We start from the raw sequence: 111,998 nt of genomic DNA, 5'->3' as shown, positions 1-111,998 counted from the left end.
GCTCGGATGTGCGAATTGCATTGTCCACACCGGCGACGGCACCCGCGGCTTGGCCGATGAGGCGCCATTCGACGCGATCCTGGTCGCTGCCGGCGGCCCCTCGGTGCCTGACACGCTTAAGCGTCAATTGGCCGTTGGCGGTCGCCTCGTCATTCCCGTCGGCAATTTCGCGGACGAACAATCGCTGCTCCGGATTACGCGCCGGAACCAGACTGATTACGATGAAGAGACCTTCGGGGCCGTCCGCTTCGTGCCGTTGATCGGCGAGCAAGGATGGGCCGAGGATGGCACGCGCTCGGCCAGCAACCATGTCCCCGGTCACACGCGGTTGCGATCGCTGCCAGACATGATCCGTGCGACCATCGAGTCGTTGCCTGCCTTCGACGATCCTGCATTCGGTGTGCTGTTCGATCGTTTCGGACAGTCGCGCATCGTCTTGCTGGGCGAAGCCAGTCACGGTACGTCGGAGTTCTACCAGGCCCGCGCAGCGATCACGCGTCGGCTGGTTGAAAAACACGGATTTACGATCGTCGCCGTGGAAGCGGATTGGCCCGACGCCGCAGCGATCGATCGGTACGTTCGCGGTCGAACGCACCGCGGGGCGTTAAGCCAAACCCCGTTCGAACGGTTTCCGACCTGGATGTGGCGAAATACGGACGTCGCCTCCTTCGTTGACTGGATGCACAGTCGTAATGAACGAATGCCGGCAACCGATCGAGCCGGGTTCTTCGGGCTCGACATCTACAACATGCGCGACTCGATCGCGGCCGTTCTCACTTACCTCGATGAGATCGATCCTCAATCAGCAGCGGTGGCGCGCGAACGCTACGGCTGCCTGACGCCGTGGCAGCGCGAGCCTTCGACCTATGGTCGCGCCGTCCTGACCGAGCGCTACCGGAAATGCGAGGCGGAGGTGGTTCGGCAGTGCCAGGATATTCTGAAGAAGCAGCTCGACTACGCGGCGGACGATCCAGACAGTTTCCTGGATGCCGCGCAGAACGCCCGGTTGATCGCGTCAGCGGAGCGCTACTATCGGATCATGTATTACGGCGGCGCGGAGGCCTGGAATCTACGGGATACGCATATGTTCGAGACGCTAAGCCATATCCTTGACGCACATGGTCCCCAATCCAAGGCCGTGGTCTGGGCGCACAATTCCCATATCGGAGATGCACGTTTTACCAGCATGGGCACGGTTCGCAATGAACTCAACATTGGCCAGCTCTGTCGGGAGAAATTCGGCGAAGCGGCGTCGCTAATCGGATTAAGCACACATACCGGCACGGTGGCAGCCGCCTCAGATTGGGACGCCGAGATGGAAGTGATGCAGGTTCGGCCCTCTCGCCCAGACAGTTGTGAGCGGCTGTTTCACGATGCCGGTGCGACGCGCGGCTTGATTGAATTCCGCCGCGAGGAGGCTGTTCGCCGTCGCTTGCTCGAACCGCGCCTGGAACGCTTCATCGGCGTGATCTATCGACCGGACACCGAACTGCAAAGCCATTATTCCGATGCCTCGCTGCCCCAACAGTTTGACGCGTTGCTGTGGTTTGACGAGACGCATGCGGTGACACATCTGAGTCCCGAGCATCGTCGCGGCGCCGTCCCAGACACCTATCCGTTCGGACTCTGATCGAGCGGATATCGGCGAGTTCTCATTCGGAAGAATGAAGCTTGTGGGTTTCGCTTCCGCCTTCGCTCTTCGAGCTACGGCGGACAAGTCGCTCTACTCGTCCTAAGGCTCTGGATTACGGGATTGCACCGGGTTGTGCTCGAAAATGCAATTCGAAGATGTAACGAAAGTCGGATCGCGCTTTGAAAGTGAAAATTAGTTTTGGATCATAATCGTAATGACTCCGACGCAAAAAAAGAAAATAGGGTGCAATCAACAAGAATAAATCAACAAGAATAATGGGAGGAGTAAATGGATACTGCGGGTCGCCTGCGCGCGATGGCGGTGCTGTGCCGTCAGACAGCCGCGCGTCATCCTGATCGGAGCTGGAAGCTGCTCGCCGAAGCCGAGTATTGGGAGCATTTGGCCAATGATGCGCCGCTCGACCATGTCGAGCGTTGCGCGGTTCGCTCGCCGCCTGATCGGGAGCCTGATATCACGAAACCGACCGCGGCCCTCGCGGGGTGAGTGCGAAATAAAACGGTTTGTTAGCTTCCGTGTGCCTAACTTGAAGAGTGCCGCCCGCCGCCGATTGCGGCACATCGGAATGGGAATGCCGGCCCCGGCTGTTACCCCCATCCTGCGGCTGGGGCCGTTTTGAACTTTCACAGCATCGTTCAAGCCCGGTCCACAACCATGTTTAGAGGCATCGCTATCGCGCTATTCGGAATGGGCATCTTGTCCCAGCTCGATCGAGCGCTCTTCTATGGTCGCAATACTGAGGCTGCGTTCAGTCTTGTGCGGGACATCGGCCGAGGCTTCGGGCTGTAGGGCCCGTCCGCGCGCGTCGTCCATCAGGCAGCGCCCTACCCGGTGGCTACTTCTTCAACAGTATTCCCTTCGTTTGCGCCATTCGCCGGACTGATCCGGCGTGGCGGCCCAGTTCGGCGGCTATCTTCGATGCTCCAACGCCCCGCCGGGCCAGCGCGACCAGCCGTCGAACCTCCTGCTCGGCCCATTGCTTTGGCTTCGGTGTCTTCATGGTGCCGCCCCACGACCTGCACCACTTAACGGCTGCGGCTGGGGGTTAGCACTTGGGAAATTTACGGGTGGCGCGCCCGGGGTCGATATCCGACCGGCCCCCCAAAGCAGACATGGACCGAACTCTCGGCTTCGGATGGCGAGCGGCTAACCTCCGCCGACATAGATCACCTGCCTGCGCGTTCATGTTCGCATTACAACGGCCGGAGATCAGGAAGCACCCGCGATCGATTGCGGCGAGCGACATCGCCAGGGCGCTCATCAGGCCCAGGCCCACGAAAATGAGCAGCGTCTGCGATGCCAGCCCGGAACGTCGGCAGCGTACTTCGCATAGGCTTCGCCGAACTCCGCCCTGGCGTCCCGCTCCTCGTCTCGCGCGAGCTTCACGTACATGACGGTCAAGACGGGAAACATCGCCAATGTGAGGATGGTCGGCCATTGCAGCAGGAAGCCGAACATCACCAGGATGAAGCCGGCATATTGCGGATGCCGGACGTAGCTATAGGGCCCGGTGGTCGCGAGGCTGCGGGTCTGCTGCGCGTCGTACAGCACCCTCCAGGCGGCGGCGATCAGAAGGAACCCTGCACCGATGAACATGAAGCTCAGGACGTGGAACGGTCCGGCATGCGGATTTGTCTTCCAGCCGAACACCATCTCGAGCAGGTGGCCGGCATCATGCGAGAACCAGTCGACGTTCGGATAGCGCGACTGCAACCAGCCCGACAGGAAGTAGATGGTGAGCGGGAAGCCGTACATCTCGACGAACAGCGCCACCAAGAACGCACTGAACGCGCCGAAGGAACGCCAGTCGCGCGAGGTTTGCGGCTGGAAGAAGCTGTAGGCGAACAGGATGAAGACCGCCGAATTGACGATGACGAGGCTCCAGAGACCATAGGCCGGCGCAGCGTCGTGCATCACACGCTCCTTTGATCGTTCGGCCGGCCGCTGTCGTGATGGTGGCCGTGCCCGCCATGCATGAAAATGTGCATGAGCGGACAGGCGAGGAGGGGCAGCCAGACCAGGAGCCCGAGCACGTGGGCTCGATGTTCGGTGAACAGCAGCGCGCCGGCGATGGCCAGGAATCCGATCAGGACCAGGCCTGCCTTGGCCTTGGTGGACATGCCCGCTTGCGGGCGCTCCTAGCGGCGCGGCCATCATCATGGTTGATTCACATCAAGGTCCCGGCAGGGTCCTCACTTGCCTTGCATCGGCATGGCGCCCATCCGCCCCTGCATCATCGGCATCATTCCCATATTGGGCGCGAGCAATTCGTCGGCGCTCTTCTTCTGCTCGTCGGAGAGGGTGCCGACGAGGGTTGTGAGCGCAGACCTCATCGCGCGGGTGGTCTCCAACCGCGCCGACAGCCATTTTTCCTGCCAGATCAGCCGATCCACCAAGGTCTCGGATCCGGCCATCAACCTGCGGAGCTCTCCGAGGGCCTTGGCATTCGCGCGTAGCGCGTCGGCGAACCCATTCCAGGCGGATGCCTGAGCGTCGGCGATTCTGAGCTCGACCCGCAGAAACGCGATCCGCCCTTCGATATGATCGATCGTTTCCATTCCGCCCACGCAGTCACCGCCGGACTGACGCATCATGCCCATCATCCGCATCATGTCGGGCATCTGCATGTTGCCGCCCATCATGTTCATCATGCCGCCGCCCATCTTGCCCTGAGACGGGGCCGTGCTGCGCGGCGCCTCCGGCGGCGTGGCCGGACTGGCCGCAGGAGCGTCCTTCTGATCGGGATGATGGCCCTGGTGCTCGGCAGGCGATTGCGCCAGGGCGGGGGTGCCGAGGAACGTGAGCAGCAGGGCCGTCGCAAGCATCGGATGTCGCATGGTGTCTCTCCCGAGGTTTCGCGTTCGCGGCGATTGTGGGGACCGCCCGCCGAATTCGACTTGACCCATGTCAACTGAGCCGCCGCGGCGGCCATGACGGGCTCATTCCTTGCGATTCCTCAAAGCTGACGTGCCGGCGAGCCCTATTGTGAATCCTTCTCAACCTGGAGGACGGAGCATGAGCACCAAGAAGCTCCTCGCCACGATTGGCATCATCTCCCTGCTTGCCGTCCCCGCGATGGCTCAAACCACCGACAAGGAAAGGAACGGTCATCACTATAGTGGCGGACCGAAGACCGAGGTCCCTCACCACATGGGCAAGAAGGAAACGACGGGCAGTTCGTCGAAGGCTGGTTCGGGCGGTCACCACTACACGGGCGGACCAAGCACCTCGACGCCTCACCACATGGGTGACAAGACCAAGTAAGCCTCCGGCGCGACCTCTCCGCATGCGGGAGAGGTTACCCGAGAGAGTGGCGCGTGCCTTACGTCAGTATCAGCTCACGCCACCAGCGCGGCGTCCTCGCCGTTGCCGTCGATACCGCGTTGCGCCGCCAGCAGGCCGATGATCTCCGCGTTCGGACGGGCCTTGCTGAACAGAAAGCCCTGGCCCTCATGGCAGCCTTCGGCGCGAAGGCAGCTCAGCTCGGCTTCGGTTTCGACGCCTTCTGCGGTGATGGTGACGCCAAGGCCTTTGCCGAGGCTGACGATGGAGCGGATGATCGCCTGCGCCTCGCGGTTGGCCGCTAAATCGCGCACGAAGGACTGGTCGATCTTGATCTTGTCGAAGGGAAAGCTGCGCAGATAGCTGAGGCTGGAATAGCCGGTGCCGAAATCGTCCATCGAGATGCGCACCCCGAGCGCGCGCAGCGCGTGCAGCGTCGCCAGCACCTGCGCGCTCTTCTCCAAGAGCAGCGTCTCGGTGATCTCGAGCTCGAGCCGCCGCGGCGGCAGGCCGGAATATTTCAGCGCGTCCGTCACCATCGAGAGCAGGTTGCCGCTGCGGAACTGGAGCGGCGACAGGTTGACGGCGACGCGGACGCCGTCGGGCCAGGCCGCCGCATCGAGGCAGGCCCGGCGCAGCATCAGCCCGCCGAGCGGATTGATCAGGCCGGTGTCCTCGGCGACCGGAATGAACTCGGCCGGCGAGACCATGCCGCGCTCGGCATGCGGCCAGCGCACCAACGCCTCGAAGCCGGTGATGCGGCCGCTCTGGAGGTCGATCAGCGGCTGGTAATAGGGACGCAGCACGTCGTTCTGGATCGCGTCGCGCAGCTCGACCTCGATCTTCCGGCGGCTCTGCGCTTTCGCATCGAGCGCGGCCTCGAAGAAGGCGAAGGTGCCGCGCGCGTCCAGCTTGGCACGCGACAGCGCCATGTCGGCGCTCTTGAGCAGCTTCTCGGACTCATCGCCATCGCCCGGCACCATCGCGATGCCGATCGAGGCGCCGATCACGACGGAATGGCCGTCGAGCAGATAGGGATCGGCAATGGCCTCCAGGAGGCGCTTGGCCAGCATCACCGCGTCCTCGGGGCGCGTCAGCCCGCTCTGCAGAACCGCGAACTCGTCGGAATTGAGCCGTGCCAGCGCGTCCTCTTCGCGCAAGGTGGAGCGCAGCCGCTTGGCGACGCCGCGCAGCAGCTTGTCGCCGACCGCATGCCCCAGCGTGTCGTTGACCGCCTTGAAATTGTCGAGCCCGAGGATCAGCAGCGCGACCTTCTCGGCGCTGCGCCGCGTGTGCAGCAGCATCTCGTCCATCTGCTGCCGCAGCAGGCCGCGATTGGGCAGGCCGGTCAGCCCGTCATGCTGGGCCATGAAGGCGAGCCGCGCCTCGGCGCGCTTGCGCTCGGTGATGTCCATCAGCGCGAGCAGCACCGCGGGCCGCTCGGCATAGGTCAATTCGCGGGAATAGATCGCAAGGTCGATCAGCGCGCCGTCGGCCTTGACGTGCTTCCAGGTGCGGCCGGCCTGCTCCTCGCTGGAGCGATCGGCGGTCCAGGGCGGCTCGCTGTCGAAGGCTTGCAAGGAGCGGATCTTCAGTCGCTCGAACTCGGCCCGGCTGTAGCCGTAATGCGCGACCGCGGCATCGTTGACGGCGATGATGCGCTCGTCGTCCAGCGCGCAGACGATCATGGGCACGGGATTGCCGTCGAACAGCAGGCGGAACGAAGCCTCGCGCTGCTTCAATTCGGTGATGTCGACGCGCAGGCCGACGACGCCGCCGTCATCGGTCAAGCGCTCGTCGATCAGGATGACGCGGCCGTCCGACAGCTTCTGCTCGTGGCGAGCGCCGGGCTGATAGAGCTTTTGCAGCCGCTCGGCGATCCACTCGTCCTCGTTGCCAATGGCCTCGGGATAGTCGCCGCGGGCAACGCCGATGCGCAGCGTGTCTTCAAGGCGTGCGCCTTCCTCGAACAGATCGGCGGTCTTGCTGTAGATCTCGGCGTATTTCCTGTTCCAGAGCACGTAGCGGCCTTCGGCATCGAGAAACACGATGCCCTGCGGCAGGATATCGATGGCCTGGCGCAGGCGCTCATGGGATTTGTGCGCTTCCGCGATCGCGGCTTCCGCCTCGGCACGGCTGCGCAGGATTTCGTCGCGTTCGGAAAGAGCACGCGGCGCGCGCGCGCAGCGCGGCTTGCGCGCCTTTTGGCCGGCGCGGGCAAGCATGCTTTGCTTTCGCTTTTTTGTTTTTCGAGACCCCAAACTCAACTTCACTCGTCCCAGTCGCGCCCAGCGGCCGCAAGTTTTGAGGCAAGTGTCTGAAAAAAAAGTAATCTTGCCCGGTTGCGGTCCGCGCGCGGCGGACCTTGCTGCCTGTTTGCGCGGCGCGGCTATCGGCGGCACGCGCCGTCAGACTGAGTCCAGCGCCGCAATCAATGATCGATCTGGCGCAAAATTGCGCGCGCGCTTGAATCAGTTCCGAAATCGCGCGCGATTGCATGCGAGCTGCAGATTTTCCTCACGCCGCGCACGAATTTTAGTCAATGCAGGATACGGTTATCGCACCGTTAAGAAACGGCAGCTTGGGGCGCGATTTGGGCGAGATCGTACCGGTAGCCGGCTCAAAGTCTCATCCTTAACCCTGATGAAGCATTGGGCTATAAGGACGTCAGCATGAGTCGCCGCGGCATCACCCTCCTCCTGCTCTCGTTCGCGTGCCTGAGCGCCAGCGGCGCGCTGGCCCAGGACAAGGGCAGCATCAACCCGAAGCCGTTGGCGGCGCTCGCCAATCCGAACGATCCCGATCTCGCCGCCAAGGAGCTGTTCGCGCGAAAGCTGCTGCCGTCGAAGGGATCGGCCCATGTCATCGGCTCCTACACCAAGGGCTGCATCGGCGGCGCGGAGCAGATTCCGATCAACGGTGACCATTGGCAGGTGATGCGGCTGTCGCGCAACCGCAGCTACGGTCACCCCGACATGATCGCGCTGATCAAGCGGCTGGCCGCGAAGGCGCACAAGGACGCGGGTTGGCCCGGCATCCTGGTCGGCGACATCGCCCAGCCGCGCGGCGGGCCGGCGCTGTCAGGCCATGCCAGCCACCAGATCGGCCTCGACGCCGACATCTGGCTGACGCCGATGCCGGTCCGCCGGCTCTCGCGCGAGGAGCGCGAGGACATGTCGGCGGTGATGATGGTGCGCCCGGACCGGCTCGACGTCGACCCCAGGGTGTTCACGCCGGGCCATGTGCTGGTGCTGCGCGATGCGGCACGTGAGCCCGCCGTGCAGCGCATCTTCGTCAACGCCGCGATCAAGAAAGCGTTGTGCCGCGAGGCCAAGGGCGATCGCGCGTGGCTGTCGAAGATCCGGCCGTGGTGGGGCCACGACTACCACTTCCACATCCGCATGCGCTGTCCGGCCGGCGCCGGCGAATGCGAGGGCCAGCCGTCACAGGCCGAGGACGAAGGCTGCAAGCCTGCCGACCTCGCCTATTGGTTCTCCGACGCGGTGCTGCACCCCAAGCCGCCGCCGGAGCCGCCAAAGCCGAAGCCGCCGATGACGCTGGCGCAGATGCCGGCGGCCTGCAAGGCGGTGCTGCACGCAGGCGACGCCAAGCCGTAGGATACGCTGCCGCCTCACCCCAGCGCTGTCGTCCCGGACAAGCGCGCCCAAGCGCGCGCCGATCCGGGACCCATAATCACAGGGAGAATTTGCTACGCGAAGCAGGCCACTCCGAGTCCCCCGTAACCACACCCGCCTGTGGCTGATGGTGTGGACGGCCCCCTACGGCATCAGTTGTGCCAGAATGAGGTTGTCACACACTCATTCACAGGAGCCGTCCGTGAGCCAGATTATCCGCATTGGGATGGATACGTCGAAGTATATTTTTCAACTCCATGGCGTTGATGCGTCAGAGCAGATGGTGCTGCGCAAACGGCTCAGCCGCAAGGCGATGCTGGAGTTCTTTGCCAAGCTGCCGCCGACGGTGATTGTGATCGAGGCTTGCGGGGCCGCGCACTACCTGGCGCGGGAGCTTGGCAGGCTCGGGCACACGGTCAAGCTGATCGCGCCGCAACTGGTCAAGCCGTACGTGCCGCGCAACAAGAACGACGGGCGCGATGCGGAGGGACTGTGTGAGGCGGCGAGCCGGCCGCGGATGCGCTATGTTCCGGTGAAGACGGCCGAACAGCAGGCAGCGCTGATGCTGCTGGGCGTACGCGAGCAATTGGTCGCGCGTCGCACCCAGCTCTCCAATACGATCCGCGGTCATGCGGCGGAGTTCGGTTTGATCGCAGCCAAGGGGCTGGACAAGCTCGCTGCGTTCCTGGCGGCGATCAAACAGGACGATCGCGTTCCAGCGCTGGCTCGCGAGCTGTTTGCGTTGCTCGCTCGCCAATATGACCAGGTGCAAGTCGAGCTGAAGGCGGTCGAGGCCAAGCTGCTGGCCTGGCATCGCGCCGATGCCTTGAGCCGGCGCCTAGCGCAGATCCCGGGGATTGGTCCGGTCACCGCCGCAGCGCTGGTCATGAAGGCGCCAGATCCGCACGCCTTCCGCTCGGGCCGGCTGTTCGCAGCCTGGCTCGGTCTGACCCCAAAGGACCATTCCACCGCCGGCAAGACCAGGCTCGGCAAGATTACCCGCGCCGGCGATGAGAGATTGCGTCAGCTGCTGGTGGTCGGAGCGACCTCGGTGGTCAAGCAAGCGACAGCGAAAGGCTCTGGCCCGCATTGGCTCGTCGAGCTCTTGAAGCGCAAGACACCGAAGCTTGCTGCGGTGGCACTCGCCAACAAGATGGCCCGCATCGCCTGGAAGCTGATGACGACTGGACAGGAATATGACAGCGCGCGGCTGGATGCCCGAGCCGACCAAACGGCAGCCGCCGCGTAGTTGAGAGATTCGGCCGACCGGCGGGTTCACCCACCGGCCGAACCGGAGCTGCAAGAGCAGAGGAGATGGTGCGATCGATCGACCGATGATGCGAGCAAATCCGTGGGACCCATTGGCCGATCAAGGTCGCGTGGTTGATTCGAGCTCGTGTCGCGGAAACCATCTTGGCCAGCGGTCTCACACGCCGAACCAACAGGCCGGACATATGGATGCAAGCGATCCGATCAAAACCTTCACAAAGCTCTTGTGCCACGGGGGCCGTCCACATATGGGTCCCGGATCGGCGCTCCGCCCCGGACAACGCTGCGCGCTGTCCGGAGCTACGCTTGTCCGGGACGACGGTGCGGTGGTCGCGATCGCGACGCCGCCGGCGCACTAGGGGACAATCGATCGGCCTTTGACCTCGGGCGCCAGCCTGCTATCTTCGCAATTGCGATATCCCCGCCGGCCGTAAGCCGTCGCAAGGGACCGTGGAACAGCGCTTCCGCCCGTCGCATCTGCCCCACTCAACGCCAGATTTGCGCGTGCTGCCTTGCGCGCGCGAGCTCGCACGGAGCGCATCCCATGTTTCGTCTATCAGGACTGTTCACCGCCTTCGTCATTCTCGCCGGCGCGGCCCTCTCGCCCGCCGCGGCCGAGGACAAGACCATCACGGTGTTCGCCGCTGCCTCGATGAAGAACGCGCTCGACGAGATCGACGCCGCCTACACCGCCAGGACCGGCGTCAAGTTCAGCGTCAGCTATGCCGCAAGCCCGGTGCTCGCCAAGCAGATCGAGCAGGGCGCGCCGGCCGACGTGTTCGTCTCGGCCGACACCGACTGGATGGACTACGCGATCTCCAAGAAGACCATCAATGAGCCTTCCAGAGTCAACCTGCTCGGCAACAGCATCGTGCTGATCGCGCCGAAGGATTCCAAGATCGACAACGTGACGATTGCGCAGGGCTTCGATCTCGCCAAGCTCGCCGGTGGCGGCAGGATCGCGAGCGGCGACGTCAAGTCGGTGCCAGCAGGCAAATATGCCAAGGCTTCGCTGGAGAAGCTCGGTGCATGGCAGGCGGCCGAGCCGAAATTCGCCATGGTCGAGAGCGTGCGCGCCGCGCTGACGCTGGTCGCCCGCGGCGAGGCCGCGCTCGGCATCGTCTACTCGACCGATGCCAAGGTCGAGCCCGGCGTCAAGACCATCGGCACCTTCCCGGCGGATTCGCATGCCGCGATCGTCTATCCCGTCGCTGCGACCACGACCGCGAAGGGCGAGACCAGCGGCTATCTCACCTTCCTCCGCTCCTCCGCAGCCAAGTCCATTTTTGAGAAGTACGGTTTCAAGTTCCTGGTCACTCCCACGACGTGATATCTGCGGTTTGATGTCTGAGATTTCCCCCGCCGAATGGACGGCGATCCTGCTGTCGCTCAGGGTCGCCATCGTCGCGACGCTGGTGGCGACGCCATTCGGCATCGCACTGGCGTGGCTGCTCGCGCGGCGTGACTTCTGGGGCAAGTCGCTGCTCGACGCCGTCGTGCATCTGCCTCTTGTGTTGCCGCCTGTCGTCACCGGCTATCTGCTGCTGCTGACGTTCGGCCGCCGCGGCCTTGTCGGCGGCTTCCTCGCCGACAATCTCGGCATCGTCTTCTCGTTCCGCTGGACCGGCGCGGCGCTGGCCTGCGGCGTGATGTCGTTTCCGCTGCTGGTGCGCCCGATGCGGCTGTCGATCGAGGCGATCGATCGCCGGCTCGAGCAGGCCGCCGAGACGCTTGGCGCGGCGCCGTGGAAAGTGTTCTTCACGGTGACGCTGCCGCTGGCGCTGCCCGGCGTGCTCGCCGGCATGGTGCTGGGCTTCGCCAAGGCGATCGGCGAGTTCGGCGCGACGATTACTTTCGTCTCCAACATTCCCGGCGAGACCCAGACGATTTCCTCGGCGATCTATTCGCTGATCCAGACGCCGGACGGCGATGCCGCTGCGGGGCGGCTGGTGATCGTCTCGATCGTGCTGGCGCTGGGCGCATTGATTGCCGCCGAGTGGTTCGCCCGCCGCGCCACCGCGCGGCTGCACGGAAACTGACCATGCTGCGGGTCGACATCGAAAAGCAGCTCGGCGAATTCTCGCTGCATGCATCCTTCGGCAGCGAAGGCCGCGTCATCGGCCTGTTCGGCGCCTCCGGCGCCGGCAAGACGTCACTGGTCAACATGATCGCAGGGCTGTTGCGACCCGATCGCGGCACCATCGTGATCGACGGCGAGACCGTCGACGACACCGCGGCCGGCATCCATGTCCCGGCCTGGCGTCGCCGCATCGGCTACGTGTTCCAGGACGCGCGGCTGTTCCCGCATCTCAGCGTCGCGCAGAATCTCGACTACGGACGGCGGATGAACGGACTTGCGCCCGATCCGGTGCAGCACAAGCGCATTATCGACCTGCTCGACATCGGTGCCCTGCTCGGCCGCCGCCCCGGAAAGCTCTCCGGCGGCGAGCGCCAGCGCGTCGCGCTCGGCCGCGCGCTGTTGTCGAAGCCGCGCCTCTTGCTGCTCGACGAGCCGCTCGGCGCGCTCGACGAGGGCCGCAAGCTCGAGATCCTGCCCTATCTGGTGCGGCTGCGGGACGAAGCCAACGTACCCATGGTCTATGTCAGCCACGACGCCGCCGAGCTGCGCCAGCTCGCGACGCAGATCGTGATGCTAAAGCAGGGCCGCGTGACCAGCTTCGGCGGAGTGAAGGTGCTGACGTGAGGCACTTGTAGCCTGGATGAAGAGCGACGATCCCGCCCCACCGTCATTGCGAGCGCAGCGAAGCAATCCAGAATCTTTCCGCGGTGACAGTCTGGATTGCTTCGCTGCGCTCGCAATGACGGCGGAGAGGACGGCGCCCGGATAGCAGCACTTCCGTCGTTTCGGCCTTACCAGCCGCGATCGACGTTGCGCACCTCGCCGGTGCGCGCATCGACATCGACTTCCATCCAGCGCCCGGTGCGGTCGCGGCCTTCGATTTGCCATTCATCGCCGAGGAAGTTCGTGTGCGAGACCGTCACGACGCCGAGATCGCTCGCGACATTGAGCGCGACCTGCATCGAGATCTGATCGCCGGTGTCATAGGCCAACGCCGGCGTCGCTCCGCCGAGCGTAAGAGCGATCGCGATCGGAAAGATGAACTTTCGCATTTGGCATACTCCTGTCAGTCCAAGCCGTTACGCGGCTTAAAACGAGCGGGGCCGCGGAGCGTTCCGGGTTTCGCGGTCACGAGGCCGCGCAAATCTTCGCCGGTTGCGGCGATTTGGTGGCGGTTGTCTGGCGGCGTTGTCATCACGAATGAGGACGTGGCGAAGAGTTGTCTCGCGTGCCCCGGCTCTGCGACGCAGCGTTTCACGCTGCACCGCGTCCGGGACATGAGACCACCTAAACCCCCGCCACCGAAGTCCACAGTTCCGCAAGCCTCTTGCGCAGCGCCTGCGTGCGCGTCAGCGGCGCGGGTGTCTCGTCTTCTTCGGGCAGACGGAGGCCGACGACATTGACGCGGCCACCGGAGATGCTGCGGGCGACCAGCACGATCTCGTCCAGCGCGAGCTCGGCGCCCTCCTTCGGCGCGCGGTCGAGATGGACGTCGAAATAGTCGGCGAGCGTAAGCTTGCTCTCGTCCTCGCTCACCTTCACGCCGTAGATCTCCGCGAGCTCGGCGAGCGTGTGCTCGCCGGAGACCATGAAGTCGCCGAGCAGATGCGGATCGGGCGCCGTGCTCGGCTGCATGTCGACGAAGAAGCGGTCGAGCGACTCGGCCTTTTCCGGCGGCGCCAGCAAATAGATGTAGTCGCCGGGCGCGATCGGGTCGGCTTCCGTCGGGGTCAGGATGTTCTCGTTGCGGATCACGAGCGTCGGCTTGGACCAGGACGGGATCAGGCCGCGACGGAAATACAGGCTCTTGGGCCGCACCGGATAGCCGACCAGCTGCTGCTCGAGCTGGCCGGGCAGATCCAGTTCGACGCGGCGCGGGCCGCGCTCGGCCCGCGGCAGCGCGACGTGCAGCTTGCGCGCGGCCGGCGCCAGGGTCCAGCCTTGCAGCAGCAGCGAGATAATGACGACGACGAAGGCGACGTCGAAATAGAGATAGGCCTTGGACAGCCCGACCAGCATCGGGATCGAGGCCAGGAAGATCGCGACGGCGCCGCGCAAGCCCGTCCAGGCGATGAAGATCTTTTCGCGCCAGTTGAAGCGGAACGGCAAAAGGCATGCGAACACCGCGAGCGGACGCGCCACCAGCATCAGGACGAGCGCGACGGCGACTGCCGGCAATATGCTGGCGCCGAGCCGGCTCGGCGAGACCAGGAGGCCGAGGAGCACGAACATCACGATCTGCGCCAGCCAGGTCGCGGCATCGAGGAATGTCACCACCGAATTATGCGCGCGCGTCGGCCGGTTGCCGATGATGATGCCGGCGAGATAGACCGCGAGGAAGCCGGAGGCGTGCATGATCTGCGAGCCGCCGAAGATCACGAGCGCACCTGTGGTCACGAACGGTGCATGCAGGCCCTGCGGCAACGCCACCTGGTTGAGGGCAATCACGACGAGGCGCCCGCCGATGACGCCGACGACGGCACCCAGCGCCGCCTCCAGGACGAACTCCATCAGCACATGGCCGGGCGAGCTCGAGCCGACCGAGATGTATTCCACCAGCATCAGTGTGAGGAAGATCGCGAAGGGATCGTTGGTGCCGGACTCCGCCTCCAGCGTCGCGCCGACGCGCGGGCGCAGGCGCAGGCCCTGGGTGTGCACCAGCAGGAACACGGCGGCCGCGTCGGTCGAGGCCACCACGGCACCGACCAGCAGCGACTCCGCCCAGTTGAGATCGAGCGCGTATTTCGCGAACGGCGCCGTGACCAGCGCGGTCAGCAGCACGCCGACGGTCGCGAGCACCACGGAGGGGGCGAGCACGGTGCGGATGCTGGCAAAGCGCGTGCGCAAGCCGCCGTCGAACAGGATCAAGGCGAGCGCGACCGAGCCGACCAGATAGGTGGTGCGGACGTCATCGAACTGGAGCTGCCCGGGGCCGGAATCGCCGGCGAGCATGCCGATCACCAGGAAGACGAGCAGCAGGGGCGCGCCGAAGCGCAGCGCAAGCAGGCTGGACAGGATACCGGCCATGACGAGGACGGCGCCGAGCAATATAGCGAGACTGACCGAGTCGAGGGAAGCCATCCACCTTCCGGGCAAAAATAGCTAGAATTGCATCCTTATCGTCGGCGGACTCGCGCGCCAACCCATTTTCTCCGACTCGCGGCAATCTGCCCGTACTTTACGGCCTTAACGCGCTTCACTTACCGGTGTATCGATGGCCCCGCCGTGCCCCTTGCGGGATTCTGCGGCTCCCTCGAATCAATTCCTCCCCGCTTTGCCGACGAGACCGATGGACATGGACCTCAAAGACTTCATGGAGTTCGTGCAGACGACCGCGCGCAGCGTCGGGGCGGAAATCTCCTCACCCTGGTTCTACCTGCAATTCGGTCTCATCCTGGCCGCGGCCGGCATCGCCTATGCCGCGGAGGCCGCCATTCGCAGCCGCGTCGACATGACGTCACTGGCGATGCGCTGGCCGCTGCCGCTCCGGCACTTCGTCCGGGTGATGGTCTCCAGCGCCTCGACGGCGGTGTTCACCCTGCTCGTGATCATCTCGCGCGTGGTGATGTACCACGCGACCTGGCCCAGCCGCAGCTATCTCCTGATGGTCGCAGCCAAGCTGGGCTTTGCCTGGCTCGTGATCCGGCTCGTGACCTCGGTGCTGCGCAACGCCTTCATCGTCAAGCTGGTGTCGATCGCGGCGTGGTTCGTCGCCGCGCTCTCCATCGTCGGCCAGCTCGACGCGACGGTCGACCTGCTGGATTCCTTCGCGATCGTGCTCGGCGGTCTCCGGCTGACCCCGCTCTTGGCGCTCAAGGCCGGCGCGCTGCTGCTGATCGCGCTTTGGCTCACCAACATCGCGAGCAATTTCGCCGAGAGCCGGATCAACGCGACCACCGATCTGACGCCGTCGGTGCAGGTGCTGCTGGTGAAGATCATCCGCATCGGGCTTCTTGCCGTCGCAATCGTCATTGCGCTCGGCGCCGTCGGCATCGACCTGTCGGCGCTCGCGGTGTTCTCCGGCGCGGTCGGCGTCGGCATCGGTATCGGCCTGCAGAAGATCGTCGCCAATTTCATCTCGGGCATCATCCTGCTCGCCGACAAATCGGTGAAGCCCGGCGATCTCGTCACCATCGGCGACAATACCGGTCGCATCAGCGCGATGAAGACGCGCTATATCTCCGTCGCCGCCGGCGACGGCCGCGAATTCCTGGTGCCGAACGAGGATCTGGTGACGCAGAAGGTCGTCAACTGGACCTATACCGACAAGAACACGCTGGTGAAGATCGCCTTCGGCACCAATTACGATGCCGATCCCCGCCTGGTCTGCACGCTCGCCGCCGAGACCGCCGCCGCCCATCCGCGCGCGCAGAAAGGCAAGCCGCCAACCTGCATCCTGACCGAGTTCGCGGAAGCCGGGATGAAGTTCTCGCTGACCTTCTGGATTGCCGACCCCGACGGCATGGATAAGGTCAAGAGCGACGTGATGCTGACGCTGTGGGACGCCTTCAAGCACGAGGGCATCCGGGTTCCCTACCCCGTCCGCGAAATCCGCATCCGCGGCGGCGCCCTGCCGGTGGAAACCACCGTAGAAGTCCCGAATTAGGCCCTTTCGCACCCAAGGCTGGTAAGGCTCTTGTTTTGACGCGTTTTCTTCACGCGAACCGGTAGCCACTTCGCGCGAAAACGCTCTGCCTCGGCTTGCATGAAGGCCGCTAATCGTTAAATTAGAGCCTGAAATCAAGCCTTTCCGCCGATATCGAGATCAGCCCCGAGAAGATTTGACACGCATGAGCTACGTCGAAGCCACCGATACCTCCCTGCGCAAGACCGGACAGATCAAGCTGCATGGGCCGAACGCCTTTGCCGGCATGCGCAAGGCAGGTGCGCTGGTGGCGAAATGCCTCGACGAGCTCACTGACATCGTCGGGCCGGGCGTGCCGACCGCGCGCATCGACGAATTCGTCCGCGACTTCGCCTTCAGCCACGGTGCCTATCCGGCGACGCTGATGTATCGCGGCTACCGCTACTCGACCTGCACCTCGCTCAACCACGTGGTCTGCCACGGCATGCCGGGCGACCGTCCGCTGAAGGAAGGCGACATCGTAAACATCGACGTCACCTTCATCGTCGACGGCTGGTATGGCGATTCCAGCCGGATGTATGCGATCGGCCCGATCGCCCGCAAGGCCGAGCGACTGATCGAGGTGACGTATGAGGCCATGATGCGCGGCATCGCCGCGGTGAGGCCCGGCGCCACCACCGGCGACATCGGCCACGCCATCCAGAGCTTCGTCGAGCCGCAGGGCATGAGCGTGGTGCGCGATTTCTGCGGCCATGGCCTCGGGCGCATGTTCCACGACGAGCCGAACATCATCCATATCGGCCGGCCCGGCGAGGGCGTGCAGCTCAAGCCCGGCATGTTCTTCACCATCGAGCCGATGATCAATCTCGGCAAGCCGCACGTGAAGATCCTCTCCGACGGCTGGACCGCGGTCACCCGCGACCGCTCGCTGTCAGCGCAGTTCGAGCACTCCGTCGGCGTCACCGCGACGGGTGTGGAGATCTTCACGCTGTCGGAGCGCCACGGCGAGAAGCAGATCGGGTGATCTGATCGCGTTGTCCTAGCGCCGGCGGCGGAATGACGACGGCGGCCGCTGGTATGTCGCGGCAAAGGCATCGTTGAATCTACGGATGCTGCCAAAGCCTGCCGCAAACGCAATCTCCGCTAATGTCATCTCGGTCTGGTCGATGAGCCGCTTGGCTTCCTGCACGCGGCGGGTCGCCGCGATCTCGTTCGGGCTTGCGCCGGCGTGGCGCATGAACAGGCGGAGCAGGTGACGCGGCCCCCACCCCCAGCGCCTCCGCAAGCTCCGTCATGGCCGCACGATCGAGAAAGCCGTCATTGATCAGGCGCATGCCGCGCGCGACGGTGGTCGCCGTCCCCATCCAGGCCGGCGAGCCCGGCGCGGTTTCTGGCCGGCAGCGCAGGCACGGGCGAAAGCCGGCTCGCTCGGCGGCCGCCGCGGTCGCATAGAAGGTGACGTTCTCAGACCGGGCCGGCCGCACCGGACACACCGGCCGGCAATAGATGCGCGTCGAGCGAACGCCGGAGAAGAACAGGCCGTCGAAAGCGCGGGCCCGCGCGAGGCGCGCCCGATCGCAGGTTTCCCAATCGAGATGCGGCGGCAGCGTTTGCCGATGCGCCGAGCCTGTCGTCATGGCGAAATCATAGTTTCGGCGCGCCCCGCCGAGTAGCTGAAATCGGACTCAACCGGGCGATGAGGTCCGAATCCAGCCAGCCTGCAGCGCCGCTCCGGACCATCGTGTCGATAGATCCCGGAGCAGATCGCATGAGCACACACGCGCAACAGACGACATCAGGGCAAACCCGTCTCGCATTCGAGATCGGGCTCCTGCTGCTTCTCTCCCTGATCTGGGGCAGCTCATTCACGCTCATCAAGGTCGCGCTTCCGACGATCCCGCCCTTCACGATGGTCGCGGCGCGGGTGACGATCGCGGCCGTTCTCCTGATCCTGATCGCTCTCGCGCAGGGGCACGCCCTGCCGCGCCAAGGGCCGGTGTGGGCGGCTTTCGTCGTGCAGGGGCTGCTGCAAAGCGCGCTGCCCTTCACCCTGATCAGCTGGGGCGAAACGCATATCACAAGCGGTCTCGCCGGCGTGCTCAATGCGACTCCGCCGATGTTCGTGCTAGCGATCGCGATGTCGACCGGACGCGGGCGACAGGCGATCAGCGGCCGCAAGATCATCGGCGTCGTGCTGGGCCTGGCGGGCGTTGCCCTGACCATGCGGGTTGACGCGCGCTCGGGGTTCGGCACCGCCGCGCCGCTGGCGCAGGCCGCCGTCCTGGCTGCGAGCTTCTGCTATGCGCTCGCTCCGATCTGGGGGCAGCGGTTCGCGGGGCTTCCCGCGATCGTCACGGCAGCCGGCGCGATGAGCAGCGCCGCGACCTTGATGCTGCCCATCGCCGCTGTCCTCGATCGGCCCTGGACACTGGCGCCGACGATACAGGCGATCACGGCGGTGCTCGGCCTGGCGATCGTCTGCACCGCGCTCGCAATGGTGATCTATTTCCGCCTGATCCATACGCTTGGCCCGCTCGGCACGACGAGCGGCAGCTACCTGCGCGCCGGCTTCGCCGTGGTGCTTGGGACCACGCTCCTTAGCGAGAGCTTCACCTGGTCGATGCTGGCGGGCATGACGTTTATCGTCATCGGCGTCATGGCGGTAACCGCCCCCATGCGGAAGCCACGAGGGTAGTGCAATTGTCGGTTGAAAAATTCCGTCGACAAGGCAATGCTGGCGGCCCATGCCCGCCAAGCCAGACCACGACAAGAGCAAGCCTGAGGAGGAGCCGCACTATCTCGGCCACCGCGAGCGGCTGCGCGAGCGCTTCTATAGCGCGGGCGCGGATGCGCTCAGTGATTACGAGCTGCTCGAGATGGCGCTGTTTCCGGCGCTGCCGCGGCGCGACACCAAGCCGCTGGCGAAGACGCTGATCAAGACATTCGGCTCGTTCGCCGAGGTCGTGCATGCCCCGGTGGCGCGCTTACGCGAGGTCGACGGGGTCGGCGAGTCCGCGATCAACCAGCTCAAGCTGATCGCCGCGGCGGCGCATCGCGTCGCCAAGGGCGGGGTCAACAGCCGCAACGCACTGTCGTCCTGGAACGAGGTGATCGACTATTGCCGGTCCAGCATGGCATTTGCCGACAAGGAGCAGTTTCGCCTGCTCTTCCTCGACAAGCGCAACCAGCTGATCGCCGACGAGGTGCAGCAGACCGGCACGGTTGACCACACCCCGGTCTATCCCCGCGAGGTGATCAAGCGCGCGCTGGAGCTGTCGGCGACCGCGCTGATCCTGGTCCACAACCACCCCTCCGGCGATCCCTCGCCGTCGCAGGCCGACATCCAGATGACGAAAGCGATCATCGACATCGCCAAGCCGCTGGGGATCGCCGTGCACGATCACATCATCGTCGGAAGGAGCGGCCACGCCAGCCTGCGCGGGATGCGGTTGATCTAGCAATATCGATTATGTCGGCTCGACCCAGCGCTGCACGGCCTCGGCTGTGTCGGCAGGCGTGGTGTTGAAGCAGATCGCGGCATCTGGCGCCAGGCGATGGACCAGGTTCAGCACCTTCTCGAACAGCAGCAGGCGCTCCCTGGGCTCGCGCAGGCCGGCGCCGATCACGATGCAGTCGAAGCGCTCGTCGCGCAGTGCCGCGGTGACGCCGGCTTCGGCTGTCGCATCGAGATCGATCAGGCAGCTCGTGACCTCGAAGCCGAGATCGCGCAGGCGCAGCAGCTGCGCCTCGATGTAGTCGCGCACGAGCTCCGGCGTCAGCTGCGGAAACGCGCTATAGTCCGCATTGCCGGGTTCGATGCCGATCGCGAGGACGCGCTTGGCCATGCAGGACTCCTTGCCGGACCGTCTCGCCTCGTTAGCTAACGGATGGACGGCCGTGCAGGTTCCCTGAACGGAGGCTGTTCCGCGCTTTCCCTTCTACCAATGATTTCACGCCGGCGCTGTAAGCCATTTCACATGCGCCGGGCCGGCGGACTGCCAGATTCTCGGGAGATCACGCTGGAGTCACGCGTCGATCACGGCAGCCGGGTCACTTTGGCTTGCACGGAGAGTCGATCATTCAGTCAATTTGCGGGAGCGGAAAATGATCTCATTCGAGAGTTTGAAAAGCGAATATGAGCGGAATTGGGCCAGTCTCGAAATACGGTCTGGACGTCTTGCCGAGGCGAATGCCGTCGCCCGCAAGGCCCTCAACGGCAAGGCGACCTATCAGCAGATCGAGCGGTTAACGGGCGTTCCCTGGCATTTCACTGCGCTCTGCCACTACCGCGAGTCCAATTTCGATTTCGACACGTATCTCGGCAACGGCGAGTCGCTTCATCGCGTGACGACGATCGTTCCGAAAGGGCGCGGGCCGTTTGCCACCTTCGTGGACGGCGCCGTGGACGCGTTCAGAATCCAGAACTTCATTGGCGCGCACGATTGGGGCATCGCGCGGATGCTGTTCCGGCTCGAGGCGTTCAACGGCTTCGGCTATCACGCCAAGGGCGTCAATTCGCCCTATCTCTATGGCGGCTCGACGCTGTACGGCCCGCCCGAGGCAAGAGCCGGAAAATACGTCCGCGACCACGTGTTCGACGCCAACCACGTCGATTCCCAGCTCGGCACGGCGGTGATCCTGCATGCGATGATGGCACAGGATTCCTCGATCACGCTCGACGGCAGCCCGCAATTCGCCGGCCGCACCGAGCCCGAGGACGATGCGGCCTCGACGGTCATTCTCATGCAGCAGGCGCTCAACAAGCTCGGCGCCAACCCGCCGCTCGCCGAGGACGGCATCAGCGGACCGAAGACCAGGGCCGCCGTCTCGCTGTTTCAGCAACAGAGTGGCCTGAGGGATAGCGGGCTTCTCGATGCCGCCACGGTCGCCGCGATCACGCGCGCGATGCAGCAGCCGGGCCCCGCCGGGCAGGCCGGCGATCTGTCCCAGATCCTGAAGCGGCTGGAAGACCTCGCACAAGTGCTGCGACCGCCGGCCGGCGGCGCGACGCTGCCCGCGATTGTGCCGGGCAACACATTGCCTGCCACCAACGATCCGGTCAGCCTGTTCGAACGGCTTTTCGCCCTCATCAACAAGACGGCGCCCATGCCGGGACCAGTGAGCCCGACGAGCCCCGCCCCGGTCGATCAGCTGAAGCAGGTCGTCGACCTGCTCAGCACCCTGCTCAACAAAGGCGGCGGCAAGCCCATGCTGGGCCAGGTCAACGGCGCGCTCGGCGAGACCATCGGCAAGCTGCTCGACGGCAGGAAGACCGCGCTCGGGATCGGCGGCTCGCTGATCACCGCGCTGCTCTCCTCGGTGACGGCGAGCCCCAATGCGGGCGGCCTTGCCGGACTGCTGGGGACGATCGTGTCGGCCGTGCCCGGCCTTGGCCAGTTCGCGATGCCGATCTCGCTCGCGCTCGCGGTGTGGGGCGTGCTCGGCAAGATGGAGAAATGGGCGCAAGGCACCGCACCGCCGCCGAAGGTGACGACGTAATCTGCCGCCATCCTTCGAGACGCCCGCCTACGGCGGGCCCTCAGGATGAGGTCCCGTTTCGCGGCGGGACCTCAGACCCTCATGGTGAGGAGCCCGCCAAAACCGGCGTCTCCGGACGATGCTTCGCATCGCCGGGCGAAACATGCAGGCCGAGCACGTCCGCGCCGCCTACTGGCGCAGCATGATCAGGGGATCGGCGGTGTCGGGGACGCGGCGCCACTGCGCGTTGTCGTCGGCCTCGAACTGCCAGGCCTCGCCTGATTTCGACATCAGGATGATCTGACCGCGCTCGAGCCGCCATTGCGTCGGGTTGAACTGCGCGATCGTCGCGTCGCATTTCGGCTTGAGGAAGACCTGGAAATTGTCCGGTCCCGCTTCGGTGTTGGTCAGCGTCAGCCCGCACACCGGCTGGCCGTTGCCGCGCACCATCGACCAGTCGCCGATCATCTGGTCCATGGACTTGGCCATCGAGCGCGCGGCGGCGAGATCCTGCAGGATGTAGACGCCCTCGCCCTGGCGCAGGCCCTCGAAGATGCCGGCCTCGACTTCGGTGAAGTCGATCACGGCTTCGCCGGTCGCATCCTGCAAGCGCACGATGTCGAGCCCCCTGACGCTCCAGGCGACGATGTCCTTGGTGAAGGGCAGCGCGGTCTTGCAGGCCGGTTCAAGCTCCAGCTTGAACCCCTGGCCTGCGGCATCAGCCTTGAGGGTGACCACGCAGGTCTTGCTGCGCTCGGTGGTCGAGAGCTCCCACTGCCCGGGCATCTGCTTCTTCAGGCTCGTCGCATCCTGCGCATGCGCGATGCCGATCGCGGCCAAGCAGGCCGCGACGGCGAATGCAACGGCCCGGAGAATTTGCATCAGCGCCCCTTGAACGGCGTTTCAGCAACCGGCGTCAACGGCGCCTTGCCGGCGAACCAGGCCTTGAGATTGTCTACGACAAGCTGGTCCATGGCGTTGCGCGTCACCACCGAGGCCGAGCCGATATGCGGCAGCAGCACGACGTTCTGCATGATCTTGAGCTCGTCGGGCACGTTCGGCTCGGCCGCGAACACGTCGAGGCCGGCGGCGAGAATGGTGCCTGACTTCAGCGCCTGGATCAGCGCCGGCTCGTCCACCACGGAGCCGCGCGCCACGTTGATCAGCACGCCGCGCGGCCCGAGCGCCTTCAGCACCTCGGCATTGATCATCTTGTTCGTGCTGGCGCCGCCGGGCACGATCACCATCAGCGTATCCACCGCCTTCGCCATCTCGATCAAGTCAGGGTAGTGCTTGTAGGAGACGTCCTTGGACGGATTGCGCGAGTGATAGACCACCGGTACCAGCGAGGCATCGAGCCGGCGCGCGATGGCCTGGCCGATCCGGCCCATGCCGACGATGCCGACCTTGCGGTCGCGCAGCGAGCCGACGCTGAGCGGATAGTTCTGCGTCTGCCAGAGGCCGGAACGCACATAGCGGTCGGCCTTGATGAATTCGCGCAAGGTGGCGATCAGAAGGCCCATCGCAACGTCGGCGACCTCCTCGGTCAGCACGTCGGGCGTGTTGGTGACGATGATGTTGTGCTCGGCGGCGTATTTGGCGTCGACGTGGTCGTAGCCGACGCCGAAGCTCGCCACCATCTCCAGCTTCGGCAGCTGCGACAGCGAATCCCTGTCCGCACGCACGGTGTGATAGGTCACCGCGACGCCGCGGATCTTGTCGCGGACTGCCGGCGTCAGCCGCTCGAGGTCGCCGCGCGTCTCCGCCTTGTGCACGACGAAATGATCGGAAAAGCCGTTCTCGAGGATCGGCCGCACCGGCCCATAGATCAGAAGATCGATCTTTTCGGACGAAATCGAACCGGTAGACATCAGCTTTCCTTTCCAAGCGCGCTCTCATGCCAGCGCCGTAAAACGAGGTGCGAAACTAGCGCCAGCACCCCATAGATGACAATCCCGGCCAGCGACAACAGAAGCAGCGCTGCGAACATGCGGGGTATGTTCAAGCGATAGCCGGATTCGGCGATCCTGTAGGCAAGCCCGGAGCCGGCGCCCGCGGTGCCGGCCGCAATCTCGGCCACGACCGCGCCGATCAGCGACAGGCCGCCGGCGATGCGCAGACCGCCGAGGATATAGGGCAGAGCGGCGGGCAGCTTGAGAAAGCGCAGCGTCTGCGGCTTCGATGCGCCATAGAGCTGGAACAGGCCGGCGAGATTGCGGTCCACCGAGTTCAGCCCGAGCGTGGTGTTCGACAGCACCGGGAAGAATGCGACGATGAAGGCGCAGACGACCACCGCAGTCTGCTGCTCAAGATAGATCAGGAGCAGCGGCGCGATCGCAATCACCGGCGTCACCTGGAGCACGATGGCATAGGGGAACAGCGAATATTCCACCCATTTCGACTGGTTGAACAGCAGCGCCAGCGCGATGCCGCCGATGCTGGCGGCGACAAAACCTTCGAGCGTCGTCAGCAGCGTGGTCGCCAGCGATTGCGACAGCACCGCCCAGTCCTTGATCAGCGTCAGGACGATGATCGACGGCGCCGGCAGCACGTAAGGCGGGATCTCCTTGATCCGGACCACGAGTTCCCAGGCGAGGAGGCCGGCTGCGCACACGATGACGGGTAGCACGAAGCGCATCGCGCGTTGCGCGCCGGACGGTTTCGCGATGACCGGGGCTTGCGCGTTCATAGCGTCGACTGCCCCGAATAGGATGGCGCCAGCGCAGCCGACACTCTGCGGCAATAATCGGAATAGGCGGCGGAGGTGCGAAACTCCTCCCCGCGCGGCTCGACCGTCTCGATGCGGATGTCGGCCTGGATGCGGCCGGGCCGCGCCGTCATGACCACGACGCGCTGCGACAGATAGACGGATTCGAACACCGAATGGGTGACGAAGATGACGGTCTTGTGCAAGGACCGCCACAGCGCGAGCAGATCGTTGTTGAGGCGGAAGCGCGTGATCTCGTCGAGCGCCGCGAACGGCTCGTCCATCAGGAGGATATTGGGATCAGTGACGAGCGCGCGGGCCAGTGACACCCGCATCTTCATGCCGCCGGAGAGCTCGCGCGGAAAGGCGTCGGCGAAATCGGCGAGCCCGACACTCGCCAGCGCCGCGTCAGCACGTGCGCGTCCTTCCGCTTTCGGCACGCCCGCGAGCTTTAGGGGCAGCCGCACGTTCTCGCGCACGTTGGTCCAGGGCATCAGGGTCGGCTCCTGGAAGACGAAGCCGATGCCGTGGCCCGGCAGCACCTCGCCCTCGTGCCGGGCCACCCGCACCGTGCCTGATGACGGCGCGCTGAGCTCCGCGATCAGCCGCAACACCGTCGACTTGCCGCAACCGGACGGTCCCAGCAGCGAGATGAACTCGCCTTTGCGGACAGCAAGGTCGAACGGGCCGAGGGCCATGACGCCGTTGTCGTAGACCTTCGTCACGCCGCGCAGGCTGACGGCGAGCGCCGTCAGGCTGGCCTCGACGGCGGATGACGTTGAGCGCTCTACCATCGAGGGCGGGCTGCTGCGTTTCGGGCGCTCTTCACCTCTCCCCGACGGGGAGAGGTGAGCCCCAGTCGCACTGGCGTGCCTAGCCTCAGCATGCGTTACGGCTTGTTCGGGCGCAGCTCGACGCCGACGCCCTTGTTGACGAAGCGCAACGTGTAGGACTTGCGGAAGTCGAGATCCGCCTTCACGACGCCGGCCTTGACCATCTTGTTGAAAAAGGAGGCATAGCGCTCGTCGCTCATGGCGCCGATGCCGTTCTTCAAGCTGTCGCCGGAATCGACGATGCCGTGCTCCTTCATCTTGGCCACGGAATAGGCCAAGAGATCGTCGGTCATCTCCGGGTTGAGCTGCTTGATCAGGGCATTGCCGGCGGAATTGTCGCGGTAGATGTAATTGTACCAGCCGATCATGGAGGCATCGACGAAGCGCTGGACCAGGTCGGGCTTCTTCTCGACGATGTCGCGGCGCGTCTCGATCAGCGTCGAATAGGTGTTGAAGCCGTAATCGGCGAGCAACAGCACGTTGGGCTTGAAGCCCGCGGCCTTCTCCACTGCGAAGGGCTCAGAGGTGACGTAACCCTGCATCGCGCTCTTGGGATTGGCGATGAAGGGCTGCGGATTGAAATTATAGGGACGCACGTTCTTCTCGCTGAACCCGTATTCGGATTTCAGCCACTGGAAGTAGCTGGTCATGCCCTCCTTGGAGACGAACAGCGTCAGCGGCTTGAGGTCCTCGATCTTGGTGACTTTCGCATCGGGCTGGGTCAGCATCACCTGCGGATCCTTCTGGAACACCGCGGCAATGGTGACGACGGGAACGTTGTTGGCGACCGCGTCGAACGACATCAGCGTGTTCGCGGCCATGAAGAAATCGATCTTGCCGGCGATCAGCAGCATCCGGTTGTTCTCGTTGGGACCGCCCGGAACGATGGTGACGTCGAGGCCGTATTTCTTGTAGGTGCCGTCGGCGACCGCCTGGAAGAAGCCGCCATGCTCGGCCTCGGCGACCCAGTTGGTGCCGAAGGTGACCTTGTCGAGCGTTTCGGCGCGCGCCGGCGCAAGGGTAGCGATAGCGGCCAACAAGCCCGCCGTTAACGCTCGCCGCAGATGAGAGGGGGTCATGATGGCACTCCGTCGATCGTGGCTGGCCGATGTGAAGGCAACGCGATAAAACCGCATGACGTCAGGGGACGCGAGCCGGCCTGGCCCGCGTCCCCTGATACCCCAAATTACGTGACAAATTCGGGCAAGGAAACCTTGATGACGCCGCCCCGCGACTGGATCGACATCGACTGGGCTCATGCGGGCCCAGCCGAGGTGTCGCGCTGGATCGCGGTGCTGCCGCTAGCGGCGACCGAGCAGCATGGACCGCATCTGCCGCTCACGACCGACGTGCTGATCGCGGACGCCTATCTGACACGCGTGCGCCAGCTATTGCCCGAGAGCGTTCCAGCCAGTTTCCTCCCCGTTGAGGCAATCGGGATTTCCACCGAGCATATCGACTATCCGGGCACGCAGACGCTGCCGACCGAGGTTGCGCTGAAGAAATGGACAGGGACCGGCGAGGAGGTTGCACGCCGCGGGGTGAAGAAGCTCGTCATCATCACCAGCCATGGCGGCAACAGCGCGGCCATGATGCTGGTCGCGCAGGATCTTCGCGCGCATCACAAGCTGTTCGTGGTGACGACCTCATGGTCGCGGCTCTCAGGCGCGGACAAATTGTTCCCGGCCGAGGAAGTGCGTCACGGCATTCACGGCGGCGCGGTCGAGACCTCGATCATGCTGGCGCGCTATCCGGATCAGGTGCACATGAATGCGATCGCTGATTTTCCCGCGAGCAGCATCGCGATGGAGAAGCAGTATCGCTGGCTGTCGACGCAGCGGCCCGCGCCATTTGCCTGGCAGGCGCAGGATCTCAATGCCAGCGGCGCGGTCGGCAACGCGACATTGGCTGCAGCAGCGAAGGGCGAGCAACTGATCGATCAGGGCGCACGCGCCTTTTGCGAGCTGCTGGGTGAGGTCGATAACTTCGACGTGAACAGGCTCGCCACGGGCCCCCTCGGCTAACCGGCATCCTCCTGGATTCATTCAGGAAAGATCGAGTCTCCGCGACCGCATTTTCGGTGTTCGAACCGGACGCGAAGAGCCTCCGTCCAATTGGGCACGCGGGCCACAACGGACCGCCTCAACCCCGGATGGAGTTTCACATGTCGATCAAGACCAAGATTGCCGCCGCAGCTCTCGCTGCCCTCACTGTGACCGGCAGCATCGTGTCCACCACCTCCTCGGCCGAAGCCAAGCAGCCCGGCTGGGTCTGGGGTGTCGGTGCCGGCATCGCCACCGCCGCCGTCGTCGGCTCCGCGATCGCCGCCAGCAACGACCCCTATTACCACGGCTATCACCGCTGCGGCTGGGTCGCCCAGTACAACGCTTTCGGCCAGTACGTCGGCCGCGTTCGGACCTGCTACTGATTTGAGTACCTGAGGCCGATCTCCACGTGGATCCTGCGTCCGACACGGGCGCCTCATCCACCCCCGTGTCGTGCCCCCGACCCCGCCCGGCTGTCCCCCCCGGGCGGGGTCATCCATTTTGGCGGCCTGCGAGCTTGTTGCAGCCGCGTCACACAGCGGTGCGAACCATCCTCTGCAGCAATGCGCGTCATTTGCTATTGCGAATTAATCGCAATAAGGTTTGTCGCAGGTTCAGGAACTTGGGATGGAGTCGGGTCGAATCGAGATCATCTCGCCCGTTCGCGTGAATAACCGAGGCTGATGACAGAATCGCCGCGACCCGGCAGGAATGGCGCGGCGGGTGGGACACATTCGCGTTTTGGGGGCGTGCGTTTTGGCGTTGAGAGATCACAGACAAAGGTGCTTGCGAACGGCCGCGGCGATTGCCGCGGGCGTGCTGGCTTTTCCGACCGCCGGCCGCGCGGCCGATCTGCCGCTGAAGGCACCGGCCTTGAAAGCGGTCTATGACTGGACCGGCCTCTATATCGGCGCGCATGCCGGCTATAGCCGCGGCTCGTCGCACTTTGCGCTGAACGACGGCGCTGCCATCAGCGACAGCGGCGTCTTCAGCGGCATGATCGGCGGCGTGCAGGCTGGCTATAACTACCGCCTCAACTCCGGCTGGCTGGTCGGAGTCGAAGGTGATTTCTCGTTTCCCAACTACATCACCTCGAATTCGATCGTCTCGTTCCTGGCGACGCCCGCCAACACCGTTACGCAGCAATGGGACTACACCGCGAGCCTGCGCGGCCGCGTCGGCTACACCAGCGGTGCGTGGCTCGTCTATGCCACCGGCGGCTTTGCCTGGATGGGCGAGCGCTATTTCGACACGCCGGCCTCCGGCGCTGAGGTCCCGAAGATCCTGAACACGCGGCCGGGCTGGATCGCAGGCGCCGGCATCGAATACGGCTTCGCGCCACATTGGAGCGCGCGGCTGGAATATCTCTACAGCCGCTTCGACGGCGCCAATGTCGCCTTCGCCGCTACCGGGGCGCAATACAGCTCCTCGTCGCTCGACTTCCAGCAGGTCAGGCTCGGCCTCAACCGCAAGGTCGATTGGCCGGGCATGCCGAGCTACGACCCGAAAAGCTCGCTGACCGACACCGAATCCGATCGCTGGGAGATCCACGGCCAGAGCACCTATCTGCCGCAAGGCTATCCGTCGTTTCCTGCGCTCTATACCGGACCGAACTCGCTGTCGCCGTCACGGCAGGCCAAGGCGACGTGGAGCAACAGCCTGTTCCTGAACGCACGGCTGTGGGACGGCGGCGAGGTCTATTACAATCCCGAGCTGCTCCAGGGATTTGGACTGAACGACACCGTGGGTGCTGCCGGCTTCCCCAACGGCGAAGCGCAGAAGTCGAACTTCCCCTACCCGCACTACAACACCTCGCGCCTGTTCGTGCGCCAGACCTTCGGCTTCGGCGGCGAGCAGGAAGAGCTCGCGAGCGGGCAGCTGCAGCTGGGACAGAAGGTCGACGTGTCCCGCCTCACCTTGCAGGCCGGCAAGTTCCCGGTGGTCGACGTGTTCGACGGCAATGCCTATGCCAAGGACACGCGCCGGGATTTCATGAACTGGTCGATCTGGGCGCCCGGCGCCTTCGACTATTCCGCCGACAAAGTCGGCCTCACCTACGGCGTCACGGCCGAACTCAACCAGAAGCAATGGGCGCTCCGCGGCGGCTATTTCCTGATGGTCTCCGAGTCCAACGCCAATCATTTCGACACCAGGGTCGGGGAGCGCGGTCAATACTTGCTCGAGCTCGAGACGCGCTTCTCGCTGCTCGGCCGGCCCGGCAAGCTCAGGACCATCGGCTGGGTCGACAGCGCCAATATGGGCAGCTTCCGCGAGACGCTGGACAATCCCGCGCTCAATCTCGACATCGCGCAGACCCGGCGCGGCCGTCTGAAGTATGGCTACGTGCTCAATCTCGAGCAGGCGATCACCGACGATATCGGACTGTTCGGCCGCTGGAGCTGGAATGATGGCAAGACCGAGACGCTCGCCTTCACCGACATTCATCGCAGCCTGTCCGCGGGACTGTCGATCAAGGGCGCGAGCTGGGGCCGGCCGGACGACGTGATCGGCATCGGCGGCGCGATCAACGCGATATCGCAGGACTATCGCGACTTCCTCGCCGCCGGCGGCCTCGGTGTGCTCGTCGGCGACGGCGCGCTCAACTACCGCAAGGAGCGCATCCTCGAAACCTACTACGCCTACGCTCTGAACAAGAACATCACCCTCACCGCCGACTACCAGCTCATCGTCAACCCCGCCTACAACGCCGACCGCGGACCGGTGTCGGTGTTTTCGGGCCGGCTGCACGGGGAGTTCTGAGCCGCGGCTCGCGCGCGATGAATGCGCACGCCTCGTCCTTCGAGACGCCCGCTTCGCGGGCCCTCAGGATGAGGCTCAGCGGCATCGGTGTCCATCGAAATTGCCGCTTCGCACTCCGTCCTCATCCTGATGAGCGCGCCCTTGCGCGCGTCTCGAAGGAGGGCCCCAGGCACGTCGCTCTCCAAACGGACGGCGCGGAAGCCCTACGCGGCGCGGATCGCGTCCAGGAATTTTCCGACCTCGACCTTGAGACGGCTGCTCTCACCGGACAGCGACCTCGCCGACGCGAGCACGTTGGAGGAGGCCGATCCGGTCTGGCTGGCGCCGCGCTGCACGTCGACGATGCTGGCGGAGACCTGCTGGGTGCCGCGCGCGGCCTGCTGCACGTTGCGTGAGATCTCGCGCGTCGCCGCGCCCTGCTCCTCGACCGCCGAGGCGATTGCGGACGCGATCTCGGACATGCGCGTGATGGTGTCGCCGATCGCCTTGATGGCGCCGACGGAGTCCTCGGTCGCCGTCTGGATCCCCGATATCTGCTGACTGATCTCGCCGGTGGCCTTGGCGGTCTGCTCGGCCAGCGCCTTGACCTCGGAGGCGACGACGGCAAAGCCGCGCCCGGCCTCGCCGGCGCGCGCCGCCTCGATGGTGGCATTGAGCGCCAAAAGATTGGTCTGCCCCGCGATCTGGCTGATGAGCTCGACGACGTCGCCGATCCGGCCCGCGGCCCTGGCGAGCTCGCCGACATGGTCGTTGGTCCGCCCGGCCTGCTGCACCGCCTCGCCGGCGATGCGCGCGGAATCCTGGACCTGACGGCTGATCTCGTCGACCGACGAGGCCATCTCCTCGGCCGCCGCGGCGACGGTCTGCACGTTGGTGGAGGCCTGTTCGGAGGCAGCCGCGACGGTCGCGGTGACCTTTTCCGATTGCTCGGCCGTGCTCGTCAGCGTTCCCGCCGACGCTTCCAGCTCCGACGATGCTGCCGAGACGGTGTTGATGACGTCGCCGATCATGGCCTCGAACTCGCGCGCGATCTGGTCCATGCGCTGGCTGCGCCGGAGCTTCGCGTCGGCTTCGACCGCGGCCGCCTCGTCGGCGGCCTTCTTGGCAAGCAGCGAATCCTTGAAGTGCTGAAGCGAGCCCGCAACCTGGCCGATCTCGTCGTTGTGGCCCGTCGCCGGGACTTCGACCTCGTGCTGTCCGGCGGCGAGCGCTCCGATCACATCGGCGATCCGGCCGAGCGGCGTCACCACGCGCCTGCGCAGCATCATGGTCACGCCACCGAGCGTACCGAGCAATGCCAACACGGCTACACCGGCCAGCGCGAGCATCGCCAATGCGCCATCGCGCGCGGCCGCGGCACGCTCGGCGGCTTCCGCCAGCGCGGCGTCGCGCACGCCGTAGAACATCTGGATGGCCGGCACGATGACCTTCGCCAGCTCGTCTGCGCGGATCGCGTAGTTGCCGTCACTGCGCGCCGCAGGCATCGCTTTCTCGATCGCCGTGGCCGCGTTTCCGAAATAGGAATCCGTCGCCGCCTTGAAAGCGGTGGCGATCCCGGGCGGATTTCCGAGCTGGTCGATGCCGGCTTCGATGCGCTCGCGATCGGCCTCCACGCGTCCCTGCATGCGATCCATCAGCGACAATTCGGCGGCGGTCAGCGGCCGACGCGTGCTCAGCGGCGGGGACAGCGTGGCCGCGCGGCTGCCGGCGGAAACACGCAGATCCTGCGCAGTCCGTGCCAGGCTCAACAGCGCTGCAAGCGAGGAATCGGCATTGATGACCTTGGCCTCGAGCCGGTTCATCACGGGCTCGATATTGCCGAGAACCTCGGCGACGCCGGGCAGGAAGCCCTTGATCGCGGCGCTGTCACGCGCCGCCAGGGCGAGGCTCATTGCGCGATCGGCCGCCGCGGTGATCTCCTTCAACCGCCGCGCGGCACGGTCGAGATTCTCGGCAATTGCACCGCCGTCATCCAGCGCCATGATGGCGCGCCGTGCGGTATCAAAGCCAACCTCGGCAGCTTTGGTAGCCTTCGCGGCAGCTTCGAGCTGTGCCTGCGTTGCGGCGCCTTCCTGGAAGATCGGTCCGATATAGGGGGCGCGAAGGCTGGCGACGTGCTGGCTCGCCATCAGCGTCGCACCAAAGGCATCGACGGTCTTGATCGCGTCGGAGCGGTTCGTGAAGATGCGCGTCTGGGGTATCAGCACCTCAGCGCCAAGGATGACTGCAAATACCGTCACCGTCAGCATCGACAGCGCGAAAAGCTTCCCGATCCGCATCCTGAGTCCCCCGGATATATTTCTGCAATGTCGAAAACCTAGCCGGCGGCCACTAAGGGCTCGTTAAGCAACGCTCCGTAGTTCCGCGGAGTGTCAGGTCGTTGCGGACGCCCGGGGAACGCGGCCTCGCACGGGTTCCCCTGGGTCACGAACGCGCACAATTGCCAGCACTTCCGCACCGAATACCTATATCAGTGGCTTGCGCCGGCTTCCCGGCCACACTTCCTTACCTCTGGAACGTCAATGCTCTCGCTGGAACTCGTTATCGTCATCGTCCTGATCGTCATCAACGGCCTGCTCTCCATGTCCGAGTTGGCCGTGGTTTCGTCGCGTCCGGCGCGGTTGTCGCTGCTCGCGGCCAAGGGCGTGCGCGGCGCCGAGCGGGCGCTGACGCTGGCGGCCGATCCCGGCAAGTTCCTGTCGACGGTGCAGATCGGCATCACGCTGGTCGGCGTGCTCTCCGGCGCGTTCTCGGGCGCGACACTCGGGCAGCGGCTGACGCAATGGCTGCTCGAGCTCGGCCTCTCCTCAGGCATTGCCGACATCATCGGGGTCGGCATCGTGGTCACGCTGATCACCTACGCCACCTTGATCGTCGGCGAGCTGGTGCCGAAGCAGGTGGCGCTACGCGATCCCGAAAGCATCGCAGTCCGGGTCGCGCCCGCGATGCACGCGCTTGCGAAGATTTCGCTGCCACTCGTCTTTCTGCTCGACGTCTCCGGCAAGCTGATCCTCACGCTGCTCGGCCGCGGCGGCAGGGCCGAGGAGAAGGTCTCGGAGGACGAGATCCATCACCTCGTCAGCGAAGCCGAGAGCGCGGGCGTGCTCGAGCCCGGCGAGAAGGAGATGATCGCCGGCGTGATGCGGCTCGGCGACCGGCCGGTCGGCGCGGTCATGACGCCGCGCACGGAGGTCGACGAGATCGACCTGAACGACGAGCCGGCCGCCATCCAGGAGATCATCGCCGAGAGCCCGCATTCGCGCTTTCCCGTCTCCGACGGCGACCGCGACAAGCCGATCGGCGTGCTCCAGGCCAAGGATTTGCTGGTTGCCTATATGAACGAGCGCAACCCCGACCTGCGCGCGCTCGTGCGCGAAGCGCCCGGCATCCCGGTGTCCGCGGATGCGCGCGACGTGCTGACCATCCTGAAAGCGGCTCCGGTTCACGTCGGTCTCGTCTATGACGAATACGGCGCTTTCGAAGGCATGGTGACGGCCGCCGACATCCTCGAGTCGATCGTCGGCGCGTTCCATTCCGAGGAAGGCCCGCCCGAGCCGGCCTTCATCCGGCGCGAGGACGACTCGCTCCTGATCTCCGGCTGGATGCCGGTCGACGAATTCGGCGAGCTGCTCGGCGTCGAATTGCCGCCGCACCGCTACAACACGGTCGCGGGCCTGGTGCTGCAACAGTTCAACGCGCTGCCCAACGCTGGCGACGCCTTCGATTTCCGCGGCTGGCACATCGAGGTGGTCGATCTCGACGGGCGAAGGATCGACAAGATTTTGGCGAGCCGGTTGGGTGAGCAGGCTGCGGCGTGAGTAACTTCTCCCGTCGTCCCGGATCGGCGCTTACGCTTGTCCGGGACGACGGCGGAGTTTTGGGCACGAGCTTGCGACCGCGCACTCCCTCTCAGCCGAACCTCACCCCGATTCGCTTTTCCTTGCGCCAGACCACGGTGCAGGACCGATGCGTGCCGTCGGCCTGGACGAACAGGGTGAAATGCTCGGGGATGCCGACGGGGCTGGTGACGTCGAGTGCGGCGCCGGTAGCCGAGAGATTGCGAACGGTGCAGTCGATCGCGCCGCCGCCGAACTCGATGGTTCCGGCCTTCAGCACCCGATGTCGGGCCTTGTTGCGTCGCTCGTCCATGGCGAGGGACTATACCAAAAGTTGCACCAGAGATTAAGCCCATCCTCCGCTCGCAGCAATTTTACGGCATCGCGCAGTGTTGCCTGCCGCGGCCGGCATCTCACAGCGCCGGCTGGAACGTCTCGGAGCGCGCCATCTTCCAGGCGTCGCGGAAGCGCGGATCTTCCGTACCTTCGAGCAGCTCGCCTGGGCGCAGCGCCGGATAGAGCTGCGCGAAGGACTTCACCTGGGTCGTCGACGTTCGTTGGCTGAAATGGATCGGCCGCAGCTGCTGCGGATGTTCGAGGCCGGCCGCGGCGATCAGCTCGGTCAGCGAGTGCAGCGTCGCATGGTGATAATTGTGCACGCGGTCGATCTTGAGCGGCACGTAAAGCGCGCGCGCCCGCGTCGGGTCCTGCGTCGCCACCCCGGTCGGGCAGCGGTCGGTGTGGCAGCTCAGCGACTGGATGCAGCCGAGCGAGAACATGAAGCCGCGCGCCGAATTGCACCAGTCGGCGCCGATCGCCATGGCCCGCGCCATGTCGAAAGCGGTGGCGATCTTGCCGGAGGCGCCGATCTTGATGCGGTCGCGCGCGTTGATGCCGACCAGCGCGTTGTGGACGAAATTGACGCCCTCGCGCATCGGCATGCCCAGGTGATCCATGAACTCCAGCGGCGCCGCGCCGGTGCCGCCCTCATTGCCGTCGACGACGATGAAATCGGGATAGATCCCGGTCTCCAGCATCGCCTTGCAGATCGCCAGGAATTCCCAGGGATGGCCGATGCACAGCTTGAAGCCGGCCGGCTTGCCGCCGGACAGGCGGCGCATCTCCGCGATGAACTGCATCATGCCAACCGGCGTGGAGAAGGCGCGGTGCGAGGCCGGCGAGATGCAGTCCTCGCCCATCGCCACGCCGCGGATTTTCGAAATCTCCTCCGAGACCTTGGCCGCCGGCAGCACGCCGCCATGGCCCGGCTTGGCGCCCTGGCTGATCTTGAGCTCGACCATCTTGATCTGGTCGTCGCCGGCGACGCGTGCGAACGCCTCAGGGTCGAAGGAGCCGTCGAGGTGACGGCAGCCGAAATAGCCGGAGCCGATCTCCCAGATGATGTCGCCGCCCATCTCGCGGTGATAGGGGCTGACACCGCCCTCGCCGGTGTCGTGCGCGAAGCCGCCCTTCTTGGCGCCGGCATTCAGCGCCCGCACCGCATTCGGGCTGAGCGCGCCAAAGCTCATCGCCGAGATGTTGAACACCGAGGCCGAATAGGGTTTTGCGCAATCCGGCCCGCCGATCACGACCCGGAATTTTTCCTTAGCATGCGCCTTCGGCGACACCGAGTGATGCATCCACTCGTAGCCCTCGCGATAGACGTCCTCCTGCGTGCCGAACGGCCGCTTGTCGAGCTCCATCTTGGCGCGCTGATAGACCACCGCGCGGGTGTCGCGCGAGAACGGCATGCCGTCCTTCTCGCTCTCGAAGAAATACTGCCGCATCTCGGGCCGGATCTCTTCGAGCAGGAAGCGGATATGCGCGGAGATCGGGTAGTTGCGCAGCACCGCGTGGCTCTTCTGCAGGAGATCGCGGACGCCGAGCAGCGTCAAGGCGCCGAAGATCAGGGTCGGGATCAGCAGGATATCGAAGATCTTGCGGTCGGCGATGCCGATGCCGAACAGGAGCGCGGTGACCACCGCGCAGATCGTCAGCACGATGAAGCGCGGCGAGAACGGCAGCAGCAGGGTTTCCATGATCCCCTCTTCCGCCAGCGGCAGGCGTTTGGGAGCTTCCTGCGTCTTGTTGTCGTTGGCCACGATTCCCATCCTCTCGCCAGCACGAGGCGGTACGATACGCCTTTGCCTGTCATACGGATATGACGCGGCCCTTGTTTCAGGCTAGCGAATTCGGTCGCCGCAGATCAATCAGCCGAGAGGATAGGCTTTTGCAGTGCAGCAGAGACGGCCGAATTGAGCAGCCTGCAGCGGCCGCAAACGAGCTGTGTCCCGGGCAAGCGCAGACCCGGGACCCAGACTACAACAGCATACGATGTGGTGAGATGGGCCCCGGCTCTGCAGCGCATCGCCGAAAAGGCGCTGCACTACGTCCGGGGCACGAGCGCGTGGCTCGAGCTTACCGCTCGACGAACGCCTTCTCGATCACGAAATGACCGGGCTTGTTGCCGCTTCCCTCGACGAAGTCGCGGCCTTCGAACATCTGCTTCAGCTCTTCGAGCATCGCCGGGCTGCCGCACATCATGATGCGGTCGGTTGCGATGTCGAGCGGACCTTGACCGATGTCGTTGAAGATCTGCCCGGAGTTGATGAGGTCGGTGATGCGGCCGCGATTCCTGAACGGCTCGCGGGTCACGGTCGGATAATAGACGAGCTTGTCCGCGAGCAGCTCGCCGAACAGCTCATCCTCGCGCAGGGTCGCGACGAGCTTCTCGCCATAGGCGAGCTCGGAGACCTGGCGGCAGCCATGCACCAGCACGATCGACTCGAACTGGTCGTAGACCTCGGGGTCCTTGATCAGGCTCGCGAAGGGCGCAAGGCCGGTGCCGGTCGAGAGCAGCATCAGCCGCTTGCCGGGGATCAGGTTGTCGGTGATCAGCGTGCCGGTCGCCTTGCGGCCGACCAGGATGGTGTCGCCTTCCTTGATCTTCTGCAGGCGCGAGGTGAGCGGGCCGTCCTGAACCTTGATCGAGAAGAACTCGAGCTGTTCCTCGTGGTTGGCGCTCGCCATGCTGTAGGCACGCAGCAGCGGGCGGCCGTCGATCTCGAGGCCGATCATGGCGAACTGGCCGTTCTGGAACCGGAAGCCGGTATCGCGCGTGGCGCGGAAGCTGAACAGCGTGTCGGTCCAGTGGTGGACGGAAAGAACCTTCTCTCGGTAAAACGCGCTCATGATTTTCGATATTCCGAATATTTGCGGTTTTAGGGCAAAAGCGTTGCCGGCCCTGAAATCGGGGCGGTCACCATTTGCCATGGCGGAGGATTTCGCGTGTGTGATCTACGCTATTGAGACCAATAATCAACCTCGTTTCGGATGCAATTGATGCCGATCAAACCGGCATTTGCGGCAGAACTGGCCGCATCATTAACGAATCTGCTGCCGGGTGCGCGAAGAGGGCAATTTCTTTCCGTCCTGACGCCTGATTGGAGCACTTAATTTCCGTCGTCCTCGCGAGAATTTCATTAAGAATAGCTCTGATTTTCATCCCGATTGGCCCCGATTCCCGCATTTTTGCGGCTTTTGGCGACAGGAGCGACGAAGGACCATGGCAAGCGGCGAGCGAATCTTCGTTCGGGCGATCAGGCGCTATTGCGCGGACCACGGTATTGCGATCGATGTCCGCTCCGATGGCTGGCTGATCGCGATGCGCCGGGGCCCGAGGCGCCACTTCGCCTTCGGCTACGACATCGGCCTCAACAGTGCCATCGCCCACCGCCTCGCCAACGACAAATCGGCCACCGCCGAGGCGCTGGCGCTCGCGGCCGTGTCCTGCATTCCCCATCAGCTCTTCCTCAACCCGCGGCTGGGCAAGCATGTTGTCGGCGCCGCCTGGCGAGAGGCAATGCTCGAGCTGCTTCACGATCATCCGCAAGGCGTGGTGGTGAAGCCGAACGAGGGGACATCGGGGCGCTCGGTGTTCAAGGTGACGACGGAGGCGGAACTCGATCACGCGGTCGGCGAGGTTTTTTCGATGAGCGCAGGGCTCGTGATCTCGCCCTATGTCGCGGTCGAGGAGGAGGTCCGCGTGGTGCTGCTCGAGGATGTGCCTCTCGTCGTCTACAGCAAGCAGCGCGGCTCGGATTGGCGACACAATCTCGACGCCGGCGCAAAGCCGGTGCTCATCGAGGACGGCGAGGCACGCGCGAGTTGCGTGAAGCTCGCGATCGATGCTGCGCGCGCCATCGGCATCGATTTCGCGTCAATCGACGTGGTCCGTGTCGACGGCGAGTGGTACGTGCTCGAGATCAATTCCGGCGTGATGATGGAGGCACTGGGCAAACTGCATCCGGAGCTGGTGCAGGCGGTGTATGACGCGGCGCTGGATCGGGTGTTTGCCGGAAGCTAAATCCAAGACCTCCGATTATTCGCGCTGGAGAGTCGTCACAGCGTTGAACGCCTTTCCAGCTGCAGCGAGATCGGTGCGTTGAGGCGTTGGCCGGATGTTCCCGTTGTGAAATGGACCGCCGCGCTCTAGCCTTCACGCAAGCGCATAACGCATGCGGCGCTTGTTTGCGGCCGCTGCATCAGTAATCAAGAACGATCAAAGAGGGAAACGCCATGAGCGGACATATCAATCGCCAGATCCTGCTGGTGGAAAAGCCCAGCGGCAAGCTCGGTCCCGAGCACTTCAAAATGATCGAGGGCGCGATGCCCGAGCCGAAGGACGGCGAGGCCTTGCTGCGTGTGCGCTACATCTCGCTCGACGCGGCCAACCGCGCCTGGATGCACGGAGCGACCTATCGTTCCGCCGTCGAAGCCAACAGCGTCATGGCCGGTGGCGCCATCGCCGAGGTCGTCAGCTCGAAGGCAGCGGGGCTTGCGCCCGGCGATATCGTATTCGGCGACACCGGCTGGCAGGAATTTGCCGCCGTGCCGGCGAAGCATCTGACCAAAATGCCGAAGCTCGAGCCGATGACGCATCTGCTCAGCGTGTTCGGCATTGCCGGTCTCACCGCCTATTTCGGCCTGCTGGAGATCGGCAAGCCCAGGGAGGGCGAGACCGTCGTGGTCTCCGCGGCTGCGGGCTCGGTCGGCTCGATCGTCGGACAGATCGCCAAGATCAAGGGTTGCCGCGTGGTCGGCATCGCCGGCGGCGCGGACAAGTGCAACTGGCTGACCTCCGAGCTCGGCTTCGATGCCGCCGTCGACTACAAGGACGGTGCATTGTTCAAGGCGCTGCGTGCAGCCGCTCCGAAAGGCATCGACGTCTATTTCGACAATGTCGGCGGCGACATTCTGGAAGCGTGCCTGCCGCAGATGAACAATTACGGCCGCATCGCCTGCTGCGGCGCGATCTCACAATATGACGGCGCGCCCGCCGCGCACGGCCCGCGCGGCGTGCCCGGCCTGATCGTGGTGAAGCGGCTCGTCATGCAGGGCTTCATCGTGATGGATTACGTGAAGGAGAGCCAGCGCGCGCTCGCCGACCTGCAGGCCTGGGTCAAATCCGGCAAGCTGAGGGTGCAGGAGGACATCATCGATGGCCTCGAGAATACGCCGAAAGCACTGATCGGATTGCTCGCGGGCGAGAACCGCGGCAAGCGCATGATCAAGCTCTGACGGCGCGGTTACGGCGCCGGCATAATTGGCTTGCGGGTGACGTCAAAGCGGCGAATGATGCGGCCTGCGAGGCGTCACTCGCGAAGATTGCGATTGCATCACATTTTAAGAATCGTCGGCGTGACCGACGAGGCAGGAAATCATCAGATGTTCAACACGTTGAAACAGGCATCGACGCGCAAGGCGTTGCTCGCCGCAGCATTCTTCGCAACTGCAACAGGGGCGGTTGCGCAAGCACCGACCGAGGCCCAGAAGAGCGCCATCCGCTCCGCATGCCGCTCGGATTTCATGGCGCACTGCTCGAGCGTGACACCCGGCGGCGTGGAAGCATATCAATGTCTGGCGAAGAACATGTCCAGCCTGTCAGCGGGATGCCAGACCGCCGTTCGTGCCGTCGAACCCGCGAAGACCGAAGCTGCGCCCGCCGCGCCGAAGACCGAGGCCGCGCCCAAGACGGAAACGGCGCCAGCCGCACCCAAGGCTGATGCCGCCCCTGCAGCGAAGCCCGCTGCCGCACCGGCGCCGAAGGCCGCTGCCGCCAAGCAGCCCAGCAGCGCGCAGGTTGCGGCGGTCAAGAGCGCGTGTCGCGCCGATTATCCGAAGGTGTGCGCCAGCGTCCCGCCGGGCGGCGCTGCTGCGCTCGAATGCCTGGAGAGGAACAAGGCAAGGGTCTCACCGTCCTGCCAAAGCGCGCTGGGCGCTGCATCCGGCACAGCGGCTACGACGGCGCCTGCAGGTGCGGCTCCCGCGACCACGCCCGCCGCGGCACCGAGCACGATCGTGCTGCGCCCCTTGCTGCCGCGCGAGGAGCTGTTCATCGCCAGATCGGCTTGCGGCGCCGATATCCGCACGCTCTGCGCCGGCGTGGCGCCCGGCGGCGGCCGGATCATACAATGCATTTCCAACCGGGCGGCATCGCTCTCGCCGGCCTGCCGGGACGTGCTCGCGCCCTTCGCCGCGAGATAAGACGAAGCGGACTAGGTACGTCCGCAGCGCAGACATGAATTGCGGCGTGCGCGACCGGATGTTCGCACGCTGATGCGTGATTTCGCAGATCCTTTCTTTGAGACCGTTTCGATCACGACAAGCCCGGGAGGACAACATGCGTTCATTGCTGCTCGTTGCTTCTGCTCTCTTCGCCTTCGCCGCGACCATGACGTTCGAGACCACCGATGCGAATGCGGTGGTGTGCGCCCGCGGCGTCTATCGCGCCGGCTGCGCCGGTCCGAACGCGGCCGTCGTGGTCCGCAAGCCCGTGCCCGCGGTTCGTTGCACCAGGGTGCTGGTGAACGGGGTCTATGTGAAGCGCTGCGTCTGACGCGCCCGGGTGGCCAATCCGGCCCGGTTTCGCTATGGTTCGCACCTGACGGTTTCGGACCCGCAAAACGGGTCGGGAAAGCGAGCTTTGGCGTGCCGGCCATGCCGATAATTCCGCTGGCGCCGGGCGCTGGAGCACATTAGTCTACCCCTAGATAGTAAGTATACTGTCAATTAGGGAGGCAGACGTTGCGGATCGCCGTGATCGGCGGGGGGCCCGGTGGGCTCTACTTCGCCTATCTCTGGAAGAAGCGTCACCCCGAGGATCAGGTCGACCTGTTCGAACAGAACCCGGCCGACGCGACCTGGGGCTTTGGCGTCGTGTTCTCTGATCAGGCTCTCGAGTTCCTGCGCGCCGACGACCCCGAGACCGTCGATGCGATCGCTCCGCATATGGAGAGCTGGGAGAACATCACGCTGAACCTACACGGCGACAGCGTCGCCATCGACGGCGTCGGCTTCTCCTCGATCGGACGGCTCGATCTGCTCAGGTTCCTGCAGCAGCGTGCGCTCGATGTCGGCGTCACGCCGCGCTTCGACACCCAGATTCAGGCGATCGACCAGCTCAATGGCCACGATCTGATCGTCGCTGCCGACGGGCTGAACTCGCTGGTGCGCCGGGCCTATGAGGGCGACTTCGGTACCTCACTGTCCTACTCCTCCAACAAATTCGTCTGGTACGGCACCTCGAAACGCTTCGACACCCTGTCGCAGACTTTCGTGAGGACCGACCGCGGCGCCTTCAACGCCCATCATTACCGCTATTCGCCGACCATGAGCACCTTCCTGGTCGAATGCGATCACGCCACCTGGCAGGCTTATGGCTTCGCCTACAAGGACGTCGAGCAGTCGAAGGGTGTCTGCGAGGAGGTGTTCGCCGACACGCTCGCCGGTCATTGCCTCGTCTCCAACAAATCGGTCTGGCGCAATTTCCCCTGGGTCTGGAACGAGCACTGGTCGTTCAAGAACATGGTGCTGCTCGGCGACGCGCTGCATTCCGCCCATTTCTCGATCGGGTCGGGCACGCGGCTCGCGATCGAGGACGCGATCGCGCTGGTCAAGGCACTGGAATCGGATGCGCATCTTGCGACGGCGCTGCATCGCTATCAGGCCGCGCGCAAGCCCATCGTGCAGAAGCTCGTCGATGCCGCGCGCACGAGTGCGTCCTGGTACGAGCACTTCGCCGAGCACATGAAGCTTCCCCTGATGGACTTCGCCTACAGCTATATCACCCGCTCCGGCCGCATCGACGATTCCCGGCTGCGCGCGATGTCGCCGGCCTTCATGACCCGCTACGAGACGGCCAAGAACGGCGGAGATGCGGCATGAGCAACGAGATCAGAGACCAGGTGCCCGCCGACGGCCCGGGCGCGCGCGAGATCGGCTTTGCCGTTCCTGAAATTTACAATGCCAGCCGCGTGCTGTTCGACAATCTGGGCAAAGGCCGCGGCGACAAGCTCGCGCTCATCGGTCCGGCAGGCACGCGGACATATGCCGATCTCTGCCGCGAAGCCTGCCGCTGGGGCAACGGTTTCGCCTCGCTTAGCCTCAAGCGCGGCGACCGCGTGCTGTTGTTCCTCGACGACACCCCTTCCTATCCCGCTGCGTTCTTCGGCGCGGTACGTGCCGGCTTCGTGCCGCTCCTGATCAACACGCTGACGCCGCCGGATCTCCTGCAATTCTATCTCGCCGATTCCGGCGCGACTGTCGCGGTCGTCGAGTCCGAATTCTGCGCGCGGTTCAATGCGGAGGCCTGCAAGGACACCGACCTGCGGATGCTGATCGTCGTCAATGGCGAGGCGGGCGATCACGCGGCGCCGCGGGCGGTCGCTGCGGCAGGCTGGCTCGCGCAGTTCCCGACTGAGCTGGCGGAAGCGCCGACGCATCGCGACGAAATGGCATTCTGGATGTACTCCTCCGGCTCGACCGGACGGCCCAAAGGCATCGTGCATCTGCAGCACGACATGGCCTATAGCGAAGCCGCCTTTGCGCAGAGCGTGTTGAGGCTGACGCCCGATGACATCTGCTTCTCGGTGCCAAAAATCTTCTTCGCCTACGGCTTCGGCAACTCCGTCACCTTCCCGTTCTCGGCGGGCGCCGCGACGCTGCTGTTGCCGGGCCAACCGAAGCCCGCGTCGATCTTCGCGGCGATCGAGCAATACAAGCCGACGGTCTTCTTCGGCCTGCCGACGCTTTATACGTCGCTGACAAAGGCCGAAGGCGCGGACAAGACGAATTTCTCGTCGCTGCGCATGGCGCTCTCCGCCGCCGAGGTGCTCTCGGCCGAGGTCTTCAACGGCTGGAAGACGCTCACCGGCCTCGAGATCGTCGAAGGCCTCGGCTCGACCGAGGTGCTGCATATCTATCTCTCCAACCGGCCCGAGCAGAAGAAGCTGGGCGCCGCGGGCTTACGCGTACCCGGCTACGAGGTCGCGCTGCGCGACAAGGATGGAAACGAGGTCGGCGACAACGAGGAAGGCATCTTGTGGGTCCGCGGCGATTCCAACACGCCGCTGTACTGGAACCGGCCGGACAAATCCGCCGAGACCATCCGCGAGGGCGGCTGGATCTACACCGGCGACCGTTTCGTGCGTGACGCCGACGGCTTTCACTTCTTCCGTGGCCGCGCCGACGATCTCATCAAGATCTCCGGCCAGTGGGTCTATCCGCTCGAGGTCGAGCTGTGTCTCGCCGACCACCCCGACATCCGCGAATGCGCGGTGTTCGCGGCCGAGCTGCCGGATCGTCGCATGACGCTGAAGGCGGTGGTGGTGATGAACAATCGCGCGGTGGACCAGGGCGAAGCGACGCGCAGGCTGCAGGATTATGTGAAGGGCAAGCTGCTGCCGTACAAATATCCGCGCGAGGTGATTTTCATCGACGAGCTGCCGAAGACGGGCACGGGGAAGATCGATCGGCAGGCGTTGCTGCGGATGTGAGCCAGGGTGTCGCCACACATTCAGTGTCGTCCCGGACAAGCGCGCCTCAAGCGCGCCGATCCGGGACCCATAGCCACAGGACAACGTTGGGGGCGAACGTGCAACGGCGAATCCCCGTAACCACGGCTTCCTGTGGTTATGGGTCCCGGATCGGCGCTTCGCTTGTCCGGGACGACAGTGGAGAATGAGGCTGCAGCACAGCCTCACCCCCCTCACCCACCCTTCCCCAGATGCTCCAGCGCGTCCTCCGCCCGCAGCGGCACCCGCGAGGCCTCATTGTTGAGATCGACGAGCTGCGCCAGCAGCCCCATCAGCGCCTTGCGGTCTGGGGGCTTGAGCGGCTCCAGCATGCGCGCCTGGGCGCGCTCGACAGCGGGGATAATCTCGCGCAGGATCGCGGCGCCCGACTTCGTCAGATAGAGCAGCTTGATCCGCTTGTCCTCGGACGCCGGCTTGCGCTCGATATAGTCCTTGGCCTGCAGCCGCTCGATCACGCTGCCGAGCGTCGAGCGGTCGAACGCGATCACTGCCGAGAGCCGCGTCGCGTCGATGCCCGGGTGGGTATGGATCGCGACCAGCGCGGCATATTGCACCGGGGTGAGGTCGAACGCCTTGCACTCCTCCATGAAGATCGAGACCGCGATCTGCTGCATGCGCCGGAACAGATAGCCCGGCGCGGCATAGACCGCGTCCATGGTTATCGGAGCGGCGGCCTTACTCGGCATCGGGCTGCTTCTCCGGTGCGGCAGCGGCAAACGCCGGCAGCGCCTTCGCGGCGGCCTCGGCCTTGAGCAGGCGCGGATAGGCGGAGACATCGACGCCGAAGCGGCGCGCATTGGCGAGCTGCGGCACGAGGCAGAGGTCAGCGAGCGTCGGCGCATCGCCGAAGCAGAACGGGCCCGGCTCGTCCTTGATCAGCGTCTCGCAGGCCGACAGGCCCTCGCGGTTGACCCAGGCCGCCCAGTCCTGGACCTTTTCCTCGGCAAGGCCGAGCTCGCGCAGCCGCGCCAGCACCTTCAGGTTCTGCACCGGATGGGTGTCGCAGGCGATCGCCAGCGCGAACGCGCGCACCTTGGCGCGTCGCAGCGGATCCGTTGGCAATAGCGGCGGATTGGGATGCGTTTCCTCGAGCCATTCGATGATGGCGACCGATTGGGTCAGCACTGCGCCCGCATCGTTCTCCAGCGTCGGCACCAGGCCCTGCGGATTGATGGCAAGATAAGCGGGTGCGCATTGCTCGCCCTTGCGCAAATGATGTGGCAGGTGCTCGGCGCCAAGGCTCTTGAGATTCAGCGCGATCCGCACCCGATAGGCGGCGCTGGAGCGGAAATAGCCATGCAGCTTCATCGAGACCTCCCATTTTTCTGTCGTTCCGGGGCTCGCGAAGCGAGAACCCGGAACCTCGAGATTCTCAGGTGCGCAAGTGCGCACCATAGTTCGGCTCTTCGAGCCGCCCCGGAATGACGACCTTGTACGTTACTCGTCGCATTGACGCTACCTAGATCGTCAGTATACTGTCAATTTAGAAACGAACAGGAGGCGCGCCATGGAAGCCGTGACCAAGACGCCGGAACGCGAGGCGTTCTACAAGAAGATCGACGGCGAGAATCTCACCGCGCTCTGGACGGTGATGAGCGACCTGATCACGCCGGAGCCGAAGAGCGCCTGCCGCCCTCACCTCTGGAAGTTCGACGTCATCCGCGACTACATGACGGAGGCCGGCAAGCTCATCACCGCCAAGGAAGCCGAGCGGCGCGTGCTGGTGTTGGAGAACCCGGGGCTGCGCGGCCAGTCCAAGATCACGACCTCGCTCTATGCCGGCGTGCAGATGGTGGTGCCCGGCGACGTCGCGCCTGCGCACCGCCACAGCCAGTCAGCGCTACGCTTCGTGCTCGAAGGCAAGGGTGCCCACACCGCCGTCGACGGCGAGCGCACCGCGATGGAGCCCGGCGACTTCATCATCACGCCGTCGATGACCTGGCACGATCATTCCAATGAGACCGATCAGCCGATGTTCTGGCTCGACGGCCTCGATATCCCGCTGGTGCAGTTCTTCGACTGCTCCTTCGCGGAAGGCTCGAAAGAGGACCAGCAGAAAATCACAAAACCCGCGGGCGACAGCTTTGCGCGCTACGGCCATAACCTCTTGCCCGTCGATGTGAAGCGGAGCTCGAAGACGTCGCCGATCTTCAGCTATCCCTATGCCTACACCCGCGAAGCGCTGGAGAAGGCCCGCGCGAGCCAGGAGTGGGACGCATGTCACGGGCTCAAGCTGAAGTTCAGCAACCCCGAGACCGGCGATTTCGCGATGCCGACCATCGGCACCTTCATCCAGCTGCTGCCGAAGGGTTTCAAGACCGCGCGCTATCGCGCAACCGATGCGACGGTGTTCTGCCCGATCGAAGGCCGCGGCCGCAGCCGCATCGGCGATGCCGTCTTCGAATGGGGTCCGCGCGATTTGTTCGTGGTGCCGAGCTGGCACTGGGTCACCCACGAGGCAGATGAGGATGCCGTGCTGTTCAGCTTCTCGGATCGGCCGGTGCAGCAGAAGCTGGATCTGTTCAGGGAAGATCGCGGCAATGCGTGAGGCGTGCTCCATCCTCCCTCATGGCCGGGCTTGACCCGGCCATCCACGCGCCGCTACGACCGAGGAAAGACGTGGATGCCCGGGTCAAGCCCGGGCATGACGACCTAAGTTGTGGCGCGATCCGCATCCACATCGTCATTGTGAGCGCAGCGAAGCAATCCAGAATCCTTCCGCGGTGACAGTCTGGATTGCTTCGCTGCGCTCGCAATGACGTGAGTATGCCTCACCGCCAATGCAACAGCCGCGTCTCCAGCCAGCCGATCACCTTCCCCACTGCCAGCCCGAAAACCGACAAGATCACCACGCCCGCGAGCAGCTGATCCGTCTGCATCAGATTGCCGGCCTGCAGCACGAAGGCGCCGATGCCGTATTGCGCGCCGATCATCTCGGCGCTGACGACGAGCAGCAGCGCGACGGACGCGGTGATGCGAAAACCGGCGAGGATCGCCGGCAGCGCGCCGGGCCAGATCACGTTCCGCACGATGGTGGCGAAGGGAACGTTGAAACTCTGCGCCATGCGGATCAGGTTACGCGGCACCGCATCGACGCCGCTATAGACCGAGATCGCGGTCGAGAAGAACACCCCTAACGCAATAGTCGCGATCTTCGGCTCTTCGCCGATGCCGAGCCAGAGGATCAACAGCGGCAGCAGCGCGATCTTCGGGATCGGGAACAGCGCCGAGATGAAGGTGATGCCGACGCTGCGCGCAAGCCGCGACAGGCCGATGGCGAAGCCGACGGCGACGCCGGCCGCCGTGCCCAGCAGCCAGCCGACACCGATGCGCAAGAGCGAGGCGGACAGGTGCTGCCAGAGCGCGCCCGAGATCGCGAGCTGGTAGATCGCGCGCGCGATCGCCGACGGTGCCGGCAGGAACAGTGGATTGGCAAGACCAGCGCTGCCCGCGGCCTGCCAGATCGCGATGACGAGCGCGAGCGCGATCCAGCCGCCGAAGCGGCTGCTCGCGGGCACGAAGCCGGCGCCGCGGAAGCGGACGCGACGCGTTGTCTCTTCTTTCGCCGGTGCATCCGCACGATCAAGCATGCTGGACCTCGCGCTCGGCGTCGATCGCCTCATTGCGGATCAGCGACCAGATCTGGTTCTGGAGCGCCAGCAGCTTCTCGCGCGCCGCGGTCTCGCCGCGTTCGGCGCGCGTCATCGGCACCGTCACGACCTCGCGGATGCGGCCGGGCCGCCGCGACAGCACCACGATGCGGTCGGCGAGCCGCGCGGCCTCTTCGAGATTGTGGGTGACATAGACCGCGCCCATGTCGCCATCGGCGAGCAGGCGGACGAAATCCTCCATCAAGAGCTCGCGGGTCTGCGAATCCAGCGCCGACAGCGGCTCGTCCATCAGCAGGATCGCGGGCTTCACCGCCAGCGCGCGCGAGATGCCGACGCGCTGGCGCATGCCGCCGGACAGCTGCTTTGGATAGGTCGTGCGAAAATCGGTGAGGCCGGTGCGGCGCAGCGCATCCTCGACCAGCGCGCGGCGCTGCGCGGCCGAGAGCTGGGCGTGCAGCAGCGGGAATTCGACATTCTCCTCCACCGTGGCCCAGGGCAGCAGCGCAAAATCCTGGAACACGAAGGTCAGCGGATTGAGACTGTCTGCCGGCGGCGCGCCGCGCAGCTCGGGCGTACCCGAGGTCGGCTGCAACAGCCCGCCAAGGATCGACAGCAGCGTGCTCTTGCCGCAGCCGGAGGGCCCCACGATCGCCACCACCTCGCCGGCACCGACGGTGAAGGAGACGTCGTCGAGCACGGCGAGATCGCCGAAGCGATGGGTGATGTGGTTGGCGATCAGGTCCATGCGCTGCGCTCACCTTTCAACCCGTCATCCTGAGGCGCTCGACTTGCGGCTTGCCGCCAGTCGAGCCTCGAAGGATGCACGGCCCGGATGCCGCTCGGCCGTTCATCCTTCGAGGCTCGCAGCGCAGTGCGGATGCACTGCGCTACTCGCGCCTCAGGATGACGGGGTGAGAGTAGAGCGCGCAACATCAATCCGCCTTCACATAGTCCTTGGCGATGATCGTATCAGCGTCAAAGCCCTTGTCGACAAAACCCTGCTCCTGCAGCCATTTGATCTGGTTGTCGACGTTCTTCACGTCGAGCTTACCGTCGGGATCGATATAGGCGCAGTTGCCGACCACCTGCTCGACCGGCAGATTGGTGTACTTGGCGATGATCTCCAGCAACGGTCTTGTCTGCTCGTTGATCGGCGCAACCCCGTCTTTCATCGCGGCGAGGATGACGTCGTGATATTCGCGGTCGGCCTTGGCCAAGGCGCCGAGCACTCTTGTCATCAGCGCCTTGTTGGTCAGCGTCTTCGGCGAGGCGAATACCGCTCCTAGCTGCCAAGGCGTCTCGTCGCCGACCCAGCCTAAGAATTTGGTGCCGCCCTCGTCCATCAGCTTTCGTGCGGTCGAGATCGGCAACAGCGCGGCATCGACGGTCTCGCCCTTGAGCGCGGCGGCTGCATTCGATAGCGATTGCAACGGCACGATCTTCACGTCCGCGAGCTTGAAGCCGTATTTGTCGGCAAGCAGGCCGAGCGAATAGTGAAAGCTCGAACCGACCTGCGTCATCGCCACGCGCTTGCCGGCGAGATCTTTCGGCGTCTTCAGGCCGGCGGCATAGGCGTTGTTGCTGGCGAAATAGCCGATCAGGGGATAGCCGGCCTTCTCTCCGGCTCATGCCGCCGATCACCTTCAGCACGCCCTTGCCGGCGAGATTGTAGAGGCCCGCGGTGAAGGCGGTGACGCCAAAATCGACATCGCCCGAGGTGGTGGCGACCGCGATCGGCTGCGCCGCGTCGAAGAACTTTAGTTCGACGTCGAGGCCGGCCTCGCGAAAATAGCCCTTGTCTTGCGCGATGAAGACCGGCGCGGAGGAGGACAGGCGGAGCACGCCGATCTTGGCTTTCAGCGCGTCCTCGGCCCTAGCACTGCCCATCGCCATGATCGTCATCAGGCCCGCAAGCGCGAGCCGCATTATCCCGATCATCCCGTTTCCTCCGCCGTCGTTCTATTGCAGCCCGTCACAGTCCTTCCGGCACCGGCTGATCCCGCCCGATGAAGGCGCCCTGTTGTTTCAACGTTTCCTGCAACTTTTCAATGGGGATTTCGCGGGGAATCCGGTTTCCGGAGAGCGCCAGCGCGGCGGCGGAACCGGCGGCCTCGCCCATCACGAAACAGGCACCGGAGACCCGCGCGGCCGACTGGCCCTCATGGGTCATCGAGGCACAGCGGCCGGCGACCAGGAGATTGTCGACGCCTTCGGGCACCAGCATCCGGTAGGGCAGCTCGTTGTAGCCGCGCGATTGCGGGATCGGCGGGAAGGTGAAGACGACGTCGCCGGGCACATGGGCCTCGATCGGCCAGCCATTGACCCCGATGGAGTCTTCGAACGAGGCGCAGCCGAGCACGTCCTCGCCGCTGAGCTGATAGCCGCCCTTGATGCGGCGGGTCTCGCGGATGCCGAGCTGCGGCGGCAGGTCGACGATGTAGGACTTTTCGAAGCCCGGCACGGTGCTGCGCAGGAACTCGTACGCGGCAAGCGCCTGCTTGCGGCCCTCGATCTCGCCGCGGGTGAGGTCGTCGGGCTCAATGCCGTTGATGGCGTGACCGTCCTCGCGCGCGACCTGGGTGAAATTCACCCGCCATTCGATGCCGGACTTTTGCGGCCGCACAATCGCGCTCTTGCGCGGGAATGTGTGGGTGCCGGCCGCGGAGGCCTTCTCCATCAATTGCGGAATGGTGCGCCAGGCCTCGCCGGCCTTGGCGGGATCGATGCCGTTGAGACGGAGCATCATCGAGGGATACAGCGGATGGCCATGCTCGTCGCCGATCTCGAACGGCGCGCCGGCCCACACGGCGAGATCGCCGTCGCCGGAGCAGTCGATGAAGATCTCCGCGCGCACCGCCTGTCGGCCGGCCTTGGTCTCGACCAGCAGCGCGTCGATGCGACTGTTGTCACCCATCACCACGGCGGCGCCGAGCGCATGGAAGAGGATATTCACTTTGTGACTTGCGAGCAGCTCGTCGGCCGCGATCTTGTAGGCCGCCGTGTCGTAAGCTTGCGCGAAGACCTTGCCGAGGATCAGATGCGGCGTGTTCAGGCCGTTCAAGCGATCGATCCGCGCCAGCAGCTCCGACGCCATGCCCTGCACCAGCCGCCGATGCTCGCCATGGACATTGCCATGCAGGCCGCAGAAGTTGGTGACGCCGGCCGCGGTGCCCATGCCGCCGAGGAAGCCGTAGCGCTCGATCAGCAGCGTCTTCCGGCCCGCGCGCGCGGCTGAGGCCGCCGCCACGATGCCGGCCGGGCCGCCGCCGAGCACGACGACTTCATATTCGCCGTAGAGCGGCACTTTGCGCGCTGGTTCGTCGATCGTCGTGGCCCGCATGGCGCGTTCCTTCCCGGAATCTGGTTCGAACTGGATCACGAATTAGCCGGCGGTCCTCGTCCTCGCAAGATTGCGGTTGCTCGCCACCGGTGAACCTGAGCAAGTGCGGGCATGGATTCGATCGTCGTCAGATACTGCTTCGCCGCCCCTATTGCCCTCGCGCTCTCGGCCCTTCCCGCCGCAGCCCTCGAGCAAAACTGCCGCTTTATCCAGGCCAAGGCCGATCGCGAGGCCTGCTACAAGCGGCAGGAGGAAGAGCTCGCGGCGAAGCGCAAGCCGGGGCTCCAGCAACCGCCGAGAGCAACACGCTCGAAACGTTGCGCCAGCTGCGGCAGGAGGACGATGTGGTCTATCGCAGCATCAACAACATCTGCCGCGGCTGCTAGCGTTCAGCTTTTTCCCATTTCGCCGCCCGCTTCTCTGCGAACGATGCGAGCCCCTCCGCCGCCTCCGCGCTCTGGCGCTTGAGCGAGTGCAGCTGCACGAGCCGCTTGTAGGCGGCATCGTCCACCGCCATGCCGCCGAACGAGCTCTCCAGCGCCAGCTTCTTGGTCTCGGCCATCGCCTCGGGTCCGTTTGCCAGCAATTGCTCGACCACCTTGCTACCTGCAGCTTCGAGGTCGGCGAGCGGCACAACCTCATGGACGAGGCCGATGCGGCGGGCGTCTTCGGCGCCGAAACGCTCGCCGGTGAGCGCGTAGCGGCGGACCTGGCGGACGCCGATGGCGTCGCAGAGCTGCGGGATGATGATGGCGGCGGTCAGCCCCCAGCGCACCTCGGTGATGGAGAACAGGGCGTTGTCGGCGGCGATCACGACGTCGCAGGCCGCGATCACGCCGGTGCCGCCGCCGAAGCAGCCGCCCTGCACCAAAGCGACCGTCGGGATCGGCAGCGTGTTGAGCCGCTGCACGGCCTCGAAGGTCGCCTGCGAGGCCGCCTCGTTGGCGTCGGCCGATTGCGGCCGCACGCCGTTGATCCATTTGAGGTCGGCGCCCGCCTGAAAATGCTTGCCGTTGCCCCTGAGCACGACGACGCGCAAGTTCGGCTTCTTAGCCAGATCGTCCATGGCCGCGAGCACGCCCGCGATCAGCGCGCCGTCATAGGCGTTGTTGACCTCGGGCCGGTTCAGGGTGAGGGTCGCGACGCCGCGCGAATCCAGGGTCCAAAGGACGGGGTTGGCGGTCATCGGCGATCCTCCAGTCGGTTGTTTGGTCCGCACTATGGCCGAGGCCGCGCGTCCCGATCCATATCTTTCCGGCGTGGGGCGGCCGCGTCCATCGCATGGCGGCTTGTGTCATGCTGCCGCCGGACCGCACCAAGAGATAGCTACGGGATACCATCATGCGCATCTGCATTTTCGGCGCGGGCGCCGTCGGCAGCCACATTGCGGTACGGCTGGCGCGCGCCGGCCATGAGGTCAGTTGCGTGATGCGGGGGGCGCATCTCGAGGCCGCGCGCGCCGGCGGCCTCAAGCTGCGCGTCGCCGATTCCGAGGTCAGTGCCAAAGTGAACGCCTCGGGCGATCCAGCCCAGCTCGGCCCGCAGGACGTCGTGATCTCGACCCTGAAGGCCACCGCGCTGCCGGGCCTGGTCTCCAGCATCAAGCCGCTGCTGCAGGACGACACGGCGATCGTGTTCGCGCAGAACGGCATTCCCTGGTGGTACGGTATCGGCCTGCCGCCGCGGCACCCGACGCCGCCGGACATTTCCTTCCTCGATCCCGGCGGGCGCCTGCGGGCCTGCATCCCGAAGGAGCGGATCATCGGCGGTGTCGTCTTCTCCTCCAACGAGGTGATCGCGCCCGGCGTGGTGCAGAACCTGACGCCGGACCGCAACCGCCTGTTGGTCGGGGAATGCGACGACCGCAATTGCGACCGCATCACCAGGCTGCGCAATGTCTTCAACGATGCCCGGCTGGAGTCACCGCCGGTCGCCGAGATCCGCGAGGCGATCTGGTCAAAGCTGCTGACCAACATGTCGCTCTCGGTGCTGTGCCTGCTCACCGGCCAGACCGCGCGCGGCGTGCGCGACGACCCCGCCTTTGCCGAGGTGATTCCGCGCATGCTGAACGAGGCCAACGAGATCGCCCAGCACTTCATCCCCGAGGTGAAGCGCGTCACCCGCAGCGGCCCCGCCCCCAACCACAAACCGTCGCTGCTGCAGGATTACGAGCTCGGCCGCGCCATGGAGATCGACGTTCTGGTGAAGGCGCCCCAAGCTTTCGCGCGCACGGCCGGCCTGTCGACGCCGACGCTCGACCTGATCGCGGCGCTGGCAATTCAGAAGGCGCGCGACAAGGGGCTCTATTCGGCGTGACGTTCAGGCGAGCCGGTCGATCCAAGCCGCCAGTATGTCGAGCACCTCTGTGAGCGCTTCGTCATTGCTGCGGCCCGACTTTTTCAGCACCGCGAAGGAGTGGTCGCCGCCTTCGACTTCATGCAGCGTCGCCTTCGCGCCGAGCGTTTCGATCACGGGCCTGAGATGGCCGAGATCGGCAAGCCCGTCGCGCGTGCCTTGCAGGAACAGCATGGGGATGGCGATGCCGGAGAGATGCTCGGCCCGCTCGGCCGACGGCTTCTTGTCGGCATGGAGGGGAAAGCCGAGGAAGGCGAGCCCTTCGACACCGGGGAGCGGTGCCTTCGACTGCGCCTGTGAAGTCATGCGCCCGCCGAACGATTTCCCGCCGGCGACCAGCCTCAGTCCCGGGCATAGCCGCGCCGCCTCCTCGACCGCCGCGCGGATGGCGGCGTGCGCGACCGCCGGCTGGTCGGGACGCCCCAGCTTCTTCTCCATGTAAGGGAAATTGAAGCGGAACGTCGCGATCCCGCGGTTCGCGAGGCCCTCGGCGACTTTCTCCATGAAGGAGTGCCGCATATCGGCACCGGCGCCGTGCGCCAGCACGTAGCATGCACGCGCATGGTCCGGCTGTGTCAGGATGGCCGAAACGGTGCCGATGCGTTCGATGTCGAGCTTGAGCTCGCGCTTCTCGACCAAGACTGAATGTTCCCAATGAACCTCGCCAAAGGTACCCGCGCGACCGCGATCTGGGAACATCAAACTTCGCGTACTTGACCCCGAACGGCCGCGTTCCGGCGCGCGGGAGCCGTCAGCTGACCCGCCGCTCCCGACCTTCCCAGAACGGCCTGCGCAGCTCGCGCTTCAGCACCTTGCCGGCACCGGACAGCGGCAGCGGGGTCTCGGTGATCTCGATGCTGCGGGGGCATTTGTAGCCGGCAATCAACGTCTTCGTGAACTCGATCAGCTCGCCGGTCGAAACCTCGACGCCGCTGCGTCTGACTACGACGGCATGGACCTGCTCTCCCCATTGCTCATTGGGAATTCCGATGACGGCGCATTGCAGCACCGACGGATGCTGCGCCAGCGCGTTCTCGACCTCGACCGAGTACACATTCTCGCCGCCGGAGATGATCATGTCCTTGACGCGGTCGACGACATAGATGAACCCGTCTTCGTCCATGTAGCCGCCATCGCCCGTGTGCATCCAGCCGTCGATGACGGCGCGCGCGCTCTCCTCCGGCCGCTCCCAATAGCCCATCATCACGGTGTCGCCGCGCACCACGATCTCGCCGACGACCCCTGCCGGCACCGGCCGATCGTTCTCGTCGACGATCCGCACCTCGCAGCCGAGCGTGGCACGGCCGGCACCGCGATGACGCCCCTTTCTGCGCCCCTCCCCGACATGCTCGTTGGGATGCAGCAGCGTCGCGATCGGCGACAATTCGGTCATGCCATAAGCCTGCGTGAAACGCACATGCGGCAGTGCGCGCGCGGCACGGTCGAGCACCGCCTCGCTGATCGGCGAGGCCCCGTAGATGATATGCTTGAGCGACGACAGGTCGTAGTTCCCGATCGCGGGGTGGTCGACGAACATCTGGATCATCGTGGGCACCAGCAGCACGTCGGTCACGCGCTCGTTCTGCATCGCAGCCATCACGCCTTCGGGAGTGAAGCCCTGAATGATCACGTTTGAGCCGCCGGAGAGCAGCAGCGAGTACATCGCCGCCCCATTGGCGAGGTGAAACATCGGCGCCGCGTGCAGATAGGTCGTGCTCGCCGGAAACAGTCCTTCGCCGAGTGCGTTGAGCGCGTTGGCCATCAGATTCCGGTGACTGAGCATCACGCCCTTGGAACGGCCGGTGGTGCCGCCGGTGTAGAAGATGCCGGCGAGATCGTCGCCCTTGCGCATGGCATCGGCGACCGGCGCGCTGCCCGCGACGAGATCCTCGTAGCTCTCCATCCCCGCCGGCACCTCGCCGTCGTCGGCATAGATCAGCTTCAGCGCCGGAATGGCGCCGGCGAGCTGCGCGCCAACCTGCGCAAAGGCCTTGTCCACCAGCAGAACGGAAGCGCGGCAGTCGCGCAGCGCATCCTCGTTTTCAAGGGCGCTCCAGCGGATGTTGAGCGGCACGATCACGGCGCCCGCCCAGCCGGTCGCCAGATAGAGCTCGAGATAGCGGTCGGAGTTGAAGGACAGCACGGCGATGCGATCGCCGTCCCTGACGCCGCGCGTGCGCAGGCCGCCGGCCAGCCTTGCAATGCGTTCGCCGAGCTCGCCCCAGCTGCGACGCCGCTGGCCACAGACGGTCGCCAGCCCATTCGGATTGATCTGCAGCGCGCGCCGCAGTCCGTGCGTGATGTTCATCGCGTTCCTCCTCCCGTGCGCTTCTTCCCTGTTGTTTTGCGTTCTGAGTTGCGCCTTTGCGGCGCCCTCGGCGTCTTCTTTGTCGTCTGCTGCCAGCCTTCGTTCGCCAGACCGTCGGTCAGCCGGATCGTGAACTCGTCGGCGATTGCGGTCGGCGACAGCTCGCCGTCGCGGCGATACCAGTGACCGATCCAGTTGAGCGCGCCGGCGATCGCGAACGCTGCAAGCTTGGGATCGCAACGCCTGATCGAACCATCGTCGATGCCCCCGGCGATATACTGCCGAAACGTGGCATCGATCCGCCTCTTGGCGGCGCGCGCGACACCGGCGTTCCGCTCGGTCAGGTCGCGCAGGTCGAAACGCACCAGGCTCGCGCCGAAATCGGTCGCCATCAGCTCGGCATAGGCGTGCACCAGTTTGCGCAGCTTGGCGAGGCCCGAACCAACGCCGGCGTTGATCTCCGCGATCACGCTGTCGACGAGCTCGGCGCCCATCGACCAGCATTCGAACAGGATCTCGTCCTTGCTCCGGAAGTAATTGTACAGCGCGGGCTTGGTGATGTTCAGCCGGTCGGCGACCTCGTTCAGCGTCACGCGATGATAGCCCTGCTCCAGGAACAGCTGCACGGCGGCGCGCAGCACCGCCTCACGTTTCTCGTCGCGGGCGCGGCGCCGGCTCTCGAACGGCAACCAGGGCGAAGGCGACGACGGCGGAACGGGCGGCGCTGAATCCATGGTCGATCGGTTGACTCTCGTGGACATCGGGCGATATGTTACCCATGGGTAAGAAAAAGTCCAATGGGTAATTTATTTGGAGGAAGCGATGTCTGACGTCGTCGTCGCAGGGGTCGGCATGATCCCCTTCGCCAAGCCCGGTGCCAGCGCGCCCTATCACGAGATGGGGACGGAGGCGGCCAAGCTCGCGCTCGCCGATGCCGGCCTCGGCTACGAGAAGGTCGAGCAGGCCTATGTCGGATACGTCTACGGCGATTCCACCTGCGGGCAGCGCGCGCTCTACCCTGTCGGGATGACCGGCATCCCCATCGTCAATGTCAACAACAATTGCTCGACCGGCTCGACCGCGCTGTTCATGGCGCGGCAGATGATCGCGAGCGGCGCGCTGGATTGCGTGCTGGCGGTCGGCTTCGAGCAGATGAAGCCCGGCGCGCTCGGCAGCGTCTACACCGATCGTCCGAGCGCGTTCGAGGAATTCGACGCGGCCGCGGACCAGCTGATCGACGCTCCCGGCATTCCGCTGGCGCTGCGCTATTTCGGCGGCGCCGGGCTCAGCCATATGAAGAAATACGGCACGCGGCTCGACGCCTTTGCCAAGGTGCGCGCCAAGGCGAGCCGTCATGCCAAGAACAATCCGCTCGCACTCTTCCGCAAGGAAGTCACGGCGGACGACGTCATGAACGACCAGGTGATCTGGCCGGGCGTGATGACGCGCCTGATGGCGTGCCCGCCGACCTGCGGCGGCGCCGCCGCCGTGCTGGTGTCCGAGCGGTTTGCGGACAAGCACGGCATCGGCAAGCGGGTGCGCATCGCGGCGCAGAGCATGACCACCGACACGCCCTCGACCTTCAAGGCCGGCGACATGATGCAGCTGGTCGGCTACGACATGGCAAGAGAGGCAGCAAGCCGGGTTTATGAGAGTGCCGGCATCGGACCCGGCGATCTCGACCTCGTCGAGCTGCACGACTGTTTTGCCCACAACGAGCTCATCACCTACGAGGCGCTCGGCCTCTGCGGCGAGGGCGAAGCCGGCAAGTTCATCAATGACGGCGACAACACCTATGGCGGCCGGATCGTGACCAATCCGTCCGGCGGATTGCTGTCCAAGGGACATCCGCTCGGCGCCACCGGACTTGCGCAGTGCTACGAACTGACGCGGCAGTTGCGCGGCACGGCAGGCCCCACGCAGGTCGAGGGTGCGAAGGTTGCGCTCCAGCACAATCTGGGCCTCGGCGGCGCCTGCGTCGTCACGCTCTACAAGCGTCACTGATACCAGCCATGGTCGATCAGTCCGCCGTAGGGCGCTGCTTCACGCCCGTCACCGCACGCGTGGAACCGGGCCGTCTTCGCTACTTCCTCAATATGCTGGGCGAAGAGAATCCGGTCTACCGCAACATAGATGCTGCGCGCGCGGCGGAATTCACCGGCATGCCGGTGCCGCCGACCTATTTGTTCTGCCTGGAGATGATGGACGTCGACGACCCCTTCGAGATGTTCACCGCGCTCGGCATCGACCTCGCCCGCGTGCTGCATGGCGAGCAGAGCTTCGTCTATCACGCGCCGGTTCTGGTCGGCGACACCCTGACGTTTCGGCCGCGCGTGACCAGCGTGACGGACAAGAAGGGCGGCGCGATGACGCTGATCGGCGTCCGATGCGAGGTGACCAATCAGGACGGCGTGCATGTCGCCGATACCGCGCGCACCATCGTCGTCCGCAACGAGGTGGTGTCATGACGGCATCCGGAGACATCAAACCCGGCGACCGCATCGTCCACAAGGTCTTTCCGCCGATCACCCGCCATACGCTTGCGCTCTATTGCGGCGCATCGGGCGATCATAATCCGATCCACGTCGACATCGACTTTGCCAAGTCGGCGGGATTTCCGGATGTGTTCGCCCACGGCATGCTGGTGATGGCATGCCTCGGGCAGGCGCTCACGGACGCGGTCCCGCCGTCTAGGCTCCGCAGTTTTGCGACCCGATTCGTCGCCATTACCCAGCTTGGCGCCAAGCTGACATGCGAAGGTACCGTGACGGAGCTGTTCGCCGAAGACGGCGAGCGCCGCGCAAGGCTCGCGCTCACCGCCACGGACGGTCGCGGCGAGGTCAAGCTCGAAGGCAGCGCCGTCGTCGCGCTGTGACAACAAGAGGACTCATCCAAATGGCAAAACTGCAGGGAAAGGTCGCGCTCGTGACCGGCTCGGGCCGCGGCATCGGGCGCGCGATCGCACTCAAGCTCGCGCGCGAAGGCGCCAGGGTCGTCGTCAATGACCTCGATGCCGAGCCCGGCAACGCCGTGGTCGCGGAGATCAAGACGCTGGGCGGCGACGCCGCCGCCGTGAACGGAAGTGTCTCGGAAGCTGGCTTCGCCGACCGCTTTGTCGGCGCCGCGCTGGACAAGTTCGGTGGGCTCGACATCATCGTCAACAATGCCGGCTACACCTGGGACTCCACCATCCAGAAGATGACGGACGATCAGTTTCAGGCCATGCTCGACGTTCATCTCGTCGCCCCGTTCCGGATCCTGCGCGCGGCCGCCGAGCCGATCCGCGTCTTCGCCAGAAAGGAGGCTGAGGAAGGGCGCGAGGTGTTCCGCAAGGTGGTGAACATCTCCTCTATCGCGGGCCTCTACGGCAATGCCGGGCAGGCCAGCTACTCCTCGGCCAAGGCTTCGCTGATCGGGTTGACCCGAACCATGTGCAAGGAGTGGGGCCGCTACAAGGTCAACGTCAATTGCGTCGCCTTCGGCCTCATCAACACCCGTCTGACCCAGCCGATCGAGGCGCAGCAGAAGACCATCGACGTCGCCGGCCGCGACATCAAGGTCGGCGTGCAGCCGCACATGCTGGAAGCCATGTCGCGCATGATCCCGCTCGGCCGCGGCGGCACGCCGGAAGAGGCGGCGGACGCCGTCTATCTGTTCTGCAGCCCGGAATCCAATTATATCAGCGGCCAGGTGGTCGTCGCCGGTGGCGGCCTGATTGTCTGAAAGCGAGGCGCCGATGCAGTACCGATCATCGTGGATGACCGAGGAGCTGGACACGTTCCGCGACCAGTTCCGAAAGTATCTAGCCAAGGACCTGGCGCCGCATGCCGAAAAATGGCGCGAGCAGAAGATGGTCGACCGCTTCGCCTGGCGCGGGCTCGGCGAGATGGGCGCGCTGCTGGCGAGCGTGCCGGAGGAGTATGGCGGGCTGGGTGCGACCTTCGCCTATGACGCCGCCGTGCTGGACGATCTCGAGAGCACGGTGCCGGAGCTGACGACCGGTGTCTCCGTGCACAGCGCCATCGTCGCGCACTACATCCTCAATTACGGCTCGGAGGAGCAGAAGAAGCGCTGGCTGCCGAAGATGGCGTCGGGCGAGATGGTCGGCGCCATCGCCATGACCGAACCCGGCACCGGCTCGGATCTCCAGGCCGTCAAGACCACGGCGAAGAAGCAGGGCAATTCCTACGTCATCAACGGCCAGAAGACGTTCATCACCAACGGCCAGGCCGCCGATCTCGTCATCGTGGTCGCACGCACCGGCGAGGCCGGCGCGAAAGGCATTTCGCTGATCGTGGTCGAGACCGCGGGCGCGGATGGTTACAAGCGCGGACGCAACCTCGACAAGATCGGCCTGCATGCCTCCGACACGTCGGAGCTGTTCTTCGACAACGTGACCGTGCCGCCGGAAAACCTGCTCGGCAAGGAGGAAGGCCAGGGTTTTGTGCAGCTCATGCAGCAATTGCCGCAGGAACGCCTCGCGCTCGCGGTCGGCGCCGTCGCCTCGATGGAGCGCGCGGTCCAGCTCACCGCCGAGTACACCAAGGAGCGGAAAGCCTTCGGCAAGCCGCTGATGGATTTCCAGAACACCGCCTTCAAGCTCGCCGAGCGCAAGACCGAGGCGATGATCGCGCGCGTCTTCGTCGACTGGTGCATCGAGCGCCTGGTCGCAAAAGACCTCGACACGGTCACGGCATCGATGGCGAAATATTGGTGCTCGGAAAAGCAGGTCGAGACCGCCGACGAATGCCTCCAGCTGTTCGGCGGCTACGGCTACATGCAGGAATACCCGATCTCGCGCATCTTCATCGATTCCCGCATCCAGAAGATCTATGGCGGCACCAACGAGATCATGAAGCTGCTGATCGCGAGGTCGCTGTAGCTGCGCGCTGCCGAGGCGACTTGCTAGGTGCGCTCCCTCGCCCCGTTCTTACGGGGAGAGGGTTGGGGTGAGGGGCTGCTTCCGCGAATATGGTGAGAGACGGATTCGCGGAGAGTCCCCCTCACCCGGATCGCATCTTGCGATGCGATCCGACCTCTCCCCGCAAGCGGGGCGAGGTGCAGCAGCGCCTCCCTCACCGCGCGCGCCAGTCGCGCGGCCGGCAGCCGAAACGCTGCTTGAAGCGCCGCGTGAAGTGGGAGAGGTCCGAGAAGCCCCAGTCGAATGCGATGGCGCCGATCGCACGCTCCGCCATCGCAGCATCCCTGAGATCCCTGGCCGCGCCGTCGAGCCGATGGTCGATGACGTAGTCGGTGAAGCTGGAGCCCGATCGCGCCAGCAGCTTATGCACGTAGCGCTCGCTGATGCCGACGGCGCCGGCGACGTTTGCGACCGCAAGACCAGGCTGGCGGAGCCGCAGGTGAATGGCACGCTTCACCGCCAGCGTGGTTGCATCGGCGAGGCTCTCGGCTTCTGCGACGTGCACGCGGCTGCTTCGCGACAGGCTCACGGCAACCAATTCGATCAGCGCCCGGAACAGCCGCACGCCCTCGTCCTCGGTCATGCGCAGCGCCCCATCGGTCAGCGTGCGCGCCGTCTCGACGATGAGATGGCCGACGAAGGGATCGTCCGAGAGGCGTGCCGCAGGAACGTCGAACGAAGCCGGCAGCCGTTCGCGCAAGGCCTCCGCCGGCACCCAGAACGAGGCAACGCGCAACTGTGGACCACGATCGTGCAGCAGCGCGAACTGCCGGTCGCTGTCGAAGATGCCGACCTGTCCGGGTAACAGGCTGATCTCGCGACCCCCTTGCTGGATGCGGCAACGGCCCGCCAGCTTCAGGTTGAGATAGAAGCAACTGCGATCGGACGCCGCAATATCGGCCGCGGAACGGCGCACCACATGTTCGGGAAAGCTGACGCGGTTGATCGCGCCATCGCCGAGACGGACGTGCTCGACGCTGGCGGGAAAGCCGGCCCCGGTCGCCGGCTCCGGCGTCAGATTCATGAAAGCCTGGCAGATTGCCTCGCGATAATAGGCGAATTGCTCGTTGGGCCGCACGCCCACTGTATTCCAGGCCGAATGGCGTGACGGAACGGCGCGCTCGATCTGCTGCATCGGTTCACTCCGAGACCAATCCGGTTCACTTCCAGCCAAGCGGCAAATCGGGCGCCGGTCCACATTTGCCGTGCGGCGACGCTGCGCCAATCTAACCACACCCTCGGGAGGAGCCACAACATGTCGAACTACGTTCTCGTTCATGGCGCCTGGCACACCGGTGCCGAGTTCGAGCCGGTCGCCGCGCCGATCCGCGCAGCCGGTCATCAGGTCCATACCCCCACCATCAAGGGCAACCGTCCGGGCGATCCCAAGACGACCGGGCTGAAGGAGGCGATCCAGTCGATCGCCGACTACCTTGCCGAGAACAATCTGAAGGACGTCATCCTGCTTGGCCATTCCTATGGCGGAATGATCATCACCGGCGTCGCCGACCTCGCGCCCGAGCGCATCCGCCGCCTGGTCTATTGGAATGCCTTCGTGCCAAACAATGGCGAGTGCCTCAACGACATGGTGCCGCCGCACTATATCGGACTGTTCGACGCGATCGCCGCCGAGCGCGGGGACGGCTCGGTGGTGCTGCCCTTCCCGATCTGGCGCGAGGCCTTCATCAACGATGCCGATCTGGAGACGGCGCAGCGCGCTTATGACGTCCTCAATCCGCATCCGCTGGCGACCTTCACCGACAAGCTTGCGCTCAAGAGCAATCCAGCCGAGATGCAGCTGGCCAAATCCTACATCAACTGCACCGAAGACACCGCGCTGCCGCACAGCTATGGCTGGCATCCGCGTCTGTCGGAGAAGCTCGGCCTGTTCCGCCTGGTGCAGGTGGCGGGAAGCCACGAGCTGTGCTTCTCCGATCCGGCACGCCTCGCCAGGGCGATCATGGAGGCGGGACGCGACTGATGGACGAATCCCGTGGCGACGCTCACGATCGGTGAGCGCCGTCTCAATTCGGATGCCACCACCGGCCACCGATGACGACGCCTTCGGACACGATCTTGCGGTCGCCGATCAAATGCTCGCCGACGACGTCTTCATAGTCGAACTGGCCTTGCCTGACCGTAACAAGCGTCGCGTCGCCGATGCTGCCCGGCTTGAGGCTGCCGAGCTCAGGGCGCCGCAGCGCCATCGCCGCGTTCACGGTCGACGCCGCGATGACGTCGGAGAGCTTCATGCCCATGCACAAAAATTTCGACATGGTCGTGACCTGGTCATAGGCCGGGCCGTCGATGCAGAGCTGATGGATGTCGGAGGAGATGGTGTCGGGATAGAAGCCGTTTGCGAGCATGGCGCGCGCGGTCTTGAACGCGAACGAACCCTTGCCGTGACCGATGTCGAACAGCACGCCGCGCTCGCGCGCGTCCAGCACCGCCTTCTTCACGGTGCCTTGCGCGGTCGCCGGCGTATTCGGGAACGGGCGGAACGCATGGGTGAGCACGTCGCCGGGACGCAGGCGGGCGAGCACGTCCTCATAGCTCGGCGGTGGATGATCGATATGCGCCATCAGGGGCATGCCGACCTCGTTCGCGACCTCGAGCGCGATGTCGAGTGGCACCGCCCCCGAGGTGCCCGAGGAATGCAAGCCGACGCGCACCTTGATGCCGACGATGAGGTCGCGATTGGCATCAGCCACCTTGGCCGCTTCGATCGGATTCATCAGCCGCAGCTCTTCGCTCTCGCCGACCATGATCCGATGCGAGAAGCCGAAGATGCCGGCATGGGAAACGTGCAAGTAAGCGAGGATGCGAACCTGGCTCGGCTCGATCACGTGCTTGCGGAAGCCGGCGAAGTTACCGGGACCTGCGCTGCCGGTGTCGACGGAGGTGGTGACGCCGGAGCTGCGGCAGAATTCCTCGGCATCGATGCCGAGCGATGTGCCGCCCCAATAAACGTGGGTATGGAGATCGATCAGCCCCGGCGTGACGATGTACCGCGAGACGTCGCGCACCTCTGTCGCAGGGTCCGCCTTGAGCCCGCTGCCGATCGCAGCGACCTTGCCGCCGGCAAAGGCGACGTCGGTCACGGCGTCGAGCTTCTGGGACGGGTCGATCACCCGCCCCCCGCGCAGGATCAAGTCGAAAGGCATTGTCGTCTCCGGATGGGACAGTGGGATGTGGCGGGCATGTCAGCCGGGCCAGCGAGGAAGGAAGCAGCTCGCTTCTAGCAATTTTCGCGCCGAACGGCGTGGCAAACCGTAACGTAGACCGACACGGCGAAATCGGCTTGATTCCGACAGCTAGATATTGGCAAGAGACTATAAAGATTGGCGATCCCGGGAAGACTCGAACTTCCGACCTACGGTTTAGGAAACCGTCGCTCTATCCGGCTGAGCTACGGGACCGCGGAACCCGAAAGTTGCGGGTTCGGCCCCTCATAGCAGAGCAGGATGCGGTTCGCCAGCCGCAAGGCGGGCCAGATCATCTGCAAGCTGAGCAAGGCGGCCGTACAATGCACCCAGGTCCCTCTTGGCGAAGTCCCTCTTGGCGGAGCAGCCCACATGATCGAGAGCATTAGCGCCATCACGCTCGGCACCCATGACATGGCGCGCGCCGTGCACTTCTACCGCTCGCTCGGGTTCGAGCTGTTGTATGGCGGCGAAGCCGCGGCCTTCACGAGCTTTCGCGCCGGCAGCGGCTATCTCAACCTGACGGCGCAGCCCGACGAGAAGCGCTGGTCGTGGTGGGGCCGCGTCATCTTCCATGTCGCCGACGTGGACGCGACCTATGAGCAGGCGCGCGCTGCGGGATGGCAGCCGTCGACCACGCCGCGCGATGCCGAATGGGGCGAGCGCTACTTCCATCTCACCGACCCCGACGGCCATGAGCTTAGCTTCGGCCGCCCCTTGCGTGCGGCATGACCAGACGGCCTTACGCTCTGATATTGTTGTCCTTCACCACCTTGCCCCAATACGCGACCTGCTTGTCGAAGAAGGTTTTGAATGTGGCGCCTTCCTGGAGCAGCAGCGTCATGTGCTGGGTGTTCTTGAGCTGGGCAGCGGTTGCGGGCTCGCTCAGGATCTCCCTGGACACCGTCGCCATCGCCGCGACCACATCCTGAGGCGTGCCCGTGGGCGCGAAGATACCCCACCAGGCCAGCGTCTCGAAATCGGGAAAGCCGGCCTCGATCGCGGTTGGCGTGTCCTGCAGGGCCGCCAGCCGCTCGCGGCCGAGCTGCAGGATCGGGCGCAGCATGTTGGTGCCGAGCTGGGCGGCGACCAGCGCCGCCGATCCCGCGATGAGATCGACATGGCCGCCGAGCACGTCGTTCATGGCCGGCCCGCCGCCGCGATAGGGCACGTGCATAATCTCGACGCCGGCCTTGCTGCCGAGCACGGTCATGGCGAGATGGCCGAGCGTGCCGATGCCGACGGAGGCATATTTCACCGCGCCCGGCGTCGCCTTGCAGGCCGCCACCACGTCGGCAAAGCTCTTGTAGGGACGGCCGGCGCCGGCCGCGATCACGTAAGGCGCGGTACCGATCAGCAGTACCGGCATCAGCTCGCGCTCGACATCGACCGGCGGCTTGTCAAGGATCGACGGAATCACCGCGTGGGAATCGAACGTCACCAGGAACGAGGTGCCGTCCGCCGGGCTCTTGGCGACCTGCGCCGCGCCGAGCGCGCCGGCCGCGCCTGATTTGTTCTCGACCACGACGATGCGACCGAGCTTGGTTTGCAGGCTGGCCTGCAACAGCCGCGCCATCGCATCGGTCGAGCCGCCCGGTGGAAACGGCACCACCAGCGTGATCTTGCCGGCCTGCGCGCTCGCCGGCGCCATTGCGAGAATGGCCGGTGCGGCCAGCAGCGTGCGTCGTGTGATCGTCATGGTCCCCTCCCTTTTTGCTTTCAGCGCCTGGCTTTTTGCTCTTTGGCGCTAGGTCGTGCCGAAGCCCGACCCCGCTTTCTTGTATTCTGGCCGAGGCGGACTGAAAATGTCCAGCACGCGGGCGCCGTCAGGGCCGGCGCGCATGGTGTGCGGCACGTTGCCCGGGGTGCGCCAGAAATCGCCCTTCTTCACGGCAATTTCCTCATCGCCCTGGACGCGGATGGCGGAGCCATCGAGCAGCACGCCCCATTGCTCCTCGGGGTGATGATGCAGCGTGCCCCGCGCATGCGGCGCCAGCGTCACCACCGACAGCATCGCCTGCTCGCCGGAGAAGATGCGCGTGGTCACCCCCGCCGCAAGCTCGCGGAACAGCCCGTCGTCAGGATTATCGATGTTGTGGAATTCGTCCTTCTGGCTCACGCCATCCTCCCGTTCTTCTCTGATCAGGCTTTGCCGTAGGAGCCCTGGTAGCGGCCCTCGCGGATCGCCTTCATGGTCTCCTCCTCGCGCGCGACCTGGGTACGGACCGCGTCCAGCAGGGTGGCGGCGCCGGCGGCGGGAAACGACACCACGCCGTCCTCGTCGCCGACCACGATGTCGCCGGGCGAGATCACGCTGCCGCCGATCGTCACCGGCACGTTGATCTCGCCGGGGCCGTTCTTGTAGGGGCCGCGGTGGATCACGGCGCGGGCGTAGCAGGGGAAGTCGTCAGCGGCGAAGGCCGCGACATCGCGGATCGCGCCGTCGATGACATAGCCCTCGGCTTTGCGCCATTGCGCGATGTTCTTCATGATCTCGCCGACCAGGGCCCGCGTCTCGTCGCCGCCGCCATCGACCACGATGACGTCGCCGGGCCCGACCAGATCCAGCGCGCGGTGGATCGCGAGATTGTCGCCGGGCCGGGTGCGCACGGTGAAGGCCGTCCCCACCAGCTTGCCGCCGCGATGATAGGGTTTTAGTCCCACCGCGCCCGGCAGCCGGGCGAGATTGTCTGAGATCACCGAGGTCGGCGCGCCGCGAAAGCCCGCGATGATCTCGGCGGGCGGCTTCGGCACGCTGTTCGCTGCGATCGTGATCGTCATGTCAAAGAGGCCTTTCGTGAATTTTCTTATTCGGCATGCGCCGGCGCCTTCGCCGGCAAAATCCGGAAGGCGCGCCCCTCCTTCATCCACGCCGCGCGCTCATCGCGCAACAGCGTGCGGCGAACTTTTCCAGAATCATCGCGCGGCGGGGCGCTGACGAATTCGAAGCTCTCGGGATGCTTGTAGCGGCTGAGCCGGTCCTTGAGGAAATCCGCCATTCCGTCAGCAATGGCCTGGCCGTCCGCATCAGGCTCCGGTTCGATGATGGCATGCACGCGCTGGCCCAAGTCCGGATCCGGCAAGCCCACGACGACGCAGGAGCGCACGCCGGGGCAGGCAGAGACCGCGGCCTCGACCTCGGCCGGATAGATGTTGGCGCCGCCGCGCAAGACCATGTCCGCAAGGCGGTCGCCGAGATAGAGATAGCCTTCCGCATCCAGCCGGCCGATATCGCCGAGCGACTCCCAGCCGTCAGTGCGCCGTTTCGGCTCGGCACCGAGATAATGATAGGTGGCGTCCTGGCCGTCATTGTTGAGGAAGTAGATCTCGCCGGTCCCTCCCGGCGCGACATCGTTGCCGTCCTCGCCGATGATGCGGAGCTTCGCCATGTCGCCGATCCTGCCGACCGAGCCCTTGTGCGTCAGCCATTCCGTGCCTGATATGATGCAGGCGCCCTGGCGCTCGGTGCCGCCATAGAGCTCCCAGATCCGCTCAGGTCCGAGCCAGGCGATCCAGTTCTCCTTCAGCCAGGGCGGCATCGGTGCCGCCATGTGGAAGACTGTTTGCAGGCTCGATACGTCGTAAGAGTTGCGCACGTTCTCCGGCAGCGCCCAGATCCGGTGCATCATCGTCGGCACGAAATTGATCCATTGCACGCGCTCACGCTCGATCTGGCGCAGCGTCTCCTCGGCGTCGAACTTGGTCAGGCCCGTGAGCTTCCCGCCCGCAAACAGTGCGTAGTGCGACACGATGAACGGCGCATTGTGGTAGAGCGGGCCGGGATTGAGCAGCGAGACGCCGAAGGGAATGTTGAGCGGCGGCGCGGCCGCGGTGTCGGTCACCGCCGGATGGTGATCGAGGATCACCTTCGGTCGCCCGGTCGAGCCGCCTGAGGTCATCGCCTTCCAGTAGCGCGCCACCGGCAGGTTGAGCGGCTCGTCCGAGAAACCTTCCGGCACGAAGTCCGCAGCCAGACGGTTCGGCGCATTCCAGTCGGCCTCACCGCCGACCACCAGCGCAGGCTTCAAAATGTCGAGCACCGCGGCGGCTTCGCCGCGCGGCAGCCGCCATGACAGCGAGGTCGGCGTCGCCCCGCACTTCCAAACCGCAAAAGAGGTCTCGAAGAACGCGTTGCCGTTGGGCAATCCGATCGCGACGAAATCGCCGGGCTTGACGCCCTTGGCCGCGAACGCCCGCGCGCGCCGGTTGGCGCCGCGCTCGAGTTCGTCCCATGTCAGCGTGTCCTGCCCATGACGGAGAGCGATCGTGCCATGTGGTTTGCGTTCAGCGTACCAGCGCGGCACGTCGGACAGGGGCAGCAGCATCAGGCGTTTCCACTTCGTTTTCTTGGCGTCGCCGCGGGGGTGAGGCGCTCGCAACACAAGTGTAACAGCCTGCCGGCAGGGCGCTGTGACTCCTACGCCACGTCAAGCACAAAATGGCAGCATCCCAGCCATGAAATTCCAGAGTTCCATGGGTGACAAGGCGGCGATAAAGGGGCAAAAATCCGACTCGACTCAGTTCGGGTTGAGTTTTGCAAGGAATGCTCTCGTAGAATGTCGGCCGTCGTCACATCGCCTCGTGCAGCGCTGCTTCTCGTTGCCGCAGCAGGCTTTTTCCTGCTGACGCATACGGATGCCGTGGCGCAATGGTGGAAACGTGCGCCGGTCGATTTCGAGGAATGCGCTGACGCCGCCGAGAAGGCCGCAACCAAGACCGAGAAGACAGCCGCGCTTGCCGATTGCAACGCCAAGTTTGCCGGCCGCCGCAAGCCGGGTGGCGGCTATTCCTATTACGACTTCCTCCAGGATCGCACCTTCGACATCGCCGGCCCCAATCCGACGCCGGAGGAGCAGAAAAAGATCGACGAAGCCTACACCGCCTATCTCGCCAATCAGCGCCGCAGCAATGAAGCGGCCCAGGCCATGGCCCGCCAGCAGCGCGAGCAGCAAGAGCAACAGGTGCAGCAGCTTCAGCAGATCGCGCTGCGAACCGAAGTCGAGCGCGTGCCTATCCCGGTCGAGCGGCCGAAGGTCCAGCAGGCCGCAGGCGCGAAGCCAAAGAGCGCGCCCTGCACCAAGGGCTCGTTCTCCTGCGAATGGCCGCGGCTATCGGAAAGCTTGAACGATCTGAAGAAGCTGTTCAACCCGACGCCGAGCAAGCCCGCGAAGAAGGGGTGAGCCAGAGCCGTCATTGCGAGCGCAGCGAAGCAATCCAGAGTCTTTCCGCGGAGGGATTCTGGATTGCTTCGCTGCGCTCGCAATGACGATGTTGATGCAGTCGCGACACGCCCGGCACTGTCGTCCTGGTGAAGGCGGTAGGCGTCATCTCAATTCGACCGCTTCTTCTTAGCGCGCTTTGCAGGTACGGCGGTCGCAGGCGCCGTTACCGTCGGCGAACCACCCAACTGCGACCTGCTCTCCTGCAATCGCCTGTCATATCCGGGAGAGTTCATGACTGTCGGCGGCCTTGCATAGACAAGCGTCGATGCGCCGCAGAACGCGGTCAGCGCAAGCCCGATCGTCATACCACGCCTCATCGCGGCCCTCCTCACACTCAAGCCACGCCGCGGATCTGCTGCGGCGTCAGCCGCGGCGGGCCGTTGCCGGCCGTCTCGGCTTCCTTAATCAGCGCAACAATGCGGCGCATCAGCGGCACGTCGACATGGTTCTGATCGGCAAGCGCTATCACCGCACCCTGGAGATAATCGATCTCGGTCGTGCGGCCCTGCTTCAGATCCTGCCACATCGAGGAGCGCGCCTCGGGATCGATCTTCATCGTCTGCCCCAGGATCGCGTTGAAGATCGCGTCCGGCAGCCGCAGCAAGGTCGGCGTCCACGCCATGGGGATTGGCGTCGCCGAGACCGGCGTGATGCCGGAAGCCTTCAGCGCGGCCAGCCCCTCTGCCATCTGGTCGGCGAACAATCTGCGCCAGTCGCGGTTCGCCAATTGTGCGGCGAGCGGCATGTCGGACAGCGCGCTGAGTGCATTGTTCAAATTGATGATCAGCTTGCCCCATTGCACGCCGGTGATGTCGCGGCTGGCGCGCACCGCAAGGCCGGGCACCGAGAGCGCCCCGGCCGTGTTCTCGGCATCCTCGCCGATATGAGTGTCGCCGGAGGTGGAACGATGGAAGCGTCCATCTCCCATCGCGATCACATTGAATGGCACCATGCCAGCCAGCACGCGGCGGCCGCCGAGCCGCTGGCGCAGCACCGCGACATTGCCGATGCCGTTCTGGAGCGAAACGATGACGGCATCCTCAGGCGCATGCTGCGCAATCTGATCCGCGACAGCGGCGGTGTCCGCGCTCTTCACCGTGACCAGCACGATGCTGGCGCTGTGGAAGATCGCAGGATCCTCCGATAGCGCGAGCTGACCCGCGCCTAACTTCTTCTCCGACCCATCGAAATCGGTCAGAAGCAGGCCGAACCGTTCGATTTCGGTCTTCACCCGCGGCCGCACCAGCAGCGCAACGCGGCGACCGGCAGCAGCCAGCATGCCGCCGACGAAACAGCCGATGGCGCCGGCGCCGGCCACCACGATCGGTCGATCCGTAACCACCGAGCTCGCTCCCTGAACGACCGGCCTTCGATAGCAGAGGCGCGGCCAGCAACCAATCGCGTCGCATCCGACTTGTAACGGTCATGAGTGCCCCATATGTTTTCGCCCCGGGGGCAGTCGGCGGCGAGCGCTCGCCGAACGAGAACGCCAAAGGAGAGCACCATGGGTCTACTCGACGTCCTCAACGGCATGCAGAACGGCCCGCGCGGCCCGAGCACGCCCAGCTCCGAGAAATCCTCCGGCGGCATGTCGCCGATGACCATGGCGCTGCTCGGCCTGCTCGCCTGGAAGGCGTTCAAGCATCTGACGGCCGGCCAGCCCGGCGCGGCGCCTGCCCCGCAGCAGCGCTCACCGCTGCCGCCTCCGACGCAGGCGAATGCGGGCGGCCCCGGCGGCGGTCTCAGCGACTTGCTCAAGGGCGGCCTCGGTGGCCTGCTTGCGGGCGGCGCGGCCGGCACCGTGCTCAGCGGCGGGCTCGGCGATCTCCTCAACCAGTTGCAACAGGGCGGCCAGGGCGAAGCCGCGAATTCCTGGGTCGGCAAGGGTGAGAACAAGCCGATCGCGCCGGGCGATCTCGCCAATGCACTCGGCGCCGACCAGATCGACAGCCTGTCGGCGCAGAGCGGCCTGTCGCGCGAGGAGCTGCTCTCCGGCCTCAGTCAATATCTGCCGCAGGTGGTCGACCATCTGACGCCGGACGGACGGCTGCCGACCGAGAACGAGCTCTCGGGCAGGATTTAGCAGAAGTCTGACCTTCAACTTCTCGGCAAGGGGAGCACTGTCATGAGTTTCGGCGGCCTGTTGTGGATCATCATTGTCGGCTTCGTCGCCGGCCTCATCGCGCGCTGGCTTGCGCCGGGGCCGAACAATCCCAGCGGCTTCATCCTCACCACTATCCTCGGCATCGCCGGCGCGTTTCTGGCGACCTTCATCGGCCAGGCCATCGGCCATTACAGCCCCGACCAGGGCGCCGGCTTCATCATGGCCACGATCGGCGCCGTGGTGGTGCTGTTCGTCTGGCACCGGCTGGTGGCGAGCGGGGTGATAAAAGGCTGAACACTTTCGGTGTCGTCCCGGACAAGCGCGCCCCAAGCGCGCGCCGATCCGGGACTCATAACCACAGGGAGGACTTTGGCGAAGATTGATAACTCCGAGTCTTCGCCAAACTCCTCCTGTGGTTATGCGTCCCCGCTTTGGCGAGGACGACACCTGTATTTGACGCACGTACGGAGTGTCTCAAGTAATCAAATGCATCCCTGCATCCATGCGCACGACCTCGCCGGTCATGTTGCTGGAGGCCGGCATCGCCAGGAAGCAGACGAGCTGCGCGATGTCTTCCGCGGATGATGCGACCTTGAGCGGCACCTTCGCCACCACGCTGTCGCGCACCTGCTTGGCGCCGGCCTCGCCGCGGCCCTTGGTGAACCAGGGCGTGTCGATATAGCCGGGGCATACCGTGTTGACGCGGATCAGCGGCGCCAGCGCGCGCGACAACGACAGCGTCATGGTGTTGAGCGCGCCCTTGCTCGCGGCGTACGCAATCGACGAGCCGACACCGCTGATGCCGGCGACAGAGGACACGTTGACCACCGCGGAGGGCCGCCCCGAAGCCTTGGCGGCGGCTTCGAGCAGGCTGCGCGCCGCGCGCACCATCTGGAACGGGCCGATGGTGTTGACGCCGTAGACCCGCTGGAAATCCTCCGCCGACAATCCGTCGAGATCGGCGTGAGCCACATGCTTGGTGGTGCCGGCATTGTTGACGAGGATATCGAGCCGTCCCCAGCCGTTGGCTGCAGCGACGATCTTGCGGCAATCCTCATCCTTGGAGACGTCACCCTGCGCGACCAGGACTTGCGCGGCGCCTGCCTTGCGGCAGAGCTCAGCCGTCGCCTCGGCTTCTTTCTCGCTCGACGAATAGTTGATGACGAGCCGCGCCCCGTTGCGGGCGAGAATCTCGGCGGTCGCGGCGCCAAGGCCGGAGGCCGACCCCGTCACGATTGCGCATAGATTGTCCTTGGCCATCCTGATTTTCCTCCCCTGTCTTTGATCTCGGCGTCCTGTTTAGCGAGTTTGCCGCGCCCTGCAAATCGAGCAAACTCCGCTAAGCGGAATTTGCTGATCCCCCATGCCCGCGCCGCAGGTTGGCCTGCGATCAACGCTTGTCAGGGCCATGGCTTTTTCCGATCATCGGGCGCAAGAAGAAGCTGCGCGCCGGCCCAAGGAGGCGGGACGCGCCAATGGCAAGAGACGGGGAACGCTGTGGCGGAGAGTGACAACATCGTCGTCGAGACCGCGGAGAAGATCTTCGCCGATCTCGCCGATCCGCAAACCATCAACAACGACAAGTCGAATTCGTGGCAAGCGCCGCTGTGGCAGGCGCTGAGCGAAGCCGGACTGCCGCTGTCGTGGGTGCCGGATGATCTCGGCGGCTCCGGCGCGAGCCTCGCCGACGGCTTTGCGCTGCTGAACGCCGCCGGCCGTTTCGCCATCGCGGTGCCCCTGGCCGAGACCATGCTGGCGGGATGGCTGCTGGCGCAGGCCAGGATCACCTCGCCCGAAGGCGAGATGACCGTGCTCCCGGCTTCGCCGAGGGATCGCATCACGCTCGACGCCGACGGCGCACTCTTCGGCCGCGCGCGCGGCGTGCCTTTTGCGAAAGCGGCGACGCATTTTGCGGTGCTGGCGCACGGCAAGGATGGTGTTTCCATCGCACTGGTCGACGCGGCCAAGGCTCGGATCGAATCCGGCCTCAATGTCGGCTACGACCACAGCGACACCGTCACCCTCGACAGGGTTCAGCCCGTCACCACCAAACCCGCACCGAAGGGCCTTGACCAGACCAATCTGATGCTGATGGGCGGCGTCGCGCGCAGCCTTCAAATCGCCGGCGCGCTGGAATCTATGCTCGACATCTCCGTGCGCTATTCCAACGAACGCGTCGCCTTCGAGAAGAAGATCTCGAAATTCCAGGCCGTGCAGCACAATCTCGCGCGCCTTGCCGGCGAATCCGCCGCGGCGCTCGCGGCGGCGACGTCCGCGGCCGACGCCATCGCGAATGCAAAATCGTTCAACGACGAGGTCTACCTCGAAGCCGCCTCCGCAAAAATCCGCTGCGCGGAAGCCGCGGAGAAAGGCGGCGGCATCGCGCATCAGGTTCACGGCGCGATCGGCTTCACCATGGAGCACATCCTGCACCGCTATTCGCTGCGGGCGCTGGCCTGGCGCGACGATTTCGGCTCGGAGAGCCACTGGGCCGTCGAACTCGGCAAGCTCGTAGCAAACCGCGGCGCCGACGAATTGTGGCCGCTCGTGGCATCGCGCTGATCAGGGGACGACCACAATGACCGCTGCCCTCCGTTTCGATCCGATCCGCCTCCCCGAAAAATGCGAGCAATTGCGCAAGGAAGTGCGCGCCTTCCTCGCCGAGGAAATCGCCGCCGGCACCTTCGACCCGCACAAGCCCAACCGCGAGGACACCGACGCACCGGAATTTTCCCGCCGGGTTGGCGCCAAGGGCTGGCTGGGGATGACCTGGCCGAAGAAATATGGCGGCCAGGAGCGCTCATTCCTGGAACGCTACGTGGTGACCGAGGAGATGCGCGTCGCCAATGCGCCGACGCGGCGCTTCTTCGTCGCCGACCGCCAGAGCGGGCCGGTGCTGCTGAAATATGCGCCCGAGCACATCAAGATGGACATCCTGCCGCGCATCTGCCGCGGCGAGATCTGCTTTGCCATTGGCATGAGCGAGCCGAACTCCGGCTCCGACCTGTTCGCGGCGAAGACGCGCGCGACCAGGACCGACGGCGGCTATCTCATCAACGGCACCAAGATCTGGACCTCGTCGGCGCATATCGCCGACTACATGATCGCGATCTTCCGGACCTCACCGCCGACCAAGGAAAACCGCCGTCATGGCCTGACCCAGTTCCTGGTCAAGATGAAGCAGCCGGGCATCAAGGTGAACCCGATCGGCCAGATCACCGGCCAGTACGAGTTCAACGAGGTCGTCTTCACCGATCACTTCATCCCTGATGATCACGTGCTCGGCGAGGTCGACGGCGCCTGGAAGCAGGCGACGAGCGAGCTCGCCTATGAGCGCTCGGGGCCCGAGCGTTTCCTCGAAACCTATTACGTGCTGACCGAGCTGGTCCGCGCGGTCGGCCCCAACCCGGACACGCGCAGCGCAGAAGGCATCGGGCGCCTCGTCGCGCAGCTCCACACCATGCGGCGCATGTCGGTCTCGGTCGCGGGCATGCTGCAGGCCGGCAAGGAGCCGGTTGTGGAAGCGTCCATCGTCAAGGACATCGGCACGGTCTGGGAGCAGCAGCTGCCGCATCGCGTGCGCGATCTCGCTGCCTTCGTCGAGGAGACCGCGACCAACCGCGAAACCTTGGAGCGGCAGCTCGACTTCGCCATCAAGACCGCGCCGAAACTCACCATCCAGGGCGGCACCACCGAAGTGCTGCGCGGCATCATCGCCCGCGGATTGGGCTTGCGCTAATTCAATCGAGGATCATTATGAGCACCTATCAAGATATCGGCGTCGAGAAGGTCGGGCATATCGGCACCATCGAGATCCGCCGTCCCCCGCTCAACTTCTTCGACATCTCCCTGATCAACCAGATCGCGGATGCGCTCGACGAGTTCGACCGCGACATCGAGATCCGTGCGTCCGTTCTCTCCGCGCAAGGCAAGGCGTTCTGCGCCGGCGCCAATTTCGGCGATCCGGCGCGGCAGGCGCAGGAGGCGCGCGAGGCCGAGAAGAAGGGCGATCCGGCCGACAGTCTCGGCTCGATCAACCATCTCTACATCCAGGCCGTGCGCATCTTCCGCGCCAAGAAGCCGATCGTCGCCGCCGTCCAGGGTGCGGCCATCGGCGGCGGGTTGGGCCTTGCGGTGTCAGCCGATTTCCGCGTCACCTGCCCCGAAGCCCGTTTCTCCGCGAATTTCACCAAGCTCGGCTTTCATCCCGGCTTCGGCCTGACCGTGACGTTGCCCGAGCTGATCGGCAAGAACAACGCCGAGCTGATGTTCTACACCAGCCGCCGCGTCACCGGCGAAGAGGCCTACAAATGGGGCCTCGCCAACGAGCTGGTGCCGCAGGACCAGGTCAAGGCGGCCGCGATGAAGCTCGCCGGCGAGATCGCCGAATGCTCCCCGCTCGGCCTGCTCTCCACCCGCGCCACGATGCGCAACGGCCTCGCCGACCGCGTCATGGCCGCGACCAATCACGAGCTCGCCGAGCAGACGCGCCTGCGCGCGACGGAGGATTTCAAGGAAGGCGTGAAGGCGACGGAAGAGCGGCGGGCGGCGAATTTTAGGGGGCGGTGATCGCGGCGATGAACGTTCTCTTCTTCCTTCTCCCCTTGTGGGAGAAGGTGGCATGGGCGGCCTTCGGCCGCCGTTCTCGAGAACGCCGAAGCGGAGCTTCGGCTATGGCGCCGGATGAGGGGTTGCTTCAGCGCATTCAAACGCAAGAGATTCACTCGCGCAGAGAGACCCCTCACCCGTCTCGCCGCTGCGCGGCGATCCACCCTCTCCCACAAGGGGAGAGGGTTTGAGCGCAATCAGATCACGCGGAACGTCACCCCGCCCAGCAGAAACTCGTTGCCCGCAACCGCGAGCCCCTTCGCCTTGGCGGTATGCAGCACCTGCGCCACGTCAGTCGCCCGAAACTCCAGCGCGCTCATGATCTCGCTGGTGCCCTTGACGAAGCGGAAGGTCGCGTTGGGCAACTTCAGTTCGGCACCGGCACTCGGCGCAACACCGATGATCTTTCCCCAATGCTCCGCAAGCTCCGTCGGATTCGGGCTCTGCATCTCCACCGCCGTCAGCGCCTGCGTCACATCCTTGCGGATGAATTTCTGCCAGTCGGGTCCCGCCGGCGGATAGGCGCCCATACTATCGTCGCTGCCTTCGGTGTGGTTGAACTCGATGAAGGCGGCGCGGCAGTCGCGGGGGTGAAGCTGCACGCCATGATAGGGCGCATGGTCGATGATATTGGCTGTGCGCACGCCGAGCGCGTTGGCGTTGCGGCCGCACTCGTCGGGATCGTTGCAACAGAAGATCGCCATGTAGCCGCCGCGACCGCCGGTCTTCTCGATGAAGCGGCCGGCCGTGGTGCCGTCCTTGAAGGGCGCCACGACCTCCAGCAGGATCGTGTCGACCGGGAGCAGCGCGTTCTCCAGGCCGTATTTCGCCACATTGCCGTCGCGATAGCAGACGGCGAGGCCCATGATCCTGGCGATATCCGTGATGACAGGCTCGAGCTGCGGCGCGACCAGACAGATCTGACGCAGCCGGACATAGGGCGCCATCGTCATGCGCCCTTGAAGGCCGGCTTGCGCTTCTCGACGAAGGCCTTGGCGGCCTCCTTGTGGTCCTCGGTGTCGCCGCAACGGGTGTGATGGATCGCCTCGCCGTCGAAACAGTCTTCCAGCGCCAGATGCTCGGCATTGTTGATGTTGCGCTTGATGTAGCCGAGCGCGATCGAGGGACCCTGCGCCAGCGACAGCGCGAGCTCGTGCGCGGCGGCGTCGATCTCTGCGTCGGGCACGACCTTGGTCACCATGCCGATCGCGTGCGCCTCCTTCGCGGTGAGCACCGGCGATATCAGATAGAGCTCGCGCGCCCGTGCGCTGCCGAGCAGCTGGGTGAGGAAATAGGTGCCGCCGTAATCGCCGGAGAAGCCGACTTTGGCGAAGGCGGTGGTGATCTTGCAGGATTCGGAGGCGATGCGCAGGTCGCAGGACAGCGCCATCGAGAGGCCGGCGCCGGCCGCCGCGCCATCGAGCTGCGCCACCACGGGCTTCGGCATCTGGTGCAGGATGCGCGAGACCTCCATGCCGCGGCGGAGGTTGGCGAGCTTCTGCTCGAACGGCAGCGGCGCGCGGCCTGCTGCCATCGACTTGACGTCGCCGCCGACACAGAAAGAGCCGCCCGCGCCCTTGAACAGCACCGCCCGCACCTCGGGATCATCAGCCGCGCGCCGTGCCGCTTCGACCAGGCCGGCGACCATGTCCGGGTTGAGCGCGTTCTTCCGCTCCGGACGGTTCATCGTGATGGTGAGCAGCCCGCCGTCGAGCTTCTGCAGGACCATGTCGTTCATGGGGCGCTTTCCTTGTTGTTGTCTAGCCGAGCTATCACCACATCGTCATTGCGAGCGAAGCGAAGCAATCCAGGAATGTTTCCGCAGACGCAGTCTGAATTGCTTCGTCGCAAGAGCTCCTCGCAATGACGTCGTGACTTACGTCACGCCGTCACTTCTTCACCAACGGGCAGCGCGACTGCTCCAGCGACTGGAACGCCTCGCTGCCGGGCACGGTCGCGAGCAGCTTGTAATCGTCCCAGCGACCCTTGGACTCCGACGGCTTCTTCACCTCGAACAGGTACATGTCATGGATCATGCGGCCATCCTCGCGGATCTTGCCGCCCTTGGCGAAGAAGTCGTTGATCGGCGTCTCCTTCATCACCTTGATCACCGCCGCGGCGTCGGTCGTGCCGGCCGCCTTAACGGCTTTCAGGTAATGCGTGACGGAGGAATAGACGCCGGCCTGCGCCGAGGTCGGCACTCGTTTGGTGCGTTCCATGAAGCGCTTGGAGAATGCGCGCGTGTCATCGTTGAGGTCCCAGTAGAACGCCTCGGCGAGCAGCAAGCCCTGCGCGGTCTCCAGCCCGATCGAGTCGATATCGGTGACGAAGGCGAGCAGCGGCGAGACCTTCTGGCCACCCTTGGTGATGCCGAACTCCGCCGCCTGCTTGATGGCGTTGATGGTGTCGCCGCCGGCATTGGCGAGCCCGATCACCTTGGCCTTGGAGGCCTGGGCCTGGAGCAGGAAGGACGAGAAATCCGACGTGTTGAGCGGATGGCGCACGCTGCCAAGCGCCTTGCCGCCGGTCTTGGTCACGACGGCGCTGGTGTCCTTCTCCAGATCCTGGCCGAAGGCGTAGTCGGCGGTGAGGAAGAACCAGCTGTCGAGGCCGGACTTCACGGCCGCAAGGCCGGTCACATTGGCCTGGCCGTAGGTGTCGAACACATAATGGATGGTGTAGGGCCCGCAGGCCTCGTTGGTGAGACGGATCGAGCCCGGGCCGTTGAACATGATGATCTTGTTGCGCGCTTTCGCGATCTCGCCGGCGGCAAGCGCGGTCGCGGAGGCCGCGACGTCGTAGATCATCTCGACGCCCTGATTGTCGAGCATGTCGCGGGCGATGTTGGCGGAGAGATCGGCCTTGTTGAGATGATCGGCCGCCAGCACCTGGATCTTGCGCCCCAGCACCTCACCACCAAAATCCTCGACGGCCATTTTGGCCGCAGTCTCGCTGCCGGAGCCCGTGATATCTGCATAGAGGCTCGACATGTCGAGAATGCCGCCGATCTTCAGCGGCGGCTTGTCCTGGGCCTGCGCGGCGCTCGCATTGAGGGCAAACGCGGCGGCAAAAATGCCGGACAAAACAGTCTTCATCGAAAACGACCTCCCTTATCGCGCCGTACTCTGATGGCGGCTTGGTTATTGCTCTTGGTAATAGCTGTTGGCTATCGCTATTGCCGCAATCATGCCGCATGCGCAACAGCGCAGCAAGCGCGAGGGGGTTGCGATATCAGAATTGCCGCGCATGTTTTCCGCAAAGTGGAATGGTGAGAAGCGGACAAATGCTTCCACGTCATTGCGAGCGCAGCGTAGCAATCCAGAGTTTTTCTGCAGAGACGGTCTGGATTGCTTCGCTGCGCTCGCAATGACGGAGTATGGCGAAGCCTCTTCGCGACCCACGACGCATGAGCTATGATTGTCGCGCAATGCAACCTCTCCGGGTCACGTGACGCGACAGCTCCATCTCATCATCGGATTTTTTCTTATCGCGAGTAACTCGGCGTTCGCGACACCGTGCCAATTCGAGTCTCAAGGGGAAGGCCGTATCTCCGTGATCGTGGATGCGCGCAGCGTGCGCCTCGATGACGGGCGCGAGATCCGCCTGACCGGCATCGAGCCGACGGCGACCACGAAGCAGGCGCTGATCTCACTGCTCGCCGGCCGCGACGTGACGCTGCGCAGCCCCGACGACACGCCCGACCGTTACGGCCGGCAGGGCGCCCTGGTCTTCATCGGCGACAGCGACACCTCGGTGCAGGCCATGCTGCTCGCCCGGGGCGATGCCATGGTCTCGGCCGAGATCGTGGACAAGGACTGCGCGACCGCCCTGATGGCGTCCGAGGCCGCGGCGCGGCGCCAAAAAATGGGCAGCTGGGCTGACCCGTCGGCCATAAAAAACGCGGAAAGTCCGGACGATATTTTGGCGGAGATCGGGCGCTTTGCGGTAATCGAGGGCAAAGTCCTGTCAGTCCGGCAAGCTGGGGCAATGACCTACCTCAACTTCGGACGGAACTGGACACGTGGCTTTGCCGTGACTATTTCAAAGCGCACGTTACCGGCGTTCGAAGGCGCTGGCATTACCCTTAAGTCCTTGGAAAATAAACGTATTCGAGTTCGGGGCTGGGTGGAGGGGAATACGGGGCCGCGCATTGATGTGCGCCTCGTGGGGCAGGTCGAGTTGCTGGGCGCAAACGAGCCGACAGGGGTAAGGCCTTAAGACGGCCAGGCACGGGTTAAGCGACGTGGATGGGGTGCTAGAACGGCACGTACGGAGTGAACGCCGCCGGCTGCGGGCGGCGCCGGCGGCGCTATGCCTTGTCTTGGGCACGGCTCTCGCCGGTTGTGGCGATATGGGCCGGTTCCAGACCGCGGCAACCCCGGCGACCGTCGTAATGCCGAAGCCGAAGCCCGCCGTCGCGCAAACCCCCGCCACCGAGAAGGAGCACGAGCGCATCCTGGCGAGCTATGGCGGGACCTATGACGATCCCAAGCTCGAGGCGCTCGTCAGCAAGACCGTCGACCGGCTGGTCGCAGCCTCCGACCGTCCCGACCAGGGCTACAAGGTCACGATCCTCAATTCCGGCGCGGTGAACGCCTTCGCGCTGCCGAACGGCCAGCTCTATGTCACGCGCGGACTTCTTGCGCTTGCGAGCGATACGTCGGAATTGTCCTCCGTGCTCAGCCACGAGATGGCGCATGTGCTGTCCAAGCACGCCGCGATGCGCGAGGACCAGGCCCGCCAGGCCGCGATCGTCACCCGCGTCGTCACCGACATGAGCAACGATCCCGATCTCACCGCGCTCGCACTGGCCAAGACCAAGCTCACCATGGCGAGCTTCTCGCGCAAGCAGGAGTTCGAGGCCGACGGCATCGGCGTCGGCATCTCCGCCAAGGCGCATTTTGATCCTTATGGCGCAGCGCGCTTCCTGTCGGCGATGGAGCGCAATGCCGAGCTGAAGGCCGGCAAGAGCTCGCTCGATCCGCGCGCGCAGGATTTCACCTCGTCGCATCCGGCAACCCCGGAACGCGTGCAGAACGCGCAGAACATCGCGCGGCAATACACTGCGCCTGAGGGTGCCGAGCGCGACCGCGAAACCTATCTCGCGGCGATCGACAACCTCGTCTACGGCGAAGACCCCAGCGAAGGTTTTGTCCGCGGCCGCAGATTCCTGCATCCGAAGCTCGGCTTCACCTTCCAGGCGCCGGACAATTTCACGCTCGACAACACCGCGCAGGCCGTGATCGGCGTGCGCGAGGGCGGCGCACAGGCGATGCGCTTCGACGTCGTGCGCGTGCCGGCCGAACAATCGCTCGGCGACTACCTCAATTCCGGCTGGATGGAAGGCGTCGAGAAAGCCTCGACCGAGGATATCACCATCAACGGTTTCCCGGCGGCGTCCGCCACCGCCAAGGGCGATCAGTGGCAGTTCAAGGTCTATGCGCTACGCTTCGGCAGCGACGTCTATCGCTTCATCTTCGCGACACGGCAGAAATCGACCGAGAGCGAGCGCAACGCGCGCGAGACCGTCAACTCGTTCCGTCGCCTGACACTCGACGAGATCCAGGCCGCGCGCCCGCTGCGCATCAAGGTCATCACCGTGCAGCCCGGCGATACCGTGGAATCGCTCTCCCATCGCATGGCCGGCGTCGATCATCCCGCCGAGCGTTTCCGCGTGCTGAACGGCCTCGATCGCACCGCGCAGGTCAAGGTGCGCGACCGCGTGAAGATCGTGGCGGACTGACGCTGCGCTCACTCCACAAATCCCGTCGTCGTCCCGGACAAGCGCGCATAAAGCGCGCGCCGATCCGGGACCTCAGCGCGAGCGCTCGCGCTCGTCGCGATAGCCACAGGATAGAGTTAGGCGAAGACTCGGAGTTGCCAGCCATAACCTCTCCCTGGGGTTATGGGTCCCGGCGTTCGCCGGGACGACAGCTGTGATGTGGCTTCCGCTTGAGCCTTAGCGCCCCGCGTCCATATCCCCGGCCTCGCGCTGGCCGCTGAGCCAGAGCGCGAGCAGGGTCCAGAACGCGCCTGACAACAGATACGCACCCGAAGCGATGACGCCGAGATTGGTGGCGAGCAGCAGCGCCACCAGCGGGGCGAAGCCGGCGCCGAACAGCCAGGCCATGTCGGAGGTCAGCGCGGACGCCGTGTAGCGGTACGCCTGCCTGAAATTCGAGGCGATCGCGCCGGAGGACTGGCCGAAGGACAGTCCGAGCAGGATGAAGCCGATCACCATGTAGATGGTCTCGCCGAACGCGCCGGCATCGAGCAGTTGCGGCGCGAAGCCGCTGTAGATCGCGATCGCGATCGCCGATCCCATCAGCAGCGACTTGCGGCCGACACGGTCGGCGATGATGCCGGAGACAACGATCGCGGCGACGCCGAACACGGCGGCGACGATCTCGATGATCAGGAAGCGCACCGGGCTTTCGCGGGTGAACAGGAATACCCAGGACAGCGGAAACACCGTGACCATGTGGAACAGCGCGAAGCTTGCCAGCGGCGCGAACGCACCGAGCATGATGTTCTGGCCTTCACGCGCGACCGTGTCGGAGATGCGCGAGGGCTGCAATTCGCGGGTCTCGAACAGCGAGGCATATTCCTCGGTCGTCACCATGCGCAGGCGCGCGAACAGCGCCACGACGTTGATGGCAAACGCAACGAAGAACGGATAGCGCCAGCCCCAGTCGAAGAAGTCATCGGCCGAGAGGTTGCCGGCGAAATAGGCGAACAGCGCGCTCGCCACGATCAGACCGAGCGGAGCCCCGAGCTGCGGCACCATCGCGTACCAGCCGCGCTTGGAGGGCGGCGCGTTCAGCGCCAGCAGCGAAGCCATGCCGTCCCAGGCACCGCCCCAGGCCAGACCCTGCGCGATGCGCGCCAGCGCCAGCAGCCAGATCGCGGCAACGCCGATGTCGTGATAGCCGGGCAGGAACGCCAGCGCGACCGTGGCGGTGCCGAGCAGGAACAGCGCCGAGATCAGCTTGGCCGTTTTGCCGTAGGCCCGGTCGACCGTCATGAAAATGACGGTGCCGATCGGCCGGGCCATGAAGGCCAGGGCGAAGACCATGAAGGAATAGAGCGTGCCGGTCAGTTCGCTCGCGAACGGGAACACCAGGCGCGGGAACACGATCACGGAAGCGATCGCGAAGACGAAGAAATCGAAGAATTCCGAGGTGCGGCCGATGATGACGCCGATGGCGATCTCGCCGGGACTGGCCTGGTCGTGGCCGTGCTCACCCGTGTGGAGGTCTGCCATTGCGGGGGTCTGTGCCGTCGCCATTCGTGCGCCCTTAACGTCCTGAAAACCAAAGCCGACCGCCCGGCGGGACGCCAGGCAATCTGCCCCTGTCTGACCCAACCTCTCGCACTGCAACATTGGACAAATTGTCCAATGTCCGGATTGTTGCGCCGCAGCTACCCCTTGGCCCCGCAAAGGAAACTCATTCTCAAAGGCTCGGCCCGTGTCTCGTCTCAAGATCCTGGCGCTACTACCTCTGGCTGCCGCACTCAGCGGCTGCGACTACGTCGTGCTGGCGCCAGCCGGCGACATCGCTGCCCAGCAGCGCGACCTCGTCATCATCTCCACCGTTCTGATGCTCCTGATCGTCCTCCCCGTGATGGCGCTGACAGTGCTGTTCGCCTGGCGCTATCGCCAGTCCAACACGGCCGCCCGCTACGAGCCGGACTGGGACCACTCGACCAAGCTCGAGCTGGTGATCTGGTCGGCGCCGCTGCTGATCATCGTTTGCCTCGGCGCGCTGACCTGGATGGGCACGCATCTGCTCGACCCCTATCGCACCCTCGGCCGCATCCATGCCGACCGCGCCGTGGACCACTCCAAGGCTCCGCTCGAGGTTGACGTCGTCGCGCTCGACTGGAAGTGGCTCTTCATCTATCCGGACTACGGCATTGCGACCGTCAACGAGTTGGCCGCGCCGGTCGATCGCCCGATCAACTTCCGCATCACGGCGTCCTCGGTGATGAACTCGTTCTACATCCCCGCACTCGCCGGCCAAATCTACGCGATGCCGGGCATGGAGACCAAGCTCCACGCCGTGGTGAACCACGCCGGCACGTACAAGGGGTTTTCGGCGAACTACAGCGGCGCCGGCTTCTCCGGCATGTACTTCAACTTCAAGGGTCTCGACGACAAGGGTTTTGACGCCTGGATCGCCAGCGCCAAATCCGCCGGCGGCTCGCTCGGCCGCGCCGAATATCTCCAGTTGGAGAAGCCCAGCCAGAACGAGCCGGTGCGCCGCTGGGGCACCGTCGATGCCGATCTCTACCGCCTGATCCTCAACATGTGCGTCGAGACCGGCAAGATGTGCCAGAGCGAGATGATGGCGATCGACGCCAAGGGCGGCAACGGCCATCAGGGCCTGAACAACACGCTGCCGCTCACCTACGACAAGTACGCCCGCCGCGGCACGGTGCTCGGACCGGAGCCGACCTTCGTCGCCGGCACCTGCACGCCGGATGCGCCGCAGGGCAAGACCACCGCCTCCATCACGGCCCCCGTCGACAGCGCGCCGCTGCTCGGCGCCGGCCTGAAGCGGCCGTCGTTCACGCCGCTGAAGTCCTCGTCCTTCTTCCTCGGACTGCGTCCGAAGTCAGACTCTTAAAGAGATCCCGCATGTCTCCTGATCTTCTCAAGCTCATCTTCGGCCGGCTCGGCATCGAATCGCTGCCGCTGCACGAGCCGATCGTCGTCGGCACCTTCGTGGTGGTCGCGCTCGGCGGCGCCGCATTGCTCGGCGGCCTCACCTACCTCCGCCTGTGGGGCTACCTCTGGCGCGAATGGTTCACCACGGTGGACCACAAGCGCATCGGCATCATGTACATGATCCTCGGCATCGTGATGCTGCTGCGCGGCTTTGCCGACGCGCTGATGATGCGCGGCCAGCAGATGCTCGCCTTTGGCGGCTCCGAAGGCTATCTCAACGCCCATCACTACGACCAGGTCTTCACCGCCCACGGCGTGATCATGATCTTCTTCGTGGCGATGCCGCTGGTCACCGGCCTGATGAACTACGTCGTGCCGCTGCAGATCGGCGCGCGCGACGTGTCGTTCCCGTTCCTGAACAATTTCAGCTTCTGGATGACGGTCGGCGGTGCGGTGCTGGTGATGGCCTCGCTGTTCATCGGCGAATTCGCCCGCACCGGCTGGCTGGCTTATCCGCCGCTCTCGAACATCGGCTACAGTCCTGATGTCGGCGTCGACTATTACATCTGGGCACTGCAGGTCGCCGGCGTCGGCACGACGTTATCCGGCATCAACCTGATCTGCACCATCGTCAAGCTGCGCTGCCCCGGCATGACCATGATGAAGATGCCGGTGTTCACCTGGACCTCGCTCTGCACCAACGTGCTGATCGTCGCCTCCTTCCCGGTCCTGACCGTCGTGCTCGCGCTGCTGTCGCTCGACCGCTATGTCGGCACCAACTTCTTCACCAACGATTTCGGCGGCAGCCCGATGATGTACGTGAACCTGATCTGGATCTGGGGTCACCCCGAGGTCTACATCCTGGTTCTCCCGGCTTTCGGCATCTTCTCCGAGGTCACCTCGACCTTCTCGGGCAAGCGGCTGTTCGGCTACACCTCGATGGTCTACGCCACGGTCGTCATCACCATCCTGTCGTACCTTGTGTGGCTGCACCACTTCTTCACGATGGGCTCGGGCGCCAGCGTCAACTCGTTCTTCGGCATCACCACGATGATCATCTCGATCCCGACGGGCGCGAAGATGTTCAACTGGCTGTTCACGATGTATCGCGGCCGCATCCGTTACGAATTGCCGATGATGTGGACGATCGCCTTCATGCTGACCTTCGTGATCGGCGGCATGACCGGCGTGCTGCTCGCGGTGCCGCCGGCCGACTTCGTGCTGCACAACAGCCTGTTCCTGATCGCGCACTTCCACAACGTGATCATCGGCGGCGTGGTGTTCGGCGCCTTCGCCGGCATCAACTACTGGTTCCCCAAGGCGTTCGGCTTCAAGCTCGATCCGTTCTGGGGCAAGATGTCGTTCTGGTTCTGGGTCACCGGCTTCTACCTCGCCTTCATGCCGCTCTATGTGCTCGGCCTGATGGGCGTGACCCGCCGCTTGCGCGTGTTCGACGATCCTTCTCTCCAGATCTGGTTCGTCATCGCCGCGATCGGTGCCGTCTTCGTCTTCATCGGCATCCTCTCGATGCTGATGCAGTTCGCAGTGAGCCTGCTCAAGCGCGAGCAGCTCAAGGACGTCACCGGCGATCCCTGGGACGCGCGCACGCTGGAATGGGCGACCTCCTCGCCGCCGCCGGACTACAACTTCGCCTTCACCCCCGTCGTGCACGACAATGACGCGTGGTGGGACATGAAGAAGCGCGGCTACCAGCGTCCGCTCACCGGGTTCAAGCCGATCCACATGCCCAGCAGTACCGGCACCGGCATCATCCTCGCCGGCTTCGCCACCGCGATGGGTTTTGGCCTGATCTGGTACATGTGGTGGCTGGCCGCCGTGAGCTTCATCGCGATGCTCGCCGTCGGGATCGGCCACACCTTCAACTATCACCGCGACTTCGACATTCCGGCTGAAGACGTCATCCGGACCGAGGACGCGCGCACCAAACTGCTCGCCGGAGCCAAGTAAATGACGATCGCTGTCAACCCCACGCAAACCGGCGAGCCGGTCTTCTATCTCGCCGACGAGCATCCGCATCCGGAAGGCTACAGCACCTCGCTCGGCTTCTGGATCTACCTGATGAGCGACTGCCTCATCTTCGCGATCCTGTTCGCCACCTTCGGCGTGCTCGGCGGCAATTACGCCGCCGGCCCCGCGCCGAAGGACCTGTTCGACCTGAACCTGGTCGCGGTGAACACCTCAATGCTGCTGCTGTCGTCGATCACGTACGGTTTTGCGATGCTGACGATGCAGCAGAACAAGATCGCCCAGACCCAGATGTGGCTGGCGATCACCGGCCTGTTCGGCGCCGCCTTCATCGGCATCGAGCTCACCGAGTTCGCCCACATGATCCACGAGGGCGCCACCCCGCAGCGTAGCGCCTTTCTGTCAGCCTTCTTCACCCTGGTCGGCACCCACGGCCTGCACGTCAGTTGCGGCCTGATCTGGCTGGTGACCCTGATGGTGCAGGTCCAGAAATTCGGCCTGATCGAGGCCAACCGCCGCCGCCTGATGTGCCTGTCGATGTTCTGGCATTTCCTCGACGTGGTCTGGATCGGCGTCTTCACCTTCGTCTATCTCCTGGGAGTTCTGCGATGAGCACCGATACCCACGCAGCTGGCGCGCACGATCATCACCATGGCGACAGCCACGCTCACGGCACGTTCTCGAGCTACATGCTCGGCTTCGTGCTCTCGGTGGTGCTCACCGCGATCCCGTTCTGGCTGGTGATGAGCGGAACGCTGCCGAGCAAGCAGGTCACCGCGCTGGTGATCATGGCCTTCGCGGTCGTGCAGATCGTCGTTCACATGATCTACTTCCTGCACATGAACACGACATCCGAGAACGGCTGGAGCATGATGGCGCTGATCTTCACCATCGTGATGGTGGTGATCGCACTGTCCGGTTCGCTGTGGGTGATGAGCCACCTCAACAGCAACATGATGCCGGTCCACCAGATGACGGGAATGAAGTGAGCAAGGCTCTAGAGTGAGCAAGATTCGGACCGTGACGAGCAAGGCAGGAGGGACGCACAGCGAGGCTGTGCGCGCCCCTCCCTTGTGGCTCATGGTCCTCTCGCTCATCGCCTTTGTACTTCTGATCGCGCTCGGCGTCTGGCAGATCGAGCGCCGCGCCTGGAAGTTGGCTCTGATCGATCGCGTCGAGCAACGCGTTCATGCCCCGGCGATGCCGATCCCTTCGCCCGCTTCGTGGCCCGCCATCAGCGCCGCAAACGACGAATACAGGCACGTCAGCGTCAGCGGCCGCTTCCTGCATGACCGCGAGACGCTGGTTCAGGCCGTCACCGAGGAAGGCCCGGGCTATTGGGTGCTGACGCCGCTCAAGCGCGATGACGGCACGCTGGTGCTGATCAACCGCGGCTTCGTTCCGTCCGAGCGGCGCGATGCGTCGACACGCAGGGACGGCAATCCCGACGGTCTGGTCGAGATCACCGGCCTGCTCCGCATCACCGAGCCGAAAGGCGGCTTTCTCCGGAACAACGTGCCCCAGCACAACCGCTGGTACTCGCGGGACGTCGCCGCCATCACGGCGGCACGCGGTCTTCGGGAGGCTGCGCCCTTCTTCGTGGATGCCGACGCCGGATCACAAATTGCCGGCGGTCCAATCGGCGGATTGACCGTGATCCGCTTTCCCAATAACCACCTGATCTACGCGCTGACGTGGTTTGCCCTGGCTTTCATGCTGGCCGGCAGACTTTTCGTCACATTCGGCGGCGGGCTGTTCCGCCGCAAGCGCTTCGTCCACGAAACGGCCGGCGGCTCGGATGCTGTCGCCCGCAGGACGGGATCAGATGCTGGAACGATCGTCGAGCCGACCTGACGACGGGAAGACGCTTTCCCAGACGCTTGGGCGTGACGGGCAGGCCGTCACGCTGCAATCGCAGGCCGACGCGCGCAGCGAGCTGATCGGCACCGCGCCGACCGACGACGAGACCAACCGCAAGAACATGGCGCTGCTGATCCAGCTGCGATGGACTGCGGTGGTCGGCCAGATCGTGACCATCGGTGCTGTGCATTTTGGTCTGGGCATCCCCCTGCCACTCGAGCGGATGGGCGCGGTGATCGGCGCGCTGGTGCTGCTCAACGTCTCCAGCCTGGTGTGGGTGCGCCATCGCGCCGCGATCACCAATAACGAGCTGCTCGTCGCCTTGATGCTCGATGTGGCGGCGCTGACTGCGCAGCTCTACCTCAGCGGCGGCGCCACCAATCCCTTCACCTCGCTGTTCCTGCTCCAGGTGACGCTCGGCGCGGTGCTGCTCGATGCGCGCTCGACCTGGTCGCTGGTCGCCCTGACCTGCGCGAGCTTCGTCTGGCTGACGCTCGCCTACCGCCCGCTCGATCTGCCGCCAAATCCGGTCAGCGAGACCTACAGTCTCACAGTTGCCGGCATGCTCCTGGGCTTCGTGCTCAACGCCGTGTTGCTGGTCGTGTTCGTCACCCGCATCAACAGGAACTTGCGCGAGCGCGACGCCCATCTGGCAGCGCTGCGCCAGCATGCCGCCGAGCAGGACCACATCGTCCGCATGGGCCTGCTCGCCTCCGGCGCCGCCCATGAGCTCGGTACGCCGCTCGCTTCGCTCTCGGTGATCCTCAGCGACTGGCGCCGCATGCCGAATCTCGCCGCCGACCAGGAGCTTGCCGAGGATCTTGCGGAGATGGAAACCTCGCTGCAGCGCTGCAAGTCGATCGTCACAGGCATCCTGGTGTCGGCGGGCGAAGCGCGCGGCGAAGGCTCCTCGCCGACGACGGTGACGGCTTTCGTCACCGCGCTGGTCGACGAATGGCGCAATGCGCGCTCGGCCCGCACGCTCTACTTCGTCAACACCTTCGGCGAAGACGTCGCGATCGTCTCCGACATCGCGCTGAAGCAGGTGATCTTCAACGTGCTGGACAATGCCTACGAGGTTTCGCGGGACTGGGTCGAGCTGGTGGCCGAGCGCGAAGGCGACAATCTCGTGCTGTCGATCTCTGACCGCGGCCCGGGCTTTGCACCGGAGATGCTGGCGCAGCTCGGCAAGCCCTACCAGTCGAGCAAGGGCCGCGCCGGCGGCGGGCTCGGTCTGTTCCTGGTGGTGAACGTCGTGCGCAAGCTGGGCGGCGGCGTGACTGCCGAGAACCACAGGAAGCGCGGCGCCACGGTGCGCCTGACGCTGCCGCTCGCAACGCTTGCGATCGGAGGGAATTTTGACGCCTGACCGTTCGCTCATCGTCGTCGAGGACGACGCCGGCTTCGCGCGCACGCTGAAGCGCTCGTTCGAGCGGCGCGGTTACGAGGTCGTGCTCGCCGCCTCGATCGAGGAGGTGCGCCAAGTACTGGAGGAGCGCACCTTTGGCCATGCTGTGGTCGACCTCAAGCTCGGCGGCGCCTCGGGGCTCGCCTGCGTCGAGCTCTTGCACACGCATGATCCGGACATGCTGATCGTGGTGCTGACCGGCTTTGCCAGCATCTCCACCGCCGTCGAGGCGATCAAGCTGGGTGCCTGCCACTATCTGGCAAAACCGTCGAACACCGACGACATCGAAGCCGCCTTCCACAAAGCCGAAGGCAACGCCGAAGTCGCGCTCGATGCGCGGCCGACCTCGATCAAGACCCTGGAATGGGAGCGCATCCACCAGACCCTGATCGAGACCGAGTTCAACATCTCGGAAGCGGCCCGCCGGCTGGGCATGCACCGGCGGACGCTGGCGAGGAAGCTCGAGAAGCGCCCGGTGAAGTAGGAGGAGCGCGCCGAGGCTCCTCCTTCTTCCCTATTTGCCGAACCGCGCAATCACGTCGGCCAGCGCGACGTGGCCTGTGCACAATCCCGTTGCCGGACCAGAGTCGCCGTCCTCCAGAGCGGTAGCGTAGAGGACCGCGGGATCCGCTTCGAGGCGAGCTCGCAACGCCGCCAGCTTCGGCCAGCGGCTCCTCTCCGCAACCGCGTGGAAGTCGAGCCAGCGCGCCACGCCGACAAGCAAGGCGTCGGCAAGGGTCGGCCGCTCCCCGAGCAGGAATTGCCGCGATTCGATCATCCCTTCGAGCTTGTCATGACGCTCGATGACCCTTGTTGTGCCAAAGGCACGCAGGACCGACTTCGCGGCAGGCTCCATGGTTTCGGCTTCCATTGCGGCCCATAGCGGCGCAAAGGCGGCGGTGAAACCGGTATTCACGAACGCCATGAGCTGATGCATTCGATCGGCTTGCCGCGACAGTGGATCGAAGCTGATGCGCCGTTCGACATCCCTGGCTTCGAGCCAGGCCGCGATAGCCATCGTTTCCGTCAGCACCTCGCCCTGCTCGGTGATAAATGCCGGCGTCTCATGTCGCGGATTGATGCGGGCGTATGACGGGCTTCGCATCTCGCCCATCATGTCGACCCGACACAGCCGATATGGCTTACCCAGCCATTCGAGAGCCGCAACGAGCCCCATGGAGCTTCCCTTCGGGAAGCCGTAGAGTAGAATTGGGTCCATGATCCATTCTCCGTGATTTCTGATGATCACGCTGCGCAGCGGTGATGCGACCCTAGTCGCTCGCCGCATCAAGTAAATTACGAACTTTTTTGTAACCTGGAGGCGCCGATGAAGGATCTCGTTTCGAGATGTCCCATCGAGGAAGTGATGCAGATTCTGAGCGGTCGCTGGCCGACGCTGCTGATCTACTATTTGAAGCAGGGCACCAAGCGCTTCAGCGACTTGCGCCGGGACAATCCGACCATCTCACACAGGATGCTCACGCTCGAGCTTCGCAAGCTGGAAGACGCCGGTATCGTAACCCGCACTGAATTCGGCGGATATCCGCTGCGCGTGGAATACGATCTGACCTCCGCCGGTCATGCCCTCGTGCCGTTGATCGATGCCTTGGGGGACTGGTGGGCGTTGGTTTCAGCTAGGGCTGACGGACGTGGGGGTGAAATCGGCGTCTCGGCAACGACGCAGCGGACTTGAATCGGCTGAAGACCCAAAAGCGCGAAGCGATTAGGATGAATCGTCATCGCGCTTTAGGTTATTGTTTGAGCATGATCTTTTCGGAAAACCGCTACGCACTTTTCCGGATCATGCTCTAGCGAGGAGACTTTCGTGACCATGCTCGTCGAGCGCTTCAACCTGCCGGCTGCACTTTCGCCCGCGCCGAGCAAGCGCGATGCCGAAACAGTTCAGTTCGCACAGGCCGCGCTGACGTCCGCCAAGCGGGAGGGGCTGCAACTCGCGGTGCGGGCGCGCTATGTCGCCCTCGTCGTCATTGCCTGCCTGCTGCTGGTGATCAACCCGGCCTGGGAGCAGCTCTACTACGTGGCGCTGCTCGGCTTGTTCGCACTGATCGGCTGGGCTCAGGTCAGGGTTGGGCGGGTGGGCGTGTCATGGCCGGAATTGGCACTCCTGTTTTGCGACTTGGCGCTGCTCACCTGCCTCATCGTGGTTCCCAATCCGTTCGGAGCCTCGCACTGGCCGGTCGCGATGCAGTACCATTTCGGTAACTTCATCTATTTCTTCGTACTGCTCGCAGGCGCCACACTGGCCTATACCTGGCGGACCGTCGTTGCGGTCGGCGTGTGGACGGGCGCGCTCTGGATCATCGGCATGGCCTGGGTCTGGTGGCAACCCGATCGCGATCCTGCGCTGACGGCCCGCATCGCAGCCGCAGCAGGCGGCGATCAGCGCTTGCTTGCGATGATCTCGCCCAGCGCGATCGGGTTCCACGTTCGCGTCCAGGAGATCGTCGTATTCATGATCGTGGCCATGACCTTGGCGCTCGCGGTCCGCCGCAGCAACGACCTCTTGGTGCGGCATGCCGCGGTGGAGCGCGAGCGCGGCAACCTCGCACGCTACTTCTCGCCCAATGTCGTGGCGGAATTGTCCAAGCAGGACGAGCCGTTGAAGCTCGTGCGCACGCAACACGTCGCGGTGCTGTTCGTCGACATCGTCGGCTTCACGGCCTTTGCCGATGCGCGCGCGCCGCAGGAGGTGGTGCGAACGTTGCGCGAATTCCACGGATTGATGGAGCAGGAGGTTTTCCGCCATAGCGGCACGCTCGACAAATATCTCGGGGATGGATTGATGGCGACGTTCGGCACGCCCTTCGTGGGCAAGCACGATGCCAGCAACGCGCTGCGATGTGCCCAGGCCATGATCGCCGCGGCGGACCGTTGGAACGATCGGCGGGCAGCGTCAGGCGAGCCACCGTTGCATGTGAGCTTTGGCTTGCATTATGGGCCGGTGGTGCTCGGCGACATCGGGCAGACCTGTCTGGAATTTGCGGTGATCGGCGCGACCGTCAACGTGGCAAGCCGTCTCGAGGCCTTGACCCGCACGTTCGATTGCGCGCTGGTGGCAAGTGACGACCTCGTCAGCCAAGCGAAGGCCGAGCTTGGCCACGCAGCCGCAACGTTTCAGTCATTGGAAGCGCGAGAGCCGCGGGCGGTCCGCGGTATTCAGCAGCCGATCTCGATCTGGACCCAGCCGCGCGGCGCGTAGAGCCGAACTCCCCCGCGGCGTCAGGAAGCCAAACAAAAAGCCCGGCCAACGGCCGGGCTCTTGATGGCTTGCGCAGAACGAAGCTGCTTACGCGGCCTCGTCGGCGACGGTGGTGTCGTCGCCATCGGTATCGTCGGTATCGCCCTCGGCATCCGTGTCGGCTTCGCCGTCGGCGGCTTCCGCCTTGGCGCTGGTGCGGCGCGGGCTCTTGGCGAGCTGGGCCTCGATCTCCTTGACCGCTTCGGTTTCGGTCGAGTGCTGCACCACCGCGATCTCGCGGGAGAGACGGTCGAGCGCCGCTTCATAGAGCTGGCGTTCCGAATACGACTGCTCCGGCTGCGACTCCGAGCGGTAGAGGTCGCGCACGACTTCCGCGATCGCGACGATGTCGCCCGAATTGATCTTCGCTTCGTATTCCTGGGCGCGGCGCGACCACATGGTGCGCTTGACGCGGGCGCGACCCTTGAGCGTCTCCAGTGCCTTCTTGACCAGCGCCGGATCGGACAGCTTACGCATGCCGACATTGGCGACCTTGGCGGTCGGAACGCGCAGCGTCATCTTGTCCTTGATGAAGTTGATGACGAACAGCTCGAGCTTCGCACCGGCGATCTCCTGCTCCTCGATGGCCAGGATCTGGCCGACGCCGTGAGCGGGATAGACGACGAATTCGTTGGCCTTGAAGCCCTGACGCTGGGTCACGACCTTCTTTTCCTCGACCTTCGGCGCAGCAGCGGGCTTGGCAGCCGGCTTGGCGACGGCGGGAGCCTTGGCAGGCGCAGCGGCAACAGGGGCCTTCGTCGCGGGCTTGGCAGCAGGGGCCTTGGCAGTCACAGGCTTGGCAGCAGCAGGCTTGGCAGCGGTCGCTTTCGCGGCCGGTTTGGCAGTCTTGTTAGGCATTGCGCTTCTTTTGTTCTTCGAGGACTTTGCAGCCGGCGCCTTCGTCGCGGTCCGACCCTTGGATGCGCTACGGCTGGCCGCGGCGACTTTTTTGGCCTCCTTATGGGAAGCCCTCGCTGAAGTACTCTTTTTACGCGTTTTCTGTGACACAGCCTGCGCGCGGAAACTGCCACGCCCCTGTTCGACATTTGGTTTCACGGGAACCCAGAGGGGCCAACGGGCTGACGGGGTTCGGCTTAATGTGCCCAATATAGCACATTTCCCGCAAAAATCAATGATTTAGGGGTCTTGAGGGCTGGTTTTCGGCTGAAGCGCAGCTATTAGGGTTAAGTTTGGGCGCGAATTAGTCGCCTGAGCCCGGGTTCGGAGAAAAATATTTCTCGAACTTGCCTTCCATGCCGTCGAATTCCTTGGCGTCGGCGGGTGATTCTTTCTTTTGTGTGATGTTGGGCCAGCTCTTGGCGTAGTCGGCGTTGACCTGGAGCCACTTGTCCAGGCCCGGTTCCGTGTCCGGCTTGATGGCGTCGGCGGGGCATTCCGGCTCGCACACACCGCAATCGATGCACTCGTCGGGGTGGATGACGAGCATGTTGTCGCCCTCGTAGAAGCAGTCGACCGGGCAGACCTCGACGCAGTCGGTGTACTTGCACTTGATGCAGTTTTCAGTGACGACGTAAGTCATCCAACGCTCCGAAAAGCTCTTTTAAGAGTCGCGGCTTGCGTAGCGCGGATGGCCCGGCGCCGCAAGGTCGGCAAGGCCCGATCATGACGGCTTTGTGTGTTTGATCGACCAAGAAATGAATGAAGCGCGCAATTAATTTCGGTTTGCTTCATTCAGCTCCTCGTAGAGCACGCGTGCCGAGGCGGCATCGCCGCGGCGCTCGTTGAAGCCAATGACTTTCAACACCCGCACGGTGCGATCGAGCGCGACGGTGACGACGTCGCCGATCTTGATCGCATGGCCCGGCGACCTTTCGCGCTCGCCGTTGACGCGCACGTGGCCGGACCCGACGAGCTCGGCCGCGGAGGTGCGCGCCTTCACGACCCGCGCGTGCCAAAGCCATTTGTCGAGGCGCTGCCGCTCGGTCGTCGTGGGATTACTCCTTGCGGCCGGACAGCTGCTCTTTCAGCGCGGCGAGCTTTGCGAACGGCGAATTCGGGTCGGCCGGACGATCGCGCTCCCGCGGATTCGCGCTCGAGGCGTAGGGGCGAAGTGACGGACCGCCCTGACGGTCGCGGCCCTTGTCGCGGTCACGGCCACGGTTGTCACGGCCCTTGTCGCGATCACCGCCGAACTTCTTGTTGTCGCGGTTTCGATCGCGATCCTTGTCGCGGTCCTTGCCCTGGAAGCTGCGATTGCGGTCGTCGCGGCGCTCGCCGCCCTCGCCACCGTCGCGGCCCCGGCGGAAATCCTTGCCGCCATGGCGATGACCACCGCCGTGACGATGCCGCTCGTTGCGCTTCTCGCCGTCGGCGGCTTGCGCAGCCTCGCCTTCCGCGGGCACGGCGCCGGCCTCAGCTGTGGCCTGCGGACGCGGCTGATGGTGGTGACGCTGGTGCCGATGGCGCTCGTGGCGCGGCTTGCGATCCTCGTGGCGGCCGGCCGGGCGCCAGACTTCGACGAGCTCGGGCTCGGCGGGCGCGGCCGCAGCCTCAGGCGCGGCAGCATCGGGCGATGCGGCAGCTTCCGTTGCGGCGGTCTCGGCGGCCGCAGCTTCGAGGCCGGCAGCCTCGGTGGACGTCGCAGCGTCTTCCGCCGGCGGCGCGATGCCGGGGGCATCTTCGGGCGTGACGGGCGCTTCTGGAGAGGCTTCGAGCGCCGGCTCCTCATGAGCCTCCTCGTGGGCCTCCTCTTGGGCGGGCTCGTCGTGCGGTTCCATGCCGGGTGCGTCTTCGACCGTGACGGATTCGGCAGCGGCTTCGGTCGATGCAGTCGACTCCACCGGCAGGCCGGCAACGGCCTCCGCCGCGATCTCGGTCGAGGTGTCCGCGCTGCCCTCGGCGGGCCGGCGTCTCGGCCGCAACCGTCTCGGTGACGACAGGCTTTTGCGGCAACGGCGGACGCTTCTCCATGCGATAGCCGAGCGCGCGCAGCACGGAGGCGAAGTCTTCGCCGGCCGAGCCCGTCAGCGAGGTCATCGCCTGCGTCACCACGAAGCTGCGGCCGTCGAACGCGCCGGCGGGCTTTTCGCCCGGCGAGTTCTCGCGCCAGGCCAGCGCCGGGCGGATCAGGTCGGCAAGGCGCTCCAGGATGTCGACGCGCACGGCGCGCTCGCCGGCCTGCTTGTAGCCGAGCACGCGATAGGCATCGCGCGGCAGCTGCTTGTCGACCGGGAACGAGGTGCGGCCGGACGATGCCAGATGCTGCGCGCCTGATAGCGCGGAGAGATCGACATTGTCCTGCTTCAGCGCCCACAAGAGCGCGGCGAGCGCACGCGCGGCGGGCTTGAGCAGGCCGGGGAAATAGATGTGATAGGCGCCGAAGCGCACGCCGTATTTGCGCAAGACCGCGCGCGAGGGCTGGTCGAGATCCTTCAGCTCGCTGGCAATCTTCGGACGCTCGAGCACGCCGAGCGCCTCGACCAGCTGATAGGCGATGCCGCGGGCGATGCCGGTGACGTCCTCGGCCTTCGACAGCTCGAACATCGGCCCGAGCAGCTTCTCGATATGCGTCTTGAGCCAGAGCTCGAGCCGCGCCTGCACCTTGTCGCGGGGACCGCCGGTCAGGCGCTCGTCGGAGATGATGCGGATGCGCGGATGCAGCGCGTCGTCTGCGGCGGACAACCGCGCCACGGCATCGCCGGTCCAGCGGATGATGCCTTCGGAGGTCAGCACGAACTGCTCGTCCGGCGCGTTGCCGAGCTTCTCGGCGCGCGCATTGATCTCGCCGGCGAGCACCGCTTGCGCTGCGGCCTGCAAGGCTTTCGCATCCGAGCCGGCTTCCGCCGCATCCGGTGCAAAGGTGAAGCCGTCGAGGCGGCCGATGACATGGCCTTCGACGATGACTTCGCCGGTCTTGCCGATTTCAGTATTCAAGCTCGTGTTCTCCCGCAGGCGGCGCATCAATACACTGGTCCGGCGATCAACGAAACGCTCAGTCAAGCGTTCATGGAGCGCATCCGATAATTTATTTTCGACCTCCCGCGTGATCCCCTGCCAGCGTTCGGGGTCTCTCAGCCAGTCCGGGCGGTTGGCGACGAAGGTCCAGGTGCGGATCTGGGCGATTCGGGCCGACAGCGTGTCGATGTCGCCGTCGATGCGGTCGGCCTGGGTGACCTGGGCCTCGAACCAGGCATCGGGAATGCATCCCTTCTGCATCAGGAAGCCGTACAGCGTCGTCACCAGCTCGGCATGGGCGGCCGGCGACAGTTTTCGATAGTCCGGGACCTGGCAGGCCTCCCAGAGCCGCTCCACCGCCGCCTTGCCATGCGCGATACCGCGCACCTCGCCGTCGCGGGCGGCGTGGTCGAGCACGCGCATGTCCTCGGCAATCGGCGCGCGCGTCAGCGCCTCATGGCCGGGGGCGAGGTTCAGCGACACCTGCAGCGCGCCGAGCGAGGAGAAATCCAGCTTGGAGTTGCGCCACTGCAGCACCTTCACGGCATCGAAGGTGTGGTTCTGCAGCGCGTTGACGAGCTCGGGCTCGAACGGCGCGCAGCGGCCCGTGGTGCCGAAAGTGCCGTTGCGGGTGGCGCGGCCGGCGCGGCCGGCGATCTGCGCGAATTCAGACGGCGTCAGGCGGCGGAACTGATAGCCGTCGAACTTGCGGTCGGAGGCGAAGGCGACGTGGTCGACGTCGAGATTGAGGCCCATGCCGACGGCGTCGGTGGCGACGAGGTAATCGACGTCGCCGTTCTGGAACATCGCCACCTGCGCGTTGCGTGTGCGTGGGCTGAGCGAGCCCAGCACCACGGCGGCGCCGCCGTGCTGGCGGCGGATCAGCTCGGCGATGGCGTAGACTTCATCCGCCGAGAAGGCGACGATGGCGGTGCGGCGCGGCTGGCGCGTGATCTTGCGGTCGCCGGCGAATTCGAGGCTGGACAGGCGCGGCCGCGTGATCATGGACACGCCCGGCAGCAGCCGCTCGATGATCGGGCGCATGGTGGCAGCGCCGAGCAGCAGCGTCTCGTCGCGGCCGCGGCGGTTGAGGATGCGATCGGTGAAGACGTGGCCGCGCTCGAGATCGGCGGCGATCTGGACCTCGTCGACGGCGAGGAAGGAGACATCGAGGTCGCGCGGCATCGCCTCGACGGTCGACACCCAATAGCGCGGATTCTTCGGCTTGATCTTCTCCTCGCCGGTGACGAGCGCGACGCTGGCGGCGCCGGCCCTGTCGGCGATCTTGTTGTAGACCTCGCGCGCGAGCAGGCGCAGCGGCAGTCCGATCATGCCCGAGGGATGCGCGAGCATCCGCTCGATGGCGAGATGGGTCTTGCCGGTGTTGGTCGGCCCGAGCACCGCAGTGACGCCCGCGCCAGGCACTCGATCGTGAAGGGCGCGCTCGGAGGCGAAGGGGGAGGAGGAAAAAGCCATGTCCAGGGATTAGGTAGTGGCGATTTGGGCGAATGTCAGTGCTGGATGAGGCGGCGAGGCGGCCAGACTAGCTCCGTCATCCTGAGGCGCGAGCCGCGCGGCGCACTGCGCCGCGTGGGAAGCCTCGAAGGATGAACGGCCCGGCTGCCGCTCCAGCGCTTCGTTGTCGCACCAGCCGGGCCCGTCGCCCTTCGAGGGCCGCTGAAGAAGCGGCCACCTCAGGGTGACGGGACGTGACACCGGACGTGCCGGAGCAGCCTCCCCAAATCCTGCGCAACTGTCTCACTTTGCGACGCTTTTTCCGTTCGCTTTAAGCTTCGGAACGACTCTAGAACGAATCGCGGCCGAATCGCTGACTCCCAATTGAGTCCTGTTCCGTTCACGCAACATGTCGCGGGACTCGTATTGGTTGCGCACTAGATGGAGTTTTGCGCGGCCGCACAAGCGGCCGGATTCGTTAAAGCTGGGGACGGCGCGGAGTCGAATCAGAATCAGGGAGGAGTCAAATGGATTCCCCGGCCGCGGACCCTGCCGAAACAAAAACTGCGAAAACAACCCCATGCACAGTAGGTAAGTGGTTGAAATATCAAGATTTTCCTTTTGCTTCGCCGTCATCCTGAGGTGCGAGTGGTGCGATGCGCAGCATCGCGCCGGGAGCCTCGAAGGATGGACGGCCCGGATGGGTCGGCTGGCGCTGACATCCTCGTGGCGCGAGGCGGGCTGTCGCCCTTCGAGGGCCGCTGAAGAAGCGGCCACCTCAGGGTGACGGTCGGGCAAAGAAAGTTGCGCGGCTAAAGACTTACTGCGTCTTCGCGACCCTTGGCGGCTGGGGCGAGGTGATGAAGCTGGTGGCTTCCAGCATGGCCGGCCCGAGCGGCGTCGGCACTTTCAGCCAGAACGGGACCAGGATGCGCGTGCCCGCGACGGGGGCGAACGCGATCTCGATGTTGCGCTGGGCGGCGAGGTATTTGATCACGGGGCGGTCGGGGATGTAGCCCGCCACAGGCACGAAGTAGAGAGCGCAGACCACGACCGGGCCCTTGTACCCCTTCTCCGCCTTCACGGTCTCCATCCGCTTGAAATCGAGCTTGAGGTCGTAACGCATGCGGCCGTCGAACACGGGGGAGGCGTTGTGGCAGGCCTCCGGCGAAACCGGATCGCCGGTGCCGGGCACGCGCAGCAGCGAAGCCGTCATGGGGTCCCAGACGCCGCGGCGATGCGCCTCGGTGACGACGATGCGGTCGGGATCGACCGGCGGCTCCGGTGAAATCGCAAAATCCTTCACATTGCCCTTGTCGAGGGTGATGCGGATCTCTTCGGTCTTCTTCTGGGTGGTGGTGGAGGCCTGGTAACCGGTCGCGACCAGCGCGCCGTTGACGATGCGCCCCTGGCTGGCGCCGGTGCCGGAGCCGCCCGTGAACGACTTCAGCAGCCCCGTGGTGCCGCCGGCGGCCGCCGCCGAGAACACGTCGTCCTGGATATCGATGTTCCAGGCGCCCTTGCCGACGGGAATGCCTGATAGCGAGGCCTCATATTGCGCCTCGAGCTTGCCCTGCGCCGCCGCCGGCGCTGTGCCCCACGCCAGGGCCAGCCCGCAAAACGCAGCCAGCCAGCCGGCAAGCCGCAGGCGGGCCGGGCGCAGGTTTTGCGCGAAAGGGGGCGTTGTCAGCACGAAACAATCCAATCGGAGCGCGATGCGCTGTTACTTAAGCCAAAAATCGCAGCAAACAATGTGTCGGGGCGTCCAAGGCCCGGGAACTCCACCGGAGTCTTCGGCGGCGAATACGCCCTTTATGTGATTGTAAGGCGCGCTAATCATTGCCGTTTTGGTGATCGGAAGGTAGCTGAGGGCTCCCTTACCTCTCCCGCTTGCGGGAGAGGTCGCGCGAAGCGCGGGTGAGGGCTTTCTCCTCTGGGGGACACCATCCGTAATGACGTCTGGCCTCCCAGAGGAGAGAGCCCTCTCCCCAACCCTCCCCCGCGTGCGGGGGAGGGAGCGCACCACCCGGGCGGCCCCAAAGACCGCCCAAAACCTTGACGTCCCGCCCCTTCCCCCCTATACGTCCGCCCGCTCCCTGCAAGGACAGAGAATTTGCCCCCGTGGCGCCCCGGATGGCGGCCGCACATCGTTGGGGGTTCAGGATAAGGAATTTTGCCATGTCTCGCCGCTGCGAACTGACGGCCAAGGGCCCCCTCGTCGGCCACAAGGTCAGCCACTCCAACATCAAGACCAAGCGCCGCTTCCTGCCGAACCTCGTCAACGTGACGTTCATGTCGGAAGCCCTCGGCCGCAACGTGCGCCTGCGCGTCTCCACCAACGCGGTCAAGAGCGTCGACCACAATGGCGGCCTCGATGCCTTCCTGCTCAAGGCCAACGCCGATGCGCTCTCCCCGCGCGCGGTCGAGCTGAAGCGCGCCATCCAGAAGAAGGTCGGCGACACTCAGCCGGCGAAGCAGGCGAGCTGAGATTTCGGAAATTGGGCGGGGGCTAAGTTGCGTCGCGTGGCGTAGGCTTAGCCAGTAGAGTTTGAGTAGCGGCCGGATCGGGAGATCCGGCCGCTTTTGTTTATAGGTAATCGACCTGAGATTGCTGCAACCAGCTTGTTAAACTAGGCTGAGTTAGCTCGCCCCGGGTCGATTGAAGGAAAATGCCGTGAGTAGCTGCTGCATCTGCTCCACCGGCATCGTAATCGACGGCACCCTCATCGACGGCTCCATTTTTCACACTCGTTGCCTTGAAGAGCTCAAGCAGAAGGCCGAGGACACCAGAGCGAGAGAGCGAGCGCTCCTCACAGAACTTCAGAGACCGGCCAGCCTTGTCGTCTCAATCTCGCACATTTTCTTTCAATCGCGTCAGCTTGAATTCTACGCAGCCAAACAACGCCTCACCGCGCAGATACAAACCACTCGAGAGAACAGAGAGACAATTCTCGAAAAGATTCGCGCGATCTATGATCTATGGCCCAAATATCCACCGGACTGGGACGACCGCCAGCGACTCGTTTACGCGCGCGATCATCGCTCCTGCAGTGCTTGTGGGGTCGGCGGGAGGCTTCATCTACATCACATCCGAGCCCTGAGCGAAGGTGGCACTCATAAGCTTGAGAACCTTTGTCTACTTTGTGAAAGTTGCCATAGCGCGAGGCATGGGGGACGAGCGTTCAAATATACTGAGCGTAACCCGAACGAACTCAGCGCGATCGAGCAGAAAATCCAACTACTGAACAAGGCGCTGTCACAGCGAAAGAACATACGTTTCCGCTACAAGAAGCCACGCGGGTCAGCCTTGAACCGCACTGTAACTCCTCGCGAACTACGGAAGCTTACAATTCCCGAACTTCAGGACCTTCTCGGAAGGAAGGTAAAGGTCGAGAAGGAGGGCAAGCTGTGTCTGTTTGGCTACTGCCACCTTCGCAAGGCGAATCGGACGTTTGCGGTGCACCGGATGAGCAAAATCGAACTTTGCTGACGGACCTTACTGCTCGATGCCAACGCCGACGTCCTGTCCCGCGACCTTAAAGTGTATCGCGCCATTCAGTTAGGCCGTAGCCTCGACGGGTGCGTTGCGACGAATATGCTCCCTGGCCGGCTAAAGGGAGGCCCCAATCTCCGCGAATTTGAGCCGGCGATTCTAATCCGAAACGGCTTCGGGACCTCAATAGTCAATGGAATTCCGGGATGAAACGTGCCGTTATTTAGCTCTGCTCGAAGCAACTTTACGAGATCGTCTCCGGCGTGCTTGTACAAAAATCGCAAATGTGGAGACCATATGAAGTCCGATCGCAGATCATGAATAACTCGTTTGAGAGCTCGATCCCAGTCTAGTTGCGCCACCAATTTTGGATCCAAGCCGAAGGACTGCTCGGTCTTTTTCTTACCTTGTTCCGCCATGATTCATCTTGCCGTAACAGCACGCTTTACTGACGAATGTCACACAGAGCACTGATTGTCGATCCAAGATTAATCTAGAGGAACGCGCGCCCCCGCTCGTCAGTCGATCTCTCAGCTCCCTCTCCGCTGGATCTTCCGCTATACTCGCCCCGGTAGCATCCCCCGGAGGCGCATCCCGTGGAGCACGCAGCCAATTCCGACCACAAGCCCGTCGGCAAGAACCTCGTCATCTGCTGTGACGGGACCGGCAACGAGATCTCGGAAGAACATCTCCAACGTCCTGAAGCTCTATCGCTGCCTGCGCAAGACGGACAAGACGCAGCCCGGCAGATGCTGCTCTGCGATCCCGGGGGCGGGGCGGTGACAGCAACGGTAAACAGCGCCGCTCGCCGTTAACCCTTCATTAACCAACGCAGCCTAGCCTGCTGTAATCGTCCAGCCATCATTAGCTCGAAATGCCTTCCCGGTTCGCTCCAGGAGAAGCGCCGATGTGCGTTGCGTTGTTGACGTATGCCGATCTCAGTGCCCGCCTCAATATCTCGCGCGAGGCCGCGCGGTCGCTGGCGAGACGACGCCGGCTGCCGCGCTCGCGTTCGGATGACGGCAAGGCCCTGGTCAGCGTTGATCTAGCCGAACTCCGGTACACGCCTCGCCCGCGACGTGCCCGCCCGGCAGACCCCATCGCCGCCTCCGTGGCAAGGATCGAGGCAATCAAGATCGAGTCCTTCAAGGCGGAGATCGCACGGCTCGAAGAAGTCGCAACCGCCTACAGGGCCGTGTTCGAGCGCGAGCGAGACCGCGCCGATCGCCTCGCCGTCGAGCTACAGCAGGCGACCACCGAGACCATGGCAGCCAATGCGTGGGCGGCACGACTGGAAGACGAAGTGGCGGCGCTGCGGACCGATCGCCGGGGCAGCTCGATCGCGGGACACGCCGCGCGTCGATTGGGACATCTGGCCGCCGCCATCGTCAAAGCAGACCGCGCGGCTTGCAGGTAGCGCTCGAGACTTTCTCCATCCCCGGCTTGCCGGACCAATCGCGAGGGAAAAATGGCTGGCAATATCGACATCCACGAAATGAAGGCCCGCATCGTCGTGTTCGGCGTCGGCGGCGCAGGCGGCAATGCCGTCAACAACATGATCACGGCCGGGCTGCAAGGCGTCGAGTTCGTGGTCGCCAACACCGACGCACAGGCGCTGGCCATGTCGAAGGCGAAGCACCTCATCCAGCTCGGCACCCACGTCACCGCAGGCCTCGGCGCCGGCTCGCAGCCCGAACTGGGACGCGCCGCAGCCGAAGAGGCGATCGATACGATCCGCGATCAATTGACCGGCGCACACATGGTGTTCGTGACTTCAGGCATGGGCGGCGGCACCGGCACCGGGGCGGCCCCCGTCGTCGCCCGGGCCGCGCGCGAGCTCGGCATCCTCACCATCGGCGTGGTCACCAAGCCGTTCTACTTCGAGGGCCAGCGCCGCATGCGCTTTGCCGAAGCCGGCATCGAGGAATTGCTGAAGACGGTGGACACCCTCTTGATCATCCCGAATCAGAACCTGTTCCGGGTGGCCAGTGCGAAGACCACGTTCGCCGATGCCTTTGCCCTCGCCGACCAGGTGCTCTATTCGGGCGTCGCCTGCATCAGCGACCTCATCGTCAAGGAAGGTCTGATCAATCTCGATTTTGCCGACGTCCTCTCCGTCATGAAGGAGAAGGGCAAGGCCATGATGGGACGCGGCGAGGCCTCCGGCGAGAAGCGCGTGCTCGCCGCCGCCGTCGCCGCGATCTCCAATCCGTTGATCGAGAACCCCTCGATCAAGCGCGCCAGCGGCCTCATCATCTCCATCACCGGCGGCAAGGATCTCATGCTGTACGAGGTTGACGAAGCCGCCACCCGCATTCGCGACGAGGCCGACCCGGACGCCAACATCATCGTCGGCGCGTCGTTCGACGAAAGCCTCGAAGGCATCGTCCGCGTCTCGGTGGTGGCGACGGGGATCGACAATGTCGACCCGGCGCAGCAGGCGCAACCGGTGGAAACCGCCCTCACGCAGCTCGCCGGCAGGCTGCGCAACGACGGCCGCCGCATCGCCGATCGCATCGAGCGCAGAGCACCCCTTCCGCAAGTGGAAAGCCCGCCGCTCCGCCCGCAGCCGCACCACCCCGTGGGGCCACCGGCACGGCCGGGTCTGGACCATGCGCGCCACGCGGCCGACCGGCCGCTCGATCCTTACGGCCGCACCGCTGCGCGCAATGCGCCCGACGAGGCCGTTCTCGATATCCCGGCCTTCCTGCGCCGCGCCGCCAACTGAGCGGTGGCGAGAGCCGTCTGACTCAGTTGTAGCTAGCGAAAGCGAGCGCTCTTGGCCCAGCCCGTCATGCCCGGCCTTGTGCCGGGCATCCACGTCTTTGTTCCAACCAAGCAAGAAAGACGTGGATGGCCGGGTCAAGCCCGGCCATGACGCTGTGGAAACCTAAGACGAGCTTCCCGAGCTGCACAACGCAGCGAATTCACGCTGCCGTGCTGCGCGGGCTCTCCGCGGTTTCCTTCTTGTCCGACTCCTTGTCGCGCGACAGCCAGGCCGGAAAGCGAAGCAGGCGTTCGTTGGTGTCTTTCGGCAGCTCGATGGGCGGCGCTTCAATGGCCGAACTCGGCAAGTCCAGCGCTGCCTGTCCGGATCGCACCGCATCCGCACGCTGATCCAGCTCGCGCAAGAGGGGATCGAGCACGCTGTCGATCTCGGTCGCCACCGACACCAGGAAACTATTGAGCTCGCGCGCCTCGGGCACAACGGCCGCGGCCGATTCGATCGCCCTGGAGAGACCGTCGACGACAGGCGCAAACGCGCCGGCGGCTTGCTTGATTCGCGTCTTGATCGCTTCGATCTCGCTCAGGACGCGCTCACGCTCCCGCCTTTTCTTCTCTTCCGAAAGGCGGGCTTCGATTTCGGCGATCTGCGCCGCCAGCGTGGTGGCTTCGGATGCGAGTGCATCGCGTCTTAGGCGTGCGCGATCGAGATCGCGGCTGAGATTGTCCACTAAGTCGTCCTTTCCGAACATGACTGTGCTCCGTAGGACAGGCGTTTTGCCCTGTAGGACGGCCTTGGCGCGAACCGCCAGCCTCGCCACCGACCGGATGGCCGGATCGGCCGAAACAGGCATCAACTTCGGTCGCGTCACATGGGCCGACATGATGATCCCCCCATCGTCAACATTAGGCGACCGCATGGTTAACAAGAGGTTAATGTCAACAGACGATGTGGCCATGGGGCTGCATGCCGGCGGCGCCGCCTTTGTCTCCTCGCTGCCACCTCTTTCCGCTATACTCGCCCCGGTAGCATCACCCGGAGGCGCATCCCATGGAGCACGCAGCCAGCACCGACCACAAGCCCGAGCCGAAACACCTCGTCATCTGCTGTGACGGGACCGGCAACGAGATCTCGGAGAACATCTCCAACGTCCTGAAGCTCTATCGCTGCCTGCGCAAGACGGACAAGACGCAGCCGCGGCAGATGGTGTTTTACGATCCCGGGGTCGGCACGGTGACGGAGCCGACGACGTGGCACCGCTGGAAGGCCAACATCAACCTGGTGCTGGGGCTCGCCACCGGCTATGGGCTGGACGCCAACGTGCTCAGCGCCTATTGCTTCCTGGTTCAGCATTATGCGCCCGGCGACAAGATCTATCTGTTCGGCTTCTCGCGCGGGGCTTACACGGTTCGCGTGCTGGCGGGGCTGATCCACAAGATCGGGCTGATCTCGCCGGAGCAGGCGAACCTCGCTGGGAGCGGCCTCGTCGCCTACAAGCAATATTCCGGCACCGGGCGCGGCAACGACATCGAGGACCTCAAGGACGTCGCCGTCGACGAGAGCGGGCCGCTGCCGAAGGACGAGTTCGACCTCGCCGCCCAGTTCGCGCGCATCACCTCGACGCGCTGGCCGACCATCCACTTCGTCGGCGTCTGGGACACGGTGGCGAGCGTGATCGTGCCGCGGCGCGACAATCTGTTCTTCCTGTTCAGCCTGGAGGAGCTCGCCTTCACGCGGCGTAATCCGAGCGTCAAGATCTTCCGGCAGGCGATCGCGATCGACGAGCGGCGCCGCATGTTCCGCCTGAACAAGTACTGGGAGCCGCAGGAGTTCTGGAGCAACCGCTACGTGCCTGATGAGAAGAAGGTGCCGCAGGACATTCTGCAGGTGTGGTTCGCCGGCGTGCATTGCGACGTCGGCGGCGGTTATCCGGAGGCCGAGAGCGGGGACTCCAAATATCCGCTGATCTGGATGATCGCGGAGGCCGAGAAGGCCGGGCTGAAGTTCAACCCGCGCACGGTGAACCAGCTCGCCTGGGGCGTCCAGCGCAAGAACTCGCCGTTCAGATATGTCGAGCCGGCTTACACGGGGCAGACGGGCATGCTGCACGATTCCATGAATGCGGCCTGGCGCGTGCTGGAATACTTGCCGAAGAGCGCCAAGTACAAGGAGTGGCCGGAGCGGAAGGTCACTTTCGGCTTCTACATCCCCGACAGCGAGCCGCGCGTCATCCCCGAAGGCGCGCATGTGCATGAGAGCGTGTTGAAGCGGATGGCGGTGGAGCCGAACTACCGGCCGGTGAATCTGCCGAAGGAGTACGTGACAGTGCCGATGCCGGTGGGGCCGGGGGTGGAGCTGGGGGCGGAGGTGCAGGAGGGCGTGACGGGGTGAGTGGGCTCCACCCGCCACGGCGTCATTGCGAGCGAAGCGAAGCAATCCAGGCTGCCTCCGCGGAGGGATTTCTGGATTGCTTCGCTTCGCTCGCAATGACGGTGGGGAGGCAGACGCGCGCCACATCGCCGTTTCCCCCTTTGGGAGAGGGGGAGCGCACCGCGCTACCGCTACTTTTGCCATTCGCCGACACTTTTCGTTAAAATTCTCCCGCCAACCTTAGCCGGATCGCATCATCTCTTTCCGATCATTGGGACGAACCACCCGCCGCGAAACCTGCGGAATTGGAGGAGACGTGCCAATGCATCCGCGCAAATTTGTCCGCGTGAAGCCCGCAGGGCTGGTCTCGCGACAGGCCAAGATCATCACCGACCCGCGCGCGCCGGTGATCCCGTGCACGCTGATCGACTATTCGCCCGGCGGGGCCTGCGTCGATCTCGGCGGGCAGGTGAAGATTCCCGATCGGTTCGAGCTGCTCCACGTCAACACCAAGAAGCGCTGCCGGATTGCGTGGAAGCGCGGCACGCGGGTGGGCGTGGTGTTTTGAGGGAGCGCTGTAGCTGGCAAACATAAGTCTCGCCAAGCACTCCGCTCGGCTCCCTCCCCCCTTGCGGGGGAGGGTTGGGGAGAGGGGTGGCCCAGCAAAGGGTGTTGGTCGCATGCGAGGTGGCGCCACAGAGCGTCGCGCAACTCGCAAGAGCTCGTCGTGTGGCTACCCCTCTCCCTAGCCCTCCCCGGCAAGGGGGGAGGGAACGCAGCGTGCTTGCGGCACGATCTCTTCCAACAATTGGCGAAGCTACTTCCGCATCCTGGACTTGGCGCCGGCGACGATCTGCATGGCGACGCCGGCGATCCAGCCGGCGAAGACGAGCCAGGTCCAGGCCATGTGCGGATCGAGCCGGAGCACGATCACGGCGACGGAGCCGAGCGCGGTCAGCGTGGCGCAGAGCGTGCCGGCCGAACTGAGAAATTCCGCGGCGTCGATCTCGCCGTGTGCGTCGTCGAAAGGCATTTGCGGCGTGTCGATGCCGAGATAGAAGCCGACGGCGCCCAAGGCCATCATCAGCAGCAGGAATCCCTGCGTGGTGAGCGTGGGGATCGCAGATCCCACATAGGCGCCGACGAACAATCCGCACGCGGCCCCCGCCATCGCAAGACCGACGCGCTCGAACACATGGGCAGTTTTACGAACACCAAAACGCATGGCCGGCCTCCGCGAGGCGTTGAGGGCAGAGAGGTTAGGCCAGTTTTGGGGGAGGTGGAAGGCGAGGAGTTTTACGGATGCGTGAGGGGTGGGTCCCGATCTCGCAGGGACGCGACCTGGACCTGTGATGTACGCCTGCCTCTCCATCGTCATTGCGAGCCAACGGGTCCGCGCGAAGCGCGGCCCGATGACAGGCTCCGCGAAGCAATCCAGAGTCTTTCCGCGGAGGGATTCTGGATTGCTTCGCTGCGCTCGCAATGACGGAGTAAGTGGCGCGGGCGCGGCGCCACATACTCAGTCAGCGCGAAACGGCTACCTCGCCCCGAAGGTGGTCTTGCCGAACAGCGCCTTTTGCGTCGAGGGCTGCGAGCGCCAATATTGCGGCGGGGCCTCGACCTCGCCGCCGAGTTCGGCGGCGGCGTGCCAGGCCCAGCGCGGGTCGTAGAGCATGCCGCGGGCGAGCGCGACCATGTCGGCCTTGCCGGATGTGACGATCTCCTCGGCATGCTTGGCATCCGTGATCAGGCCGACGGCGATGGTGGGCAATCCCGTCTCGCGGCGGATGGCTTCTGCGAACTGCACCTGATAGCCGGGGCCGAGCGGAATCTTCTGCAGCGGCGAGACGCCGCCGGAGGAGGCATCGATCCAATCGACGCCGCGCGCCTTCAGCGCTCTCGCAAATTCCATGGTCTGCGCCAGATCCCAGCCGCCCTCGACCCAGTCGGTCGAAGACACCCGCATGCCGACCGGCTTGTCGTGCGGGAATGCGGCGCGCACCGCGTCGAACACTTCGAGCGGAAAACGCATGCGGTTCGCGAGCGCGCCGCCATATTCGTCGGTGCGCCGGTTGGAGATCGGCGACAGGAATTGATGCAGGAGATAGCCGTGCGCGCCATGCACCTCGATGGCGTCGATGCCGAGCCGCGCGGCGCGCTTGGTCGAGTCGACGAAGGCCTCGCGGATGCGCTTCAGACCTGCCGCATCCAGCGCCAGGGGGGCGGCCTCGCCCTCCTTGTGCGGCACCGCCGACGGCCCCACCGTCTGCCAGCCGCCGTGCCCCTCCGCAATCAGCTGGCCGCCGTCCCAGGGCCGCGCGCTACTGGCTTTGCGGCCGGCATGGGCGAGCTGCATCGCGACCGCAGTGGAGGAATGCTTGCGCACCGAGCTGAGGATCTGCTTCAGCGCGGCCTCGCAGGCATCGCTGTAGAGCCCGAGGCAGCCCGGCGTGATGCGGCCGATCGCCTCGACATGCGTCGCCTCGATGCAGAACATCGAAGCGCCCGATAGGCTGAGATTGTTGATGTGGGTGAAGTGCCAGTCGGTGGCGACGCCGTCGTCGGCCGAATACTGGCACATCGGCGACACCACGACGCGGTTCTTCAAGGTCAGGCCGCGCAGCTTGATCGGATTAAACAGGGCGCTCATGCGGGGGGTTCCGGGGGGTGGAGGGGCAATGCGAGGAGTGTAGTGAGAGACGCGCGGATTGCTAGGCGCACGGGGGAATGGCGGGCCGCCTCGGCGTGCATTCCGGCAATGGCGGTTTGACGCGAGCTAGCCCCCCTCGTCATTGCGAGCGCAGCGAAGCAATCCAGAGTCTTTCCGGGGAGGCAGTCTGGATTGCTTCGCTGCGCTCGCAATGACTGGGAGATAGACGGCCCTACTCCGCCAGCGTGAATTGCAGCAGCAAGGTCCGTTGCAGCATCGAGAAATTGTCGTCGGAGATCAGCGTCACCACGGTCTCGCCGTCGGGCGTGACGTGGGCGTCGATGCCTTCCATGTTGTCGATCTCGTGGCCGAGATCGGCGGCGAACAGCGCGGGGCCGTCGACCAGCGCACCCGGCGCGATTCCCTTCAGCGGGATCGAGCGGATGCGGATGTTGACGCCGGTGAACCAGGAGAATTTGCGTTCGAGGATGAGCAGCTCGCCGGAGGGCAGCAGCACGGCATCGCTGATGTCGTAGTTCTCGGTGCGGCGCACGCTGAACTGGCCGGGCGTGGAGCCGCCGATCAGGAAGGCGACGAGATTGCCGTCGGCGTCGAGCCCGCGCTCGGAGAAGGCGATCAAGGTGCCCGCGAGCGGCAAGTTCTGGTCTTTGCCTTTGGGCACGACCACCATCGCCTCCAGCCCCTTGTTGTAGGGCAGCTTGCGCAAGGCGGGCGGAATGCCGATCACCTCACCGCGGGCGCGGGTGCCGCCCTTGGCAAGATCGTAGCGCAGGATCTGGTTGACGCGCTCGAGCCCGACATAGACGAGGTTGCCGTCGCGCGCGAGCGATTCCGAATCCCACCAGAGGTGCTTGTCCGTGATCGGCCGCCCCTCGCTGCCGAGCAGCGGCGCCGCCTCGACGTCAGCAAGCCCGATCATCTCGCGGCCGGAATAGCGGATGGTGCCGGTGAACCAGCCGGCCTGGTCGGAGATCGCGAGGAAACGCTCGCCCTTGCTGTCGAGGAAGCGGATGCCGGACAATCCGCCGAAGCCGCGATAGGACGAGGTCAGCACCAGGCCGCTGCGATATTCCAGCGAGCCGAAGCGCGTGCGCGAGCGGTCGCGCGGCTCGAAATTGGGGATGGCGCGCGCGTTGACCTCGACGCTGACGGGCGCGGCGACGGCGTGCTCGACCTGCGCGCGCGGCGGCGGCTCGGCCGCACCTTGCGCCCGCGCCAAGCCGGAGACTGCGAGAGTTGAAAATCCCGCCGCTGCGTGCCCGAGAAAGCTGCGGCGGGATGATAGCGTGCTCACGAATGCAATTTGCGTCGTGGGCGACCGGGTGCTTGCGTGGGCGCCGTGTTGGTCTCGCTGAACAGCTCGGCGAGCTTTTCGGTGATGGCGCCGCCGAGCTCCTCGGCGTCCACGATCGTCACCGCGCGGCGATAATAGCGCGTCACGTCATGGCCGATGCCGATCGCGATCAGCTCGACCGGCGAGCGGGTCTCGATCTCCTCGATGATGTGGCGCAGATGCCGCTCGAGATAGTTGCCGGGATTGACCGACAGCGTGGAATCGTCGACCGGCGCACCGTCCGAGATCATCATCAGGATCTTGCGCTGCTCGGCCCTCGCCAGGAGGCGCTTGTGCGCCCAGTCCAGCGCCTCGCCGTCGATGTTCTCCTTCAGCAGCCCCTCGCGCATCATCAGCCCGAGGTTTTTTCGCGCACGGCGCCAGGGGGCATCGGCGGATTTGTAGATGATGTGGCGGAGATCGTTGAGGCGGCCGGGATTGGCCGGCTTGCCGGCGGCAAGCCAGGCCTCGCGCGATTGCCCGCCCTTCCAGGCGCGCGTGGTGAAGCCGAGGATCTCGACCTTGACGCCACAACGCTCCAGCGTGCGCGCAAGGATGTCGGCGCAGGTCGCGGCGACCGTGATCGGGCGGCCGCGCATCGAGCCGGAATTGTCGAGCAGCAGCGTCACCACGGTGTCGCGGAACGTCGCCTCCTTCTCGTGCATGAAGGACAGCGGATGATAGGGATCGGTGACCACGCGCGACAGGCGCGCGGGGTCGAGGATGCCCTCTTCGAGATCGAACTCCCAGGCGCGGTTCTGCTGCGCCATCAGGCGGCGCTGCAGCCGGTTGGCGAGGCGGGCGACGATGCCTTGCAGATGCGCGAGCTGCTTGTCGAGATAGGCGCGCAGCCGCTCCAGCTCGTCATGATCGCAGAGATCCTCGGCCGCGATCACCTCGTCGAACTTGGGCGCGAAGGCGTGATATTCCGGCCCGCGCGGCTCGTTCCTGCCGTGCGCGTTCGGACGCGTCGCCTCGCCCGGCGTCTCGTCGTCGCCGAGCTCGCCGTCGTCGAACGTATCCGAGGTCGAGGCCTGCGCGCTTTCCATCGCGCTCTCGCTCATCTCCTCCGAGGTCGTCTGCGCCTGGTCGGCGCTCATCTCCTGCGCGGCGTCGGAATCGGGCGAGCCTTCGGCGCCGGACT

101 protein-coding genes, 1 tRNA gene and 5 pseudogenes (2 of these 107 only partly in view) are annotated in these 111,998 nt (G+C 64.9%); 56 read left to right on the top strand and 51 right to left on the bottom strand.

What is annotated here, in order from left to right:
- Both ACVIIV_RS10325 and ACVIIV_RS10320 read left to right on the top strand, forming a co-directional pair.
- Positions 1-1,630 carry the 3' portion of a protein-L-isoaspartate(D-aspartate) O-methyltransferase gene (locus tag ACVIIV_RS10325; RefSeq protein WP_456744093.1) on the top strand. It extends 365 nt beyond the left edge of the window, so only the last 1,630 of its 1,995 coding nucleotides appear in the window; its start codon lies off the left edge, out of view; it ends in the stop codon at positions 1,628-1,630.
- Between the two features lie 291 nt (positions 1,631-1,921).
- On the top strand, positions 1,922-2,137 hold the full coding sequence (locus ACVIIV_RS10320) for a hypothetical protein (RefSeq protein ID WP_456744092.1): 216 nt from the start codon (positions 1,922-1,924) through the stop codon (positions 2,135-2,137).
- 774 nt (positions 2,138-2,911) lie between these two features.
- Here the strand turns inward: ACVIIV_RS10320 and ACVIIV_RS10315 are convergent.
- From ACVIIV_RS10315 to ACVIIV_RS10305, 3 genes are all read right to left on the bottom strand, one after another.
- Positions 2,912-3,565, bottom strand: a complete 654-nt coding sequence (locus tag ACVIIV_RS10315) for a methyltransferase family protein (protein ID WP_456744091.1) — start codon at positions 3,563-3,565, stop codon at positions 2,912-2,914.
- Entirely contained in the window at positions 3,565-3,771 is a 207-nt protein-coding gene (locus ACVIIV_RS10310; protein WP_456744090.1) for a DUF2933 domain-containing protein, read from the bottom strand. The genes ACVIIV_RS10315 and ACVIIV_RS10310 overlap by 1 nt, the downstream gene beginning before the upstream one ends.
- Positions 3,772-3,843: 72 nt before the next feature.
- Positions 3,844-4,476, bottom strand: coding sequence for a Spy/CpxP family protein refolding chaperone (locus ACVIIV_RS10305; RefSeq protein ID WP_456744089.1), 633 nt, complete (start codon positions 4,474-4,476; stop codon positions 3,844-3,846).
- Between the two features lie 190 nt (positions 4,477-4,666).
- Between ACVIIV_RS10305 and ACVIIV_RS10300 the strand changes: the two genes are divergently transcribed.
- Positions 4,667-4,915 carry a hypothetical protein gene (locus ACVIIV_RS10300; protein ID WP_456744088.1) on the top strand — a complete coding sequence of 83 codons (249 nt, stop codon included), beginning with the start codon at positions 4,667-4,669 and terminating at the stop codon, positions 4,913-4,915.
- 74 nt (positions 4,916-4,989) lie between these two features.
- On the opposite strand, the gene ACVIIV_RS10295 is transcribed toward ACVIIV_RS10300, so the two are convergent.
- The gene (locus ACVIIV_RS10295; protein WP_456744087.1) at positions 4,990-7,158 is read right to left on the bottom strand and encodes a putative bifunctional diguanylate cyclase/phosphodiesterase; all 2,169 of its coding nucleotides are present in this window, start codon (positions 7,156-7,158) and stop codon (positions 4,990-4,992) included.
- Between the two features lie 447 nt (positions 7,159-7,605).
- On the opposite strand from ACVIIV_RS10295, the gene mepA reads away from it, so the two are divergent.
- From mepA to modC, 5 genes are all read left to right on the top strand, one after another.
- Positions 7,606-8,550 carry a penicillin-insensitive murein endopeptidase gene (mepA, locus tag ACVIIV_RS10290; protein ID WP_456744086.1) on the top strand — a complete coding sequence of 315 codons (945 nt, stop codon included), beginning with the start codon at positions 7,606-7,608 and terminating at the stop codon, positions 8,548-8,550.
- Between the two features lie 220 nt (positions 8,551-8,770).
- A complete protein-coding gene (locus ACVIIV_RS10285) occupies positions 8,771-9,817 on the top strand; it encodes an IS110 family RNA-guided transposase (protein ID WP_456743055.1) in 1,047 nt (348 codons plus the stop codon).
- Between the two features lie 564 nt (positions 9,818-10,381).
- Complete coding sequence (gene modA / locus ACVIIV_RS10280) at positions 10,382-11,167, top strand: molybdate ABC transporter substrate-binding protein (protein WP_456744085.1); 786 nt, start codon at positions 10,382-10,384, stop codon at positions 11,165-11,167.
- A 13-nt stretch (positions 11,168-11,180) separates the two neighbouring features.
- On the top strand, positions 11,181-11,876 hold the full coding sequence (gene modB / locus ACVIIV_RS10275) for a molybdate ABC transporter permease subunit (protein ID WP_456744084.1): 696 nt from the start codon (positions 11,181-11,183) through the stop codon (positions 11,874-11,876).
- 2 nt (positions 11,877-11,878) lie between these two features.
- A complete protein-coding gene (gene modC / locus ACVIIV_RS10270; RefSeq protein WP_456744083.1) occupies positions 11,879-12,541 on the top strand; it encodes a molybdenum ABC transporter ATP-binding protein in 663 nt (220 codons plus the stop codon).
- A gap of 167 nt (positions 12,542-12,708) precedes the next feature.
- Here the strand turns inward: modC and ACVIIV_RS10265 are convergent, their stop codons facing one another.
- Complete coding sequence (locus ACVIIV_RS10265; protein WP_456744082.1) at positions 12,709-12,969, bottom strand: PepSY domain-containing protein; 261 nt, start codon at positions 12,967-12,969, stop codon at positions 12,709-12,711.
- 235 nt (positions 12,970-13,204) lie between these two features.
- Complete coding sequence (locus ACVIIV_RS10260; RefSeq protein ID WP_456744081.1) at positions 13,205-14,998, bottom strand: potassium/proton antiporter; 1,794 nt, start codon at positions 14,996-14,998, stop codon at positions 13,205-13,207.
- Between the two features lie 208 nt (positions 14,999-15,206).
- On the opposite strand from ACVIIV_RS10260, the gene ACVIIV_RS10255 reads away from it, so the two are divergent.
- Positions 15,207-16,523 (top strand): mechanosensitive ion channel family protein, encoded by a 1,317-nt coding sequence (locus tag ACVIIV_RS10255; protein WP_456744080.1) that lies wholly within the window; start codon positions 15,207-15,209, stop codon positions 16,521-16,523.
- 184 nt (positions 16,524-16,707) lie between these two features.
- Positions 16,708-17,526: a type I methionyl aminopeptidase gene (map, locus tag ACVIIV_RS10250; RefSeq protein ID WP_456744079.1), complete on the top strand. Its 819-nt coding sequence runs from the start codon at positions 16,708-16,710 to the stop codon at positions 17,524-17,526.
- A gap of 15 nt (positions 17,527-17,541) precedes the next feature.
- On the opposite strand, the pseudogene ACVIIV_RS10245 reads toward map, so the two are convergent.
- Positions 17,542-18,139: pseudogene (locus ACVIIV_RS10245) on the bottom strand (bifunctional transcriptional activator/DNA repair enzyme AdaA).
- 131 nt (positions 18,140-18,270) lie between these two features.
- Between ACVIIV_RS10245 and ACVIIV_RS10240 the strand changes: the two are divergent.
- Together ACVIIV_RS10240 and radC are read left to right on the top strand one after the other, a co-directional pair.
- The gene (locus ACVIIV_RS10240) at positions 18,271-19,197 is read left to right on the top strand and encodes a DMT family transporter (RefSeq protein ID WP_456744078.1); all 927 of its coding nucleotides are present in this window, start codon (positions 18,271-18,273) and stop codon (positions 19,195-19,197) included.
- Positions 19,198-19,246: 49 nt separating this feature from the next.
- On the top strand, positions 19,247-19,960 hold the full coding sequence (gene radC, locus ACVIIV_RS10235) for a RadC family protein (RefSeq protein ID WP_456744077.1): 714 nt from the start codon (positions 19,247-19,249) through the stop codon (positions 19,958-19,960).
- A 9-nt stretch (positions 19,961-19,969) separates the two neighbouring features.
- On the opposite strand, the gene ACVIIV_RS10230 is transcribed toward radC, so the two are convergent.
- The gene (locus ACVIIV_RS10230; protein WP_456744076.1) at positions 19,970-20,347 is read right to left on the bottom strand and encodes a hypothetical protein; all 378 of its coding nucleotides are present in this window, start codon (positions 20,345-20,347) and stop codon (positions 19,970-19,972) included.
- Positions 20,348-20,606: 259 nt separating this feature from the next.
- On the opposite strand from ACVIIV_RS10230, the gene ACVIIV_RS10225 reads away from it, so the two are divergent.
- On the top strand, positions 20,607-22,001 hold the full coding sequence (locus tag ACVIIV_RS10225; RefSeq protein WP_456744075.1) for a peptidoglycan-binding protein: 1,395 nt from the start codon (positions 20,607-20,609) through the stop codon (positions 21,999-22,001).
- A gap of 168 nt (positions 22,002-22,169) precedes the next feature.
- Here ACVIIV_RS10225 and ACVIIV_RS10220 read toward each other — a convergent pair whose 3' ends face one another.
- From ACVIIV_RS10220 to ACVIIV_RS10200, 5 genes are all read right to left on the bottom strand, one after another.
- Complete coding sequence (locus ACVIIV_RS10220; protein WP_456744074.1) at positions 22,170-22,862, bottom strand: AprI/Inh family metalloprotease inhibitor; 693 nt, start codon at positions 22,860-22,862, stop codon at positions 22,170-22,172.
- Positions 22,862-23,851 carry a 2-hydroxyacid dehydrogenase gene (locus tag ACVIIV_RS10215; protein ID WP_456744073.1) on the bottom strand — a complete coding sequence of 330 codons (990 nt, stop codon included), beginning with the start codon at positions 23,849-23,851 and terminating at the stop codon, positions 22,862-22,864. Before ACVIIV_RS10215 ends, ACVIIV_RS10220 begins: the two co-directional genes overlap by 1 nt.
- Positions 23,851-24,669, bottom strand: coding sequence for an ABC transporter permease (locus ACVIIV_RS10210; RefSeq protein WP_456744072.1), 819 nt, complete (start codon positions 24,667-24,669; stop codon positions 23,851-23,853). The genes ACVIIV_RS10215 and ACVIIV_RS10210 overlap by 1 nt, the downstream gene beginning before the upstream one ends.
- Positions 24,666-25,481 carry an ABC transporter ATP-binding protein gene (locus tag ACVIIV_RS10205; protein WP_456744071.1) on the bottom strand — a complete coding sequence of 272 codons (816 nt, stop codon included), beginning with the start codon at positions 25,479-25,481 and terminating at the stop codon, positions 24,666-24,668. The genes ACVIIV_RS10210 and ACVIIV_RS10205 overlap by 4 nt, the downstream gene beginning before the upstream one ends.
- A gap of 95 nt (positions 25,482-25,576) precedes the next feature.
- Positions 25,577-26,599 (bottom strand): ABC transporter substrate-binding protein, encoded by a 1,023-nt coding sequence (locus ACVIIV_RS10200; RefSeq protein ID WP_456744070.1) that lies wholly within the window; start codon positions 26,597-26,599, stop codon positions 25,577-25,579.
- A gap of 138 nt (positions 26,600-26,737) precedes the next feature.
- Here ACVIIV_RS10200 and ACVIIV_RS10195 point away from each other — a divergent pair, with 138 nt between their 5' ends.
- From ACVIIV_RS10195 to ACVIIV_RS10185, 3 genes are all read left to right on the top strand, one after another.
- On the top strand, positions 26,738-27,544 hold the full coding sequence (locus tag ACVIIV_RS10195) for a creatininase family protein (RefSeq protein ID WP_456744069.1): 807 nt from the start codon (positions 26,738-26,740) through the stop codon (positions 27,542-27,544).
- A gap of 140 nt (positions 27,545-27,684) precedes the next feature.
- The gene (locus tag ACVIIV_RS10190; RefSeq protein ID WP_456744068.1) at positions 27,685-27,948 is read left to right on the top strand and encodes a hypothetical protein; all 264 of its coding nucleotides are present in this window, start codon (positions 27,685-27,687) and stop codon (positions 27,946-27,948) included.
- A gap of 403 nt (positions 27,949-28,351) precedes the next feature.
- The gene (locus ACVIIV_RS10185; RefSeq protein WP_456744067.1) at positions 28,352-30,325 is read left to right on the top strand and encodes a carbohydrate porin; all 1,974 of its coding nucleotides are present in this window, start codon (positions 28,352-28,354) and stop codon (positions 30,323-30,325) included.
- Between the two features lie 203 nt (positions 30,326-30,528).
- Here ACVIIV_RS10185 and ACVIIV_RS10180 read toward each other — a convergent pair whose 3' ends face one another.
- Entirely contained in the window at positions 30,529-32,604 is a 2,076-nt protein-coding gene (locus ACVIIV_RS10180) for a methyl-accepting chemotaxis protein (RefSeq protein ID WP_456744066.1), read from the bottom strand.
- Between the two features lie 243 nt (positions 32,605-32,847).
- On the opposite strand from ACVIIV_RS10180, the gene ACVIIV_RS10175 reads away from it, so the two are divergent.
- Positions 32,848-34,143, top strand: coding sequence for a hemolysin family protein (locus ACVIIV_RS10175; protein ID WP_456744065.1), 1,296 nt, complete (start codon positions 32,848-32,850; stop codon positions 34,141-34,143).
- A gap of 91 nt (positions 34,144-34,234) precedes the next feature.
- Here ACVIIV_RS10175 and ACVIIV_RS10170 read toward each other — a convergent pair whose 3' ends face one another.
- The 3 genes from ACVIIV_RS10170 to ACVIIV_RS10160 all read right to left on the bottom strand — a co-directional run bounded on the left by ACVIIV_RS10170 (position 34,235) and on the right by ACVIIV_RS10160 (position 37,353).
- Complete coding sequence (locus tag ACVIIV_RS10170; protein WP_456744064.1) at positions 34,235-34,474, bottom strand: PilZ domain-containing protein; 240 nt, start codon at positions 34,472-34,474, stop codon at positions 34,235-34,237.
- A 100-nt stretch (positions 34,475-34,574) separates the two neighbouring features.
- Positions 34,575-36,272 (bottom strand): FMN-binding glutamate synthase family protein, encoded by a 1,698-nt coding sequence (locus ACVIIV_RS10165; protein WP_456744063.1) that lies wholly within the window; start codon positions 36,270-36,272, stop codon positions 34,575-34,577.
- A 307-nt stretch (positions 36,273-36,579) separates the two neighbouring features.
- Positions 36,580-37,353, bottom strand: coding sequence for a ferredoxin--NADP reductase (locus tag ACVIIV_RS10160; protein WP_456744062.1), 774 nt, complete (start codon positions 37,351-37,353; stop codon positions 36,580-36,582).
- 373 nt (positions 37,354-37,726) lie between these two features.
- Between ACVIIV_RS10160 and ACVIIV_RS10155 the strand changes: the two genes are divergently transcribed.
- The 6 genes from ACVIIV_RS10155 (at position 37,727) to ACVIIV_RS10130 (ending at position 43,997) form a co-directional block, all read left to right on the top strand.
- Entirely contained in the window at positions 37,727-38,527 is an 801-nt protein-coding gene (locus ACVIIV_RS10155) for an ATP-grasp domain-containing protein (RefSeq protein ID WP_456744061.1), read from the top strand.
- Positions 38,528-38,739: 212 nt separating this feature from the next.
- Positions 38,740-39,741: an NADP-dependent oxidoreductase gene (locus tag ACVIIV_RS10150; RefSeq protein ID WP_456744060.1), complete on the top strand. Its 1,002-nt coding sequence runs from the start codon at positions 38,740-38,742 to the stop codon at positions 39,739-39,741.
- Positions 39,742-39,888: 147 nt separating this feature from the next.
- Positions 39,889-40,707 carry a cysteine rich repeat-containing protein gene (locus ACVIIV_RS10145; RefSeq protein ID WP_456744059.1) on the top strand — a complete coding sequence of 273 codons (819 nt, stop codon included), beginning with the start codon at positions 39,889-39,891 and terminating at the stop codon, positions 40,705-40,707.
- A gap of 136 nt (positions 40,708-40,843) precedes the next feature.
- Positions 40,844-41,059: a hypothetical protein gene (locus tag ACVIIV_RS10140; protein WP_456744058.1), complete on the top strand. Its 216-nt coding sequence runs from the start codon at positions 40,844-40,846 to the stop codon at positions 41,057-41,059.
- 188 nt (positions 41,060-41,247) lie between these two features.
- The gene (locus ACVIIV_RS10135; RefSeq protein ID WP_456744057.1) at positions 41,248-42,387 is read left to right on the top strand and encodes an FAD-dependent monooxygenase; all 1,140 of its coding nucleotides are present in this window, start codon (positions 41,248-41,250) and stop codon (positions 42,385-42,387) included.
- Entirely contained in the window at positions 42,384-43,997 is a 1,614-nt protein-coding gene (locus ACVIIV_RS10130; RefSeq protein ID WP_456744056.1) for a benzoate-CoA ligase family protein, read from the top strand. The genes ACVIIV_RS10135 and ACVIIV_RS10130 overlap by 4 nt, the downstream gene beginning before the upstream one ends.
- 212 nt (positions 43,998-44,209) lie before the next feature.
- Here the strand turns inward: ACVIIV_RS10130 and ACVIIV_RS10125 are convergent, their stop codons facing one another.
- Entirely contained in the window at positions 44,210-44,722 is a 513-nt protein-coding gene (locus ACVIIV_RS10125) for a MarR family winged helix-turn-helix transcriptional regulator (protein ID WP_456744055.1), read from the bottom strand.
- Entirely contained in the window at positions 44,712-45,344 is a 633-nt protein-coding gene (maiA, locus tag ACVIIV_RS10120) for a maleylacetoacetate isomerase (protein ID WP_456744054.1), read from the bottom strand. The genes ACVIIV_RS10125 and maiA overlap by 11 nt, the downstream gene beginning before the upstream one ends.
- A gap of 199 nt (positions 45,345-45,543) precedes the next feature.
- On the opposite strand from maiA, the gene gtdA reads away from it, so the two are divergent.
- Positions 45,544-46,584 (top strand): gentisate 1,2-dioxygenase, encoded by a 1,041-nt coding sequence (gene gtdA, locus ACVIIV_RS10115; protein WP_456744053.1) that lies wholly within the window; start codon positions 45,544-45,546, stop codon positions 46,582-46,584.
- A 223-nt stretch (positions 46,585-46,807) separates the two neighbouring features.
- Here the strand turns inward: gtdA and ACVIIV_RS10110 are convergent, their stop codons facing one another.
- The 5 genes and pseudogenes from ACVIIV_RS10110 to ACVIIV_RS10090 form a co-directional block, all read right to left on the bottom strand.
- On the bottom strand, positions 46,808-47,626 hold the full coding sequence (locus ACVIIV_RS10110) for an ABC transporter permease (RefSeq protein ID WP_456744052.1): 819 nt from the start codon (positions 47,624-47,626) through the stop codon (positions 46,808-46,810).
- Positions 47,619-48,392, bottom strand: a complete 774-nt coding sequence (locus tag ACVIIV_RS10105) for an ABC transporter ATP-binding protein (protein WP_456744051.1) — start codon at positions 48,390-48,392, stop codon at positions 47,619-47,621. The genes ACVIIV_RS10110 and ACVIIV_RS10105 overlap by 8 nt, the downstream gene beginning before the upstream one ends.
- A gap of 187 nt (positions 48,393-48,579) precedes the next feature.
- A pseudogene (locus tag ACVIIV_RS10100) lies at positions 48,580-49,585 on the bottom strand (ABC transporter substrate-binding protein).
- A gap of 34 nt (positions 49,586-49,619) precedes the next feature.
- Positions 49,620-50,987, bottom strand: coding sequence for an FAD-dependent oxidoreductase (locus ACVIIV_RS10095; RefSeq protein WP_456744050.1), 1,368 nt, complete (start codon positions 50,985-50,987; stop codon positions 49,620-49,622).
- 382 nt (positions 50,988-51,369) lie between these two features.
- Positions 51,370-52,173: an enoyl-CoA hydratase-related protein gene (locus ACVIIV_RS10090; RefSeq protein WP_456744049.1), complete on the bottom strand. Its 804-nt coding sequence runs from the start codon at positions 52,171-52,173 to the stop codon at positions 51,370-51,372.
- 155 nt (positions 52,174-52,328) lie between these two features.
- On the opposite strand from ACVIIV_RS10090, the gene ACVIIV_RS10085 reads away from it, so the two are divergent.
- Positions 52,329-53,303 carry a ketopantoate reductase family protein gene (locus ACVIIV_RS10085; RefSeq protein WP_456744048.1) on the top strand — a complete coding sequence of 325 codons (975 nt, stop codon included), beginning with the start codon at positions 52,329-52,331 and terminating at the stop codon, positions 53,301-53,303.
- Positions 53,304-53,306: 3 nt separating this feature from the next.
- On the opposite strand, the gene ACVIIV_RS10080 is transcribed toward ACVIIV_RS10085, so the two are convergent.
- The 3 genes from ACVIIV_RS10080 to ACVIIV_RS10070 all read right to left on the bottom strand — a co-directional run bounded on the left by ACVIIV_RS10080 (position 53,307) and on the right by ACVIIV_RS10070 (position 56,384).
- Complete coding sequence (locus ACVIIV_RS10080; protein WP_456744047.1) at positions 53,307-53,981, bottom strand: alpha/beta hydrolase family protein; 675 nt, start codon at positions 53,979-53,981, stop codon at positions 53,307-53,309.
- Between the two features lie 112 nt (positions 53,982-54,093).
- Positions 54,094-55,650, bottom strand: coding sequence for a long-chain-fatty-acid--CoA ligase (locus ACVIIV_RS10075; RefSeq protein ID WP_456744046.1), 1,557 nt, complete (start codon positions 55,648-55,650; stop codon positions 54,094-54,096).
- Positions 55,647-56,384 carry a TetR/AcrR family transcriptional regulator gene (locus ACVIIV_RS10070; protein WP_456744045.1) on the bottom strand — a complete coding sequence of 246 codons (738 nt, stop codon included), beginning with the start codon at positions 56,382-56,384 and terminating at the stop codon, positions 55,647-55,649. Before ACVIIV_RS10070 ends, ACVIIV_RS10075 begins: the two co-directional genes overlap by 4 nt.
- A gap of 88 nt (positions 56,385-56,472) precedes the next feature.
- On the opposite strand from ACVIIV_RS10070, the gene ACVIIV_RS10065 reads away from it, so the two are divergent.
- From ACVIIV_RS10065 to ACVIIV_RS10045, 5 genes are read left to right on the top strand one after another with little or no spacing between them, the layout of a single operon-like run.
- Positions 56,473-57,654 (top strand): lipid-transfer protein, encoded by a 1,182-nt coding sequence (locus ACVIIV_RS10065; protein ID WP_456744044.1) that lies wholly within the window; start codon positions 56,473-56,475, stop codon positions 57,652-57,654.
- Between the two features lie 8 nt (positions 57,655-57,662).
- Positions 57,663-58,118: a MaoC family dehydratase N-terminal domain-containing protein gene (locus ACVIIV_RS10060; protein WP_456744043.1), complete on the top strand. Its 456-nt coding sequence runs from the start codon at positions 57,663-57,665 to the stop codon at positions 58,116-58,118.
- Positions 58,115-58,525 (top strand): MaoC family dehydratase, encoded by a 411-nt coding sequence (locus ACVIIV_RS10055; RefSeq protein WP_456744042.1) that lies wholly within the window; start codon positions 58,115-58,117, stop codon positions 58,523-58,525. The genes ACVIIV_RS10060 and ACVIIV_RS10055 overlap by 4 nt, the downstream gene beginning before the upstream one ends.
- A gap of 20 nt (positions 58,526-58,545) precedes the next feature.
- Positions 58,546-59,373 (top strand): SDR family NAD(P)-dependent oxidoreductase, encoded by an 828-nt coding sequence (locus ACVIIV_RS10050; RefSeq protein WP_456744041.1) that lies wholly within the window; start codon positions 58,546-58,548, stop codon positions 59,371-59,373.
- Between the two features lie 13 nt (positions 59,374-59,386).
- Complete coding sequence (locus ACVIIV_RS10045) at positions 59,387-60,532, top strand: acyl-CoA dehydrogenase family protein (RefSeq protein ID WP_456744040.1); 1,146 nt, start codon at positions 59,387-59,389, stop codon at positions 60,530-60,532.
- A 193-nt stretch (positions 60,533-60,725) separates the two neighbouring features.
- On the opposite strand, the gene ACVIIV_RS10040 is transcribed toward ACVIIV_RS10045, so the two are convergent.
- Positions 60,726-61,706 (bottom strand): helix-turn-helix domain-containing protein, encoded by a 981-nt coding sequence (locus tag ACVIIV_RS10040; protein WP_456744039.1) that lies wholly within the window; start codon positions 61,704-61,706, stop codon positions 60,726-60,728.
- Between the two features lie 120 nt (positions 61,707-61,826).
- Here ACVIIV_RS10040 and ACVIIV_RS10035 point away from each other — a divergent pair, with 120 nt between their 5' ends.
- Complete coding sequence (locus ACVIIV_RS10035) at positions 61,827-62,552, top strand: alpha/beta fold hydrolase (RefSeq protein WP_456744038.1); 726 nt, start codon at positions 61,827-61,829, stop codon at positions 62,550-62,552.
- Positions 62,553-62,595: 43 nt separating this feature from the next.
- On the opposite strand, the gene ACVIIV_RS10030 is transcribed toward ACVIIV_RS10035, so the two are convergent.
- Positions 62,596-63,735 carry an amidohydrolase/deacetylase family metallohydrolase gene (locus ACVIIV_RS10030; protein WP_456744037.1) on the bottom strand — a complete coding sequence of 380 codons (1,140 nt, stop codon included), beginning with the start codon at positions 63,733-63,735 and terminating at the stop codon, positions 62,596-62,598.
- 178 nt (positions 63,736-63,913) lie between these two features.
- Positions 63,914-63,990: transfer RNA gene (locus ACVIIV_RS10025), tRNA-Arg, on the bottom strand.
- A gap of 156 nt (positions 63,991-64,146) precedes the next feature.
- On the opposite strand from ACVIIV_RS10025, the gene ACVIIV_RS10020 reads away from it, so the two are divergent.
- On the top strand, positions 64,147-64,506 hold the full coding sequence (locus tag ACVIIV_RS10020) for a VOC family protein (RefSeq protein WP_456744036.1): 360 nt from the start codon (positions 64,147-64,149) through the stop codon (positions 64,504-64,506).
- Positions 64,507-64,516: 10 nt separating this feature from the next.
- Here ACVIIV_RS10020 and ACVIIV_RS10015 read toward each other — a convergent pair whose 3' ends face one another.
- From ACVIIV_RS10015 to ACVIIV_RS10000, 4 genes are read right to left on the bottom strand one after another with little or no spacing between them, the layout of a single operon-like run.
- Positions 64,517-65,473 (bottom strand): tripartite tricarboxylate transporter substrate-binding protein, encoded by a 957-nt coding sequence (locus ACVIIV_RS10015; RefSeq protein WP_456744035.1) that lies wholly within the window; start codon positions 65,471-65,473, stop codon positions 64,517-64,519.
- A 48-nt stretch (positions 65,474-65,521) separates the two neighbouring features.
- Positions 65,522-65,893 (bottom strand): cupin domain-containing protein, encoded by a 372-nt coding sequence (locus ACVIIV_RS10010; RefSeq protein WP_456744034.1) that lies wholly within the window; start codon positions 65,891-65,893, stop codon positions 65,522-65,524.
- Positions 65,894-65,916: 23 nt separating this feature from the next.
- Positions 65,917-66,555, bottom strand: a complete 639-nt coding sequence (locus ACVIIV_RS10005; RefSeq protein ID WP_456744033.1) for an RraA family protein — start codon at positions 66,553-66,555, stop codon at positions 65,917-65,919.
- Positions 66,556-66,581: 26 nt separating this feature from the next.
- Entirely contained in the window at positions 66,582-68,099 is a 1,518-nt protein-coding gene (locus ACVIIV_RS10000; protein WP_456744032.1) for an AMP-binding protein, read from the bottom strand.
- 231 nt (positions 68,100-68,330) lie between these two features.
- Here ACVIIV_RS10000 and ACVIIV_RS09995 point away from each other — a divergent pair, with 231 nt between their 5' ends.
- The gene (locus tag ACVIIV_RS09995) at positions 68,331-68,954 is read left to right on the top strand and encodes a hypothetical protein (protein WP_456744031.1); all 624 of its coding nucleotides are present in this window, start codon (positions 68,331-68,333) and stop codon (positions 68,952-68,954) included.
- A 376-nt stretch (positions 68,955-69,330) separates the two neighbouring features.
- Here the strand turns inward: ACVIIV_RS09995 and ACVIIV_RS09990 are convergent, their stop codons facing one another.
- On the bottom strand, positions 69,331-70,338 hold the full coding sequence (locus tag ACVIIV_RS09990) for a 2-dehydropantoate 2-reductase (protein ID WP_456744030.1): 1,008 nt from the start codon (positions 70,336-70,338) through the stop codon (positions 69,331-69,333).
- Between the two features lie 162 nt (positions 70,339-70,500).
- Between ACVIIV_RS09990 and ACVIIV_RS09985 the strand changes: the two genes are divergently transcribed.
- Together ACVIIV_RS09985 and ACVIIV_RS09980 are read left to right on the top strand one after the other, a co-directional pair.
- The gene (locus ACVIIV_RS09985) at positions 70,501-71,079 is read left to right on the top strand and encodes a YidB family protein (protein ID WP_456744029.1); all 579 of its coding nucleotides are present in this window, start codon (positions 70,501-70,503) and stop codon (positions 71,077-71,079) included.
- A gap of 42 nt (positions 71,080-71,121) precedes the next feature.
- Positions 71,122-71,394 (top strand): GlsB/YeaQ/YmgE family stress response membrane protein, encoded by a 273-nt coding sequence (locus ACVIIV_RS09980; protein WP_456744028.1) that lies wholly within the window; start codon positions 71,122-71,124, stop codon positions 71,392-71,394.
- A 180-nt stretch (positions 71,395-71,574) separates the two neighbouring features.
- Here the strand turns inward: ACVIIV_RS09980 and ACVIIV_RS09975 are convergent, their stop codons facing one another.
- Positions 71,575-72,360: an SDR family NAD(P)-dependent oxidoreductase gene (locus tag ACVIIV_RS09975; RefSeq protein ID WP_456744027.1), complete on the bottom strand. Its 786-nt coding sequence runs from the start codon at positions 72,358-72,360 to the stop codon at positions 71,575-71,577.
- 237 nt (positions 72,361-72,597) lie between these two features.
- Between ACVIIV_RS09975 and ACVIIV_RS09970 the strand changes: the two genes are divergently transcribed.
- Genes ACVIIV_RS09970 through ACVIIV_RS09960 form a run of 3 tightly spaced genes read left to right on the top strand, consistent with a single transcriptional unit; the run spans position 72,598 to position 75,669 of the window.
- Entirely contained in the window at positions 72,598-73,662 is a 1,065-nt protein-coding gene (locus tag ACVIIV_RS09970; RefSeq protein WP_456744026.1) for an acyl-CoA dehydrogenase family protein, read from the top strand.
- 16 nt (positions 73,663-73,678) lie between these two features.
- Positions 73,679-74,839: an acyl-CoA dehydrogenase family protein gene (locus ACVIIV_RS09965; RefSeq protein WP_456744025.1), complete on the top strand. Its 1,161-nt coding sequence runs from the start codon at positions 73,679-73,681 to the stop codon at positions 74,837-74,839.
- 17 nt (positions 74,840-74,856) lie between these two features.
- Entirely contained in the window at positions 74,857-75,669 is an 813-nt protein-coding gene (locus tag ACVIIV_RS09960; RefSeq protein WP_456744024.1) for an enoyl-CoA hydratase/isomerase family protein, read from the top strand.
- A 236-nt stretch (positions 75,670-75,905) separates the two neighbouring features.
- Here the strand turns inward: ACVIIV_RS09960 and ACVIIV_RS09955 are convergent, their stop codons facing one another.
- From ACVIIV_RS09955 to ACVIIV_RS09945, 3 genes are all read right to left on the bottom strand, one after another.
- Positions 75,906-76,655 carry a hypothetical protein gene (locus tag ACVIIV_RS09955; RefSeq protein WP_456744023.1) on the bottom strand — a complete coding sequence of 250 codons (750 nt, stop codon included), beginning with the start codon at positions 76,653-76,655 and terminating at the stop codon, positions 75,906-75,908.
- Positions 76,656-76,657: 2 nt separating this feature from the next.
- On the bottom strand, positions 76,658-77,446 hold the full coding sequence (locus tag ACVIIV_RS09950; RefSeq protein ID WP_456744022.1) for an enoyl-CoA hydratase: 789 nt from the start codon (positions 77,444-77,446) through the stop codon (positions 76,658-76,660).
- Between the two features lie 151 nt (positions 77,447-77,597).
- A complete protein-coding gene (locus ACVIIV_RS09945; RefSeq protein ID WP_456744021.1) occupies positions 77,598-78,803 on the bottom strand; it encodes an ABC transporter substrate-binding protein in 1,206 nt (401 codons plus the stop codon).
- 322 nt (positions 78,804-79,125) lie between these two features.
- On the opposite strand from ACVIIV_RS09945, the gene ACVIIV_RS09940 reads away from it, so the two are divergent.
- Together ACVIIV_RS09940 and ACVIIV_RS09935 are read left to right on the top strand one after the other, a co-directional pair.
- Positions 79,126-79,926: a thermonuclease family protein gene (locus ACVIIV_RS09940; protein WP_456744020.1), complete on the top strand. Its 801-nt coding sequence runs from the start codon at positions 79,126-79,128 to the stop codon at positions 79,924-79,926.
- A gap of 133 nt (positions 79,927-80,059) precedes the next feature.
- Positions 80,060-81,451, top strand: coding sequence for a M48 family metalloprotease (locus ACVIIV_RS09935; protein WP_456744019.1), 1,392 nt, complete (start codon positions 80,060-80,062; stop codon positions 81,449-81,451).
- 216 nt (positions 81,452-81,667) lie between these two features.
- On the opposite strand, the gene ACVIIV_RS09930 is transcribed toward ACVIIV_RS09935, so the two are convergent.
- On the bottom strand, positions 81,668-82,996 hold the full coding sequence (locus ACVIIV_RS09930) for an MFS transporter (protein ID WP_456744018.1): 1,329 nt from the start codon (positions 82,994-82,996) through the stop codon (positions 81,668-81,670).
- A 181-nt stretch (positions 82,997-83,177) separates the two neighbouring features.
- Here ACVIIV_RS09930 and cyoA point away from each other — a divergent pair, with 181 nt between their 5' ends.
- From cyoA to ACVIIV_RS09895, 7 genes are read left to right on the top strand one after another with little or no spacing between them, the layout of a single operon-like run.
- Complete coding sequence (cyoA, locus tag ACVIIV_RS09925; RefSeq protein ID WP_456744017.1) at positions 83,178-84,338, top strand: ubiquinol oxidase subunit II; 1,161 nt, start codon at positions 83,178-83,180, stop codon at positions 84,336-84,338.
- A gap of 11 nt (positions 84,339-84,349) precedes the next feature.
- Positions 84,350-86,347: a cytochrome o ubiquinol oxidase subunit I gene (cyoB, locus tag ACVIIV_RS09920; protein WP_456744016.1), complete on the top strand. Its 1,998-nt coding sequence runs from the start codon at positions 84,350-84,352 to the stop codon at positions 86,345-86,347.
- On the top strand, positions 86,348-86,977 hold the full coding sequence (gene cyoC, locus ACVIIV_RS09915) for a cytochrome o ubiquinol oxidase subunit III (RefSeq protein WP_027573863.1): 630 nt from the start codon (positions 86,348-86,350) through the stop codon (positions 86,975-86,977).
- Positions 86,974-87,354 (top strand): cytochrome o ubiquinol oxidase subunit IV, encoded by a 381-nt coding sequence (gene cyoD, locus ACVIIV_RS09910; RefSeq protein WP_456744015.1) that lies wholly within the window; start codon positions 86,974-86,976, stop codon positions 87,352-87,354. The genes cyoC and cyoD overlap by 4 nt, the downstream gene beginning before the upstream one ends.
- A gap of 13 nt (positions 87,355-87,367) precedes the next feature.
- The gene (locus ACVIIV_RS09905) at positions 87,368-88,219 is read left to right on the top strand and encodes an SURF1 family protein (RefSeq protein WP_456744014.1); all 852 of its coding nucleotides are present in this window, start codon (positions 87,368-87,370) and stop codon (positions 88,217-88,219) included.
- A complete protein-coding gene (locus ACVIIV_RS09900; protein ID WP_456744013.1) occupies positions 88,191-89,594 on the top strand; it encodes an ATP-binding protein in 1,404 nt (467 codons plus the stop codon). The genes ACVIIV_RS09905 and ACVIIV_RS09900 overlap by 29 nt, the downstream gene beginning before the upstream one ends.
- Positions 89,584-90,117, top strand: a complete 534-nt coding sequence (locus tag ACVIIV_RS09895) for a response regulator transcription factor (protein WP_407116357.1) — start codon at positions 89,584-89,586, stop codon at positions 90,115-90,117. Before ACVIIV_RS09900 ends, ACVIIV_RS09895 begins: the two co-directional genes overlap by 11 nt.
- Before the next feature lie 30 nt (positions 90,118-90,147).
- Here the strand turns inward: ACVIIV_RS09895 and ACVIIV_RS09890 are convergent, their stop codons facing one another.
- Positions 90,148-90,852 carry a glutathione S-transferase family protein gene (locus ACVIIV_RS09890; protein WP_456748699.1) on the bottom strand — a complete coding sequence of 235 codons (705 nt, stop codon included), beginning with the start codon at positions 90,850-90,852 and terminating at the stop codon, positions 90,148-90,150.
- 108 nt (positions 90,853-90,960) lie between these two features.
- Between ACVIIV_RS09890 and ACVIIV_RS09885 the strand changes: the two genes are divergently transcribed.
- Both ACVIIV_RS09885 and ACVIIV_RS09880 read left to right on the top strand, forming a co-directional pair.
- The gene (locus ACVIIV_RS09885; protein WP_456744012.1) at positions 90,961-91,326 is read left to right on the top strand and encodes a winged helix-turn-helix transcriptional regulator; all 366 of its coding nucleotides are present in this window, start codon (positions 90,961-90,963) and stop codon (positions 91,324-91,326) included.
- Positions 91,327-91,464: 138 nt separating this feature from the next.
- Positions 91,465-92,853 carry an adenylate/guanylate cyclase domain-containing protein gene (locus ACVIIV_RS09880; protein ID WP_456748698.1) on the top strand — a complete coding sequence of 463 codons (1,389 nt, stop codon included), beginning with the start codon at positions 91,465-91,467 and terminating at the stop codon, positions 92,851-92,853.
- Between the two features lie 87 nt (positions 92,854-92,940).
- On the opposite strand, the gene ACVIIV_RS09875 is transcribed toward ACVIIV_RS09880, so the two are convergent.
- The 5 genes and pseudogenes from ACVIIV_RS09875 to ACVIIV_RS09855 all read right to left on the bottom strand — a co-directional run bounded on the left by ACVIIV_RS09875 (position 92,941) and on the right by ACVIIV_RS09855 (position 99,892).
- Positions 92,941-93,750: a CarD family transcriptional regulator gene (locus ACVIIV_RS09875; RefSeq protein WP_456744011.1), complete on the bottom strand. Its 810-nt coding sequence runs from the start codon at positions 93,748-93,750 to the stop codon at positions 92,941-92,943.
- Positions 93,751-94,093: 343 nt separating this feature from the next.
- Positions 94,094-94,432: a ferredoxin FdxA gene (gene fdxA / locus ACVIIV_RS09870; RefSeq protein WP_028176917.1), complete on the bottom strand. Its 339-nt coding sequence runs from the start codon at positions 94,430-94,432 to the stop codon at positions 94,094-94,096.
- Positions 94,433-94,564: 132 nt separating this feature from the next.
- Positions 94,565-94,834 (bottom strand): annotated as a pseudogene (locus tag ACVIIV_RS09865) (RNA-binding S4 domain-containing protein); the annotation flags it as partial.
- 13 nt (positions 94,835-94,847) lie between these two features.
- Positions 94,848-98,283 (bottom strand): annotated as a pseudogene (locus tag ACVIIV_RS09860) (helicase-related protein).
- 799 nt (positions 98,284-99,082) lie between these two features.
- Positions 99,083-99,892 carry a DUF3108 domain-containing protein gene (locus ACVIIV_RS09855; RefSeq protein ID WP_456748697.1) on the bottom strand — a complete coding sequence of 270 codons (810 nt, stop codon included), beginning with the start codon at positions 99,890-99,892 and terminating at the stop codon, positions 99,083-99,085.
- A gap of 548 nt (positions 99,893-100,440) precedes the next feature.
- On the opposite strand from ACVIIV_RS09855, the gene rpmB reads away from it, so the two are divergent.
- The 5 genes and pseudogenes from rpmB to ftsZ all read left to right on the top strand — a co-directional run bounded on the left by rpmB (position 100,441) and on the right by ftsZ (position 104,483).
- Positions 100,441-100,749: a 50S ribosomal protein L28 gene (gene rpmB / locus ACVIIV_RS09850; protein ID WP_456744010.1), complete on the top strand. Its 309-nt coding sequence runs from the start codon at positions 100,441-100,443 to the stop codon at positions 100,747-100,749.
- A gap of 187 nt (positions 100,750-100,936) precedes the next feature.
- Positions 100,937-101,752: a WYL domain-containing protein gene (locus tag ACVIIV_RS09845; RefSeq protein ID WP_456744009.1), complete on the top strand. Its 816-nt coding sequence runs from the start codon at positions 100,937-100,939 to the stop codon at positions 101,750-101,752.
- 599 nt (positions 101,753-102,351) lie between these two features.
- Positions 102,352-102,532: pseudogene (locus ACVIIV_RS09840) on the top strand (phospholipase effector Tle1 domain-containing protein); the annotation flags it as partial.
- A gap of 130 nt (positions 102,533-102,662) precedes the next feature.
- Positions 102,663-103,172 carry a hypothetical protein gene (locus ACVIIV_RS09835; RefSeq protein ID WP_456744008.1) on the top strand — a complete coding sequence of 170 codons (510 nt, stop codon included), beginning with the start codon at positions 102,663-102,665 and terminating at the stop codon, positions 103,170-103,172.
- A gap of 51 nt (positions 103,173-103,223) precedes the next feature.
- A complete protein-coding gene (gene ftsZ / locus ACVIIV_RS09830) occupies positions 103,224-104,483 on the top strand; it encodes a cell division protein FtsZ (protein ID WP_456744007.1) in 1,260 nt (419 codons plus the stop codon).
- 199 nt (positions 104,484-104,682) lie between these two features.
- Here the strand turns inward: ftsZ and ACVIIV_RS09825 are convergent, their stop codons facing one another.
- Positions 104,683-105,438: a hypothetical protein gene (locus ACVIIV_RS09825; protein WP_456744006.1), complete on the bottom strand. Its 756-nt coding sequence runs from the start codon at positions 105,436-105,438 to the stop codon at positions 104,683-104,685.
- Between the two features lie 92 nt (positions 105,439-105,530).
- On the opposite strand from ACVIIV_RS09825, the gene ACVIIV_RS09820 reads away from it, so the two are divergent.
- Positions 105,531-106,871, top strand: a complete 1,341-nt coding sequence (locus ACVIIV_RS09820; RefSeq protein WP_456744005.1) for a T6SS phospholipase effector Tle1-like catalytic domain-containing protein — start codon at positions 105,531-105,533, stop codon at positions 106,869-106,871.
- 301 nt (positions 106,872-107,172) lie between these two features.
- Positions 107,173-107,418: a PilZ domain-containing protein gene (locus ACVIIV_RS09815; protein WP_027565029.1), complete on the top strand. Its 246-nt coding sequence runs from the start codon at positions 107,173-107,175 to the stop codon at positions 107,416-107,418.
- Positions 107,419-107,667: 249 nt separating this feature from the next.
- Here the strand turns inward: ACVIIV_RS09815 and ACVIIV_RS09810 are convergent, their stop codons facing one another.
- From ACVIIV_RS09810 to cobT, 4 genes are all read right to left on the bottom strand, one after another.
- On the bottom strand, positions 107,668-108,075 hold the full coding sequence (locus ACVIIV_RS09810; protein ID WP_456744004.1) for a hypothetical protein: 408 nt from the start codon (positions 108,073-108,075) through the stop codon (positions 107,668-107,670).
- Between the two features lie 312 nt (positions 108,076-108,387).
- The gene (locus ACVIIV_RS09805) at positions 108,388-109,500 is read right to left on the bottom strand and encodes an NADH:flavin oxidoreductase/NADH oxidase (RefSeq protein WP_456744003.1); all 1,113 of its coding nucleotides are present in this window, start codon (positions 109,498-109,500) and stop codon (positions 108,388-108,390) included.
- 232 nt (positions 109,501-109,732) lie between these two features.
- Positions 109,733-110,815: an esterase-like activity of phytase family protein gene (locus ACVIIV_RS09800; protein WP_456744002.1), complete on the bottom strand. Its 1,083-nt coding sequence runs from the start codon at positions 110,813-110,815 to the stop codon at positions 109,733-109,735.
- On the bottom strand, positions 110,812-111,998 hold the 3' portion of the coding sequence (gene cobT / locus ACVIIV_RS09795; RefSeq protein WP_456744001.1) for a cobaltochelatase subunit CobT. Its footprint extends 718 nt past the window's final position; the window shows 1,187 of its 1,905 coding nt (coding positions 719-1,905); its start codon lies beyond the right edge, outside the window — the gene reads right to left on this strand; it ends in the stop codon at positions 110,812-110,814. Before cobT ends, ACVIIV_RS09800 begins: the two co-directional genes overlap by 4 nt.

It is taken from the genome of Bradyrhizobium sp. USDA 4354 (genome assembly GCF_054060315.1).
Note: the sequence above shows the minus strand (reverse complement) of the source record. Positions and strands in the feature narration are given on the sequence as shown.

What these genes read in the sequence shown, in the direction of transcription:
- ACVIIV_RS10320 (WP_456744092.1), top strand. Translation starts at nt 1,922, where the DNA reads ATGGATACTGCGGGTCGCCTGCGCGCGATGGCGGTGCTGTGCCGTCAG.
- ACVIIV_RS10315 (WP_456744091.1), bottom strand. Translation starts at nt 3,565, where the DNA reads ATGCACGACGCTGCGCCGGCCTATGGTCTCTGGAGCCTCGTCATCGTC.
- ACVIIV_RS10310 (WP_456744090.1), bottom strand. Translation starts at nt 3,771, where the DNA reads ATGTCCACCAAGGCCAAGGCAGGCCTGGTCCTGATCGGATTCCTGGCC.
- ACVIIV_RS10305 (WP_456744089.1), bottom strand. Translation starts at nt 4,476, where the DNA reads ATGCTTGCGACGGCCCTGCTGCTCACGTTCCTCGGCACCCCCGCCCTG.
- ACVIIV_RS10300 (WP_456744088.1), top strand. Translation starts at nt 4,667, where the DNA reads ATGAGCACCAAGAAGCTCCTCGCCACGATTGGCATCATCTCCCTGCTT.
- ACVIIV_RS10295 (WP_456744087.1), bottom strand. Translation starts at nt 7,158, where the DNA reads ATGCTTGCCCGCGCCGGCCAAAAGGCGCGCAAGCCGCGCTGCGCGCGC.
- mepA (WP_456744086.1), top strand. Translation starts at nt 7,606, where the DNA reads ATGAGTCGCCGCGGCATCACCCTCCTCCTGCTCTCGTTCGCGTGCCTG.
- modA (WP_456744085.1), top strand. Translation starts at nt 10,382, where the DNA reads ATGTTTCGTCTATCAGGACTGTTCACCGCCTTCGTCATTCTCGCCGGC.
- modB (WP_456744084.1), top strand. Translation starts at nt 11,181, where the DNA reads ATGTCTGAGATTTCCCCCGCCGAATGGACGGCGATCCTGCTGTCGCTC.
- modC (WP_456744083.1), top strand. Translation starts at nt 11,879, where the DNA reads ATGCTGCGGGTCGACATCGAAAAGCAGCTCGGCGAATTCTCGCTGCAT.
- ACVIIV_RS10265 (WP_456744082.1), bottom strand. Translation starts at nt 12,969, where the DNA reads ATGCGAAAGTTCATCTTTCCGATCGCGATCGCTCTTACGCTCGGCGGA.
- ACVIIV_RS10260 (WP_456744081.1), bottom strand. Translation starts at nt 14,998, where the DNA reads ATGGCTTCCCTCGACTCGGTCAGTCTCGCTATATTGCTCGGCGCCGTC.
- ACVIIV_RS10255 (WP_456744080.1), top strand. Translation starts at nt 15,207, where the DNA reads ATGGACATGGACCTCAAAGACTTCATGGAGTTCGTGCAGACGACCGCG.
- map (WP_456744079.1), top strand. Translation starts at nt 16,708, where the DNA reads ATGAGCTACGTCGAAGCCACCGATACCTCCCTGCGCAAGACCGGACAG.
- ACVIIV_RS10240 (WP_456744078.1), top strand. Translation starts at nt 18,271, where the DNA reads ATGAGCACACACGCGCAACAGACGACATCAGGGCAAACCCGTCTCGCA.
- radC (WP_456744077.1), top strand. Translation starts at nt 19,247, where the DNA reads ATGCCCGCCAAGCCAGACCACGACAAGAGCAAGCCTGAGGAGGAGCCG.
- ACVIIV_RS10230 (WP_456744076.1), bottom strand. Translation starts at nt 20,347, where the DNA reads ATGGCCAAGCGCGTCCTCGCGATCGGCATCGAACCCGGCAATGCGGAC.
- ACVIIV_RS10225 (WP_456744075.1), top strand. Translation starts at nt 20,607, where the DNA reads ATGATCTCATTCGAGAGTTTGAAAAGCGAATATGAGCGGAATTGGGCC.
- ACVIIV_RS10220 (WP_456744074.1), bottom strand. Translation starts at nt 22,862, where the DNA reads ATGCAAATTCTCCGGGCCGTTGCATTCGCCGTCGCGGCCTGCTTGGCC.
- ACVIIV_RS10215 (WP_456744073.1), bottom strand. Translation starts at nt 23,851, where the DNA reads ATGTCTACCGGTTCGATTTCGTCCGAAAAGATCGATCTTCTGATCTAT.
- ACVIIV_RS10210 (WP_456744072.1), bottom strand. Translation starts at nt 24,669, where the DNA reads ATGAACGCGCAAGCCCCGGTCATCGCGAAACCGTCCGGCGCGCAACGC.
- ACVIIV_RS10205 (WP_456744071.1), bottom strand. Translation starts at nt 25,481, where the DNA reads ATGGTAGAGCGCTCAACGTCATCCGCCGTCGAGGCCAGCCTGACGGCG.
- ACVIIV_RS10200 (WP_456744070.1), bottom strand. Translation starts at nt 26,599, where the DNA reads ATGACCCCCTCTCATCTGCGGCGAGCGTTAACGGCGGGCTTGTTGGCC.
- ACVIIV_RS10195 (WP_456744069.1), top strand. Translation starts at nt 26,738, where the DNA reads ATGACGCCGCCCCGCGACTGGATCGACATCGACTGGGCTCATGCGGGC.
- ACVIIV_RS10190 (WP_456744068.1), top strand. Translation starts at nt 27,685, where the DNA reads ATGTCGATCAAGACCAAGATTGCCGCCGCAGCTCTCGCTGCCCTCACT.
- ACVIIV_RS10180 (WP_456744066.1), bottom strand. Translation starts at nt 32,604, where the DNA reads ATGCGGATCGGGAAGCTTTTCGCGCTGTCGATGCTGACGGTGACGGTA.
- ACVIIV_RS10175 (WP_456744065.1), top strand. Translation starts at nt 32,848, where the DNA reads ATGCTCTCGCTGGAACTCGTTATCGTCATCGTCCTGATCGTCATCAAC.
- ACVIIV_RS10170 (WP_456744064.1), bottom strand. Translation starts at nt 34,474, where the DNA reads ATGGACGAGCGACGCAACAAGGCCCGACATCGGGTGCTGAAGGCCGGA.
- ACVIIV_RS10165 (WP_456744063.1), bottom strand. Translation starts at nt 36,272, where the DNA reads ATGGGAATCGTGGCCAACGACAACAAGACGCAGGAAGCTCCCAAACGC.
- ACVIIV_RS10160 (WP_456744062.1), bottom strand. Translation starts at nt 37,353, where the DNA reads ATGAGCGCGTTTTACCGAGAGAAGGTTCTTTCCGTCCACCACTGGACC.
- ACVIIV_RS10155 (WP_456744061.1), top strand. Translation starts at nt 37,727, where the DNA reads ATGGCAAGCGGCGAGCGAATCTTCGTTCGGGCGATCAGGCGCTATTGC.
- ACVIIV_RS10150 (WP_456744060.1), top strand. Translation starts at nt 38,740, where the DNA reads ATGAGCGGACATATCAATCGCCAGATCCTGCTGGTGGAAAAGCCCAGC.
- ACVIIV_RS10145 (WP_456744059.1), top strand. Translation starts at nt 39,889, where the DNA reads ATGTTCAACACGTTGAAACAGGCATCGACGCGCAAGGCGTTGCTCGCC.
- ACVIIV_RS10140 (WP_456744058.1), top strand. Translation starts at nt 40,844, where the DNA reads ATGCGTTCATTGCTGCTCGTTGCTTCTGCTCTCTTCGCCTTCGCCGCG.
- ACVIIV_RS10130 (WP_456744056.1), top strand. Translation starts at nt 42,384, where the DNA reads ATGAGCAACGAGATCAGAGACCAGGTGCCCGCCGACGGCCCGGGCGCG.
- ACVIIV_RS10125 (WP_456744055.1), bottom strand. Translation starts at nt 44,722, where the DNA reads ATGCCGAGTAAGGCCGCCGCTCCGATAACCATGGACGCGGTCTATGCC.
- maiA (WP_456744054.1), bottom strand. Translation starts at nt 45,344, where the DNA reads ATGAAGCTGCATGGCTATTTCCGCTCCAGCGCCGCCTATCGGGTGCGG.
- gtdA (WP_456744053.1), top strand. Translation starts at nt 45,544, where the DNA reads ATGGAAGCCGTGACCAAGACGCCGGAACGCGAGGCGTTCTACAAGAAG.
- ACVIIV_RS10110 (WP_456744052.1), bottom strand. Translation starts at nt 47,626, where the DNA reads ATGCTTGATCGTGCGGATGCACCGGCGAAAGAAGAGACAACGCGTCGC.
- ACVIIV_RS10105 (WP_456744051.1), bottom strand. Translation starts at nt 48,392, where the DNA reads ATGGACCTGATCGCCAACCACATCACCCATCGCTTCGGCGATCTCGCC.
- ACVIIV_RS10095 (WP_456744050.1), bottom strand. Translation starts at nt 50,987, where the DNA reads ATGCGGGCCACGACGATCGACGAACCAGCGCGCAAAGTGCCGCTCTAC.
- ACVIIV_RS10090 (WP_456744049.1), bottom strand. Translation starts at nt 52,173, where the DNA reads ATGACCGCCAACCCCGTCCTTTGGACCCTGGATTCGCGCGGCGTCGCG.
- ACVIIV_RS10085 (WP_456744048.1), top strand. Translation starts at nt 52,329, where the DNA reads ATGCGCATCTGCATTTTCGGCGCGGGCGCCGTCGGCAGCCACATTGCG.
- ACVIIV_RS10075 (WP_456744046.1), bottom strand. Translation starts at nt 55,650, where the DNA reads ATGAACATCACGCACGGACTGCGGCGCGCGCTGCAGATCAATCCGAAT.
- ACVIIV_RS10070 (WP_456744045.1), bottom strand. Translation starts at nt 56,384, where the DNA reads ATGGATTCAGCGCCGCCCGTTCCGCCGTCGTCGCCTTCGCCCTGGTTG.
- ACVIIV_RS10065 (WP_456744044.1), top strand. Translation starts at nt 56,473, where the DNA reads ATGTCTGACGTCGTCGTCGCAGGGGTCGGCATGATCCCCTTCGCCAAG.
- ACVIIV_RS10060 (WP_456744043.1), top strand. Translation starts at nt 57,663, where the DNA reads ATGGTCGATCAGTCCGCCGTAGGGCGCTGCTTCACGCCCGTCACCGCA.
- ACVIIV_RS10055 (WP_456744042.1), top strand. Translation starts at nt 58,115, where the DNA reads ATGACGGCATCCGGAGACATCAAACCCGGCGACCGCATCGTCCACAAG.
- ACVIIV_RS10050 (WP_456744041.1), top strand. Translation starts at nt 58,546, where the DNA reads ATGGCAAAACTGCAGGGAAAGGTCGCGCTCGTGACCGGCTCGGGCCGC.
- ACVIIV_RS10045 (WP_456744040.1), top strand. Translation starts at nt 59,387, where the DNA reads ATGCAGTACCGATCATCGTGGATGACCGAGGAGCTGGACACGTTCCGC.
- ACVIIV_RS10040 (WP_456744039.1), bottom strand. Translation starts at nt 61,706, where the DNA reads ATGCAGCAGATCGAGCGCGCCGTTCCGTCACGCCATTCGGCCTGGAAT.
- ACVIIV_RS10035 (WP_456744038.1), top strand. Translation starts at nt 61,827, where the DNA reads ATGTCGAACTACGTTCTCGTTCATGGCGCCTGGCACACCGGTGCCGAG.
- ACVIIV_RS10030 (WP_456744037.1), bottom strand. Translation starts at nt 63,735, where the DNA reads ATGCCTTTCGACTTGATCCTGCGCGGGGGGCGGGTGATCGACCCGTCC.
- ACVIIV_RS10020 (WP_456744036.1), top strand. Translation starts at nt 64,147, where the DNA reads ATGATCGAGAGCATTAGCGCCATCACGCTCGGCACCCATGACATGGCG.
- ACVIIV_RS10015 (WP_456744035.1), bottom strand. Translation starts at nt 65,473, where the DNA reads ATGACGATCACACGACGCACGCTGCTGGCCGCACCGGCCATTCTCGCA.
- ACVIIV_RS10005 (WP_456744033.1), bottom strand. Translation starts at nt 66,555, where the DNA reads ATGACGATCACGATCGCAGCGAACAGCGTGCCGAAGCCGCCCGCCGAG.
- ACVIIV_RS10000 (WP_456744032.1), bottom strand. Translation starts at nt 68,099, where the DNA reads ATGCTGCTGCCCCTGTCCGACGTGCCGCGCTGGTACGCTGAACGCAAA.
- ACVIIV_RS09995 (WP_456744031.1), top strand. Translation starts at nt 68,331, where the DNA reads ATGTCGGCCGTCGTCACATCGCCTCGTGCAGCGCTGCTTCTCGTTGCC.
- ACVIIV_RS09985 (WP_456744029.1), top strand. Translation starts at nt 70,501, where the DNA reads ATGGGTCTACTCGACGTCCTCAACGGCATGCAGAACGGCCCGCGCGGC.
- ACVIIV_RS09980 (WP_456744028.1), top strand. Translation starts at nt 71,122, where the DNA reads ATGAGTTTCGGCGGCCTGTTGTGGATCATCATTGTCGGCTTCGTCGCC.
- ACVIIV_RS09975 (WP_456744027.1), bottom strand. Translation starts at nt 72,360, where the DNA reads ATGGCCAAGGACAATCTATGCGCAATCGTGACGGGGTCGGCCTCCGGC.
- ACVIIV_RS09965 (WP_456744025.1), top strand. Translation starts at nt 73,679, where the DNA reads ATGACCGCTGCCCTCCGTTTCGATCCGATCCGCCTCCCCGAAAAATGC.
- ACVIIV_RS09960 (WP_456744024.1), top strand. Translation starts at nt 74,857, where the DNA reads ATGAGCACCTATCAAGATATCGGCGTCGAGAAGGTCGGGCATATCGGC.
- ACVIIV_RS09955 (WP_456744023.1), bottom strand. Translation starts at nt 76,655, where the DNA reads ATGGCGCCCTATGTCCGGCTGCGTCAGATCTGTCTGGTCGCGCCGCAG.
- ACVIIV_RS09950 (WP_456744022.1), bottom strand. Translation starts at nt 77,446, where the DNA reads ATGAACGACATGGTCCTGCAGAAGCTCGACGGCGGGCTGCTCACCATC.
- ACVIIV_RS09945 (WP_456744021.1), bottom strand. Translation starts at nt 78,803, where the DNA reads ATGAAGACTGTTTTGTCCGGCATTTTTGCCGCCGCGTTTGCCCTCAAT.
- ACVIIV_RS09935 (WP_456744019.1), top strand. Translation starts at nt 80,060, where the DNA reads ATGGGCCGGTTCCAGACCGCGGCAACCCCGGCGACCGTCGTAATGCCG.
- ACVIIV_RS09930 (WP_456744018.1), bottom strand. Translation starts at nt 82,996, where the DNA reads ATGGCGACGGCACAGACCCCCGCAATGGCAGACCTCCACACGGGTGAG.
- cyoB (WP_456744016.1), top strand. Translation starts at nt 84,350, where the DNA reads ATGTCTCCTGATCTTCTCAAGCTCATCTTCGGCCGGCTCGGCATCGAA.
- cyoC (WP_027573863.1), top strand. Translation starts at nt 86,348, where the DNA reads ATGACGATCGCTGTCAACCCCACGCAAACCGGCGAGCCGGTCTTCTAT.
- cyoD (WP_456744015.1), top strand. Translation starts at nt 86,974, where the DNA reads ATGAGCACCGATACCCACGCAGCTGGCGCGCACGATCATCACCATGGC.
- ACVIIV_RS09900 (WP_456744013.1), top strand. Translation starts at nt 88,191, where the DNA reads ATGCTGGAACGATCGTCGAGCCGACCTGACGACGGGAAGACGCTTTCC.
- ACVIIV_RS09890 (WP_456748699.1), bottom strand. Translation starts at nt 90,852, where the DNA reads ATGGACCCAATTCTACTCTACGGCTTCCCGAAGGGAAGCTCCATGGGG.
- ACVIIV_RS09885 (WP_456744012.1), top strand. Translation starts at nt 90,961, where the DNA reads ATGAAGGATCTCGTTTCGAGATGTCCCATCGAGGAAGTGATGCAGATT.
- ACVIIV_RS09880 (WP_456748698.1), top strand. Translation starts at nt 91,465, where the DNA reads ATGCTCGTCGAGCGCTTCAACCTGCCGGCTGCACTTTCGCCCGCGCCG.
- ACVIIV_RS09875 (WP_456744011.1), bottom strand. Translation starts at nt 93,750, where the DNA reads ATGCCTAACAAGACTGCCAAACCGGCCGCGAAAGCGACCGCTGCCAAG.
- fdxA (WP_028176917.1), bottom strand. Translation starts at nt 94,432, where the DNA reads ATGACTTACGTCGTCACTGAAAACTGCATCAAGTGCAAGTACACCGAC.
- rpmB (WP_456744010.1), top strand. Translation starts at nt 100,441, where the DNA reads ATGTCTCGCCGCTGCGAACTGACGGCCAAGGGCCCCCTCGTCGGCCAC.
- ACVIIV_RS09835 (WP_456744008.1), top strand. Translation starts at nt 102,663, where the DNA reads ATGTGCGTTGCGTTGTTGACGTATGCCGATCTCAGTGCCCGCCTCAAT.
- ftsZ (WP_456744007.1), top strand. Translation starts at nt 103,224, where the DNA reads ATGGCTGGCAATATCGACATCCACGAAATGAAGGCCCGCATCGTCGTG.
- ACVIIV_RS09825 (WP_456744006.1), bottom strand. Translation starts at nt 105,438, where the DNA reads ATGGCCACATCGTCTGTTGACATTAACCTCTTGTTAACCATGCGGTCG.
- ACVIIV_RS09820 (WP_456744005.1), top strand. Translation starts at nt 105,531, where the DNA reads ATGGAGCACGCAGCCAGCACCGACCACAAGCCCGAGCCGAAACACCTC.
- ACVIIV_RS09815 (WP_027565029.1), top strand. Translation starts at nt 107,173, where the DNA reads ATGCATCCGCGCAAATTTGTCCGCGTGAAGCCCGCAGGGCTGGTCTCG.
- ACVIIV_RS09810 (WP_456744004.1), bottom strand. Translation starts at nt 108,075, where the DNA reads ATGCGTTTTGGTGTTCGTAAAACTGCCCATGTGTTCGAGCGCGTCGGT.
- ACVIIV_RS09805 (WP_456744003.1), bottom strand. Translation starts at nt 109,500, where the DNA reads ATGAGCGCCCTGTTTAATCCGATCAAGCTGCGCGGCCTGACCTTGAAG.